Source organism: Pseudomonas sp. LS-2 (assembly GCF_003605735.1).
Classification (GTDB): domain Bacteria; phylum Pseudomonadota; class Gammaproteobacteria; order Pseudomonadales; family Pseudomonadaceae; genus Aquipseudomonas.
Genome location: NZ_QXTJ01000002.1, coordinates 57,672 through 171,566, shown reverse-complemented (window position 1 = coordinate 171,566; position 113,895 = coordinate 57,672). Strand labels below are relative to the sequence as shown.

Genomic DNA, 113,895 nt, shown 5'->3' with positions numbered 1-113,895 from the left:
ACTTGGAAGCTATTCGATTATTCGTCGAAGCTGAACAAACCGGGGGTATTTCCGCGGCAGGTCGCAAATTAGGGCTGTCACCCGCAGCCGCTAGCGCGCGCTTGCTCAAGCTGGAGTCTTCGCTCGCCACTCGGTTATTTGAACGTACCACGCGTCAGCTGCGCCTGACTGACGAGGGGCGAATCTACTTGCAGTATTGCCGCCAAGCCTTGCAAGCGCTAGACGATGCTCGGGCGGCGTTGTCGGTTGAGAAGAAAGAAATCCGAGGCAAAATACGCATCTCCGCCACTTCTGACTTCGGCCGCCATGTGTTGAACGCTTGGCTCGACGAGTTCATGGCCCTTTACCCACAGGTAGTACCGGCCTTGATTCTTTCCGACTCACTGTCCCATCTCATTGCCGATGATGTGGATCTGATGATTCGATTTGGTGTTCCTCCGGCCAGCTCCCTCGTCGCGCGACCGCTGGCGGCGAACCGTCGTGTGCTTTGCGCCGCTCCCAGCTATCTCAAGCGCAAAGGTATGCCTAGCCACCCCGATCAGTTGGCCGACTTTGATCACATTGTCGCCAGCCAAAATGGCTGGTCCAGCGAGTGGCACCTACTACGTGGCAACGAAACTTCAATATTCAAAGTGCCGATGGAGTTCGCTCGCGAGACCAACGACGGCGCTTTGGCTCGCCAATGGGCCATCGATGGTCACGGAATCGTGCTCAAATCGATCTGGGACGTAAGCGCTGACCTTTATGCAGGACGACTGAGCCTGGTCATGCCTGACTGGCAAACGGCCGAAAGTCCGCTGCACGCCTTGTACCCGCGCAACCGATATCTTCCAGCGAGAGTCAGGGCCTTGCTGGATTTTCTACGCGAACGCTTCGCTCAAGCTGCCCAAGAAGTACACATAGGAGGTGCATCCAATCCTGCATTAGTGAGCACCTTGTTTTGCGACGCGAACGAGCCAAGCTAGATAGCATCATTTCAATCCTAGCCCCTGCCCAAGATGTGGAGCGTCGGGGGATGCTCGACCAAAGGAGGAAGAGCTTTGTTTGAAGGTAATAATTCTGAAAAGGAGATGTTTTCAGTGGATACATGGCTGCTTGAGATGCTTCTGAGGCCTGACAACAGAGAAAAATTCTCCTGAGTAATCGATAGCCTTTTGTTCTCACATGTCGGAGGACAGAAATGACTAATCTCCCACCCGCGTCACGCTTCAGCGTAGACACCGTTCAGCTGGATGCTGACCCACTTGAAACCGGCGAATGGCTTGAAGCACTCGACTCCGTTGCGAGAGAAGCAGGCGCAGATCGTGCTCAGTTTTTGTTTGACAGGCTGGCCGAGTTTGCTTCGTCCCGCGGCGTGAAGTCGACACGCACGCGCGTAACGCCATACCAAAACACGATCAGCGTCGAACACCAGTCTCCTTATCCTGGCAATCTTGAATTGGAAGAGAAGCTGAGCGGTGCGCTGCGCTGGAACGCGTTGGCCATGGTAGTCCGAGCCAACCGTGCGTATGGCGAGCTAGGCGGACACATCGCCAGTTACGCTTCCGCAGCCGACCTGTTCGAAGTGGGATTCAACCATTTTTTCAAAGCCGACTCTGAGGACTCCAAAGGCGATCTGGTTTTCTTCCAGCCCCATTCATCTCCTGGCGTTTACGCACGGGCCTACCTTGAGGGGCACCTGAGCCAGAACCAGCTAGAGCATTACCGTCAGGAGATTAGAGGTCCTGGTCTGTGCTCCTATCCACACCCTTGGCTGATGCCAGATTTCTGGCAATTTCCCACCGGTTCGATGGGCATTGGTCCAATCAATTCGATCTTCCAAGCACGCTTCATGCGCTATCTGCAGGACCGCCAATTACTCGAAGCTTCCGAGCGGCACGTTTGGGGTTTTTTTGGCGATGGAGAAATGGACGAACCCGAGTCGATCGGCGCTTTGTCACTGGCTGCCCGGGAGCGGTTGGACAATCTGACCTTCGTCATCAACTGCAACCTGCAACGCCTTGATGGGCCAGTACGCGGCAACGGGCGAATCATTGACGAACTTGAAGCGCTCTTTGAGGGAGCTGGCTGGAATGTCATCAAAGTCATATGGGGTTCCGATTGGGATCCGCTGTTTGCCCGCGACAAGGGCAACGCGTTGCTCCGCGCTTTCGCGAACACGGTAGACGGGCAATTCCAAACGTTCTCCGCCAATGACGGCCAATACAATCGCGAGCGTTTCTTTGCTCAGAATCCTGAACTGGCCGCCCTTGCTGCGCATCTCAGCGATAGCGACATTGATGTCCTTCGGCGCGGTGGACATGACGTGCGCAAGCTACACGCCGCCTATGCTTCAGCCCGGCAGCATAAGGGTCAACCAACAGTGATCCTTGCCAAAACCATGAAGGGGTATGGCATGGGCGTTACCGGCCAAGGCCGTATGACGACCCACCAGCAGAAAAAACTCGAGACCGAAGACCTCAAAGGTTTCCGGGACCGGTTCCGGGTCCCACTCAGTGATCAAGAAGTCGAGCAACTGGCTTTTTACCGCCCCGCCGACGACAGTCCTGAAATGAAATATCTGCACGCACAACGCCAAGCATTGGGAGGATATTTGCCGCGACGCCGTCAAGCCTCCACGACCGCTCTAACCATCCCGGATATCGATGTCTGGGGGCAATTCGCGATGGCGGCCGAAGGTAAGGAGATGTCCACCACCATGGCGCTGGTGCGTATGTTTACCGCACTTCTGAAAGACAAAGCGCTGGGGTCTCGGATAGTTCCGATCGTTGCCGACGAGGCACGTACTTTCGGGATGGCAAACATGTTCCGCCAGATCGGTATCTACTCCCCATCGGGTCAGCTCTACGAGCCTGAGGATTTGGGATCGGTGCTCTACTACAGGGAAGCGACTGATGGGCAGATCTTAGAGGAAGGCATCTCCGAAGCTGGAGCCCTTTCTTCCTGGATCGCGGCCGCTACGTCTTATAGCGTGCATGATCTGCCTATGCTGCCGTTCTACATCTACTACTCGATGTTCGGCTTCCAACGCGTAGGGGACATCATCTGGGCTGCTGCGGATCAGCGTGCGCGAGGGTTCCTGATAGGCGCAACCTCAGGAAAGACAACGCTGGGTGGTGAAGGCTTGCAGCACCAGGACGGCACCAGCCATGTCACGGCATCCACCATTCCAAATTGCCGCGCTTATGACCCAGCTTTCGCTTACGAGGTCGCCATCATTCTCGACGAAGGGATGCGTGAGATGGGCGAACGGCAGCAAGATGTCTTTTACTACCTCACAGTCATGAATGAAAACACCTCACAGCCTTCAATTCCAGAAGACCGCAGTCATGAGGTGCGCGAGGGTGTGCTGGCCGGCATGTACCGATTTAACGGCACTCAGCAGGCCCAAGTTCAGTTGTTGGGCTCGGGGGCCATTCTGGGCGAGGTGCTGGCGGCCCAGCAGCTACTCGCACAGGATTGGAAGATCGAAGCGGCGGTCTGGAGCGTCACCAGTTATACGCAGCTACAACGCGAAGGGCTTGATCGCGAGCGGACCGAGCGCCTTGGTGGCGCGACTGAAGCCTCATACATCCAGCGGCAGTTGGCAGGCTTCAAAGGGCCCGTCATTGCTGCGACGGACTATGTCCGAGCCTTGCCTGAATTGATCCGAGGCTTTGTACCCAACCGCTACGTCACCCTTGGAACTGACGGCTTCGGACGCAGTGATACACGGCAGGCGCTGCGAGAGTTTTTTGAAGTGGATCGCCAGTCTATCGTAATCGCGGCTCTTAAAGGTCTGGCAGATGACGGTGTGATTGAACGTTCGGTTTGGCGCGAGGCGATTGACAGATACCACGGGGATCCTGCCCGACCGGCGTCCTGGCAGTGCTGAATCCACTCAAAATTCTGGTTAGGAATAGAACATGTCCGTCATTCAGGTAGTCGTGCCCGACATCGGCGACTTCAAAGATGTGCCCGTCGTAGAAATACAGATCAAAGTTGGTGATCGTATTGAAAAGGATCAGCCGCTGATTTCTCTGGAGTCAGATAAGGCGCTCATAGATATCCCCGCACCTGCTGCGGGAGTGGTGCACAAGTTGGATGTGGGGCTGGGTGACAAAGTATCCAGCGGATCATTGCTGCTCATGCTAGAAACGGCGGTGGCATCCTCGCAAGTCACACCGCAAGAGCCTGAGCCCGAGAAGCCACCAGCACCTGCCGTCAGCCTCCCACCTCAGATGCCACTGACCTTGGCGCCTGTTGTAGACGCTTCCCAGAGCGCAGACCCCGCTGCCGTGTCAGGCATTGGCCATGCTGGGCCCGCAGTACGCAAATTTGCTCGGGAAACAGGCATCGATATCCGCGAAGTCGCGGGTACTGGTCAGCGCGGTCGAGTGACCCGCGCGGACGTTTTGAGCTATGTGAAAAGTCGTATGCAGCAGCCGCGGTCATCGGGCGATGGACTGGATCTCCTTGCTTGGCCGGATATCGACTTCAGCAAATTCGGGCCCGTTACCCGAGAGCCACTGCCCAGAATCAAAAGGATTTCAGGCGCCAATTTGCATCGCAACTGGGTACGTATTCCCCATGTCACCAATCACGATGACGTTGACGTCACGAATCTGGAAGAACTGCGCCAGGCCCTCAATCAAGACTCTTCAAACAAAGGTACCAAAATCACGTTGTTGGCGTTCATAGCGAAGGCGTCTGCTGTGGCCTTAAAACGCTTTCCTTACTTCAACGCATCGCTGACCGAAGGTCAGGAACTCGTTCTGAAAAATTACTTTCACATCGGCTTTGCAGCGGACACCCCCAACGGGTTGGTAGTGCCGGTTGTGCGAGACGTCGACCAGAAAGGGGTGCAAGACATTGCAAGCGAGATGTCGGCGCTGTCCGCGCTGGCACGCGAAGGAAAGCTGAAGCCCGAACAAATGCAGGGTGGGAGCTTCACCATTTCATCGTTGGGGGGTATCGGCGGTACTTACTTTACCCCGATTATCAATGCGCCAGAGGTCGGTATTCTCGGGGTTGGGAAAGCAAGGCTCCAACCGGTGTGGGATACGAAGTCCGCAGCGGTGGTACCAAGACTCATCATGCCCTTGTCACTTTCTTGGGATCACAGAGTAGTCGACGGCGCTGAGGCAGGTCGGTTTCTTGCCTACCTTAAGAGCGTACTGGAAGATTTTCGGCGAGTTGCGATTTGAACGCTTAGGATCTCAAATTTTAAAGGGTGATCAACGGACAACGCACGTGTGACAGCGAAAAGAATGGACTTCGCGCAAGCGAAGTTCGTTCTCCATAGCTTCTTGAGACAAAAAAATGCCAGACATGAGGTCTGGCATTTTTCGGTAGGTGAGAGGTACTTCAAGCTACCGGGATAGGGTTTTCCACCAGTGACTGATTGAAGCCATGGACAATTGCGTGCTCCTGCGACCCAGGGTTGTCACGAAACGGTCGAATGGCTTCGACGATGACTTCCGGAGTATCGGTCGCCAGCCCTGCCATGGTTTCCTCGATAAACGCGTCTAGCGGCATAGCACGTGGGTCATCACCTTTGTGAATCAGGTCAGTGTTAACCCAAGGTGGCGCGATCTCTTGCACGGTCACAGTAGAGTCACGCAGCGCAAATCGCTGAGACAGTGAGTACGAATGCAGCGCTGCTTTGGTTGCCGAATAAACAGCGTTACCTGCCAACGGAACGAAAGCCAGTACCGAAGAATTATTGATGATAACGGAACGGGGTTGAGACTTGAGATGCTCGATCAGCGCAGACGTCATACGGATCGGACCATACAGATTGGTCGTGATCGTACCCAGCATTGTGGCTTCATCGATAGTTGAAGCTGGGTCGTCGAACGGCATGATTCCCGCGTTATTGATCAATACATTGAGCGTTGGATAGCGTTTGATCAGATCTTTGGCAACATGGGCAATGTTGCTGGGATCGTTGATATCAAGCTCAACCGCATCCATTCCCGGATTAGCGGCGATTACCTCATCCAGCAGTGCTTTACGGCGACCAGCAATGATGACTTTATTGCCTAACTTGTGGAAAGCTTCAGCCAATCCGCGACCGATACCCGAGCCGCCACCAGTGATGAAAATAGTATTATCCGTAACCTTCATAAGCTATAGCCTCAATATCAATAGTATAAAGTCCAACCCAAAAGATCCTGCCTTTTAGCTACAGCAATCAATCCTGCTGTGCAGCCGACCGCCTGTTAAATCTCTACTCATCAACAGTAAGGGTCAACCTATACCAACGTTTACCCTGCAAAGCCGATTTAACTAAAAGACTTAAAGGTTTTTGGTAGGTCAGACAATGTTGCATCCATCGTACTCGTCCCTAATGGACAGCTTAACCACACGTTTCGGATAAACACTTTCATTGCAAAGCTGAAAATACCTACATTGACAGCTTCACTAATTTAAAAACGGTTAAAAACGCGCCAGCGGACAGCCTTAGCGAAAACTCTTTCCTACTCCCAAAACGCAACGGAGAATCCCACAGAGCAACCACCATTATTAAAATTTATAGATGCTAATTAGAAAGTTTATTGGTCAAATTGCTATATTCATGGATCATAATAATTGAGTAGAGAAAAAGTTGCGAAAAACGAGCTAGGGTGGGCTCTGTAGCTAAGCTGATTAAACGGCTGACTTAGCCGTACCTGTACGATCAAAACAGTTTCCCTAAATGAGTCGTACCGACTCAGCGCGTCATCAACTCATTAAGGCGCGGTACAAAAAATTGACTCGCTCCAAGGCGGGTTATCATCCGAATGTCGTCAACCGAAGGCCTTCAGCGCTTCATGGATCATGACTTTGAAAAAACTTGGCGTTACCAACGTTCCAACGGCAGAACTCATCCGTAGCATGCGTGAGGTAGCGATCACCCTGAAAAACTCTTCTACGTCGCTCTTATCAATGGCGGTGCGATTGGCTGAGGCAGGATTGGATGCCGAGGCCACGTTGCTCATCGAGCTTGCTAAAGGAGTTCAGGTGGCAGAGAGCAAGGTGCTTCGACATGCGAAAGATGCCGGTGCCGGAATGATCGTGAAGCTGAGTACACATTAGCTACGCTAACGTTTCGGGGAGGTTAGGCATGGAGTTCGAGATGAAGGGCGTACCCACCTCAATATTATCTGAAGTTGTGCAGCATCAGAACGATGCTGACCTCCACAATTGACTCCATTCTGAGCGACCAGGTGGCTTCAGCGAGCATACGACACTGAGATCGATGAAGTGCATCCTAGACAGCTCAACGGCTGACGATTCTAAATCGGCACCAAAGCCGTGAAAGCCGAACGCAATACTGGCGTCGCTATGGACAGCTGCCTGCCAGATCTCAGGGATGACCGCTATCGGCCAGGAGCGGACGCTACTGCGTGCTCGTCGATCAAGGTTGCTACCGAATTTTGGTTCCGACTGCTACTATAGCTACTAGTGAACTTGGCTGGCCACAGCTTGTAGGTAATTACCGCTTTATGGCAAAGATTGCGCGCCAAGATTATTGAGGGGTTCCATTTATGGAAATCTTTATCTTCTCTTTCAGGACATTGCATTCAAGTGACGGAACGCAACATGCCAGAACTGATTCGACAGTATCGGGAATTAAAGCCGAAGGCTGAGCGTTTGATGGGCAATTTAGTTGACGCTTTGGAAGGCATGATAGCTCAAAAAAAAGTGCCTATATTTGCAATAGAATCTAGAATCAAGGACGAAAACTCCCTTCTCGAAAAATTCACAAAAAAGGGCTATGAAGCACAGATTGAAAATATCGACGATTTATGTGGCATTCGAGTTATCTGTTACTACCAAACCGATATAGATATAACTTGCAAATTGATCGACGATGAATTTGACGTAATCTCCAAACAAGACAAGCAAGATGAGTTAGACGATAATAAATTCGGCTATGGATCATTTCACTATGTCGTAAAATTAAAGAATGAGTGGTTGACACACCCTGCCGCCAGAGGCCTCGACGGATTGAAGGCCGAAATTCAGGTCCGTACTATGCTTATGCATACCTGGTCTGCAATCAGCCACAAATTGCTGTACAAAAGAGCATCTGACGTGCCGCCGCAACTCCGCCGAAAGCTGAATCGACTTAGCGCACTGATTGAATTGGCGGACGAACAGTTTGATGCTATAAAAGACATGAAAATCGAGTACAAAAACGATTTTTCTAGGCTGGATCAAGATTTCAGTGATCTAGACGAGCTTAACTCAGACAGCTTGCTAGCTCTACGTGATAGGTACTTTAACGAACGAAACTACAATGATGAGGACATACCTAGCTTGCTCGAAAATATTCGGGAGGCAGGTTTTACCCTCAAAGCACTAGTTGATAATATTGAACATGCATTTCCTATTTTAAATGACATGGAAATTGAAGAGGCGGATTGCGCTGACACCGAACTGCCAATGTGGGGATTCTCAGGTGTAATCAGAACAATTTTAGATCTCACAAGCGATAATTTCTATTACAGCCGAGAAGACACGTTGCCCGATTATGTCAGAGATTCTAGAGAAAAATATCGGCAAATTTTAAGTTCAAAACTTTAGACGAGTATTAGACTGATATTTGAACGACCCCACAAAGCCTCATCTGGACACCTCAGGTAGAAGCGGTGCTGCGTCATAAATCAGTCCGGACATTTCTCGCAGACGCGCTCCCTGATAGAGCATTGGAGACGATGGCGGCCTGCGCACAATTAGCACCGAACGCCTAGGGCTTCAATCAATGGAGCATTGTCGCCATCACTGATTCGATTCTGAAGCAAACGCTATCAGTCACCATTGCTCGGATCGTATCCCGTAGATTGAAAAGGTCCCTGGTCTGCTGCTGTGGATTGTCGACCTGTCTCGGATTGCAGATGTCCTCCGAGACCAAGGAGGCAAGTCAGTTGTACTGGAATGCAAAGGGCAGCTTTGGGTCGACAGCAGCAACTTATGCTGGCAACGGTCCGTATGCACGATAGGTATCTATCAGTGTGTCAAATAGCGAAATGTCCGATCGGCTTCTGGCAATAAGCTGAGCACCCGCCACGGCCGAAAAAATCGCACGGGCCCGCTTCTCGCTTTCTTCTGGCTTGCAGACGTTCGCGACTACCAGAAGCTTGCTCAGCCAAGCGACATTCACTTCCGCAAACGCCTGAATTTCCTGGGTCATTTCTGCCGGCAAATTGTCAGTTTCAGCGCCCACAAAGCTGCCCAGACAGAGACGGTTATCGGCCTCAAGCGAGCGACGAAAGATCTCGGGAAAACGACGCAGAGCATCAAGCGCGTCTGGCGTTTCCTGAGAGATCACGTCGAGTGCCGCAGCGCCGTCTTCCCAATACCGCCTGGCGACAGCGACACCGAGATCCGCCTTGCTCGGGAAGTGGTAATAAATACTCGCGGGCTTGATTCCGACCTCAGTGGCCAGATCGCGGAAGTTCAAGCCGTTGTAGCCTTGGGACTGGGCGATATTTCTCGCCGCTAGCAGAATGGCTTCTCGGGCGTTGATCGTCATTGCTTTGCCTTCATTGGTTAGTCGGGTTATCGGAAGAACGCCATGCTAAATCAAAACCCTACCTTTTGTTAGGTAGCCGCCATAGGTCTGTCATTGGACTTTATCGGTTCAACTCATGCACATGAGGGACCTGGTCAAACCATCCCGTCATCGCGGCGTCCCGAGTTAAAAATAGCGCCGTCGGGACCGCCGTGTATGGCGGTCCCGACGACGTTACTCCCGCCGTGGGACATCACTCAGACGGCGAATCCAGTTCCGGGATTCCGCTGCTGCGATCAGCATAGGCAGCCTGGAAGCTCGGGCGTTTCTGCCAGCGCTGCCAGTAGGCGTCGATGAACTCGAAACGCTCATCCAGAGGGGTCGCATTGACCGGAAACTTGGAGAAGGCAATCGCGGTTGCCAGCGTGATGTCAGAGAAAGTTGGGGCATCGCCGCCCAGCAGCCACTCACGACCATCGGACAGATGACGATTGACCAACGCTGCATGGGCTAACGCTTCCTTGCGGCAGTGCTCGCCCCACGCCTCGTTCTTCGTCAGTTCAAGCTTGAAGCCCAACCCGGTGTGCAACACGTGAAACGCCGTCACGATGCGGTAAAGGATATGCACCCAGACCCGGTTATCCCACATGTTATCGAGCCCTTGCTCCAATGCGGTCTCGCCCATGATCTTGCGACCTGGATAGGACTGATCAAGATAGCGAACGATAGCTGCCGTTTCGGAAATGAAACTGCCGTCGGCAAGTTTCAGCGTCGGGGTTTCACCCCATGGATTCATATTGAGATGACGCCACCCGCGCTGCTCTCCTCCTGGAGCCATGTCATAAATCGTCTCTTCGAACAGGTCCGCGATTCCCTTTTCATGCATGAAAAGACGTAGGCGTTGAGGGTTGGGGAAAGCCGATGGAGATGTGAAGAGTTGAAGTTTAGCGGTCATGGTCAGCTCCAGAAAGAAGGAAGAGAAAACTCTACCTAACGTTCGTTAGGTGTGACTGAATCTATGCCTCATTCTCCTCGAAGTCAACACCTACCTAACAATTGTTAGTCTGACCACCTTTGCCGATTCACGAGCACGCCGGATCAGGACCTCGTGGGACAAGCCACGGCGAGGTCCGAGGACTCGAGAAAATCCTCCAGTGATTCAGGAATAAACGCGCGTGGTAACCGTCTGGCTTTAACGAAAAGAGAGAGAGGGTTCGACATGATTAATTTCAAAAGCAGGCTGGGGCCTCGCAGAGCACTTTGGTGGGTGGGACTTGCGACCATCAGTTGGATGTCAGCGACGTTTGCCGACGCTGGACATATGCACGATTCATCGAGCGATGGCCAGGCGCAGGCATCGTTTGCTGCCGAAAATGCTGCTGCGATGAGCAAAATGATGGCGGGCATGGATGTCCCCGCTTCTGGCGATATTGATCGTGATTTCGTGACCAGCATGAGCGCGCATCACCAAGGCGCGATCGACATGGCGATGACGATGCTCAAGTACGGTCGCAATGAACAGCTCAGGCGAATAGCGCAGGAAATCATTGTCGATCAGCTGCAGGAAATCGCCGCAATGCGACAGGCAATGGGCGACCCGTTACCAGCGTCTGAAGCCGCGCCGACCCAAGTGTCAGCGACCCATCCATAACGCCCTCCTCTGAAGGAAATATCATGAGATTGCTAAGTTTTCCGCCCGCTCTCCTGGTGTGTGCTTTGATCACTGCCTCCGGCTCTCTTCAAGCAGGCCAAATTCCAGGCAAGGCGTCCGCTGACAATATTCCAATCACGCATCAACATCGTCTTTACGCTGCCGAGCAGTTCTCCAACACACTCTCAGTCAGCGATCCAGTGGACAACAAATTGCTGGGAGTCATCAGCTTGGGTGATCCTCAGCCAGGTAACCTGAGTCCTCTCTATCGTGGTGAGGTATTGGTGCACGGACTGGGTTTTTCGCCTGACCACAAAACCCTCGCTGTTGTGTCAATTGGCACTAACTCGGTGTCGTTTATTGACACCCAGACCAACACCGTCAAGCACAAGACGTACGTAGGGCGTGCCCCTCATGAGGCATTCTTTACACCGAACGGCAGGGAGGTATGGGTAACAGTGCGGGGGGAGGACTACGTTTCTGTGCTCGACGCCCATACCTATGAAGAGAAACAAAGAATAAAAACCCCCGCCGGTCCCGGGATGCAAATTTTCTCGCCTGACGGAAAGTACGGATACATCTGTTCTTCGTTCAATCCCGAAACCGTAGTGGTGTCAGTGGCGACCCACGAGATCGTCGGACATGTTGCACAGGCCAGTCCGTTTTGCCCGAACATTGCGGCGTCGGCAGATGGCAAGCAGGTCTGGTTCACATTGAAGGATGTCGGAAAGGCGCAGGTATTTGAGGCCACTCCCCCATTCAAACTGCTCAAGACGTTGGACGTCGGACCTATCGCCAACCACGTGAATCTCGTAAACAATGCCAATGGTTCGTTCGCTTACATCACCGTTGGCGGGTTAAATCAAGTTCAAGTATTCAGGACTGATACCTTCGAAAAGGTCGCTACAATCGCTGTCGGCAATTTGCCACATGGCATTTGGCCGTCCGGAGATGGCACCAGGATTTATGTCGGCCTGGAGAACGCAGACGCTTTTGCAGTCATTGATACGCTAACCAATAAGGTCGTCGCGAATATCCCGATTGGTCAGGCGCCACAAGCCGTTGCATATGTTCCGAGGGCGGTTGCGTCCGGATCGGGGACGGATAACCTCGTTCCCTTAGGTGTGGCCGGTCAAGCCGTTCATCTGACCTTGAGTGATCAAGGCAAAAGCGAAGACCGGGCTCCAACCAGCGTCACGCTTTTCAATCAAGGGCTCACCCAAGTCCTCCAGGCTGCCGTTACGGGGCTTGAGCCGAAGCAGCCCTATACTCTGGCGCTTGCCGAAAACATGGACGGCGGCGGCAAATTGGAGCCGTTGGCCACATTCATGACCAATCCAGCCGGGTCAGCCATCGTCAATACGATTGGGCCAATCCGGCAAATCGTGCAGAACGATGTTCCCGAACAGCGCCGCTACCTCGTTATAGTGGGGGGTAAGCCCGACCAATCAGGCGAGCTGAAGCAGGTTCAGGTCAGCCCTTGAACCTGTAGCGATCAGGGGGAGGCGCTGCGCGAGCCGCTGTCGTATAGTCGGCCGCGCATCGCGCTGAGCGCCTCTGCCTGGATAACCTCTCCCCTTTATCACCAGACACGATGACGCCTGCGCTCCAGAGGGTCTGGGAGGTCGTCTCCTCAGACGCGACTTAGAATGTTGTACCCGATGCACTGACGCTAACTGAATTGGGCTTTGCTCAAAAGGAGACGTTAATCTGCATAGTCGCCGGGCAACTCCTGCGCGCCTTGTGTCGCGTGGAAAAGTCCGGCCCACAGTCGTGAGCGTTGCTTCGCTCAACGCTTCATATCCAACTCTAAGCGTTGCGTCTCGCCCAGCAGTGCATCAAAGGCCTCCGCTTCCAGTGGACGACTCAGGAAGTAGCCTTGACCTTCTTCGCAGGCCACCGCTTTCAACAACGCCAGATGTTCGGCCGTTTCAATGCCTTCCGCTGTCACGGTCAACGAAAGCGCCTTACCCAGACCGACAATCGCCTGAACGATGGTCTGGTCGTCTTCACTCTCACCCAGGCGGGTCAGAAAGGAGCGGTCTATCTTCAGGCCATCAAATGGAAAGGTGCGAAGATAGCTCAGTGAAGAATATCCGGTACCAAAGTCATCCATGGCGATGCGAACCCCGAGGCGTTTGAGTTTGTGCATCACCTCCAAAGCACCGACGGCGTCCTCGAGCATCACACCCTCTGTGATCTCGAACTCAACGCGAGACGGTGCAATGCTGCTCTCCACGAGGGCCTGTTGAACCCGTGAAATCAGATTACCGCGCTTGAATTCAGCGGGAGAGAGATTCACCGAAACGAAAAGGTGGGACGGCCATTGCGCTGCATAGCTGCATGCTGTCCTCATGACCCAGTCGCCCAACGGTAAAATCAGCCCCGTTTCTTCGGCAATCGGTATAAACGTCTCCGGCGATACCAACCCTCTCTGAGGATGTTGCCAGCGCACCAACGCTTCGGCCCCTACCATCTTGCCGTCAGCGATCCTGAACCGGGGCTGGAAGTGCAACCTCAGTTCTCCATGCTTGATCGCGAATCGCAGATCCCGCTCCAGGCGACGCCGCTCGATGATGCGAGCATTCATGTCACCGGCATAAAAACGCCAGGTGCTGCGACCGCCGGCTTTCGCCTCATATAGGGCGATGTCTGCGTAACGCAGCAACTCGGCAGCCTCGCGCGCGTCGGTCGGCGCCATCGCGATACCAATGCTGGCGCTGACAAACACTTCCTGGTCATCGATCACCACAGGCAGTTCGATCGACTCAATGAGACGGCGGCATAACGACTCAATCTCCTGCGGATCCTTCGCATCGGTGAGAATCAGCACGAACTCATCCCCGCCTACACGCGCTACCAGATCTCCGTGGCGAACACACTCCGAGAGCCGAGCCGAAATGTCGTTGAGCACTCGGTCACCGGCAGCGTGTCCCAGCAGATCATTCACAGGTTTGAATCTGTCCAGGTCCAGACTGAGCATGACCAGCGGCTGCTCTTTGGTCGGCAGCGCCTTGAATTTCCCATCCAGAAACTCTTGCAGCCTGACACGGTTTGGAAGACCTGTGAGGGCATCGTGCTGAGATAAAAACTCAATTCGCCGACGCGCTTCGACCTCCTCAGTAATATCAGTGGCGGTTCCGCGAAAACCACCGTCGGGTAGCTGGCGAGCAGAAAGGCGAGTGACACGTTCCTCGCCTTGGGTATTGATATATCGGCAGCAGACCGTGATGTCCGGTTTGCGATTCGGAATCGACAGCCACTGCGAAACAGTCCCCATCTGACTGCTGAGCAACGAGTCTATGGAGACGCCGATCCAGTCCTGTCGACAGAACGCGGTGACGGTTTCAAACCGCTCGGAAAGATAGGTGAAGCGCCATTGCTGATCGATCTCCCAGACCCAGTCTGAACTCGCCTCGACGACATCGCGAAACCTGGCCTCGCTCGTGGCCAGGGCCGCCTGGCTGCGCTGCAGCGAAAGGTAGCTCTCATCCAGCGCACTTGCAGCAGCGGTGGTACGGCGCAAGATCACCCATGCCATCAAGCAGACCAGCAGCGCAGCGAAGCCGGTGAGGGGTAATCCGAGGGCGAGAAGGCGATGACCCGGCGTGGGCGGCGTCCAGCGTAAGGCACCGCCCTGGCCATCATCTCCAAGCGCAAAATAGGAAGCCTGATGGCGCTCGGTGGGCGTGGCGACACGAAGATCTTTGACACCGTAATCCTGGCCCAGCTTAGCCAGTTTTTCGTCGGTCAGGAGATCGACAAAAATCAGCACAGACGCGGCTCGATCATCGGGTTCGACCGTCGGGTCCGTGCCTGGAGTGATGGCCGCAGCGGCGACAATTGCGGGAACTCCCTTCACGTCCATGAAGGAGGTGACGGGCGCCTCCTCCGATGCCGCCTTACGCGCCTGGGCAACCAAAGCGCCGGGTGGCTGCCCCAGCCAATCCTCAATCGAGATATTTTTTAGCTCGCCATCGACCACTGCATAAACGGTCCTGCCATGCTCGTCGATGACGAACAGCCCCTGGAACCCGAAGTCTGCATAGAGCGTCGCCCCGATATTCTGGCGAACATAGGCCCATTCAGGGTCCACCTGTAGATGCAGGTGTTTGTAAGCGTCTCCCCAGAATGCGTAGTCCTTGAGCGTCGAACCCACGGCCTTCTCTGAGGCGTGTACGGCTTTGGCGGTGTAAAAAGCGCTTTCTTCTTCCTCGGTTTTATCGAGATCCCTGGCCAGAAAAAGCAACATACAGCTCGCCAGCAGAAAGACACCTATCAACAAGGCGACGAAATTAAAAAGAGAGCTGCGTGTCAGAGCAACACTGGAGCGGTGGTTTTCGGGCTTAAGGGACGTGGGCAGATTTTTCATGGTTTCCGTAGCGCATTTTTTTGCGAGACATGCCTACGGGTTGTATCGGCACGGTGCGAAAGATGTTGAGTTTGAATACTCGAGATGAATGGGTGCTGACCCTTGAGGGTCTATTGATTTCAAGCCATTTTGCGGACAGGTCACGGCGCTTCGCGGCGCACGGGCTGGCACACTGTTGATCGGCCGGGGCTGGTCGCCAAATCCGCATTGATCAAGAGGGGAAGAACGTGGACCTGCTCTTTCTGGGTACCAGCGCTGGCGTACCTACTCGGATTCGTAATGTCAGCGGCACGGCAGTCGTTGAATCCACCGGGAAAAACTGGTGTCTTGTGGATTGCGGCGAGGCAACGCAGCATCGTCTGTTGCGCACCTCCCTGTCACTCCATTCTTTGCGCGGCATCTTCATCACCCACGTCCATGGCGATCACTGCTTTGGCCTGCCCGGTCTGCTGACCACTGCCAGCATGTCTGGGCGCACTGAAGCGCTGGATGTGATCCTGCCGCAGGCGCTGCATGACTGGGTGCTTAAAGGGCTCAGCGTCACTGGATCGCATCTGGGCTTCGAACTTCGCTTACAGGCGGCAGAGACATTCGCCGGCTGGCAAGGGGGCAATCTTCAGGTCGGCGCGGTAGCGCTTTCGCACCGTGTGCCTTGCCATGGTTATGTGTTCGACGAAATCAACCGTGACGCGCGTCTGGACGTGCAACGCCTGGAAGACCAAGCCATTCCTCGCGGTGAAGTGTGGGGAGAACTTGCCCGGGGCCATGATGTAGAGCACGAAGGACGTTTGCTGATTGCCGAAAATTATCTGCAGGCTACCCAGCCTCCACGTCGAGTGATTGTGTGCGGTGACAACGACACGCCCGAATTGCTCGAGGATGTCGCGCGCAATGCTGACGTTCTGGTGCACGAGGCAACGTTCACCGAAGAGCTGGCAAAAGGTCGAGAAAAGTATGGCCACAGCACCGCAGCATCCGTTGCGCGCTTTGCTCAAGACGTCGGCGTTAAAAACCTTGTGCTGACACATTTTAGCGCGCGGTATCAGGACAATCCTGAACGCAGCCCCTCGATCGAAGACATCCACGCTGAGGCGCAACAGAGCTTCAGTGGCGAGCTCATTTTGGCCAGGGACCTCAGACGTTATCGCCTGGCACGTGACGGGCGGCTCACCTGGCTCCCCGACTCAGTAAGGACAGCGCCCAACGAGCTTTAGACGGCAGCGGCGGCGGTGATCGCACAATCACCGCCTCCTCGGCCTTTCAAAGATTGCCCGCCCACACCCTCGGATGACGACCCGCCCAAGGCAGTGCGCGCTCCAGTTGCCCTGCCAGCGCTAGGAGCATGCCTTCATCGCCAAACCTGGCCATGAACTGCATGCCAATCGGTAATCCGGTCTGAGGATCGTGTGACAGCGGTACTGACATTGCTGGGGCACCGATAACATTTGCCAGCGCTGTGAACGGTGATTGGCTGAACACCTGATTCATCCAGCCTCGCCCATCCAGATATTCCTGTTGCGCATTGTACTGACCGACCACCGGCGCCAAGTTTGGCAAGGTCGGCGAAAGCAATAGATCGTAGCGCTGGAAATAACTGCCAAGCCTTCTGGCGACGACATTGCGCTCAAACAACGCGCCCAATAGATCGGTCGCACTTAAGGTCTTGCCGTATTGGTATAGCGACAGAGTCGCCGGCTCCAGGTGAGTGGCATCGATACTGCGGCCTGTTGCCGCTGCAATTGCATCGATCCAGGCGGCGGTGTTGGAGGACCAGAAGCGGCCATTGAGCTCTACGAAACTCTCCCAGCTCAACCCGATATTCGGTTCAATTTCCTCGACCCTGTGCCCAAGACTTTCAATCTGCCGCACGGTCTCCAGCAATGCAGTTTGCACCGCTGGATGCAGCGCTTGACCGTCAAGCGGCCGAGTTTGCACGCCGATGCGCAATGCACCGGGCTCACGCCGGGATTGTTCGAGGAAGCTGATCACCGGCGACGGAATCTGAAAGGGGTCACCTGCGGCGTGGCCCTGGACAGCGTCCAGCAATGCAGCACTGTCACGCACCGTACGAGTCAGGACGCCATGCACGGCAAGGCCGCTCCAGACCTCGTCAACATCGGGGCCCATTGGCACCCGTCCACGGCTGGGCTTCAAGCCGAACAGACCGCAAAGCGAGGCTGGGACACGGATTGAGCCACCACCATCAGTGGCGTGAGCCACGGGTACCATGCCGGCCGCTACCGCCGCCCCGGAACCGCCGCTTGACCCCCCGGCACTGCGTTCCACATCCCAAGGATTACGGGTCGGTCCAGTGAGACGGCTTTCAGTAGTGGTGCTTGCGGCGAACTCGGGGGTGGTAGTCCTGCCTAGCGGCATCAAGCCGGCACGACGCAGGCGGCGCATCAGATGTGAGTCGGCTTCGGCCGAGCAACCAAGTGCCAAGGAACTGCCCAGTTCACTCCGACGTCCCTGCGCGGCGATGCCCAAATCTTTGATCAGAAAAGGCACGCCGTAAAAATCGCCTGATTGCGGCGCGGGTTCGTCATGCCACGTCTCGACCAGTGCATTAAGGTGCGGGTTAAGCGTCTCTATGGCTTGTAAGGCCACAGAACGAACCTCTTGCGCGCTGACCTGCCTGGTCCGTATCAGTTGGCTCAGCCCCGTGGCATCGTGAGCAGCGTACTCTCGAAGGTGCATGACATTCTCCACTTCAGTATGATAGTTACTCACAAGTATCGGTAGATACTTATTAGTATCATGCGATACCCATGGGTATCATTGTCAAGAGGAGATTCTCTATGCGTACGCCACCGACACCGCAACTGCCCCCGAGGGAACGCATCGTCGAGGCAGCTCAGACATTGTTCATGGAGCAAGGAATTACCCGCGTCAGTGTGGACGCTATCGCGGCATTGGCAGGGTCAACCAAAATGACCGCCTACAGACACTTTGAAAATAAGGATGCTCTGGTTCTGGAGTGGCTTGAGCGGCTAACCGAAAGCTACAGCGATGTCTTCGACCGATTGGCATCGGAGCATCCAGATTCGCCACGCCAGCAACTCATGGGATTTCTTGACTTCATCGTTGCGGGTCTGGAAGGTTCGGGTTACCGCGGCTGCCCGTTCACCAATACGTTGGCAGAGCTGCCAGAGGTTGATCATCCGGCCCGTCAGCTAATCGAAGCCCACAAAAAAGCGCAGTTCGCGCGAGTGACTGCACTCTGCACCGCCATGGCCTTGAGCGAGCCTGAGGATGTTGCGCAGGAGCTGACTCTCCTCATGGAGGGCGCCCAGGTCGTGGCGCAGAACAAGGGGATCGATGAAGTCGGCGAGCGCCTGGTCAAGATGGTGAACCGGCGCCTGGGGCATTAACGCCCCCCTCGCATGATGCTCTATCAACCGTGATCACTGCGCCCAGGGTCATGGCGGTTGGAATACGAGGCACCCATCAAGTAAAAACACCCGCCCGCGACGATGAAGCCAGCGAGCATATAAAACATGAAATGCGGCGGCTGAGAGGCCAATGCAAATCCGCACAGTATCGGGCCCAGTGCGCCGCCAAGGCTCGACAGGTTTTGCGCACCGTAATACATGCCGCGCAAGTGCTCGGGCGCGATGCGATCGATGAACATGTACTCGGCGGGGAAAACAATGACTTCGCCCACGGTGAATATTCCGACTGCCAGCGCCCAATGCAACACGCTGGTGGACAACGCAAATCCGACGACCCCCAGCAGAAACAGACTGAAGCCCGCGGTCAACCATCGATTCAGATGCTCGTTGGTGATGCGTTTGCCAACGAGGTACTGCAGACAGATCACCACCGTCGCATTCACGGCCACCACCGCGCTGATGACCTGATAGGTGAATTCCGGTGTGCTCGTGGTCACAAGGTATTGCGAGATATAGCCGGTGAACTGACCGAACGCCACTGCGCTCAGCGCGCCGCCAATGGTGAAGCAGACCAGACGATAATCCTTCAGCAGGATGCGACCCACAGCAGCGAAGGAGACTGGCGGACTGGCCCGGTCAGTAGGACTGAGCGTCCTGTCGCCCCAGACCATATACGTCAGAAAGGTCCCAACGCCCAAGGCCGCTGATATGAGGAACGGCAATTTCATGTCCATGTGCGCGAACCCCGCGCCAATGAACGGCCCCACCGCGTAGCCGATATTGATCAGCGAGTAGCGCACTGAAAACACTTTGCCACGTTCGGCTTCTGGCAGCAGTTTGCCGAACGCGGCCTTCACCACAATATCGATCACCGAGTAAGCAAAATTGAATGCCACCAGGAACAGGAAAAACATCCAGAGGTGCGCGGTAACGCACATTCCGATGAAGCCCAGGGTGAAGAACCCCGTGAAGCTCAGGATCAATCGATAGCTGGATATTTTGTCCGTGAGGTAGCCGCCATACACGCTCAGCAACGAGCCAACGAGCATGGCACTGCCGACTACCAGACCGATATCACTGACCCCCAACGTGAAGTTGGAGGACAGATAAATAACCATGTAGGGCAAGGTAATGGCGCGGCCCATTGTCAGGAAAAGCGACGACAGCAACAGCAAATTGACCGAAAACGGATAGTGTCTGAAGGCAGCGAGCATCTGCGTCGTTTCCTGTGGTGGCCGCATCACAGCCGGGAAACATATCGTTACACATCCAGCTTCGGCTTCCCAGTAGCGGCTGATGAAGCCTCCGGTCTACAACCGAAAAGACCGACGCATCGCTTGCGCCAGCAACTCTACAGCCTCATCTCCACGTGACGCAGTGCTGCGCACGAACACAATGTCATGGTCAGGAATGACCGGCAGCCCCTCCAGCATCTGCATGCGGTCGGTGACTTTCCCACGGTCAATCAGGCTGACCGCCAACCCCGCCTCCACACACGCCTTGACTGCCTGATTGGAGGGGCTTTCCAGGACGATCCGCGAGCGGCGGCCTGACGCCTTGAGCGATTCATTCATGGCTTCGCGATAAGGACATTGCACGGCGTGAACGGCCAGGGGCAGCGGATCCTTGAGCGCCACCGCAGCATTGGTCGGTCCGACCCAGACGGGCGTGGTGGACATCAGCACCTCGGTGTCGGGGCCTGCCTCTCCCTTGGGCTGCGCGACCACCGCGGCCTGCAATTTGCCGCGCTGCACCAGGTCTCTCAGCGCATAGCTCGGCCCGGTCTTGAGTTCCAGCACCACGTTCGGCCAAGCAGCGATAAAGGTCGGCAGGATGTCTTGAATGACATGCGTCGCGTATTCGTCGGGAACCCCCAACGTAATGCGCCCTGCGAGCTGAGTGCCATGCAGATCCGCCAAGGCCTGATCGTGTGTACGCAACAGCTCGGCGGTCGAGATCAGCAGGCGCTTTCCCAGCACAGTGAGGGAAACTGACTGGTTATCTCGATTCAGGAGTCGACCGCCTGCCACTGCCTCAAGACGCTGAATGTGGACGCTCACCGCGGCCGGGCTTTTATGCAGCTGCTCGGCGGCTGCGCTGAATTTCCCAATGCGCACCACGGCATGAAAGGTGCGCAACAGATCGATGTCGAGAATCGCCGTCATGATTCAATCCTGCTGAACAATTACTGCATGATATTTTGATTTATTAGACTACCCCACTCTCGTAGCCTGTGGGAATGAACCAGCACATCTCGACTCATCCCGACAAGCCGACTCGTCGCCACTGGCTTCGCACGTTGCCGCTACCCTTGCTTGAGGCCGGGCTACTGCTCACCTGGAGTTCCGGATTCATCGGCGCACGCTTTTCCATCGATTACGCCCCGGCGCTGCTGGTGGTGTTCTGGCGTTGTGTGGTGGTTTCCCTCGTTCTACTCCCCTTCGTCTATCGCACCCTGCGCAGTACCTCTTTTTCGATCTTGCTGAAAAATGCGGGCATAGGACTGCTGGCCATGGCGGGATACCTGACTGGCGTGACACAAGGCATCGCACTTGGCGTTCCGGCGGGTCTGGCGGCGCTGTGCGCGGACCTGCTGCCGCTGGGGATGGCGCTGCTGGCAGCACTGGCACTGGGCGAGCGGTTGGCGCGCCAGGTCTGGGTGGGGCTGATCGTCGGCCTGGTCGGGGTATTGTGGGTGACGCATGGCGCGCTGGTCATGGGCGATGCACCGCTGTGGGCCTACGGCTTGCCGGTGGCGGGAATGCTCTCTCTGGCAGTGGCAACGCTGTGGCAAAAGAACGCCAGCACGTCGCAGGCGATGGGGCTGCTGCCCAACCTCTGGCTCCAGTGCTTCGTATCGAGTTTTGCCTTCGCCGCCATCGAGGGCAGCCAGGGCAGTCTTTTACCGATCCCCACGGCGGGTTTCGCTTTGAGCGTATTGTGGACCGTGGCCCTGTCTACGCTTGGCGGTTATGGCTTGTACTGGATGTGTTTGCGCCGGACCTCTGCGACTCGCGTCGCCAGCGTGCTATACCTCAGCCCGCCGATCACAATGCTCTGGGCCTGGGCCATGTTCGATGAACCGCTGTCATGGGCGATGGCGGCAGGGATGGCGATTTCTGCCGCAGGCATCTGGATGGTGGTGCGCGCCGAGGCACGCCGGGCTAAAACCGCGTCATGTGACACCGACAGCCCAAATGCTGCCCCTCATGAAAACGCAGCAGCGAAAAAATCCGTGACTTCTCGAGCGTGACGCTGCTTCGGGTCAGGCTAGCCGCCGCGCCATGAGACGCCATATCTGCGTCCAACTCGCTCAAGATCGTCGAACCAAAGCCCACGCACTGAGCGGGTTGAGCAAGTTTTCAGTTGCCCGGTGCTTCAAAAGCAGATCTTATTCATCGACGCGTATCGATCAGTGCAAACAAGGAACACCAACGTATGGCGAAAAGACCCTCCGTGGAACAGCGCCGGGAATTCGGGAAATTCCTTTCCAGCCGACGTGCCCGTCTGGAGCCCAAGGATTTCGGCCTGCCCGAGGGCCCGCGTCGCACGCCCGGCCTGCGCCGGGAGGAAGTGGCGCTACTGGCCGGCGTCAGCGTCAGCTGGTACACCTGGCTTGAACAGGGCCGCGATATCCAGCCTTCGCCAGACGCACTGCGCCGCATCGCCAAAGTGCTCAAACTCGACCGCGTCGAGTCGGCTCACCTGTTTGCATTGTCTGCGCTTGAAGCACCCGCGGCTGAAACGGGCGGCGGGGTCAGCGCAGGGCTGGAAATGCTCGTGCGCGCGATCAATCCCATTCCGGCCTACGTGCGTAATTCACGACTCGACATTCTGGCGTGGAACGATGCCATCACCGACTTGTTCGTCGACTACGGTTCGCTGGAACCCCATGAGCGCAATACCCTGCGCCTGCTGTTCCTGTACATCCCTTATCGAACCGTGATCCTGGATTGGGAACAGATGGCGCGGGGAATGATCAGCGCTTTCCGCGCTTCCCGCGCGTTGGCGCAGGACAAGGCGCCTTTCGACAGCCTGATCGAGGAGCTGTCTGCACTGAGCGCGGAGTTTCGCGAGTGGTGGCAGGACACCGACGTCAAAGGCTTCGACGAAGGGCGCAAGCGTCTGTTGCATCCGGTGAGTGGCTATATCGATTTCACCTACGTGGCCCTGACACCTGAGGGCCGTCCGGATCTTTCGCTGGTCACCTATATTCCTCGGCACACTGCCTATGACCCGCAGTCATAGGATAACAACACGCCTTACTGGTCCTGTCGGGCTTCCCTAGAGTGACGGTCATCGCAGCGCAAAACGCGCTGCACCACCGCCAACGAGGTGATACCGATGACCAACCTGAACGCAACTTCGACCCTCTCCGCCTTCGCCACTTCGCGTAACCCGGCGACCGGTGAACTGATCGCGACTTATCCGTTTCAGACCCAGAGCGAAGTCGAGCAACTGCTGGACGTAAACGCCGCGGCCTTCCGCTTGTGGCGTGCCACCCCGATGCGCGAACGTGTCACGGCCTATCGTCGTCTGTCCGCGACCCTGCGCGAGCGTTCGGAAACCTTCGCGGCACTGATCACCGCTGAAATGGGCAAGACCCTGGTTTCGGCCCGCGCAGAGGTCGAGAAGTGTGCGGCCACCCTCGACTGGATTGCGGACAATGGCCCGGCGATCCTGGCCGATGAGCCTGTCAACGTAGACGGAGACGATCAGGTTCACGTTTCCTTCTTGCCCATTGGCACCATCCTCGCCGTGATGCCGTGGAACTTCCCTCTGTGGCAAGTGATTCGTGCGTCGGGGCCGATCATGCTGTCGGGCAACGGGTTCATGCTCAAGCACGCCCCGAATGTCATGGGCTCTGCCTACGCGCTGCAGGACGCTTATGAAGCGGCAGGCTTCCCGAAAGGCTTGTTCATCAACCTCATCGCCGACAATGAAACCGTGGCTCGCACCATCGAAGACCCGCGCATCGCCGCAGTGACCCTGACGGGCAGCATGCGTGCAGGTTCGGCAGTGGCGGCCACCGCTGGCAAGGCACTGAAAAAGAGCCTTCTGGAACTGGGCGGCTCCGACGCCTTCATCGTGCTCGCCGATGCCAATATCGACCTGGCGGTCAAGGCCGCCGTCGAAGCCCGTTTCCAGAACGCAGGCCAGGTCTGTCTCGCTGCCAAGCGCTTTATCGTCGAGCAACCGATCGCCGAAGAATTCACCCGTAAGTTCGTGGCCGCAGTCAAACAGTTGAAGGTCGGTGACCCCCTGGATAATGCCAACAACGTCGGTCCCATGGCACGCGGCGATCTGCGCGACGAACTCGATGGCCAGGTCCAGCGCACCCTCGCCGCCGGCGCGACTCTGCTGCTCGGTGGCAAAAAGATTGAAGGTCCAGGCAACTTCTACGAGCCCACTGTGCTGGCCAACGTCCAGCCTGGCATGGCCGCGTTCGATGAAGAAACCTTTGGACCTGTCGCCGCCATTACCGTCGCAGAAAACGCCGAACACGCCATCGTGCTGACCAACACCAGCGACTACGGGTTGGGCGGCAGCCTGTGGACTCAGGACCTGACGCGCGCGCAACGCATCGCTCGTCGCCTGGAAACCGGTGGGGTTTTCATCAATGGCTTCCCTGCAACCAACGCGCGCATTCCGGTGGGCGGCGTGAAGAAGAGCGGTTACGGTCGCGAGCTCTCGCATTTCGGCTTGCGGGAATTCACCAACGCACAGGCCGTATGGGCCAAAACCATCGACTGAACGCCCCTACGACGCCCCTGAAGTGCAGAGAAAAAACATCATGGGTGATCGTTTCCCGAGCCCCGTCCGGCAGCCGTGCGGGGTTGCCACCGGGAAAAGGGGCCGCCGCGAGCAGCACTGCACTGCTCGCAGATCGCACAACCGTTCGATAACCGCACGGATTCAGCTAAATCCCCTCCACTCGCTGCCCCTTCTTGCGGCAAGCTCCAGCACAGACCCGCAAACAACGCCAATCGCTACTGGCCCTCGGGTTTCACCGTCCGACGGCCAGTTCGACAATCCCCACTCCAGGAACAACCAGGAGCTCGCTTTGATCAATAAAACGTTCGAATCCATCGCCAGCGCGGTGGAAGGAATCACCGATGGTTCAACCATCATGGTCGGAGGCTTCGGCACTGCCGGCATGCCATCCGAACTCATCGATGCGTTGATCGAGACCGGTACCCGCGACCTGACCATCATCAGCAACAACGCCGGCAACGGCGAGATCGGCCTGGCGGCCCTGCTTAAGGCGGGCAGCGTACGCAAGGTGGTCTGCTCATTCCCGCGCCAGTCCGACTCCTACGTCTTCGACGAACTGTACCGGGCCGGCAAGATCGAGCTTGAAGTGGTGCCGCAAGGCAATCTGGCCGAGCGTATCCGTGCAGCGGGCTCTGGCATCGGTGCGTTCTTCTCACCGACCGGCTACGGCACCCTGCTGGCCGAAGGCAAGGAAACCCGCGAGATCGACGGCCGCCAGTACGTCTTGGAAATGCCGCTGCACGCCGACTTCGCGCTGATCAAGGCGTACAAGGGCGACCGCTGGGGCAACCTGATCTACCGCAAGGCCGCACGTAACTTCGGCCCGATCATGGCCATGGCCGCGAAAACCGCCATCGCCCAGGTCGACCAGATCGTCGAACTCGGTGAACTGGACCCGGAACACATCATCACTCCGGGTATCTTCGTCCAGCGCGTGGTTGCCGTCCGTGGCACTGCCGCTTCTTCGATCGCCAACGCTGTCTGAGGCCCGCCATGACCCTTATCAAAAAGCTCTCCCGCACCGAGATGGCCCAGCGCGTGGCCAAAGACATTCAGGAAGGGGCGTACGTAAACCTCGGCATTGGCGCACCGACGCTTGTGGCCAACTATCTGGGCGACAAGGAGATTTTCCTGCACAGCGAGAACGGTCTGCTGGGCATGGGCCCAAGTCCGGCGCCGGGCGAGGAAGACGATGACCTGATCAACGCTGGCAAGCAACACGTCACCCTGCTCACCGGGGGGGCCTTCTTCCACCACGCCGATTCCTTCTCGATGATGCGCGGCGGCCATCTGGACATCGCCGTACTGGGCGCCTTCCAGGTGTCAGTCAAGGGCGACCTTGCTAACTGGCACACCGGCGCCGAAGGTTCGATCCCGGCCGTGGGCGGCGCGATGGACCTGGCCACCGGCGCCCGTCAGGTGTTCGTGATGATGGACCACCTGACCAAGTCTGGCGAAAGCAAGATCGTGCCGGAGTGCACTTACCCGTTGACCGGCATCGGTTGCGTGAGCCGCATTTACACCGACCTGGCAGTGCTGGAAGTGACATCCGAGGGCCTGAAAGTGGTTGAGATCTGCTCTGACATCGACTTTGACGAGTTGCAGAAGCTCAGTGGCGTGCCGCTGATCAAGTGATCGGTGGGCTCCGCCCGCAGCACTGCCCCTGGCTGCCCTCGCGGTGTCGAATCCGACGCTGAAATCATGCTCACCGACGATCTTCTTGAAGGTCGTCTGGTGCGCCTTTTCCCGACTCCATTGCAGCTCGGCCAGTGCATTCTCTGCACTTGGGCGACCGCCGACTGCCCCCCGCCCCCGCCGACCATGCTACCCGCTCGCCATAGCGACCGAGAGTGCTGTAACGCGCCCTTTGCGTTGCGCCTGTTGCACGCGGTCTGACGTCGCTTTCATCGCTGGCTGATATCGCCCCGCCAAAGCTGATAACGTGTACCGCCACTACGAACGTATTGATCACCGACCCTCTCAAGGAACGACATGTTCGAATTCATCTTCTTCGCAATCCTCATTGGCATCGGCGGCACGGCATTACTGGACCTCTGGGCGCGATTGCTCAAGGCAACGCTGGGGCTGCCAACCCCGCCCTGGCACCTGGTCGGTCGCTGGTTCGCCGGGATGCGCAAGGGTCAGTTCGTGCATCGAAACGGCATCAACCATTCCCCTGAAGTACCCCATGAGCTGCGGATCGGCTGGACCCTGCATTACGTGGTCGGCATTGTGTTCGCCGCCGCTTTGCTGCTGATCTGGGGTGTGCAGTGGGCGCATTCTCCGACTTTTTTCCCGGCATTGATCGTCGGGCTGGTCACCATTGGCGCGGGCTGGTTCATCTTGCAACCGGGGATGGGCGTCGGCGTGGCGTGCAACAAGGCACCGAACCCGACCGTGGCGCGGCTGCAAAATGTCGTCGGTCACGTTGTCTTCGCCATCGGTATGTACGGCACGGCGTTGCTGGTCGGTTGAGCTGTCGGTCAGTTGAGCGGTCGCTCGGTTGTGCTGTCTCGGATCAAACGGCGGTGCTTCCGGCTGAACCTCTGCCCGTCCCTGCGGTTCTGAATCTTCAGGGCCGCCCAGGCCTCTCTTCTTCACCCTTCAAAGGAGCCCCCTCATGACTCAGACCGCTTTGGTCGTCGGCGCCAGCGGCATCGTCGGCAGTGCAACCACTCAACTGTTGCTGGAGAACGGCTGGCAGGTCGCCGCCCTCTCCCGTCATCCAGCTCAGGCTGAAGGCGTGATTCCCGTCGCGGCGGACCTGCAGGACCCGACGTCGGTGAAACAGGCGCTCGAAGCCATCAAGCCCAGCCATGTGTTCATCACCACCTGGTCGCGCCAGGCCACCGAAGCCGAGAACATCAAGGTCAATGCGGCGATGGTGCGCAACGTGCTGGACGCGCTGAGTCCGGGCAAAAGCGTCAAGCATGTCGCGCTGGTGACGGGCCTTAAACACTATCTGGGTCCGTTTGAAGCCTACGGCAAGGGTTCGCTGCCACAAACGCCGTTTCGTGAAGAACAGGGCCGTCTGGACATCGAGAACTTTTACTACGCCCAGGAAGACGAGGTGTTTGCCGCTGCCGAGCGCGACGGTTTCACCTGGAGCGTGCATCGTCCGCACACAGTCACCGGTGTCGCGGTGGGCAACGCGATGAACATGGCGACGACGCTGGCGGTGTATGCCTCGATCTGCAAAGCCACCGGCCGGCCGTTCGTGTTTCCGGGCTCTCGCGTGCAGTGGGACAGCCTCACCGACATGACCGATGCGCGGCAACTGGCCAAACAACAGTTGTGGGCCGCGACGACGCCAGCGGCGGCGAATCAGGCCTTCAACGTCACCAACGGCGATGTGTTCCGCTGGAAATGGATGTGGGGGCAAATCGCCGAGTATTTCGGTCTGCATCCAGCCGCTTATCCGCCAAGCGTGTCGCCACTGGAAACCCAGATGGCCGACGATCAGGCCGCGTGGAGCGACATCGTCCGTGAGAACGGTTTGAAGGAGGCTGACATCCATCGCCTGGTTTCCCCCTGGCACACCGACGCTGACCTCGGACGGCCGATCGAGGTGGTCACTGACATGTCGAAAAGCCGGGCATTGGGGTTCAAGGAATTTCAGGCGAGCGATCAGGCGTTTTTCGATGTGTTCGATGAATTGCGGGCGCGCAAGTTGATTCCGTAATCTTGAACAGCATCCTGCAGACGCTGTGCGGTAATCACCTGTAGCCGTCCGCCGGGCGGCGGCAGCGATTCAAAAGACGCCACCGCCGGCAAGCCGTGCTGCTACAGCGCATGATCCGACGAACCATCAGGTGCAGCCGACACCGCCTCTGTAGCAGTCCGGCTTGCCGGCGGCAGCGATTCAAAAGACGCCGGGGGCAAGCGGTTTAAACCGTCGCGACCAGGCGCCCGACCTCGGCCATCAGCGAGTTGATCTGTTCGCTGGTGGCTTTGGACTCGGAGTAATAGACCGTCACGATCAGCGGTGGCCGGTCGGTCGGCCAGACAATCGCCACGTCGTTGCTGGCGTTGTTGCTCCCCGATCCTGTCTTGTCCCCTACCCGCCAGCCTTTGGGCAAGCCAGCGCGCAGCTTCTGGTCGCCGGTTTTGTTGCTGGCCAGCCAGGCGCTCAACTGATCCCGCGATGCGCCGGATAACACCTCGCCGAGCAGCAGTGTGCGCAAGCTTTGCAGCATGGCAATCGGGGTGGTGGTGTCCTGAAGATCGCCGGGGCGGTTTTCATTGAGCTCGGGCTCATGGCGGTCAAGTCGAGTGGTCTGATCGCCAATCGAGCGCAGCCACGCCGTCAGCCCCGGGGGACCGCCGAAACTGTCGAGCAACAGGTTGGCTGCGGTGTTGTCGCTGAGGGTGACGGCGGCTTCGCAGATCGAGCCGACGCTCAACCCGCCCTCACCTGCGTGCTGCTCGGTGACAGGTGAATAGGTCACCAACTGATCCTGGCCATAGACGATCAGCCTCGAAAGGTCCTCATCCTTGAGGTCGACCCGCGCCAAAACGTAGGCGGCGGCCAGGGCTTTGAAGGTGCTGCACAGGGCGAAGCGTTCCTCACCACGGTGGCTGACCAGGCGCTGGTTGCCAGTGTCGAGAATCGCCACGCCCAGACGCCCGCCATGACGGAGCTCCAGTGCAGCGAGTTGTGCTTCGATTGAAGGTCCTGGCGCGGCGCCGGCGTCAGCGGCCAGGGCATGGAGACTCCATAGCGCCGGAACGGTCAGCAGCGAGGCTCCGATCAGGTTTCTGCGGGTGATCGACATACACGTCCTTGTGGTGATGAATGAGCGACATGATCGCCGAAGCGGCAACATTGCGCTATCGCTGCCCGGCTTCGACGATCAACTCAAACGCAAACACCCGGTCGAGTCTTCGATCACCGATGTCGACTGAACGTGGAAACCGAGCGCACCCAGGTGATCAGACGCAGGGTCGCAGGGTTGTCATGTTCCTCGTGGCTGGCGGCCAGTTCCCCGGCCAGTGAGGCCAGGGATTGCGGCAACAGCCACGACACTTCCTGCTCGGTGGCATGCATCAGATTGGGATCGTCTTCTTTCTCGAACACTGGCCATTCACTCATCGCAAATACTCCCGTCAAACATGTTCTGCACACGCATGGATGTTTACAGATCGAGCACCAACGGCCCTGAGGCCGGGACTGCGCAGCAGATCAGCACGTGGTCCGCCGCCGGCATTTCGGCGGGTGGAACCGGGTAATGCACCTGGCCGCTGACGAGCCGCGTCTTGCACGTACCGCAGGAACCGCCGCGGCAACTGTATTCGGGTTCAAGGCCACGACTCTCTGCCAGTTCCAGCAACGTCCCGCCATCGGGTTGCCAGCGGGCTTCCTTGGCGGAGCGTTCGAACAGCACCGGCACCGATTCGGTGGCGGCAGGCGGCTGTAGCAGCGCGACAGTCGGCTGATCGCTGGTGCGCTTGAGGGTCGAGGGACCGAAAGTCTCGGCATGAATCCGTTCGTCACGGACATGCATGGCCCTCAGCTCGTCATACAGCCCTTGGGTGAAGCTGGCCGGTCCGCAGACATAAAAATCGAAGTCGTTGAACGGCAACAGCGCTTTGAGCAGATTCAGGTCAATACGACCTGCAAGGTGAAAGTCTTTGCTTAAACGAGCCTCGCGCTCGGGCTGGCTCAGCAGACGGACAGCCGTCAGTTGTTCCCCGGCTTTGGCAACCAGTGTGTCCAATTCTTCGCGAAAAGCCAGATCCACCAGACGACGTGCACTCTGGATGAACCAGGTCGGGCGCATGCGACGCACGCGCAGCCCCTCGTAAACCACCTCACGCAGCATCGACAGCATGGGCGTGACACCGATTCCCGCCCCGAGCAGCACCAGCGGACGGCGCTCCTGAGCGTCGACCACGAAGCTGCCCTGCGGCGCACGGCCGTCGATCAGATCGCCGACCTTGAGGGCGTCGTGCAGGTGCGCTGACACCAGCCCGTCACGTTTGACGCTGATGCGGAAGAAGCCATCGGACGGCGCGCTCGACAAGCTGTAGGTGCGTATCACCGGTTTGCTCTGCCCTTCCAGCAGCAGGCGCAATGGCAAATGCTGACCGGCCTTGAACGCAGGCAGGCCGGCGCCGTCGGCGGGCTCGAAGTAAAAGGAGCGAATGCCTGCGCTTTCGTCGGCGATGCGCGTCACTCGCAACGGCCGCCACTGATCACGCAGCGCATCGGCCTGCAGACGGGCGGCAGTCTGGTCCCAGTCCCCGGTCATCAGGCTGTTGGGGGAAAAACCCTGGAATTCCCAGCGTGAACGCAAGGCCTGCGGACGACGCACGACGGCCTCGACTTTCACTTGCCAGAGCCGCTCGGCGCCCTGGAAGGCGGCGATTTCCGGGCCGTCGAGAATCACGGTGGTGCGGCCCACCAGCTGTAACAGATCGCCGGTGGTGAAATCGATGAACACCAGCCCTGCTCTCGGATTGACCAGAAAGTTGCCCAGGGTATTGAAATGCAGGTTGCCGGCGAAATCGGGAATGGTCAGCACGTCGCCTTCGACCCGCACGAAACCGGCCTGCCCGCCGCGATGGGACACGTCCACCGAGCGGTGCGGCTGATCGCCTTCAAGGTCTGCGTAGCTGGCGACAAAAAAAGTGTCAGCGGCGCGAATGGTTGCCACGGCGGCCTCATCCAGTGCGCTCATGCGCTCGACCGGCGCGCGCTGCGTCACTTTGGGCAACGCTATCTGTTTGAGTTCACGCAACTGGATGTACTGCGGGCAGTTGCCGAACGAATGCTCGACCAATACCGAAAAACCCCGATCAGTGACCTGCTCGACATGGCCGTTGATGCGGTTGCGCCGACGGGTGTGCAAGTCGATGCCGAGCATGCCCACGGCCGCGCCCGGTACGAAGTGCGCGGCCATCGGGTCGTCGCTGTCTGGCAGACGGGAAAACTGCAGATGTCGAGGATCGGGTGAGGCGATGAAACCTGCGTCGGCGTCCAGCAGGCTCGCCCACGGCCAGCCCTCGGCGTCCACCGCGCCGATGAACATATACGGCAGATGCTCGTAGAATTCGCGGTGCTGGTCGGGCATGTAGTCACGGATGACTTTCTTGCCCACAACGCCCATGCGCTCGGCGACGCCAACCCTGGCTTGCAGTTCGATCTCGCCAGAATGCCAGGGCGAGGGTCTTTCGGAAGTGATGTCGTTCATGACGCGGACTCCCTGAAGGTGTAGAGGTCTGTAGCAGCAGGGCTCGCTGGCGGCGCCATCTGGGGCATCGCGACCACGGGCAAGCCGCACTGCTATAGAAGATCGGCGTCCTGGGCGGTCGCCTTCAGCATGGGATCAAACCACCAGGCCGGCCTTGGTCTTGGGCATTGGCACGAAGCCTTCCAGGCCTTCGATTCGCGCAAGCCAGGCACGTACATTCGGATATTCCTGCAGCGAGACGTTGCCTTCCGGCGCATGAGCGATGTAACTGTAGCCCGCAACATCGGCGATGGTGGGATGGTCGGCAGCCAGAAATTCGCGACCGTCCAGGTGAGTCTCGATCACTTGCAGCACAGCGTGAGCACGGTCGATGGTGTCTTTAGGGTCAAAGCCGGCGCCGAACACGGTGATCAGGCGAGCACGGGCCGGGCCGTTGTTGATCTGACCCGCGGCGACTGCCAGCCAGCGTTGCACCTGTGCGGCACCGGCAGCGTCGGCCGGCAGCCATTTGCCCGTGGTGTCGTATTTCTTCGCCAGGTACACCAGAATCGCCGTGGAGTCAGCGACGAGTGTTCCGTTGTCGTCGATCACCGGCACTTGGCCGAACGCGTTGATTGCCAGGTACTCGGGGCGTTTGTTCGCACCCTTTGCCAGATCGACGAATTCAATCTGTGGATCGAGCCCCAGCAGCGACAGCATCAGCTGGGCACGATGAGAGTGGCCGGACAATGGAAAGTGATAGAGCTTGATGGCATTCATGGGTTTGGCTCCTGAGGCTGTCGTGGGTATTGGGTCAGCGCGCAAGGTGGGTTGTCGTCAACCGGTTCACCGCGCTGATGGCCCAATAATGATCCACGACGCCAAAGCGCAGAATCACCAGAAAAGGCAATCCAGCATTTCACTCAATGAAATGATCAGGGAGGGAAGCAACGCGGTCAGTGCCGCAGCACCGGGTGCTGGCGCAGGCGCTCCACGGCGAAGTCGATGAAACTGCGCACCCGCGCCGATGCGCGCCTGCCCTCGCGGTACACGAGGTGCACCGGCAGCGAATCGGGCTCAAAGCCATCGAGTACCGGGCACAAACGCCCCGCTTCAAGATGCTCATGGACTTCGTGGCTCAGGCAGGACGCGAGCCCTGCGCCATTGATCGCAGCATTGATGGCGGCCAACTGCGTGGTGCAACGCAGCGTAGGCTTCAAGGCGACGTTACGCAGCGAGCCCTCGCGTTGAAAGCGCCACTCCAGCATCCGGTTGCTGGCCGTGCAGAACACCAGCGAATGCCCGGCAAGATCGACCGGCGTGCGTGGCGCGGCTCGACGCTCCAGATACGCCGGGCTGGCGCAGATCATTTGCCGCACCGTACCGACCTTGCGCGCGACCATGTAGCCATCCGGTAGCGCCCCGATGAGCACGGCGACGTCGATGCCCTCCTCGTGCAGATTGGGAAAGCTGTCCTGGTAGGTCACGGACATTTCGATGCCAGGCCTTGCGTCCATATAGTCGAGCACCACCGGCATCAGCAAGCGGTCGCCAAACAGCAGCGGCGTGACCAGCTTCAGCAAACCGCGAGGCTCGACGTGCAGTCCGTTGGCCGATGCTTCCGCTTCCTCCACCGCGCGCAGCAAGCGCGAACAGTCAACGGCAAACACGCGGCCGACCTCGGTCAATGTCACGCCACGGGTGCTGCGCATCAGCAATCGGGTGCCCAGACGCCTTTCCAGCGCGGCCAGCGCGCGGCTGACGGTCGCCTCGGACACGCCGAGCCTGCGCGACGCCGCCGCCAACCCCTGTTCCGTGGCAACGGCATCGAACACGGTCATCTGCTGGTGGCGGTCCATCAGCGATGACTCCGTCCTGCCGCCCTGATCGCCGGATCTTGCGCCATGCGCTCGACACAGTAATCGACGAACGTGCGCACCTTGGCCGACACTTTCCGTTCCGCCTGATAACAGACGTGTATCGGCAGGGCAGGCTCTTCGAATTCTTCGAGCACCAGTTCCAGCGCGCCGCTGGCCACCTGACTCGCGACCTGATAGGACAACACGCGAGTGACGCCCCACCCCATGGTCGCGGCCGTGATTGCGGCCTGATTCGCCGATACGGTCAATCGCGATTGAAGGTCGACATGCAACGGCTTGCCGCCCTCCATGAATTCCCAGCGCCGCAGAAGCACACTGGCATGCGAGACGACCAGTCGATGTTGTTTGAGGTCTTCTGGATGCTGCGGCCGCCCATGGGCGGCGAGGTAGTCGGGTGATGCGCAAAGCACTCGGCGCACCTCGCCGACCTTTACGCCATGTTGGGTGCTGTCCATCAAATGACCGATGCGCACGGCCACATCGATGCCCTCTTCCACCATTTGCGTGACCCGGTCGAGCAACAGCGCGTTGATGCTGACGCCAGGGTATTGCTGCAGATAGCCCACCACCAGCGGCATCACGAACAGCTCGCCGAAGAGCATCGAGGCGGTGATTGTAAGCTGGCCGACCGGTGCGGCGATGCTGCCGCCAGCGGAGTCTTCGGCTTCTTCGAGTTCGCTGAGAATGCGTCGGCAATCGGTGAGATAACGTTGACCCGCCTCGCTCAGATGCACGCTGCGGGTGGTGCGCGACAGCAGCAGCGTGCCAANTTCAGACGTCGCGCGGCGGTGGCAAAACTGCGCTCTTCGCACACGGCGACGAACACCTGCATCTCCTGAAATCTATCCATCGGGCTCAGCTCGACCGCATTCATCTAGGTGGTTGCGATAGTAGCGTCTCGATGCGTGATCCGTCAGACGGAACGCAATCTTCCAATCCTCGATTTCTCGTGGGAGACAGCTTGCTGGCGCCTACTTGATTCTGGCGCAAGGCTGGGAGCTGCCGGGGGTGGCGCTCCACCTCGCCAGCGATCTGCCCGGCACCGGCAGCAAGATCAGCGATTGGATATCAGACCCACCGTATGCACAGGTTTTGCTGCCGCTGCGCGCCAGATCGCCGACAAGTCGGGCTCCCACGCCTCCGGCAGAAGCAGATTGCGGCGTGATTCGAGTTTTGATTCTGGGCGAAGGCCGTGGGAGCCAGCTTGCTCGCGAAACGTCATTCCAGACAACGCAATGTCGACTGAACCACCGCTTTTCGCCAGCAAGCCGGTTCCCACAAGGTCGGTGCTCAATGAACGGTCACTGTGAACGACGCAAGCGGTTGTCGATTATCCAGCGCGTCACAACCACTGACGCGCCATCACCCACATCCCGAACCCCACGGCCATCAAGCCCCACGCCAGCAGAGGGTGAAACATCACCCGCCAGACCAGCGCCCGCGGCTCAAAGCCTACGCCGTGCACGAAACCACCGGCCACGCCCCACATGATCAGCATCAGCAGACTGTGGGAGTAGTGGCCGTCGGCGTTGAGCATCGAGGCCGGATGAATCAGCAGCACCAGGCTCAGGGGCACCGCCATCAGCAGGGACAAAGCCCGGCCGATGGCATGCTTGAAGGGTGCGACCCACGCATCAGCTGTCACGACTGTTTTCCAGAGCATTGGCGTCCGACGACTCCAGCCACAAGGCGTTGATGATGCCGAAGCTGCAGGCGAGCAACACGCCGAGTATCCAGGCGAAATACCACATGACATATCTCCTTAGTAGAGCCCGTGAGGGTTATGGTCGATGTGCGCGGTGGTGACCTTGCCCCACATCTTGGCGTAGCACCACAGCGTGTAGCAGAGGATCAACGGCACGAAGATGGCCGCCGCGATCATCATGATGGTCAGGGTCTTGTGGCTCGACACTGCGTCCCAGACGGTCAGGCTGGACGCCGGATCAAGGCTGGACGGCATGACGAACGGAAACATCGCGAAGCCTGCGGTACACAGCGCGCCGACGATCGCCAGGCTGCTGCCCAGAAACGCCGTTCTGCCCTGCCCCGCGCTGGCGCCGAGCAGCGCCAGCAAGCCACCGAAAATCCCCAGCAACGGAGCAATCACGGTCAACGGATGCGCGTGGTAGTTAGCCATCCAGCCGGGGTTCGATGCGGCGACGGTCTTGCCCAGCGGGTTGAGCGCGGCACTGGCGTCGAACGCCGAGGTGATCTCCAGCCCTTGAATGCCACCGACCAGCAACCACACGCCAGCGCCGATGAACGACAGCAGGAACACCAGCGACAGCCACTGCGCCGCACGCCGTGAACGACGGGCGATCGCGCCCTCGGTGCGCATCATCAGCCAACTGCCGCCGTGCAGACCGAGCATGCTCAGGCTGACCACACCGGCCAGCAGGCCGAACGGGCCGAGCAGTTGCCAGAAGTTGCCTTGATAGCTGGAGCGCAGGGTCTCGTCGAACTGGAACGGCACACCCAGCAAAAGGTTGCCGAACGCCACGCCGAACACCAGCGAAGGCACCAGCCCCCCGACGAACAGCCCCCAGTCCCAGCTTTGCCGCCAGCGGGTGTTCTCCAGCTTGCTGCGGTAATCGAAGCCCACCGGCCGCACGAACAGCGCGAACAGCACCAGCAGCAGTGCCCAGTACAACCCGGAAAACGCGGCCGAATACACCAGCGGCCAGGCCGCGAACAGCGCGCCACCGGCGGTGATCAGCCACACCTGATTGCCTTCCCAGTGCGGGGCGATCGTGTTGATCACCACCCTTCTTTCGTTGTCGCTGCGGCCCACGAACGGCATCAGCATCGCTGCGCCCAGATCGAAGCCGTCGGTCAGGGCGAAGCCAATCAGCAGCACGCCGATCAGCACCCACCAGATCAGTTTGAGTGTCTCGTAATCGAACATCGTGCGTTCCTCAGGCCAGCGTCGGTTGTGGATTGGCAGACATCTCAGCGTCCCGCCGCTCGAAGTGGTAGCGACCGGTGTGCAGGCTGCTCGGGCCAAGGCGGGCGAACTTGATCATCAGGTACATTTCGATGATCAGCAGCACGGTATAGAAGCCGACCAGCGCCAGAATCGAGGCCAGCACATCGCCTGAAGACAGGGTCGAGGCGGACAGGTGCACCGGCAGCACTTCACCGATGGACCAGGGCTGACGACCGTGCTCGGCGACCCACCAACCTGTCTGAGTGGCGATCCACGGCAATGGCAGGCTGAACAGCGCCCACTTGAGCAACCAGCGCTTGGTCGATTCGTTCTTGCGCGCCGAGGCCCAGAATGCGCAGGCGAACAACAGCAGCATCAGCACGCCGCTGAGCACCATCATGCGAAAGGTCCAGAAGATCGACGCGACATGGGGAATGGAATCCAGCGCCGCCTGATGGATCTGCTGCTCATTGGCGTCCACCACCTTGTCGGTGTATTTCTTCAGCAGCAGGCCGTAGCCCAGATCCTTTTTCACACCGTTGAAGGCGTCGAGGGTCTGCTCGCTCTTGTCGCCGGCGCGCAGTTTGCCCAACAGGTCGTACGCCACCATGCCGTTGCGGATGCGGCCCTGGTGCTCGCTGACCAGATCCTTGATGCCCGTCACCTGGGTGTCCAACGAGCGGGTGGCGATGATGCCCATCACGTAGGGGATTTTCACCGCGTAATCGGTTCGCTGGGTTTCCTGGTTCGGCAGCCCGAACAGGGTGAATGCAGCCGGTGCAGGTTCGGTTTCCCATTCCGCTTCGATGGCCGCGAGCTTGGTCTTCTGCACGTCGCCGATTTCGTAGCCGGACTCGTCGCCCAGTACGATCACTGACAGGATCGAGGCCATACCGAACGCCGAAGCGATGGCGAACGAACGGCGTGCAAAACCGGTGTCGCGGCCCTTGAGCAGATACCAGCTGGAAATCGCCAGCACGAAAATCGCACCGGTGACGTAACCGCTGGCGACGGTGTGGACGAACTTGACCTGCGCCACCGGATTGAAGATCAAGTCGCTGAAGCTGGTCAGCTCCATGCGCATCGTGGCGAAGTTGAACTCGGCGCCGACCGGGTTTTGCATCCAGCCGTTGGCGATCAGAATCCATAAGGCCGACAGGTTCGAACCAATCGCCACCAGCCAGGTGACGCTCAAGTGCTGCACACGGCTCAATCGATCCCAGCCGAAGAAGAACAGGCCAATGAAGGTTGATTCGAGGAAGAACGCCATCATCCCTTCGATGGCCAGCGGCGCACCGAAGATGTCGCCGACGTAATGGCTGTAGTAGGCCCAGTTGGTGCCGAACTGAAACTCCATGGTCAGGCCGGTGGTGACACCCAGGGCGAAGTTGATGCCGAACAGCTTGCCCCAGAACTGGGTCATGTCCTTATAGACCTGCTTGCCGGTCATCACGTAGACCGACTCCATGATCGCCAGCAAAAACGTCATGCCCAGCGTCAACGGAATAAACAGAAAGTGGTAAAGCGCGGTCATTGCGAACTGCAGCCGAGATAAGTCGACGACTGATTCCGAAATCATTTTGGGTTCTTCTCAGAAGGTTCGGGAGGGGCGCCCAATACATGCAGGCCAGCTTGCACCCCGTCGTCCTTGACCTCGACCGGCGCGTCGAACCAGACGCTACGGATGCCCATCAGCAGAACCAGTTTGATCACCAGGATCAGGCCGATGTCTTTTGCCAGAGGGTGTTTGAGGAAATCGAAAGGACCGGGCATGTTCAATACTCATCGGGGTGCAGGGTATTTTTCCTACAGACCGGTCCGAGACCTTTGATCTGGATCAAGGAACGCCGAGTGCTCTGGTGTGGCAGAACGCCACAGGCCGGAAGCCACGGTGCATCCGTTTGCATGCGAAACACCCGCACCGACCTCGCCACCGACTCCAACGCCAAGGTGCCGGCGAGCCAGCGAATGGGCGGCTCGGTGACCACATGATGAACGGCAGACAATCATTTCAAGTGGCGGATTTTTCAGCCGATATCATGGCTGTATAAGGCAGTCCGCCCCGTTCCTGCGCATGCCACCGGACCGGAGAGGCGGCCGATGCTGCCGTCGATGAGGTCGCCTTCCATGACACCCCCACCGCTCAATCACAAAGTCCGCAGCGTGTTTTCCGGCGCGGTGCTGCTGTGTCTGAGTATTTGCAGCACCCAGGCCGGTCCGATTCGTGTCGTCACCGAAGAACTGCCGCCCTACAACATGACCCGCGACGGCCAGTTGACCGGCATGAGCACCGAGGTGGTGCAGGCGGTGCTCAAGGAGGTCAACGTCCAGGCCAGCATTCAGTCCATGCCGTGGGCGCGGGCCTATGACCTGGCGTTGCATGACCCTGACGTGCTGATCTATTCCATCACCCGCACGCCCGCTCGGGAGCACCTGTTCAAATGGGTCGGCACCATTGCCGCTTCCCGTTGGTACATTTATTCCGCAGCGAGCCATCCGATCACACTGCTGGACCTCAACGACGCCCGTGACTGGCAGACCGCGACCGTCAACGAGGATGTCGGGGAGCAATACCTGATCGGCAAGCAGTTCGTCATCGGTCAGCATCTGCAGTCCAGCAATCGCTATGAACTCAACTATCAGAAGTTGCAGACCGGCCATGTCGACCTGTGGATCTCCGACGAATTGAATGCCGCCTGGCTGGCGCATCAGGCCGGCGAGGAACCCGCGCGAACACTGGTGCAATCCTTGCGTATCCCGGAACTGGAGGAGTCTGGAGGTTTCAACATGGCCTTCAGTACCGGAACCGCCGATGCGACTGTCGAGCTATTCCGGGAGGGGTTGAACACGATCCGTGAAAACGGAACCTACGATGCCATTGCGCGGAAATGGAATTGAGCATGCTCGCCGAGTCCGAATCGAAACGGCCTGAGGACACCGTTGCGCCCCCGCGTACCAGCTCGCTGGCCCGTCGGCTGGCGTTTGCCACGCTCGCATTCTGCGTATTGTTCACGGTGGCAACGGTCAGTGTGCGGACGTGGTTCGCGTGGGGCAACAACCTGTCGACCATGAAGGCCGAACTGGGCCTGATCGATCAGGTGTTTCAGGGCACCTTGTCCAAGGCGGTCTGGGAAATGGACAACGAAGCCCTGCAGGCGCAGATCGACAGCGTGGCCCTTGCGCCTCCCGTTGGCCGCGTGGAACTGCGCATTCTGCGCCCCGGACGTGCGCCGGAAGTCCTTGAACGTCAGCATCCGGGACACACCGGTTCGATTCTCGCGCCGGCCCTGCGTCGGCAATTGACCGTCACGCCCTACCCCGGCGCCAACGAGGTGGTCGGCGAGTTGACCATCGAGGGTGACGAAAGCCTGCTCTGGCGGCGCTTGTGGAAGGAAGTCGGGATCATCATGCTGACCCAGATCATCCAGTCGCTGGCACTGGCCGGGCTGATCATGGGCATGTTCAACCGCTCCGTGACTCTGCATGTGCGGCGCATCGCCCGGCATCTGGAGCAACTGACCCCGCAGAACCTCAAACACCATCTGACCCTGGAGCGCCGAGGCAAGGCCACTGACGAGCTGGACCTGCTGGAAGCCGGGGTCAACGACCTGCAAGACAAGCTGGCCAACCACATCGAACGCCAGACCCGCGACGAACTGGCGCTGGCCGCCAGCCGTGATCAGTTGGCCGAGCTGGTGGAACAGCGCACCGCGCAGTTGAAAGCGGCGAACATCCGTCTGGAAGCCCTGACCCGCTTCGACCCGCTCACCGGCCTTGCCAACCGCCGACACTTCGACGAGCTCAAGGAACTTGAATTCAACCGGGCGAAGCGCCATGAGCAACCGTTTTCGGTGCTGATGTGCGACATCGACTTTTTCAAGCTGTACAACGACACCTATGGCCACGCGATGGGCGATCAATGCCTGCGGGACGTGGCGCTGACCATGAGCGCGCTGTTCTGCCGCTCCGGTGAACTGGTGGCCCGGCTGGGTGGTGAAGAATTCGCCGTGCTTTTACCGGGCCAGACCCGTGATCAGGCGCTGGAGTCCGCCGAACGCCTGCGCACGTTGCTCGGCAATCAGAAGCTGCCCCACAGCGCATCGACGGTGTCGCCTTATGTGACCTTGAGCATTGGCATCGCCGAACTCGACGTCACCACCATGCAGCGTTTCGACCAGTTGCTGCAAAGCGCCGACAAGGCCTTGTACCGGGCCAAGAGCCAGGGCCGCAACCGGTGCATGATCTGAGCAGGGAGAAGATCCGGATGAGTCGTACCCGACGTTCGATCAAACTGGGCTGTGGCGTCTTTTCCGCAACCGTCATGCTCTGGGCTTGCCTGAGCGCTCACGCCGAAACCCTTCAGGTGGTGACCGAAGACTCTTCCTACAGCGAACTCAAAGACGGCAAGGTCGTGGGAGTCGCCAGCGAAATCGTCGAAAAGACCCTCGCCGGCGCCGGTATCACCGATTACCACATGGCGCTTTATCCCTGGGCCCGCGCCTACGACATGGCGCGGCTGGAACCGGATGTGCTGATCTACCCGATCATCCGCAGCCCCGAGCGCGATCCGTTGTTCAGGTGGGTCGGCGAACTCGACCGTGTCACACCGGTGTTCTACAAACTGCGCGAGCGCCGGGACGTTGTGGTCAGGGGGCTGGCCGACGCGAAGAACTTCACCGTGGGCGTGGTGCGCGACGATTCGCGGCAGCAATACCTGGAAGCCAGGGGGTTCAGCAGAATGGTGGTGTCGGCCACTAACCTGGACAACCTGCGCAAGCTGATCAGCGGCCAGGTAGCGCTGGTGCCAATGCCGGAGCGCGAAGCGCGGGAACAATGCAACGATTTGCACATCGCCTATGAAGACCTCGAAGCGGCCTACACCCTGGACGAGTTGTCCAAAGGTTTGTATGTGGCGGTGAGCCTCAAGACCCCGGAAGAAACGGTCCAGCGCATCACCGCCGCCTTCGCCCGGTTGAAGGATGACGGCACCGTTGCGAAGGCGCTGGCGCATTAAACGATCAGGCTACGCCGCGTTCACGAAGTCTTCACAATCGATCTGAAAAACTCCGCGCGAGTTTGACTCCCCTTATCAATCCTCCTGTCCCTGACAGGTTCGTCTGACGTGCCGGTCGCAGGGATAGGACCACTGAACGCACGTGCAGGCCTCGCTTCGAGTAATGCTCTATATGGAAATGCGTTCAAGGCTCAGACCCGTCACCTCCACCCGCCTCGTCATGCTGTTCTCTCTTGCTCTGGTTGTCTTCTACAACCTGGCGACCTGGCACGCCCTTCTCGGATTGACCCAACTGCAAGGCATCAAGGCGGCGGTGTTCTACCTCTCTTTCGCTGTGTTCCTATGGGCCGCCATTACGCTGCTGTTGACGCCCTTCTCCTTCCGCCCGACCCTCAAGCCCGTGCTGAGTCTGGTTGCGCTGTGTTCTGCAGCGGCGGCGTATTTCATGAACAGCTACGGCATCAGCATCGACACGACCATGATGCAGAACGTGCTGGAGACCAACCCCGGTGAAGCCAAAGCCCTGATCAGCGGCAAGCTGTTCCTGTATCTGGGCCTGCTGGGCGCGTTGCCGATCGCGCTGATCTGGTGGGTGCCGGTGACGTATCGCCGGGTACTGCCGGGGCTGGTGAACAAGGTGCTGGTCTGCCTCGGCTGCATCCTGGTGATTGCCGCCTCGGTGGGACCGTTCTACTCGACCTACGCGCCGATCTTCCGTGACGAAGACAAACTGACTCACTTCATCAACCCGACCAACTACATTTATGCCGTCGGCAAGCTGACCAAACAGACGGTGGCGATCAAGGAAACGCTGAAGATCCAGACTGTCGGTGCCGACTCGGCGCTGAGCCCGCAAGCGCAGCAGCGCCCGAAAAAGAGCCTGATGATCTTCGTCGTCGGTGAAACCGCCCGCGCCGACCACTTCTCGCTCAACGGCTATGAGCGCGAGACCAATCCGGAATTGAAGAAACAGGACATCCTCAACTTCACCCACGTGGCCTCCTGCGGTACGTCCACGGCAGTCTCCGTGCCGTGCATGTTCTCTAAATTCCCGCGCACCGATTACAGCGACAAGAAAGGCAAGACCTATGAAAGCCTGCTGGACATGCTGCAACGCGCCGGTTTGAAGGTCCTGTGGCTGGACAACAACAGCGATTGCAAAGGCACCTGCCTGCGCGTGCCCCACAGCGATATTCCGAAGGCCCAGCCGAGCGCGTTCTGCGACGGCCAGAACTGCCTGGACGAATCGCTGCTGGTCGGTCTGCAGGCGTACATCGATTCGCTTCAGGACAATGCGATCATCGTTCTGCACTCCGATGGCAGCCACGGCCCGGAATACTACGACCGCTACCCAAAATCCATGGAGCGCTTNAAGAGCGTCTACGACAACACGATCCTCTACACCGACCATTTCCTGTCGCAGACCATCGAGCTGCTCAAGCGCAATCAGGACAAGGTCGACACCTCGATGATCTACGTCTCCGACCATGGCGAGTCCCTCGGCGAAAACGGCATCTACCTGCACGCGGCGCCGTACGCCATCGCCCCGAGCGCACAGACCCATGTGCCGATGGTCATGTGGTTCGGCAACCAGACGCTGGAAGATGCCAGCATCGACCGTAGCTGCCTGGCCGCCAAGCAGAACCAGCCGGACCTGAGCCATGACTACATGTTTCATTCGGTGCTAGGCTTGCTTGGCGTCAATACCACTGAATATCAACCGGCTCTGGACATCTTCCACAGCTGCAAACGCAATAACGGATGATCTGACATGGCCCCCCAGAACCCGGTAAATCACGCAGCGACACCGGTGTTCTGGCGGGACGCACAGCTGCCGTTCATCGAAGCCCGCTCCATCGCCGACGGGCGCAAGGTCTGTTATTCGCGCCACTCCCATGAAGTGTTTTCCATCGGTGCCATCACCGCTGGCCAGAGCACCTATCTGCACGAAAAGACGACCCAGACAATCAGCACCGGTACCGTCGTGCTGATGAACCCCGGCGATGTTCATGCCTGCAATCCCATCGACGATCAGCCCTGGTCGTACATCATGCTGTACGTCGATGCGCAGTGGCTGGGCCGGGTTCAGCAGGCCTGCGGTGTCGAGGGTTTTCGTGGGTTGCCGGCCACATTCAGTATCGATCCCGATCTGTTTGCCGGATTGCTGGGACTGCACGAGACCTTGATCGATCCAGCGCGCGAATCACTGGAGAAACACGAAGCGGCCATCGCGTTTTTCACCCTGATGCAGCAGCGTCTGGGAGGGTCTGATGCGCCGCTGAAGAAGGTCAACTTGAAGGTCGAGCGCGCGGCGCAGTACATCAACCAGCACTACTTGCGGGCGATCCGGCTGGAGGAAATCTGCCAGGCAGCCAATCTGTCCGAGGCTTACCTGATTCGCGCCTTCGAGCAGCACTATCACATGACGCCCCATGCTTACCTGATCAACCGGCGCATTCAGCACGCACAGGCACAGCTGCGTGAGGGCGAGCCGATTGCCGATATCGCCCAGCAGAGCGGCTTTGCCGATCAGGCGCATTTTCAGCGGGTGTTCAAAAAGCATCTGGCGGCGACGCCGGGGCAATACCGCCAATGACCGGGCGAACAGTGTCAGACGTACAACAGCTTCACACGTAAAACAGCGACACCGCACAGCCCGCCAACAGCGCCGCCATGCTGCGGTTGAAGATGCGGATCCGTTGCGGGCTGCGCAGGTACGGGCCCAGAAATGCCCCCGCATACACCCAGCTCGCCACGGACAGGTAACACACCACGAAGTAGATCAGCGCAAACAGGCCGATCAGCCGCGCCTCGCCATCGGCCACGAATGCGCCCATCCCTGCCACTGCCGCCAGCCATGCCTTCGGGTTGAGCCACTGCATCACCGCACCCTGCCAGAACGATGGCTGACGTGTGGGCGTGTCGACGTTCAGATGCCCGTTGTCCACGGCCAGCTTCCAGGCCAGATACACCAGAAACGCTATCCCGGCCCAGCGAATGATGTCAGTTAGCATAGGATACTGGTGCAGCACCTCATGCAGGCCGAAGCCAGTGAAGACCAGCAGCACGACAAAGCCGACGGTCGCCCCAGAGACATGCCGCAGACTGGCGCCGACACCGAATTGCGCGCCGGCACTCAGCGCAACGACATTCACCGGCCCCGGTGAAATCGACGCCGCGAGGGCAAAGGCCGCCATGGATATCATCAGGTTCATTGCCGCAACGCTCCGTTCATTGAATGTCGGAGGACGTTAACGGAGGCGGATGTTTGGGTATTGAAGAAAACTGACCAGTGTTCCTTTGCACTGACGTCCGGTGGGCGCCGGCTTGCTGGCGCCCACCAGGGTATGCGTTGGCCGACTAATCGCGTGCCTGCGACAACGGCCGCGCCACCTGCTCCAGCGACTTGCGCTCCGAGGCCACGCCCCAGGTCGCCTGCACGGCCGCCGCCAGCAGCATCAATGCCGCGCCGATCAGGTAGCCAATGAACACCGGTCCGCGCTGATGGCTGTCGATCAACTCGCCGAACAGGGTCGGGCCGACGATCCCGCCCAGCGCGGTGCCGAAGGCATAGAACACCGCAATCGCCAGCGCGCGTATCTCCAGCGGGAACGTCTCGGCCACGGTCAGATAGGCAGAGCTGGCCGCCGCGGAGGCGAAGAAAAAGATGATCATCCACGCGATGGCCTGCTGGGTCACCGTTAACAGCCCTTGCTCGAACAGGTAGCCGCTGATGCTCAACAGTACGGCTGAGACAGCGTAAGTCAGGCTGATCATGACCCGACGGCCTACCACATCGAACAGACGCCCCAGAAGCAGCGGACCGCAGAAATTACCCAATGCCAGCGGCAACACGTAATAACCGATCGACGCCGACGGCACGTCGTAGAACTCGGTCAGCACCAGCGCATAGGTAAAGAAGATCGCATTGTAGAAAAACGCCTGGGCGGTGAGCAGCGTCAACCCCACCAGCGCCCGTCGCCGATAGACGTTGAACAAGGTGTCGAAGATTTCGCGCAACGGTGTGTGGTCCCGCGCATGCAGACGCAACTTGGGTCCCTCGACCGGCAGCAGTTCGTGCCCCTGACGACGAAAACGATCCTCGATGCCTTCGACGATCACCCGCGCTTCTTCGCCCTGGCCGTGGATCAACAGCCAGCGCGGGCTCTCCGGTAGCCAAAGGCGCATCAGCAGGATGACAAGACCCAGCACCGCACCAATCCCGAAGCACAGACGCCAACCCAGATCGCCGCCGATCCAGCCGGGGTCGAGCAATATGATCGAGCCGCCCGCGCCCAGCGCCGCGCCGATCCAGAATGTGCCATTGATGGTCAGATCGACCCAGCCACGGAATCGCGCCGGGGTGAATTCCTGAATCGTAGAATTGATCGCCGTGTACTCGCCGCCAATGCCCATGCCGGTCAGAAACCGAAACAGCATGAAGCTCCACAAGCTGAAGGAGAATGCCGTTGCAGCGGTGGCACTGATGTAGAGCGCCAGCGTGATGAAGAAAAGCTTGCGCCGCCCGAGTCGGTCGGTGAGCCAGCCAAAGAACAACGCCCCCAGCACCGCTCCTGTGATGTAAGCACCGCCCGCCAGACCGATGTCGGCATTGGTCAGCCGCAACACCGGGCTCTCTTTCAAGGCTCCGGACACCGAACCGGCCAGGGTGACCTCAAGACCGTCGAGCAACCAGGTGATGCCCAGCGCGAACACCAACAGCGTATGGAACCGGCCCCACGGCAGCCGGTCCAGACGCGCCGGAAGGTCAGTTTCGAAGATCGCGCCTGCGTCTGCCATCGTTGGTCCCTCACACCAGAGATCGGGATGACCTCTGGTGTCAGAGCCAGACGGCGTTGGGGAGTTCAGACAATCGAAGATCCATCCGTAGCAGCACGGCTTGCCCGCGGTGGCAATCTCATGAACGTCACCGCCGGCAAGCCGGACTGCTACAAGTCAACGTACGGAGGAGAAAGCGTTGTTGAATCCCCTGTAGCAGGACGGCTTGCCGGCGGTCACGACTTCAAAGACGCCTCCGCCGGCAAGCCGGACTGCTACCGGATCAGCCTTAGAGATTGAACACCGTCACCAGCTTGGTATTCAGATAAGCCTCGATGGCCTCGGTGCCACCTTCAGACCCATAACCCGAATCCTTGACGCCACCGAACGGCACTTCCACCAGGCCGATCCCCTGATGGTTGATCGACAGCATTCCCGCCTCGATACGCGTGCTGAGGATATGCGCAGTCTTCATCGACGAGGTGAACGCATACGACGCCAGGCCGAACGGCACCCGGTTGGATTCCTTGACCGCGTCTTCCACGGTGTCGAACGGCACCAGCAACGCCAGCGGCCCGAACGGCTCTTCACTCATGACGCGCATTTCAGTGGTCAGGCCGCTGAGCACGGTCGGTGGGAAGAAATAGCCAGGGCCTTCGATGGCCTCACCGCCGGTGTGCAGTTTCGCGCCCTTGTCGCAGGCATCCTTGACCAGCGCCGACAACGCCGGCGCGCGACGTTCGTTGGCCAGCGGGCCCATCGTCACGCCCTGCTCCAGGCCGTTGCCGACCTTGACTTCGTGGGTCAGGCCGACGAACTTCTCGACGAACGCGTCGAAAACCCCGCGCTGCACCAGAATACGGGTCGGTGACACACAGACCTGCCCGGCGTTACGGAACTTGGCACCGGCCAGGGTCCGGGCGGCCAGGTCGATATCGGCATCGTCGAACACCAGCGCCGGGGCATGACCGCCCAGCTCCATGGTCGCGCGCTTCATGTGCTGACCGGCGAGCGCCGCCAGTTGTTTGCCCACCGGGGTGGAGCCGGTGAACGTGACTTTCTTGATGGTGGGATGCGCGATCAGGTAGCTCGAAATCTGCGCAGGATCGCCGTACACCAGACCGATGACACCGGCAGGTACTCCGGCGTCAATAAAGGCACGGATCAGTTCGGCAGGCGATGCCGGGGTTTCTTCCGGGGCCTTGACGATGATCGAGCAACCGGCGGCCAATGACGAAGACAGCTTGCGCACCACCTGGTTGATCGGGAAGTTCCACGGGGTGAACGCCGCGACCGGACCGACCGGCTCCTTGATGACTTTCTGTTCGACGGAGATGTTGCGCGACGGCACCAGGCGGCCATAGGCGCGACGCCCTTCTTCAGCCAGCCAGTCGACGATGTCGGCAGCGGCCAGGGTTTCCATGCGCGCCTCGGCCAGTGGCTTGCCCTGTTCCTGAGTCATGATGCTGGCGATGTTGTCGACGCGATCGCGCAGCAGGTTCGCGGCTTTCTGCATGATCTTGTAGCGTTCATAAGCCGGCGTACTGCGCCAGGTTTCGAAGCCACGCTCGGCGGCGGCCAGAGCCTGATCCAGATCGGCGATGTTGGCGTGGGCAACGGTGCCCAGGGTTTCCGCCGTCGCCGGGTTGATCACGTCAAGGGTGCGGCCGTCTTCACTCGCGCGCCATTGGCCATCGATATACAGCTGAACGTCTGGGTACATAAACAAGCTCCGGATGTGCCTTCAAGAGGCAGGAGAAGAAAAGGCAGGGCGGCCAATTTACGGGCATATGCCAGCAAGGGTCAAGGCAGCCCGGCAGGATATATGACGATGGCAATTCAACAGAACTGCATCAGTTGCTGCGCGTAGGCGCTGAGCACCTCGCGCCGCATCGAAAAGCTGGCGTACTTGCCTTCGCGCAACGTGGCGATCAACCCGGCACGTTCCAGCTCCTTGGTGTGATGAGAGACGGTCGCTGCGCTGACGGGATGAACCTTGAGCAGTTCGGCGCAGGGGACGGGATCCTGAGAAGCGCTGATCTGGACCAGGATCTGATACCGCCTGGGATCGGCCAGCGCGCGGGAAATCAAGGAAATCTGCAGATCAGTCAGCGGAAAGTGATGTGCATTGCTCATGAAGATCGTTTCACCCCAGTTGCAACCTCCTTGTCGAGAGTCATGGTCAGTGTCACTGACGTCCCCGAATGCCAGGCCCTGATTTCGACGCCCGCGAGTACCTCAAGGTTCACCGGCAACAGAATAAGCGCCTGGCACAGACCCGCGAAGCATTTTCTGGCATGCTGCGCGCCCTTTTTTTTCAAGGCACTGGCGCGTGTTCCTGCGCCGTTTTTGTACACAATTTACAAAGAAATTGTTTTTCAATGTGTCGACATGTTGTAGAGTCGCCAAACCTGACCAAGCAGACAACTTTTGCGTGCAGGTCAGTCCAGCGTCAACTGCAAAGCCCACGACCGTATAAAAACAAATGGCAGGCTAAACATGACCACACCGCAAAGCACACCTTCATCACGCCCCGCATCCGCCGGAACAGACCTGATTTACGGCCTCAATGACCGGCCTCACTTCACCGCCGCGATCTTCGCCGCACTGCAACATGTGCTGGCGAGTTTCGTCGGCATCATCACGCCGACCCTGATCGTCGGCAGCGTGCTGGGCCTGGACAGCGAAGTGCCCTACCTGATCAGCATGGCGCTGTTCGTCTCAGGCCTCGGCACCTTCGTTCAGGCCAAGCGATTCGGCCCCGTCGGCTCAGGACTGCTGTGTCTGCAAGGCACCAGTTTTTCCTTCCTCAGCGTGATCCTCAGTGCAGGTTTTCTGGTAAAGAGTCGCGGCGGCGGCACCGAGGAAATCCTCTCGACCATCTTTGGCGTGTGTTTCTGTGCCGCCTTCGTCGAAGTGGTGCTGAGCCAGTTCATCGGCAAGCTGCGCAAGCTGATCACTCCGGTGGTTACCGGCACGATCATCACGCTGATGGGCCTGTCACTGCTCAAGGTCGCCATGACCGACATGGCCGGCGGTTTCGGCGCCAGCGATCTGGGTTCAGCCACCAATCTGGGCCTCGCCGCGCTGGTGCTGGGCACCATTGTGGTCCTCAATCGTTTCAATATTCCGTTGCTGCGCCTGAGCGCGATCATCATCGGCCTGACGCTGGGCTTTTTCGTCGCATGGTACCTGGGCCGCGTGGATTTCACGCACATGCCGCAAGTGCCGGTCATGAGCATTCCGCTGCCGTTCAAATACGGATTCTCGTTCGACCTGCTGGCGTTCATCCCGATTGCCGTGATCTTCCTGGTATCGCCGCTGGAAGCCGCGGGCGACCTGACCGCCAACTCGATGATCTCCCAGCAGCCGGTCAGCGGGCCGGTGTACATCCGCCGCATCAAGTCCGGTTTGCTGGCGGACGGCCTGAACTCGGTCATGGCGGCCACATTCAACAGCCTGCCAATGGTGACCTTCGCTCAGAACAACGGGGTGATTCAGCTGACCGGGGTCGCCAGCCGCTACGTGGCGTTCTTCATCGCCGGCATTCTGGTGTTGCTGGGCCTGTTCCCGATCATTGGCGCGGTGCTGCAACTGATGCCCAAGCCGGTGCTGGGTGGCGCGACACTGATCATGTTCGGCACCGTGGCCGTGGCGGGAATCAAGATTCTTTCCGAAGCCGGGCTGCACCGACGCAACATGCTGATCGTGGCGATTTCGCTGGGCATGGGCCTGGGTGTGGCGGCGGTCCCGGAAGTGCTGCGCGAGTTGCCCAAGGCGCTGCACAACATCTTCGAGTCGCCGATCACCGTGGGCGCGTTCTGCGCGATCGTCCTGAACATCTTTCTGCCCGAAGAGCACGTCGAGGTCGAGGTCACCGAATTCGACCCTGAAGCCTCTACCGTCAAGGTGTTGCAGGATCCCGTTCATGAGTCCGGCAAAAGCCCCGAAACAGAACCTCTCTCCCCCCGCGCGGTCGCACAGTTGAACCGCTAGGCTGATGGGCAGGGGCGTCATTGCGTCCCTGCCCGGCCCGGCAACTGGAGCGCCACAATGCCGCTACGCCCGATTCGAACCCTGTTCGCCTGCCTGCTCATGGTGGCGTTGAGTGCCTGCGCACTGTTTCCCAACCGCGACCCACTGAACATCAACGTTGTCGGAATCGAGCCATTGCCAGGGCAGGATCTTGAAATCCGCTTCGCAGTGAAGCTGCGCCTGCAGAACCCCAACGACGTGGATATCCAGTACGACGGCGTGGCGCTGAACCTGGACGTCAACGGCAAGCTGCTGGCCTCAGGCGTCAGCGATCAGAAAGGCACGATCACGCGGTTTTCCGAAGGGGTCCTGACCGTGCCCGTGACGGTTTCAGCGTTTGCCGCGCTGCGTCAGGCGGTGGGGCTGGCCGACCAGAAGAGTCTCGACAACCTGCCCTATGAGCTACACGGCAAACTGGCAGGCGGGTTGTTCGGCACCATGCGCTTTCATGACAGCGGCACGCTGAGCCTGCCGCAGCCGGCGGGCGGGAGCTGGTAGGAAATCGGGTAACGCTCAGCCGCGGGCGGCCGCCACCAGACGATTGACCTCGGCACGCACCATGTTGGCGTACTCGGGCGGAGACATGCCGTCCAGTTCGCCGCGCACCCACTCCGACCACTTGCCCTTGCGTTTGGCGCGCTCGCCCATCAGCCGGGCGGCTTCGCCTTTGGCCTTGCCCAGGTTGCTCTGCCACAGCTCGAACAGGCGGGACTTCTCGTCCTCGATCTCGGCACGCTCGGCAAGAGATTTGTTGGCCAGGTTGAAACTCATGACGTTTACCTCTGTGTGCAAAAACAAAACGCTCCATGGCAGGCCGACAGCCGCTCAGAAGCGTCGGCATCTTACACCCGACTGCGTAGATGCCCGATCACATTCGTCGCACTTTTTACGCCGCCGCGCAAATACGCTGCAACTTTTCCAGACCCGCGCGACTCCATTGCTCACTGCCATCATCAACTGAAGGAAATTTGCCATGGCTCGTAAAACTGCTGCCCAGAACGCCGCCGAACAGATCAAGGATCAGGCTTTCAGCGAACTGGCCGCCCTCATCGAAGAGTCCGACAAACTGCTCAAGGACAGCGCTGCGCTGGTCGGCGAAGAGGCAGAAACCGTACGTGAGCAGCTGAGCCTGAAACTCAAGCAGGCCCTGGAGTCAGTTGGCAGTGTGCGTGAACGCACCAAGCCTGCCGTCGAAGCCACCGAAAACTACATCGGCGGGCACCCTTGGCAGACCGTTGCCGTTTCCGCTGGTTTCGGTCTGGTGGTGGGGTTGCTGCTGGGTCGCCGTTGATCGGGGCAGCAAAAACGCTGCTCGTCTCGGAAAGACATGAGCACTTGTAGCAGTCCGGCTTGCCGGCGGCGGCGATCTTGAGGATCTCGCCGCCGGCAAGCCGGACTGCTACAGGGAAGATGTGAGCACCGATCCTCACCCCTGCCGCTGCGGCACCACGGCTTGCAGCAATCGTCCGAAATGATCGGCGCTGAATGTCACCGGCTCCGAGTCTTTGACCCCCACGGTTTTCTTCAGCATCCAGTCGCGATGCCCAGCCTCGCGATGCAGGCTGTATTTTTCCTGCCCGTGCAAGCTCACCCCGGTCACCGAAAGACCCACCTGCCCTTTCGGCCCCATCGCATCAGGCACGAACGCCACTTGATGAGCGCCCAGCAGGAAACTCATGCGGCGGGTGCGAAACGGTGAATTTTCGTCGGGATAACCCTTGCTCTGGGCCAGGTGCGGCTCGTACTCGAAGCTCGTCTGACCCGCATCGACCAAGGGTTTGAGCCAGTCCTCGATTTGCCGATACAGTTCATCGATGCTGGCATTCCATTGCGCCAGGTCATCGTGAAAACGTTGGTGCTTCTGTTCCTCGTAGCGCTGATGGGCCATCAGCAACTCACTCAGGCGTTGAATCTCGTCCATAACGGCGATTCCCGGTTCACGTGCCCGAGTATTCGGGCGCATGAACTGAGGGTGGCACAGCCACGGTGGGCTGTCGCGTTAATCGTCGGGAGACGGTCAGGGGCGGGGCGCAATGACTTCAAGTTGCGACAGACGATGGCCTTTGACCAACGCGGCATCGATATCGGTCTTGGCTTTTTCGGCGACGTCCTGAGACTCGAACGGCCCGATCATCACCACTTCCTTGCCATCGACCTTGACCACGTATGAAGGATAGTGGTGCTCGACCAGCCAGTAGGTCATGTCGCTCAGCGCTTCTTTCAGGTGGACACGAATGGTCCATTGCGGCGAAGCCGGCGTCGGGGCTTCTGCGACTGAATCGGTTGTCTGGACCTTGGCCGGAGTTGCCGGCTTGCCGCCATCGCAGCCCGCCAGCATCAATACCGCCACCATCATTGCCATCTTGCGCACGTCTGTCGCTCCTCGTCTGAAGTGGCGAGAGTCTACCACCGAGGACAAGGGCGAGCGCTCAATTGACGGACTGACCAGCGGCGAACACCCACCGACGGCCAGTCCCCGGCCCTCAGCCCTGCGACTTTCCGACGCGGGCGGGATTCAGCGAATCGTTGCCAGTTGTTGCCGGCGTGCGAACCTTGCCTGAGCGTTCGTTCATCGCGGCAATTTCCTTCGCGGCCTTGGCCTTGTCGAAAGAGCCGTCCCATTTGGCGATGGCGATGGTGCCGATCCCGTTGCCGATCAAGTTGGTGACCGCACGCGCTTCGTTGAGGAAACGGTCGACCCCCAGCAACAACACCAGGCCGATCATGGGAATGCCGTGGAACACCGACAGCGTCGCCGCCAGCGTGACGAACCCGGCGCCAGCCACGCCCGCCGAGCCCTTGGAGGTCAGCAACAAGACGCCCAGCACGGTCAGTTGATCCCACAGGGTCAGCGGCGTGTTGGTGGCCTGGGCGACGAAGATCGCCGCCATCGTCAGGTAGATGCAGGTACCGTCGGAGTTGAAGGTGTAACCGGTGGGCAGGACCATGCCGACCACGGACTTCTCGCAACCGAGCTTCTCCAGTTTGACCATCATCCGTGGCAGCACCGCTTCGGTGGAGCAGGTCCCGAGGGTGACCAGAATCTCGTCCTTGAAATAACGCAGGAACTGCATCAGCGGCAGGCCGGACCAGCGGGCGACGGCGCCGAGGATCACCACGACGAAAATCAGCGTCGTTGCATACAGCGCCACCAGCAGTTGCCCCAGCGACAGCAGCGTACCGATGCCGTATTTGCCGATGGTGAACGCCATCCCTGCCCCTGCACCCAGCGGTGCCAGGCGCATGACCATGGCCACCACGCGAAACAGGCTCTGCAGCAGCATGTCGATGACGTTGACCAGCGGCTTGACCGGCTCACCAATTTGCACCAGCGCCACGCCCATCAGCACCGACACCAGGATCACCTGGAGCATCGCGCCTTTAGCGAAGGCGTCGAACAGCGTGGTCGGGATGATGTTCATGAAGAACTCCACCACCCCGCCCTGCGACGCCGCAGCCTGGGTGTAGCCGGAGATGGCGCTGCCGTTGATGGTGTTGACGTCGATGTTCATGCCCACGCCGGGCTTGAGGATGTTGACCACCACCAGGCCGATGATCAACGCCAGGGTCGAGAGCACCTCGAAGTAGATCAGCGCCTTGGCACCGATGCGCCCGACTTCCTTGACGCTGCCCATCTTGGCAATGCCGACCACCACCGTGCCGAAGATGATCGGCGCCAGCAGCATCTTGATCAGTTTGATGAAACCGTCGGCGAAGGGTTGCAGCTTGGCGCCGATGTCGGGAAGAAAGAAGCCGATGGTGCCGCCGATGACGATACCGATCAGCACCTGGACGTAGAGCTGGGAATACCAGCGTGTCGAAGCCTGTTCCATGGGATGCCTCACTGTTGTTTTTGTATGAGGGGAAAGGACAGCTTGTGAGCGATAGAAGACTTGTAGGAGTGAGCTTGCTCGCGATTGCGGTGTGTCAGACACATCGCCGGTGACCGACATACCGTGATCGCGGGCAAGCGCGCTCCTACAGGGGAGCCGCGTGATGGTTACGCACCCTCACCCAATTCACGCATCACGGCGTACAGTGCCGACTTGGCCTCGAAGCCCACCCCCGGGATGTCCGGCAGGCCGACGTAGCTGTTCTCGACACGAATACCGTCGGCAAACCCACCGAACGGCTGGAATACGTCCGGGTAGGATTCGTTGCCGCCCAGATGCAGGCCGGCGGCGATGTTCAGCGACATCTGATGGCCGCCATGGGGGACGACGCGGCGCGAAGACCAGCCCAGCTCTTTCATCACATCCAGCGTGCGCAGGTATTCCACCAGACCGTAGGACAGCGCGCAGTCGAACTGCAGGAAATCGCGATCAGGGCGCATGCCGCCATGGCGCAGCAGGTTGCGGGCATCCTGATGGGAGAACAGGTTTTCACCGGTGGCCATCGGCAGATCATAGTGATTGGCAAGCTCAGCCTGCAGTGCGTAGTCCAGCGGATCGCCGACTTCTTCGTACCAGAACAGGTTGTACGGCTTGATGGCTTCGGCGTAGGCAATCCCGGTTTTCAGGTCGAACCGGCCGTTGGCATCCACCGCCAGACGCTGGCCGTCACCCACCACTTCCAGCACCGCTTCGATACGACGCAGGTCTTCGGCCAGCGGCACGGCGCCGATCTTCATCTTTACCACGTCGTAGCCACGGTCAAGGTAGCTCTGCATTTCGGCCTTGAGCTTGGTCTGGTCCTTGCCGGGGTAGTAATAACCGCCTGCCGCGTAGACCCAGACCTTGTCGTCCGCCACGCCATCGCGATAACGGTCGGCCAACAGTCGATACAGCGGTTTGCCTTCGATCTTCGCCACCGCGTCCCACACCGCCATGTCGATGGTGCCCACCGCCACCGAGCGTTCACCGTGACCGCCCGGCTTCTCGTTGGTCATCAGGGCTTTCCAGATGGCGAATGGGTCCAGGTTGTCGCGCTCTTTGTCGATCAGCGATTCAGGGTCGGCTTCCAGCACCCGGGCCAGGAAACGGTCACGCATCAATGCGCCCTGGCCGTCGCGACCATTGGGGTTGACGCCGGGGCCGCGCACCGGTTTGCCGTCGCGGATGACGTCGGTCACCACGGCGACCGCCGAGCAGGTCATCTTGGAGAAGTCGATGTAGGCATTGGCAATCGGCGAGGCGATGGAAACGGTTTTCTCGCGGATATCGACGATACGCATGGGTAACTCCTGTTGTTATGGATGAGGCGTTTTCGTGAGTGCTTTCGTAAATAGCGGCAGCAGGTGATGGGTTCACTCTAGGGCTGGACCTTTGTCTGCGGCCAATGCTAAAAACGCGGCACTCAATGCGCGGACGGCATCACGATGGAATTGGTCTGGCTGGAAGATTTCAATGCACTGGCGCAAAGCGGTAATTTTTCCCGCGCCGCCGAATTGCGCCACGTCACCCAACCGGCGTTCAGCCGCCGGATTCGGGCGCTGGAGACGTGGGTCGGGGTCGATCTGTTCGACCGCACCACCCAGGGCGCCACGCTGACCGATGCCGGTCGGCACATGCTCGGCAGCGCGCAAGAGATGACCCGTCGTCTGTACCAGATGCGTCAGGAAGCCCGCGAAGTCGCCGGAAAAGAAGCCCGTACGCTGCATTTCGCGGCCACGCATTCGCTGTCGTTCACCTTCTTTCCGGGATGGGTGCGCGGCGCCGAACGCAGCAGCCCGATCGAGGCGATACGGCTGCACTCGGACAACATGCGGGTCTGCGAACAGATGTTGCTGGGCGGCGAAGTGCAGTTTCTGCTGTGCCATCAGCATCCGGACGTGCCGCCGCAATTTCCGGCTGAATCCTTCCATTCCAAAGTGGTGGGCAGTGATTGGCTGATGCCCTTGCAGGCGCCACCGGCCGAACCCGTTACAGGCGCCGAACCGCTGTCGCTGCTCGGTTACACGGCCGAATCAGGACTGGGGAGAATCGTCTCGGCGCGGCTGCGTCAGGAGGCGTCGCCGCCGAGCTTGCACACCGTGTTCAGCTCGCACCTGGCGGCCGTGTTGCTGTCCATGGCGCTGGAGGGAAAAGGCTTTGCGTGGCTGCCAGGAACCCTGGCCGAACCCGAGATCGCCAGTGGCAAACTGGTCCGCGCCCTGGATGAACACTGGGACATTCCGGTGGAAATCCGGCTGTTCCGTCCGACCATGGCCTTGAGCAATTTTGCCGAGGCATTCTGGGCTAAGTTGTAACCCCCCGTCAGCAAGCCGGACTGCTATGAAAGGGTGTACGCAGCGCGATCAAGCCACAGAATGGCTTACGCAGCGCATGAAAAAGCCCCGCGATGCTGGCGGGGCTTTTGGTCGGCGTTCAGCGGCTGGCGAAGTACATGGTGACTTCGAAGCCGATACGCAGGTCGGTGTAGGTCGGTTTGGTCCACATAGGCAGCACTCCCTGACAAGACCGGAACAGCCCGGCAGCCTTGTTATACCCCAATGTGAAAACCCTGCAAGACTGCCAGACGCGGCACATCGACACCTGTGCACGACGCATCCGCTACACCTGTAGCAATGCCGCATCGGTTGTCGCGCGACCCTTGTCCACGGGGTTGCGCGACAGTCGCGTCCCAGACGCGTTCGCTTGCGCGGCCACCACCGGGTACGGGATTTGCTGAGGCGTTTGTGCATCACGGGATTTTTTTTGTAACAGGCGCTTTATTTCGCCAACGGCTAGTCTGATGCTCAGGCCTGCCGCCCGAACCGCTCGCGCAGGCCTGCCCCCCGCTATGAAAAACAATAATTCATGCGCTGTCACCGCAAGGCCGCAGACGCATCAGGAGAATCGCCATGTCCTTGCAGACCACGGGAAACGGCCCCGCTGATCTCAATGCCTTCGTCGGAGACTATTTCCCCGACCGCAGCCTGCCTTCCGATGGCCTGATCGTGCAGTCGTGGTATCGCAGCGTCGTCGAGCACGGCCTGAAGCCCGCCAGTCGCGGCCACAAAGTCATCCTCAGTGCCGCCGAGATTCATCGCCATCAGGAATTCCACCACGACTACATGTCCATCGCCGGACAGGGTGTCAGCGGCCTGGCCAAACGCGTCGGTCTGGCCGGGTTTGCCGTGCTCCTGAGCGACGAACACGGCATCGCCCTCGACTCACGCGTGCCCACCTCCGGCAGCGCCTATGCCGACTCCGGCCTGATCGTCGGCTCGCGCTGGGACGAGTCGCTGGTGGGCACCAACGGCATCGGCACCGGCCTGGCCTCGGGCAGTGCGCTCATCATTCACCGCGACGAGCACTTCCTGCGGGAGAACGACCGACTGAGTTGCTCGGTCTCGCCGATCTTCGATTCCCTGGGCAACGTCCGTGGCTGTCTCAACGCCTCGTGCCTGAACAGCAACGGTCCGAAAGAAGCGCAATACCTGACCCTGCAACTGGTCATCATGTATGCGCGGATGATCGAAAACGCCTACTTTCGCCACAGCCATCGCAACACGCTGACCCTGATGATCAAGCCCTGTGAGGAGATCAGCGACCTGGCCAACGAGCAGTTGCTGGCGCTGGACGATCACGGCCGGGTGATCGGCGCCAATCGCGCAGCCTTCGTCGAACACCAGACCCATGGCCACGGCCTGTTGCTGGGTCGCAGGCTCAGCGACCTGTTGCCGGTGGACGTCGATGAGTTGCTGCGCCTGTGCAATGGCGGCGCCAATGCTACCCGGCTGCGTGCCGGGCAACGTCTGGTGGAAGTCGGCCTGCGCATGCCGGTCAAGGTGCGCGCACCCCTTCAGCCGCAACCGCAACCGCAACCGCAACCGGCGGCGATCATCCACCGTGCGCCGACCCTGGAGCGTCTGGCGGGGGCCGATACCCGCTTGCAAAAGAGTGTGACGCGTTTGCACAAGGTGCTCGACAAGGATCTGCCCATTCTGATCAACGGGGAAACCGGCACCGGCAAGGAGGCCTTCGCCCGGGCGATTCACCTGGCAAGCGCACGGCGCAGCGGCCCCTTCGTGGCGCTCAACTGCGCGGCCATTCCGGAAACCCTGATCGAGAGCGAGTTGTTTGGTTACCGCAGCGGCAGCTTCACCGGCGCGAACAAGAAAGGCATGAAAGGCAAGCTGGAGATCGCCAATGGCGGCACGTTGTTTCTCGACGAAATCGGCGACATGCCCACGCATTTGCAGACCCGTTTGCTGCGCGTGCTGGCCGAACGGGAAATCTCGCCGCTGGGGGCCGATACGCCGCTGCCGCTGGACATCCAGGTGATTTCCGCGACCCACCAGAACCTGTCGCATAGGGTGGCCGGCAAGACCTTTCGCGAAGACCTGTTCTATCGCCTCAACGGCATGACCCTGCAGTTGCCCGCGTTGCGTGAGCGCAGCGACCTCCGCTCGTTGATCGAGTCGGTGCTACGCGATCAGCCAGGTGGGGAACACTGCCGGATCGATGCGACGAGCATGAAACTGCTGAGCCGTTACGACTGGCCGGGCAATATTCGGCAGTTGATCAACGTGCTGCGCTATGCGGTGGCGCTGGCTGACAATGGCCATATCGATGCCGAGTGTCTGCCGGATGAAGTGCTCGATGAGCGACAACATGGGCTACAGGCCCCGGTGCAGAATCGCCCGCCGCTGGCCAGACTGACGGCCGATGACGAAGGCCAGCGCTTGCTCGAAGCCTTGCGCCGGCATCAATGGAACATCACCGGGGTGGCCGATGAGTTGGCGGTGGCAAGATCCACGTTGTATCGCAAGATGAAGAAGTACCGGATCGTGCCGCCGAATCGCGTCGATCAGGCGCACTGAAAAACCCTTGTGGCGTGAGCGTGCTCGCGATAGCAGTGTGTCAGTTGCAAAAGCAGCCACCGACACAAATCAATCGCGAGCACGCTCACTCCTACAAGTTTGGGGCCGGGTATGGGGTCAAATCTGGATATACACCACATGGGTATGGGTGAACTCATACACCCCGTGCTTGCCATCCGCGCCGCCGATCCCGGATTTGCGAATCCCGGCGTGGAAGCCCTGCATGGCTTCGAAGTTCTCGCGATTGATGTAGGTTTCGCCGAAGTCGATCTCATTGCAGGCGCGCATCGCAGCGCTGAGGTCGCGGGTGTAGATCGATGAGGTCAGGCCGTATTCGCAGTCATTGGCCAGGGCAATGGCTTCGTCCAGGTCGTCGACGATCTGGATCGGCAGCACCGGCCCGAAGATTTCCTGACGCATGATTTCCATGTCCTGACGGCAGTTGGCGAGGACCGTCGGCTGGTAGTGGAAGCCCTTGCCATTCTTGTCGGCAATCGCGCCACCGGTGATCACTTGTGCGCCATCGCCGACGGCGGTCTTGACCATTTGTGCGACCTTGTCCAGACCGGCCCTGTTGACCAGCGGCCCCATGTCCAGCCCCTCCTCGGCCAATGGATCGCCGTATCGGGTTGCGGCCATCGCCGCACTGACCTGCTCCACGAACTGATCGGCAACTTTGCGCTCGACGTACACCCGCTCGGCGCAGTTGCAGACTTGCCCGGTGTTGATCACCCGCGAGGCCGTAATCGCTTTGACCGCTAGGCCCAGGTCGGCATCGGCCAGTACGATGGCCGGTGCCTTGCCGCCCAGTTCCAGATTGAGTTTGGTGATGTTGTGTGCGGCAGCGGCCATGATGCGCTGGCCGGTCGCGACACTGCCGGTGAAGTTGACCATGTCCACTTTCGAACTGGCGCTCAGCGCGTTGCCCACCGTGGCGCCCTTGCCCGAAACGATGTTGACCACGCCTTTGGGCAGGTCGGTTTCGGCGAGCAGTTTCGCGAATTCAAAGCAGTTGATCGGGGTTTCTTCGCTCGGTTTGATCACGATGGTATTGCCGGTGATCAACGCCGGCGCGAGCTTGCGCGCGATGAGGAAGAACGGGAAGTTCCACGGCAGAATCCCGGCCACGACCCCCAGCGGTTTGCGGAACACGAAGATGTTTTCCCCTGGCCGGTCGCTGGTCAGGATTTCCCCTTCCAGACGGCGACCCCACTCGGCCATGTAATCCAGATAGTCGGCTGTGAAATTGACTTCGACCAGCGCCAGCCCCAGCACCTTGCCCTGTTCGGCGGTGATGATCCGCGCCAGACGGTCGGCGTTGTCGCGCACCTTGCTGGCGATGCGACGCAGATAGCCTGCGCGTTCGTTGGCCGGTTTTTTCGCCCAGCCCTTTTGGGCCGTACGCGCAGCCGCGAGGGCGCGTTCGACTTCACTGAGGCTGGTTTCGGGAACAGATCCCAGCAGCTCGCCGTTGGCCGGGTTGAAGACTTCGATCAGGTTGTCGCCGGCGCTGAACGCCCCGTCGATGTAGCTTTGGTAGATCGGTAATGAAGTGCTCATGTGTTCTGCCTCTGTCTTGAATTAGGGAAAACTTCCCCCGTAGCGGTCCGGCGTTCCGTTTGCCGGCGCTGGCATCCTCACCATCGCTGCCGCCGGCAAACCAGACTGCTACAGAGGTCATAACCACCGACTACTGCGCCGCAGCGGTCTTCGCCGATGCCATTTCTTTCTTCAGATCGTTGGCGCGCTTGATGATGTATTGATGCACCAACTCCACCTCGTCCGGCTTGAGCTCGTCGGCGAACGACGGCATGCCGTCATTGACCCGCCCGCCGTAGACGATGCCGAGGAACATCTGATGGTTTTCCTTGCTCAGCATCCGCAGATCGGGCAGCACGCCGCCACTGATGGCGTTGATGCCGTGACAGGTGTCGCAGTGGCCGTTGAACAGCGCGCGGCCCTTGTCCACCTGCTCGGTGGTGCCGGTAAACGCCGGTGGATCGACCTTGCGATCCGCGTATTTGTATTTCAGGTCAGGCAGCTTCGCCGTGCCGCCGAGTTTGTAGGTCAGCACCTGCGCGTTGGGCTTGGCCCCGGCGCGCAACGACAAGGCCCCGGCGAAAGTCGAAAACGCCCCGCCCCAGCCGGCCATGAACGTCACGTATTGCTCGCCGTCCACCTCGTAGGTCACAGGCCCTGCCATCACCCCGGTATTGGCCGGCTGTTCCCACAGCACCTTGCCCTTGTCCGCCGAATAGGCGACCACGCGCCCATCCGCCGTGCCCTCGAACAGCAGGTTGCCCGCCGTGCTCAGGGTCCCGCCGTTGAAGATCGTCGAGTACGGCACTTCCCAACGCGCTTCCTGTTTGAGCGGGTCCCAGGCGATGAGCTTGCCGGTCCAGGTGTCGGCCAGTTTGCGCAGGCCTTCCGGGTCTTCCGGCATCATTCCGGTGTTGACCTGCAACTGGTACATGCTCTTGAACTTCTTGCGCGGCGGCTGGCCGTCAACGTCCTGATACAGCGCCGACATGATGTGCGCCGGGATGTAGACCAGGCCGGTCTGAGGGTTATAAGACATCGGTTGCCAGTCATGGGCACCCCAGAACGCGGGCTGGACCAGCAGCGCTTTCTTCTCCGGATCGCGCCAGTAGACCGCGGCTTTCTCATCGACGATGGGCCGACCGGTCTTCATGTCGACCCCGGTGGCCCAGTTGATCGGCACGATGTTCTTGGCCGACAGCAACTCGCCGGTCTTGCGGTCGATGACGTAGAAAAAGCCGTTTTTGGGCGACTGCATCAGCACCTGGCGTTCTTTGCCGTCGATCTTCAAGTCAGCCAGCATGATGTGCGCGGTGGCGGTGAAGTCCCAGGCGTCACCCGGCGTGGTCTGGTAATACCAGACGTACTCGCCGTTGTCCGGATTGATCGCGACGATGGACGACAGGAACAGATTGTCGCCCTTGCCTTCGGAGCGCAGACGCGGGTTCCACGAAGACGCGTTGCCGACGCCGATGTACAGCAGATTGAGTTTCGGGTCGTAGGACATCGAGTCCCAGACCGTACCGCCACCGCCCTGCTCGACGAACTTGTCGCCGAACCAGGTCTTGCTGGCGATTTCCATGGCCTTGTTTTCCGGTGGCAGTTTCGGATCGCCCGGCACGGTGAAGAAACGCCAGTCCTGTTTGCCCGTGTCGGCGTCATAGGCGGTGATGTAACCGCGCACGCCGTACTCGGCGCCGCCGTTGCCGATGATCACCTTGCCTTTCACCACACGCGGGGCGCCCGTGATGGTGATCGAGCGATCAGGGCTGGTGCGGGTGTCCACCGACCAGACCTTCTGCCCGGTCTTGGCATCGATCGCCTCCAGACGGCCGTCGAGCACACCGACGAAGACTTTTCCACCCCACACTGCAACGCCCCGGTTCACTGCATCGCAGCACGCTTCGCCGGCGCGGCTACGGTCGGACTGCGGGTCGTACTTCCAGAGCAATTTGCCATTGCGCGCATCCAGTGCATAAACCACCGAGAACGGCCCGGTGGTGTACATCACCCCGTCGACCACGATGGGTGTGGCTTCCACACCCCGGTCGATGTCCAGCTTGTAGGTCCAGGCCAGGCCCAGTTTGTCGACGTTGCCGTCATTGATTTTTTTCAGAGGGCTGAAGCGCTGTTCGTCGTAAGTGCGCCCGTGGCTCATCCAGTTACCGGGTTCCTGATCGGCAGCGCCGATCCGCACGCCGTCCACTGCGGCAGGGGTTTGATCGGCGTAACTGGGCAGCGTGCAGGCAATGCTCAGGGCGACGGCGCTGAGCAGCAAACGGGTCGGGGCGCCGGCAAGGTGAAAGTGTTGGCCAAATCGGTTCATGAGGCTCTCCGTTCTTATTAGAACCGGGGGCGTATGTGCCCCGGCTGAAAACCCAGAGAGCAAGCGCTGTGCCACGCGAGATAAACCGCTGTGTTTCAATTACTTATGCACACGAAAGGCAGCGCGAGCCGGCGCTGTCGCGCTACACTTGTCGCGTTTTCGGCAACACACGTCGCAACAACTTGTGCACGGAGACGACCGAAAACGTGGTTTTATTCACGGGTTTTCTACATATCCCCTGACCGGCACCGAACCCGATGCTGGCAAAGTGGTCAATCTTTCATTCGAACTTACCTGCGTGCGGTTCATGACATCAGCCACACTCCACCAGCATTCGTCCTGCGTCGGGAAAGCCACTGGCGTGATCCCGTCGTCGAGCATTCAATCCTGCAAAGCCGGCCTATCGTGAACACCTCACCCTCTTCGACCACCGCACCCACGCCCCAGGACGATCCCGCTCAGTGGATCATCTGCGAGCACTGCGATTCGCTGTACGAGGCTCAGCCCCTGAACAAGGGCGAGTCGTCTTATTGCCTGCGCTGCGCAGCCATGCTCGACCGCGGTCACCGCATGAGCATCGAACAGATGCTGGCGCTGAGCATCGCGGCGGGGATCATGTTCATCTTCGCCAACGTCTTTCCGGTCATCAGCATCAGCATGAAAGGCCTGTACAACGAGGTGACCCTCTGGGGCTCGGTCCATGCGCTGGCGCAGGGGCAGATCACGTTGATCGCACTGGTCGCCGGGCTTGCGATCATTCTCGCCCCGGCGTTGCAGATCGCCCTGCTGTTCTGGGTGCTGGTGCATGCCCATCGCAACGAGATCGCCCCAGGCTTCAAGAGCTGCATGCGCGCCCTCGAACATTTGCGGCCATGGAGCATGCTCGAGGTCTGTCTGCTGGGCATTCTGGTGTCGATCGTCAAGCTGTCGGGCATGCTCGACGTCCATCCCGGCGTGGGGTTGTGGGCAATGGGGATGTTGATGGTGCTGATTCTGCTGATTGCCGGAAAGGACATCCGCAGGCTATGGACCGAGCTGGGAGTGGAACCGGAATGAACGGCATCCCCTTCGCTCGCGAACGCAAGGTCACCCTCTGCCATGTGTGCAGCTACGTCTGCCCGCAGGACGCCCACGAGTGCCCGCGTTGCGAGTCGGCGGTTCATCAGCGCAAACCCAATAGCCTGGCGCGCACCTGGGCGTTCCTGATCGCCGGGCTGATTTTCTATATCCCCGCCAATACCATGCCGGTCATGTTCACCACGCTGCTGGGCAGCGCCAGTGAAAACACCATCATGAGCGGTGTGATCGAGTTCGCCGAAGGCGGCTCCTGGGACATCGCAATTCTGATCTTCATCGCCAGTGTGCTGGTGCCGTGCATCAAGTTTCTGGTGCTGGGCATGTTGCTGGTGACCTGTCAGCGGCGCAGCCAGTGGGCGATGCGCGAACGTTCACGGCTTTATCGCTTCATCGAGCTGATCGGCTACTGGTCGATGCTCGACGTACTGGTGGTCGCGCTGGTGGCAGCGCTGGTCCAGTTTCGCGGGCTCAGTACCATCGAGCCGCGCCTGGGCATTCTGTTCTTTGGTTTGGTGGTGGTGATGACGATGTTCGCCGCCATGAGTTTCGATCCCCGGTTGATCTGGGACGCAGAGGTTGAAGATGTCTGATAACACCCTACCCCCATCAGCGCCGACACCGGCACGACCCCAGGTCAAGGCTAGCAAGGCGCGTATCTCCCTGGTCTGGCTGGTGCCAATCGTTGCCGGCATCATCGGCCTGTCGATGGTCATCCACGACTTCCTCAACGTCGGCCCCAAGGTCGTGGTGAGTTTTCTCACCGCAGAAGGCCTGGAAGCCAAGAAGACTCAGGTCAAATACAAGAACGTGGTGATCGGTACGGTAACCGACATCGATCTGAGCGAAGATCGCACGCATGTGCTGGCGACCATCGAACTCAACCAGTCGGCCGCGCCATTTACCCGCGCCGATTCGCAATACTGGGTGGTGCGCCCACGCATCGGCGCCCATGGCGTGTCCGGCGTCGACACCCTGCTGTCCGGCGCGTTCATCAGTGCCGACGCCGGCAGCTCGGAGAAGACCGAGAAGAATTTCACTGGCCTTGAGACCCCGCCGCCCGTGACCTTCGGCGAGAAAGGCAAGCGCTTCATCCTGCATACCGACGACCTTGGTTCGCTGGACATCGGCTCGCCGGTCTACTTCCGGCGGATTCAGGTCGGCCAGGTCGTGGCCTATGAGCTGGCCAAGGACGGCAAGGGTGTGGACATCGAAATTTTCGTCAGTTCGCCCAACGATCAATTCGTGCTCACCGATTCACGTTTCTGGAACGCCAGCGGTATCGATGTCAGCGTGGGCGCAGCAGGTCTGAAGGTCTCGACGCAATCGCTGACGTCGATCATCTCCGGCGGCATTGCGTTTCGCGAACCCAAGTACAGCCCCGATGCCAAGCCCGCCGAGAGCAACGCCGAATACAAGCTGTTCGAAGATCAGGCCACCGCGCTGGCGCCACCCGATGGCGAGCCGAAATACATCCGCATGCGCTTCAATCAATCCTTGCGTGGCCTGGTGGTCAACGCACCGGTGGATTTCCTGGGGGTGAACATTGGCCGTGTTGTCTCGGTGGACCTGGACTACGACGCCGCCACCGGAACCTTCCCCGGTGTCGTCGGTGCGGTGATCTATCCTCAGCGCCTGGGCGGCGCCAACGACAAGCTCAAAGAGCAGGCCGGTGGCGGCGATGAAGAAGAACTGACCTCACGTATACTTGGACGCTTCGTCGAGCGCGGTCTGCGCGCCCAGATCCGCAATGGCAACCTGCTGACGGGACAGTTGTATGTGGCGATGGACTTCGATCCCAAAGCACCGAAGATCGCTTACAACGCTAAAGCCCGGCCGCTTGAAATTCCGACTACCGGTGGCAGTTTCGACAAGTTGCAGGAGCAACTTCAGGCGTTCGTCGACAAGTTAGGGAAAATTCCTATCGATGAACTGGCCAAGAACCTCAATGGCAGTCTGGTCGAACTTCAGAAGACCATGAAACAGGTCAACAGTGATGTTCTGCCACAAGTACGCGGTACTTTGCAGCAGGCACAGAAAACAATCGGCAACGCCAATGCCACGTTCTCGGATGACTCTCCGGCACGTCAGCAACTGGGTCAGGCCATGGAAGAAGTTCAGCGCACTGCCCGCTCGGTGCGCGTACTCACCGACTTCCTCAGTCGCCATCCTGAATCGCTGATCCGTGGCCGCACCGGCGACGCCGCGCCCGGCTCGTACAAAGGTTCTTCCTCTTCCCGTGAAATCGCTCCGGAGCCTGTGCAATGACTGTGCGTTCTCATCTACTGATTCTGGCCTGCGCGCTGGGCCTGGGTGCCTGTGCCTCGACGCCGACGCATTACTACACGCTGATCGCGCCGGCGACTCAGGCACCGGCCACCCCCGTTCGGGCGCCGTTTCAGTTCGAAATGCAGCCCGTGCTGATGGCCGTGCAGGTCGATCAGCCGCCGCTGGTGGTGCGTCAGGGGGACGGCAGTCTGGCCATTCTGGAGAACGAGCGCTGGGGCGCGCCGCTGGGCGATGAGTTCCATGATGCGCTGACCGGGCAGCTGGAACGCCGCTTTGGCTCCCGCGACCTGGCCGGACTGCCCAAGCAGAGCGACGAGCCGGTGCTGACCCTGCGAACCGATGTACGGCGATTCGAATCCGTACCTGGCCAGTACGCGCTGATCGACGTGGTGTGGAATCTGAGTCTGCGCGGCGACGGCGGCGGTAAACGACAGACACTGACCTGCAGCAGCGTCATTCGCCAGCCTGCCGGCATCGGCATGGAAAGCCTGGTACTGGCCCACCAGAAGGCTGTCTCCAGCCTTGCCGATACCATCGCTAAAACCGCCACTGACTGGGTTCGGCAGCCGGGTAACCGCTGCCCTTCCTGACCCTTCACCTGCACCGAAACCGGGCACTCCCCCTCCGTGCCCGGGGGCGATTTCAAAGGTGCAGCGCAATGCTTCCTACCCTCGAAACGAGCGCAGAACGTAGTCGAATTACGATATTCCGGATAACTACATTCATACGTTTGTTTACCGAAAGCCTGTCCAAATCCTTAGATTGGATCCACAATGCGTTCCAATTGATCGTATTGTCGGACCAAAACGCGCCGTACTTTGGCACGTTAAAAACTAGATATAACACTCTAATCCAATTAATCCTGCGCACATCGTCGAGGTGTATTTGTGCGCAGACCGGTCCGATGCCAACCATTACCAATCGGCCTGCCAGCGACACTGCAAAGGAGAAGCACATGCCAGGGATAGGTCAACGACTTCGCGAGGAACGCAATCGGTTGAAACTGTCGCAAAGTGCACTGGGCACAATAGGCGGCGTAGAAACCAACGCCCAAGGGAATTACGAGAGCGGGGCCCGCTCCCCCAAGGCCGATTATCTGTTACGCATCACCAAGGCAGGCGTCGATATCCACTATGTCCTCACCGGCGTGCACGCGATCAAGCCCGACGAGGCCGAATCCGAACCCTCGCTGCCCCAAGACCCGCTGGTGGAGCAGGATCTGGACAAAGTCACTCATCAGCTGCATCGCAATCTGCACGGACTCATCGACGCGCTGTACGAGATGACCCTGCTGATAGAATCGCGAGTCAATGAAACCCATGACGAATCCCTCAGGACCGAGCTTCACACCATACGGACCGAGGCGCAGGAACTGGCTCAGGCCTCGGTGCGCCTGATCTTCGTCACCACGAAGCTGAGCTGGATGCCGACGGTGTACAACGTAACAGGGCCTGCGGCATGATCCGGGCTCTCGTCCCCAGCTTCAGGACCGCCTCATGCCCCTCTCTGACCCCGATTTTTCCCGCCTGACCGCCAGTGACGCCGCCCGTCTTCTGCAGCGTCGCGCGTTGACCGCGCAAGCCTTGCTGGGCGCCTGCATCGAGGTGATTCAGGACCGTGAGCCTCAGGTCTTGGCTTGGCGGGAATACGACGCACCGCGCGCCATGGAACAGGCTCGCCAGCTTGACCAAGGCCCGATTCGAGGTCCGTTGCACGGTCTGCCGCTCGGGGTCAAGGATCTGTTCGACACCCGGGACTTCCCCTCGGGCTATGGCTCGCCGGTCTACCGACAGCATCGACCGAGCAATGACGCCGCTGCGGTTGCGCTGTGCCGAGAGGCCGGTGCGATCGTACTGGGCAAGACCGTCACCACCGAGTTCGCCACCTTCACCCCTGGCCCCACTCGCAATCCCCATCACCCTGCGCACACCCCCGGCGGATCCTCGAGCGGTTCAGCGGCAGCCGTGGCCGCGCACATGGTGCCGCTGGCCCTGGGGACGCAGACGGCAGCGTCGGTGATTCGGCCCGCGGCGTATTGTGGCATCGTCGGTTTCAAGCCCAGCTTCGGGCTGATCCCCCGCGCTGGGGTGAAGAGCCTGAGCGAGTCGCTGGATACGGTGGGAGGCTTCGGTCGTTGCGTGGATGACGTGGCGTTGCTGACATCGGTGATGGCCTGCGCCCCGCAATGGCGTCAGTTACCCGAGGACCGCAAGCCGCGGATCGGTGTCTGTCGCACACCTCAATGGGACAAAGCGAGCCCTGCTGCTCGGCAGGCCTTCGAATCGACGGTGCAACGACTGATCGCGGTTGGGGTGCAGGTCGTCGATGTCACCCTCGCCGACAGCGTGTCGGCGTTGACAGATGTGCACGACGAAGTGATGTGCGCCGAAGCGTTCAAGGCATTGGCCGACGAGCGCGTGAATCACCCGGACCTGTTGAGTGAGCGCCTAAGGGCGATGCTGGAGCGCGGCTCGCGGATCACGTTCGAACAGAGCCTGCAACACCGCGCGCAACTGGCCTCGGCCCGGCATCGAATGGGGCGTGATTTTGCCGGTTACGATCTGCTGATGACGCCCAGTGCCTGCGGCGAGGCGGATTCAGGGCTGGAAGGCACGGGAGATCCGCTGTTTTCGCGGATCTGGAGCCTGCTGGGCTTGCCGAGTCTGAACCTGCCCGTGGGTGTCGGACCCCAAGGGTTGCCGCTGGGGGTTCAGTTGATCGGGCCGGTGATGAGCGATACCGCGACCCTGGCGTTTACCAGGTGGGTCGAGCAGGCCCTCGCAAGGGGCTGAACACCGAGCTGGGGGAAGATCAGATGATCACCACCGCCGGCAAGCCGGACTGCTACGGCCTTCGGCCAGAATCAACAGCCTGAATGCGACATCACCCTTGTAGCAGCACGGCTTGCCGGCGGTGGCGTTCTCATGATCACCAACGCCGGCAAGCCGGACTGCCACAGGATTCAGGCGACTGACGGGTTCATCAGCGACGCTTCAACCGGTCAATGATCACCGCCAGCAACAGGATCGTGCCGCGGATCACGTACTGGTAGAACGTGTCGATGTTCTTCAGGTTCATGGCGTTCTCGATGATCGCCAGAATCAGCACCCCGGCGATCACATGACGAATCATGCCGATCCCGCCGCTGAGCGATACCCCGCCCAGCACACAGGCAGAAATCACCGTCAGTTCGAAACCCTGACCGATCATCGGCTGACCCGACGTCATGCGCGAAGCCAGCACCACACCGGCCAGAGCGCCGATCAGCCCGTGTACGGCAAAGATGATGATCTTGGTGCGATCGACATGCACACCCGCCAGTAATGCCGCTTCCTGGTTGCCGCCGATGGCCAGCGAGTTGCGCCCGTAAGTGGTGTAGTTGAGCAGCCAGCCGAAGAACACGAAGCAGACGATGGTGATCAGGATCGGCACCGGAACGCCAAACAACTGGCCGTTACCGAAGACGAAGAATGCCTCATCACCGACGCCCACCGCCTTGCCGTTGGAGAAGATGTACGCCAGACCGCGCACGATCTGCATGGTCGCAAGCGTGGTGATCAACGCGTTGATCCGCAGTTTGGCAATGACGATGCCGTTGATCAGCCCCACCAGCAAGCCCATGGCCAATGCCGCCGACACACCCAGGAACACGCTGTCGGTGTCACGGATCACGATCCCCGCGATGACTCCGGAGCAGGCCAGCACCGAACCGACCGACAGGTCGAAATGCCCGGATGCCAGACAGAACAGCATGGTGCAGGCGGCGATGCCGACCGTGGAAATCGCCAGGCCCAGGCCACGCATGTTCAGCGGGGACATGAAGTTGTCGATGAGCAAGGCACAGAGCACAAAGATGCCCAATGCGGCCAGGAGCATGGCCCAGTCGTCGACGAATCGACGCATGTTCATGCCCTGGCGGGGAGCCGTCAGGCTGGTTTCGGTAGACATACGCACCTCGTTTTTATTTTTCACTGTCATGACCAGATATCAACCGCGCGTGCGCGGCAGTGCCAGTTGCAACAACCGTTGTTCATTGGCCTCATCGCGAGACAGCTCGCCGGTGATGGCGCCTTCGCTCATGACCAGAATGCGGTCGGAAATCCCCATGACCTCCATCAGATCGCTGGACACCACNAGATCTCGGATTTGGCACCGATGTCGATGCCACGGGTCGGCTCGTCGAGCAGCAGGACCTTCATCGGCATCGACAGCCAGCGGCCAAGAATCGCCTTCTGCTGATTGCCGCCTGACAGAAACAGCATCTGCTGCTCTGGCGATGGCGTCTTGACGTTCATCGAGCGAATCTGATGTTTCGCGTTGTCCCGTTCCCAGCGGCCCTGGATCAAACAACCCAGGTGCACATGCCGGGGACGCGCGCCGATGTTGATGTTCTCGGCGACGCTGGACAGCGGCACGATCCCTTCTTTCTTGCGGTCTTCCGGGCACAACAGAATGCCGGCGGCAATTGCATCCCGTGGCGACTTCAGCGTCAGCGGTTTGCCATCGAGTTGCAGCGTCCCGGCCTGGCTACGGGTCAGCCCGGACAGAATCCGGAACAGTTCGGTACGACCCGCACCCACCAGCCCGAAGAAACCCAGCACCTCGCCCTTCTCCACCGCGAAACTCACCGGTTCCTGAAGGCCAGGCCCCATCAGACCGGTGACACGCAGGCTCGGCCCCTGATGCTGGCGAGCGCGGTAGTTGTAGATGTCCTGAATGTCACGCCCGACCATACAGGTCACGAGACGATCATGGTCAAGGTCCGCCATGTCATCGAAGGTGCGTACGAAGCGCCCGTCCTTGAACACGGTCACGGCATCGCACACGCGGAAGATTTCTTCCATGCGGTGCGACACGTAGAGAATGACCCGGCCCTCATCGCGCAACTTGACGATGATCGCCATCAGACGATCGATCTCACGGGCGGACAGGCTGCTGGTGGGTTCGTCGAAGGCGATGACGTGAGCATTGCGCGACATGGCCTTGGCGATTTCCACCAACTGCCGCTGACCCAACGAAAGATCGCCCAGTCGGGTGCCAGGATCGATTTCATCCGCCAGGCCCTTGAGCAACTCGCGGGCGCGACGCATCATCGCCCGCCGGTTGACCAGACCCCAGCGGTTGGGCATGTGCCCCAGCAGCAGGTTTTCCGCCACCGACATTTCCGGCACCAGGTGCAATTCCTGGTGAATCACCGCGACCCCGGCCGCGATGCTGTCTGCGGTGGATTTGAACGCCAGGTGCTGATCGCCGATCTGCAGGTCGCCGCTGTTGGGCTGATACGAACCACCCAGAATCTTGAGCAGCGTCGACTTGCCCGCGCCGTTCTCGCCCATCAGCGCATGCACGCTGCCTGGCCGAGCTTCGAAATTGATGTCCGACAGCGCTTTCACGCCGGGAAAGGTCTTGCCAATCCCGTTGAAGCGCAGACTGCCGCCGGACGGCTGTTGTTGTGCTGATGCCTGTTGCATGAACCACCTCCTCCTCGCTCCAACCATCGGGTGTGGAGCGAGGCCTTGCAGATGTCGGCCTGAAGCATCAGGCCTGCCGATGTGCGCCGCGGATTACTTGTAAAGGCCGATCTTGCTCAGCACTTCCTTGAAGTTTTCACGGGTGATCAGGGTCACGTCATCCATGGCGGTGTATTTGGCGGGTTCCTTGCCGGTGGTGACCCACTCGTACATCTGCAGGGCGGTGTTGTAGCCCTCTTTGTCAGGGCTTGGCAGCATCGAACCGAAGAAGCCGCTCTTGGCCTTTTTCAGCTCGTCAATGGCGTCGGTGCCATTGATGCCGATGCCGATCACGTTATCTGCGGAAAAACCTGCGCCAGCGGTCGCCCGCACGCCACCGAGCACGGTGTTGTCGTTCATGCCGCCCACGATCAAATTCTTCGCGCCGCTTGGCAGTTTAGGCAGGGCCGCGTTGGTTGCGTCCATGCTGCCGGGCACGTCGAGGGTTTTCTGCGGGGTGAACAGGATGTGGTCTTCAGGCAGACCGGCTTTTTTCAACGCATCGACCGAACCGTCGGTGCGTTTCTTGCCAGTGTCCAGCTCGTTGTAGGTGTTGATGATCGCGTAGGTCTCTTTCCAGTCCCACTTGCGATTCTGCGCTTCGGTGGCCATGGCCGCGCCTTGTTTCTGACCGACTTCGAACGCGGCCATCCCCACGTAAGGCACGTCCTCCATGAACTTGCCTTTGGCGTCGACGAAACGGTCGTCCACCGCCATGACCTTCAGGTCGTTGGCCTTGGCCTTGGCGACGATGGCAGGGCCCAGCGAGACGTCAGGCGGGCAGATGACGAAACCCTTGGCGCCATTGGCGGCGAGGTTGTCGATGGCGGTGAGGGTTTTTTCGCCGTCGGGTACGGCAATCTTGATCACTTCGAAGCCGTGGTCCTTACCGGCCTTTTCAGCGAACTGCCATTCGGTCTGGAACCATGGCTCCTCGGCCTGTTTGACGAGGAAGCCGATCTTGACCGGATCGGCAGCGGATACACCGCCGCTCATGCCAACGATGGCGGTGGCAACAGCGGCACAGCACAGGGAACGGATCCCGTGGCGACTCAACATAGCTAACTCCTTATTTTTATTGACTAGCTACAGCGTCCAGCAGTGAGTGTCGTGACGGCCCGTGATGAAATCACTGAAGAGCCGAGCGACTGAAAACAGTCATATCATATTATCAATGCAGCCTATGTAACCGAGTGTCACACCCCTCGTCCCTGGCCCTTCCTCAACCGGCAAAACGGTCGGAGGGCATACCCTTGATGCCGGTCTCCACCTGCAAAACACAGCCATCCAGATCCAGCGCATCGCTGGCAGGTCTCGCGCTGGTGACGAACAGCGTGGTCATGTCCGGACCGCCGAACACGCAACTGGTAGGGTGACTGACGGGCAATTCGACGACGCGGTCGACGCTGCCGTCCGGGGCGAAACGAATCAGACAGTGACCGCCCCATCGCGCGTTCCACACATAGCCTTCGGCGTCCATGGCCGAACCGTCAGGGTCTCCGCGCTCGTGCTGCTGCGCCCAGATACGACGCTCGCCCAGCGAGCCATCGGCCTGTATCGGGTAGCGGTAAATCACGCCATCGAGGCTGTCTGCGGTGAGCAGCGCGCCATGATCGTCCTGCCATAGCAGCGTGTTGACGATGCCCTGCCCGCCGAGCAATGGCGTAACCGACGCGTCGGCGTGAACCCGAAACAGTCCACCGGAACGACGCTCCAGCGGCACGTCGCCGCCCTGAGCATCGAGGTTGTTCTGCATGCTCCCCAGCCACAGCCGGCCATGACCATCGCAACGGGCTTCGTTGGCCCGATTGCCCTGGACCGGATCGGCCACGCACAGCAGCGACAACCGGGGGTGATCGGCCGGGGAGCTCAAGTCAAGACGGTAGACGCCGCTGGCCAAGGTTACCAGCGCATCGCCTTGCGTCGTGGGAATGAACGCTGAAACCGGCTCGTTGAACTGCCAGTGACGCACCTGCTCTCGATGCAGGCGCAACGCACGGAATCCGGCGATATCAACCCAGTACAACGCATGCTGGATGTCATCCCAGAACGGCCCTTCGGCCAATTTGAATCGCTGGTCACAGACCGGCTGCCACTTCATACGTAGGTCCTGTTCTTATTGTTGTCGAGGGCTGCTCGCCCCGTTTTGCTGCGTGATGCTTCTGGCTCGAGCGCTGACTACTTCAGCGCTTGCTGCTTCAACCCCTGCTGCGCCAACGAGCGGGAAATCACCTCACAGGCGTTCTCGATCAGGCTCATACAGGCCCAGACGCCACGGGCCGCGTCTCGGCTGGCGATGGCGTCGGCCAGTTCCTTGTGCAACGGCAGCGTTCTGCCCAACTCGCCTGGTACCGCCGACGACACCTCGAAAGAGATCGCCAGCAAAGCGCCCAACGCCGGCAACATCTGTTCGATGAACTGGTTGTGACTGGCCGCCAGCACTGCCTCGTGAAAACACTGGTCGGCGTGGTTGTAGTCCCCCATGTCCGCGACACTGGTTTCCAGCACCCGATACGCCGCCTGGATCTCGGCAATCTGTTGCGCGGTGGCCCGCTCGCAGGCCCAGCGCACCGCCATCGGTTCGATGGCGCGACGCAGATCCAGCAAATCCATCACAAAACCTTGCGTCAGGCCCTTGGCCGCCAACCAGCCGACCACCTGCGGGTCGAACAGATTCCAGCTGCGCAACGGCAAGACCCGTGTCCCGACTTTCGGCCCCACCTCCAGCATGCCCTTGGCCACCAATGTCTTGATGGCTTCGCGGATGACCGTACGGCTGACCCCGAATTCCTCACCCAGCGCCGCCTCGACCTTCAGCGACTGCCCAGGCCCCACGTTGCCGTGAGCAATCCAGGCTCCCAGACGGTCTACCGTCGACGCGTGAAAACTGTTGCTCATACATCCGCCCCTTATCGCGGTGCTTTCCGCGATTTGAGGCTAATCATCATACGATTGGGTGTCAAACGCCTGTACAACCCGAAAAAGCGGGTCTAAACCTGTTCCGCGAACCAGGGCAGAATCAACGCTTTCCAAATAGTATTACAATTTATTTTTAAATCGAGTGTTTTTGATCTATAAATCGAAGAATCCGTTTTTCCACTCCTGAATAGTATTACCAAATACAGGTTGTAGGAGTCGAACTGTCGGGTCCTACAAAAACAGCTGCATCCCATAACAACAAAAGGAAGGACGCAATGAGGAAGACGCTTATCCCTGCTATCGGACTGTCACTGCTGGCCGCCGCGCTTTCGGCCAACGCTGCCGCCGGGCTCACCAGCGAACACGCCGCGTTCGGCAAGATGCCGGATGGCACCTCCGTCGAGAAATACACCCTGCGCAACAGTCTGGGCATGCAGGCCACGGTCATCACCTACGGCGGCACGCTGCAATCACTGCTGGTGCCGGACAAGAACGGCAAGACCGAGGACGTGGTCCTGGGCTTCGACGATCTGGACGGTTACCTCAAGGGCACCTCGTTCTTTGGTGCGACCATCGGCCGTTTCGGCAACCGCTTGGCAGACGGTAAATTCAGCCTCGACGGCAAGTCCTATCAGGTGCCGCAGAACGACAAGACCAACGCGCTCCACGGAGGCACCAAGGGCTTCGACAAACAGGTGTGGAAGGCTGAGTCCGTCAAGGACAAGGGCTGGGTCGGGGTCAAACTGACCTACGTCTCGGCGGACGGCGAAATGGGCTTTCCGGGAACCCTGAAGACCGAAGTCACCTACAGCCTCAACGAGAAGAACGAACTGCGCATTCAGTACCACGCCACCACCGACAAACCGACGGTGCTGAACCTGACCAACCACAGCTATTTCAACCTGGCCGGCGCTGGCAATGGCGACATTCTCGATCAGGTGGCGATGGTCAAGGCCTCCCACTACACGCCGGTCAACGTGAAACTGATCCCGACCGGCGAACTGCCGCCCGTGGCAGGCACCCCGCTAGACTTCCTCAAGCCCACGGCGTTCGGCAAGCGGATTCGCGAAGACAACGAACAACTGAAATTCGCCGAGCCGACTCAGGGCGGCTATGACCACAACTGGGTGCTGGACACCAAAGGCAAGGTGTCGGAACTGGCCGCTGAAGTGGTTGACCCGAAATCCGGGCGCCACTTGCAACTGTTCACCAGCGAACCTGGCGTGCAGCTGTACACCGGCAATTTCCTGGACGGTACGGTCAAGGGCAAAGCGGGCAAGATCTACCCGCACTGGGGCGCGTTCACCCTTGAAACCCAGCACTACCCCGACTCCCCGAACCAGAAGGGCTTCCCGTCCACGCGTCTCGATCCGGGCAAGGCCTATACCCAGACCACCGTGTTCAAGTTCGTGAGCAAGTAACCTACACCCCTCCCCTCTGGCAGCACGGTCCTACCGGTGGTGGCGTCTTTCGCGACGCTGCCACCGGCAAGCCGTGCCGCTATCCGGCCTACCGCTATGGAACTTGCGTTCAGGGTTACAACGGCGGACGCTGCTGACCGACCCACTCCTGCACCGTCGCCCGCTGCCATTGACGCTGAGCGTATTGCACCAGCGGTGCAGGCACTTCATCGCCATTGAGAATCAGGCGGTTGAGCATCAGCGCCAGGTCGACATCGGCAATCGACCATTCACCGAACAGATGCTCCTGACCATCAGCCAGCAAGGCCTGGGCAGCGCTGATGAGTTTGTTCGCAGCCGCCTGCCCATCCGAGGACAGCGGCGGGTATTGGCGGCCGTAGAACACCACCAGCGTCGAACGCTCTTCGCGGATCGCCACCAGGTCGCTGCGCAACCACGCCTGGACCTGACGAGCACGAGCGCGTTGTTGCACGTCCCGGGGGTAGATCGGCGTCTGGGCAAAGCGGTCCTCGAGATACTCGGTAATCGCCGATGACTCGGAGAGGGAAAAGTCGCCATCGACCAGCATCGGCACCCGCTGTGTCAGGGACAGGTCCGCATAGCCCTTCGCCCGATGTCTGGCGGCGTGAAGATCAACCTTCATCAACTCGAAATCGATGTCCTTCTCTCGCAGGGCGACGAACACCGACATGGCATAAGGGCTGGTGAATCGGGCATCGATGTACAGGCGCACAGGGGCAGCATTCACGGGGCGATCTCCATATTTGTATCAGGGAAACGCCACGCTACGAGAATGTGCGGAACAAAGGAAATTCAGGTTTTTCATGGGGGCATTCCCGGCGGGAATAGAGATCTTGTGGGCAATAAAACGCCTCCACGAGGGAGGCGTCGTTATTCGGCGCGGCGCGAACCTCAGGCCAGATCGAAGCGGTCCAGGTTCATCACTTTCGTCCAGACCGCCACGAAGTCCTTCACGAATTTCTCGTGGGCATCCGCGCTGCCATACACCTCGCTCAACGCCCGCAACTGGGCGTGGGAACCGAACACCAGATCGACCCGAGTGCCCGTCCACTTGACCTCACCGGTCTTGCGGTCCCTGGCCTCGAACGTCTCGTTGGCGCCCGAGGTGGGTTTCCACTCCACGCTCATGTCCAGCAGGTTCTTGAAGAAGTCGTTGGTCAGCACGCCGGGACGTGTGGTGAAGACTCCATGCCTGCTCTCCCCGACATTGTTCCCCAGCACTCGCAGGCCACCGAGCAAGACCGTCATTTCCGGCGCGGACAGGGTCAGCAGTTGCGCTTTGTCCACCAGCAACTTCTCGGCAGACACCTTGTACTGGCCTTTGAGGTAATTGCGGAAACCATCGGCGATCGGTTCGAGGAATCCGAAGGACTCGACGTCGGTCTGCTCCTGAGAAGCGTCCGCACGGCCCGGCGAGAAAGGTACGGTCACACTCTGGCCCGCCTCCCTCGCCGCCTTTTCGACACCCGCGTTCCCGGCAAGGACGATGAGGTCAGCCAGCGAGATTTTCTTGCCGCTCGCCCCGCCGTTGTACTCGCCCTGAATGCGCTCCAGGACCTGCAACACTTTCCTCAGCCGTTCCGGCTGGTTGGCCGCCCAATCCTTCTGCGGCGCCAGACGCAGCCGCCCGCCATTGGCGCCGCCGCGCTTGTCGGAACCCCGGAAGGTCGAAGCCGCTGCCCAGGCGGTTGAAATCAGCTCCGAGACGGTCAGGCCTGATTCGAGGACTTTGCTCTTGAGCGCGGTGGCGTCGTCGTTATCGATCAGCGCACCGGTGACCTCCGGAATCGGGTCTTGCCACAGCAGTTCCTCGGTCGGGGTTTCCGGTCCGAGGTAACGCGCCAGCGGCCCCATGTCGCGGTGGGTGAGCTTGAACCAGGCGCGAGCGAACGCGTCGTCCAGTTGTTCGGGATTGTCCTTGAAGCGCCGTGAAATCTTCTCGTACTCAGGATCGAAACGCAGCGCCAGGTCCGAGGTCAGCATGCGCGGTTCCTGACGTTTGCTCGGGTCATGAGCGTGTGGAATCTGGCCCGCACCCGCTCCGCCTTTGGGTTTCCATTGATTGGCGCCGGCCGGACTCTTGTCCAGTTCCCATTCGAAGCCGAACAGGTTTTCCAGGTACTCGTTGCTCCATCGGGTCGGCGTAGAGGTCCAGGTCACCTCCAGCCCGCTGGTGATGGTGTCGCCACCCTTGCCGGTGCCAAATCTGTTGCGCCAGCCAAAGCCCTGCTCTTCCAGACCTGCCGCTTCGGGTTCCGCGCCTACGTTGTCGGCCGGGCCTGCGCCGTGGGTCTTGCCGAACGCGTGGCCACCGGCGATCAACGCCACGGTTTCCTCGTCGTTCATCGCCATGCGGCCAAAGGTTTCGCGGATGTCGTGGGCGGACTTGACCGGGTCCGGATGGCCGTCAGGGCCTTCCGGATTGACGTAAATCAGGCCCATCTGCACCGCAGCGAGCGGGTTTTCCAGAGTGCGATCACCGTCCGTGCGGCTGCTTTCTTCGCCGTGTTTGGCCGGTTCGGCCACCAGATCGCCCTGGCCCGGCTGTTCCATTTCCTTGTGCGCCCCATAGCGCTCTTCACCGCCGAGCCACGTGGTCTCCGAACCCCAATAGACATCTTCATCGGGCTCCCAGACATCCGGCCGGCCGCCGGAAAAGCCGAAGGTCTTGAAGCCCATGGACTCCAGCGCGACGTTGCCGGTGAGCACGATCAGGTCGGCCCAGGAGATCTTGCGGCCGTACTTTTGTTTGACCGGCCAGATCAGTCGACGGGCCTTGTCGAGGCTGACGTTATCCGGCCAGCTGTTGAGCGGCGCGAAACGCTGCTGCCCGGCCCCCGCCCCGCCTCGCCCATCAGCGGTGCGGTACGTCCCGGCACTGTGCCAGGCCATGCGGATGAACAGCGGCCCGTAATGACCGAAGTCCGCCGGCCACCAGTCCTGGGACTGGGTCATGACGGCCAGCAGGTCTTGCTTGACCGCGGCAAAGTCCAGTGACTTGAATTCTTTCGCATAGTCGAACGTCTCGCCCATCGGGTCGGACAGGGACGAATGCTGGTGGAGGATTTTCAGATTCAGTTGGTTCGGCCACCAGTCGCGGTTGGTGGTACCACCGCCGGCTGCGTGGTTGAAGGGGCATTTCGATTCGGTTGCCATGTTTTGATCTACCTTTGATCGTAGGCATCGGCAGCGCCCTTCCGAGCACCAGACAGATGCGTCAACTCAGTAGCACAAGGTGCTTATTCTTATCGCCTGATCAGGTTTCAACTGGACGGCCTTGGCCGACGCTAGATCAAGGGTAGACCCGTTCTGCCAGAGTTCTAATAGTCAAAGCATTGCGACACGATAGAGAGAGACTGTCAGCACGCTCGTTTTCCGACATGCCGTTGTCACAATGACCTCGAAGCGCTCTGGTAACCTGCCCGATCCGACATTCGACAGGTTTTTCCATGATCAACATTCGTGTCATGACGATGGATGACTACGACGCCGTCATCGCCCTCATGAGCAGCACCCCCGGCATCTCGCTGCGGGATGCCGACTCCCGCGAAGCCACCGAACGCTACCTGCAACGCAACCCCGGCATGAGCTTCGTTGCCCAAAGCGATGCCGGGCTCTGTGGCTGTGTGATGTGTGGTCACGACGGGCGACGCGGCTACCTGCAGCATCTGCTGGTGCTGCCCGCGTTCCGGCGTCAGGGCATCGCCCATGCGCTGGTGCAGCGCTGCCTGGCGAGTCTGGAAGCGCTGGGCATTGGCAAGACGCATCTCGACGTGCTCAAAGGCAATGACGCAGCCGCCCGCTACTGGCGCAATCAGGGCTGGACCTTGCGGCAGGACATCGACCGCTATTCGTTCACCCGCCCCGGCAACGAGAACGCTTGAGTCACCTCAGGCATCGCCGCTGAGCGCGCTCGCCGTTTCCGCCAGTATCTGCCGCAGCCATTGATGCGCCGGGTCGTTGCGATAGCGGACATGCCAGGCGATGTCCACCGGAAAGGTCCCCAGATCGACCGGGGCCGGGATCACCTTGAGCCGCGAGTCCTTGGCGATCTGGTTACAGATCAGGCGCGGCAGCGTGGCGCAGTAGTCGGTCATCGCAATGATTTCCGGCACCGCGAGGAAGTGCGTCACCGAGATCGCCAGTTCCCGTCGCAGGCCTTGCCGGTCGAGCGCCTGAAACAACCCGACGCGGATTCGCCCCGGTGGCAGGACGTTGACATGGCGCAGCGCCTCGTATTGCGTGCGTGACAGGCTGTCGCCGATTTCGGGATGGTCAGCGCGCACGACGCAGGCCAGACCATCGTCCATCAGGTGCTGAACGATCAGGTTATCGGGCGGATCGACGATACGCCCCAGCGCCATGTCGGTCGTCCCGGAGCTGACCCCTGTTTCCGCCAGGTCGCTGCCGAACGGTGCCAGCGCCACCTTGATCCCGGGCGCCAGTTCCCGCAACCGGGCAATCACCCTCGGCAAGAGCACGATTTCGACGTAGCTGTTCGGCGCGATGTTGAACTGACGCGTTGAGCTTGCAGGATCGAAATGCTGGCGCCCCAAAATGACTTCATCCAGGCGGGTCAGGGTCTCGACAATCGTCGGCGCAATTTCTTCGGCGAACTGCGTGGGTTTGATCCCATAGCGCTCACGGATGAACAGCGGATCGCGCAGGGTGTCGCGAAGGCGGTTCAGGGCATTGGACAAGGCCGGCTGCGTGATGCCCAGCCGTGCAGCGGCGCGGGTGACACTGCGCTCTTCCATGAGGGCCATGAAAACCGGCAATAGATTAAGGTCGTAGCGCATGACTTATAACGTCCTGTGAATATCTGGAATCATATAAGTAAATTTCTCGAATATCTGAGAATGGCGCAAAGTTAGCTCATCCAAAGGGATTCACCCAATCACTTTCAGCAGCCGCCCGACCACGAGGAATTCGCCATGAGCATCAAACACGTTCTGTTCGTCCTGACCAACACCGCCGAAATCGGCCCGAACCATCGCAGCACTGGCTACTTCTTCCCTGAGGTCGCGCATCCTTACGAGGTGTTCGCCAACGCTGGTGTGGCCGTCGAATATGCCTCGCTGCTCGGCGGCACTCCGCCGGAAGACGGCTACGACGAGAGCGATCCGGCGCAACTGGCCTTCCGCAACAGCGCCGCGATCCGCCGCATGTCCCGAAGCCGCAAATTGTCGGAAGTCGACGTTCTGGATTACGACGCGGTCTTCTTCCCGGGCGGCCTGGGGCCGATGGTGGACATCGCCAATAATCCGGAAATCCAGCGTGTCGTCGAACGCGCCTGGAACGGTGGCAAGATCGTCGCCGCCGTGTGCCACGGCCCCGCTGCGCTGCTGGGCGCGAAACTGGACGACGGCACGCCGCTGGTTCAGGGTCGCAAGCTGACCGGGTTCTCGAATGACGAGGAATCCGGCTATGCCCAGGACGACGTGCCCTTCCTGCTGGAAACCGCGTTGCGTACCGAAGGTGCCCAGTACCAGTCGGCCGATGTATGGCAGGAATACGTGGTGGTCGACGGGCGTCTGATGACCGGTCAGAATCCGGCGTCCGGTGGCGCCCTGGCCAAAGTGATCGTCGAGGCGCTGCGCTGAGATTCACCGCGAGACTGCTACAGGCGTCTGTAGCAGTCCTGCCCCCCACTGAACACCAAGCCACTATTTTCCAGAGTTAGCCTCAGGAGCACCCGATGTCCGCATACGTTATTTTCATCCGTGAAAAAACCACCGACGCCGCCGAGATGCAGCGCTACGCCGAAACGGCCCCCGCCGCTCGCACCGGTCACGACATTACCCGCCTGGCGTTCTATGGCGAACTGGATGTGCTGGAAGGGCCATCGGCAGAAGGTGTCGCAATCCTGCGCTTCCCCGACATGGCCGCCGCCCGCGCCTGGTATGAAAGTCCGGCCTACACCGAAGCGCGCCAGCACCGATTCAAGGGCGCGGAATACCGGATGCTGCTGGTTGAAGGGGTCGACGCCGTTCAGGCATGACCCCGGTTCGATACCTGATCAGTCCGGCTTGCTCACGCCCACAGCAATGGCACAGTCGGACGCGATACCTCCAGGAGCAATCGCAGGTTACGACGGTCGCGAGGCCGACCACTGTCTCGCGGCCTCCCGCCTGTTTCAGACCGCCTGATTGACGACCGAACCGCCGTGCTCCATCGGCTGCGGATCCTTCGCCACTGCGGGTGCCGTCTCACGCATTTTCAGCGCGCACAACGTCGACACCACCCCTAGCAGACTGAACAGAATGGCCGGCCCCATCCATCCGACTTTGGCGAACAGTGCGGTGGCAATGAAGGGCAACGCGCCTGCGATCAACGAAGCACAGTTGTAGCCCAGAGAAATCCCCGAGGACCGCACATTGGCCGGGAACTGTTCGGTGAACCAACTGGCCTCCACCGCAAAGATCGGATCGTGGCTGAGCACCAGTGCCAACGCCACGGCGACCACCACGATGATCACTACACCGCTGTTGATCATCATGAACATCGGGATGCCGAAAGCGATGGTGAATAAAGACCCCAGCAGGAATACCGGCTTGCGCCCGATCCTGTCGCTCAACGCCCCGAAGAACAGATGACTGCCAAGCCCGAGTGCGGAACCGATCATCGTCCCCCAGAGCACGTTTTCCTTGCTCGCCACTCCGGCCAACAACACGTATGAGAGCATGAAGCTGGTGGCGATGTAATAACCACCGGTTTCCGCCAGACGCAGGCCGGCGATCTGCAAAACCTTGCGCCAGTCGTTGCGGATCACTTGCAGTGCGGGCTGACGGATCAGCGTGTTTTCCGCCTTGGCTTTTTCGAACTCCGGCGACTCGCTCACACCCAGACGAATCCACATGCCGACCGCGACCATGATCACCGAGGCCAGGAACGGCGCACGCCAGACCCAGTCACCTTCGAACAACGCTGCCGACAACAGAAAGGCTCCGTTGGCCATCAACAGCCCCAGGGGAATGCCGATTTGCGGCACTGCGCCAAAGAACCCACGGCGGTTGGCTGGAGCGTGCTCGCAGGCCATCAAAACGGCACCGCCCCATTCGGCACCGAAACCGATGCCCTGAATCATGCGCAGCAGAATCAGCAATAACGGCGCCAGTACGCCTGCCTGCTCATAGGTGGGCAAGGCGCCGATCAGTACCGTTGCGCCACCCATGGCCAGAAGCGACCAGAGCAGCACGGTTTTGCGTCCTAACCGGTCACCGAAATGCCCTGCCAGATAGCCGCCCAGCGGGCGCATGAAGAACCCCACGGCCATGGTTGCGAACGCCGCAAGAATGCCGACGATGGGCTCGGTGGTGTGGAAGAAAACGCGGCCGAACCAGCCAGCAGCGGCCGTACCGTAAATGAAGAAGTCATAACTTTCGACGGCCGAACCGATCATTGAGGCAAAAGAGACTTTGCCCGCCTTGTTGTGTGGCCGGGTTGGCGCTGTAGGGGATCTGCTCATGGCATTCTCCGGATTTTATTGTTGTTGTAGTGGGCAGGCGCGACCCTGCCCTTTTGCTATGCAAAGAACCGTAAAACCGTGAAGCTTCCTATCGCCAGGTCTCGATCACCCGGCTGTCGTCGCGCCTTCCCAGGCCTGATTGCGATGCAGTGCTGAAGCGCTCGTGGGCAATGTCGAGCAAAGGCACCGGCGCATCGCACGCCCGTGCCTCGGACGCCACCAGGCCGCTGTCCTTGACGAAGATGTCGACCATGCTGGTGACCCGGGTGTCGGTGCCTTCGAGCATTCGGGGCCCGCGATCCGAGAGCATCCACGAGCCACCGGCACCGCCTTGAACCAGATCCAGTACATGAGCAGGATCGAGCCCGAGCGAGCGCGCCAGACTGAGCGCTTCGGCTGCGGCCACCAGGTGCACCGAACACAGGTGCTGGTTCACCACCTTGATGGCCTGGCCATCGCCGACACTGGCACCGGCCGCACGTACATTACCCATGGCCCGCAGCACCGGCTCGACATGATCGATGGCCGTTTGCGCACCGGAAGCAAAGATCAGCAGGCTGCCCGTCTCGGCGCGAGCGACTCCACCGGTTACCGGTGCGTCCACGACCTGCACACCTTTGGCCTCAAGCCTGATGGATTGTTCGCGAACAGACGCCGGCCCCACAGTGCTCATGATGACCCAGTGCTGGCCGGGTTTGAGTTCCGAGCACTGGCTCACCAGAGCGTCCAGTTGGGCAGGCGTGGCCACCATCACCACCACGACATCGGCGTCAATGGCCGCACGCCAGTCGCCACTGGCTTCGATACCCGCGGCGTGTGCCGCGGCGCGTCCGGCTTCGCTCAGTTCGACACCAATCACCGCGTGCCCCGCCTGGTGAATCTGCCGTGCCATTGGCAGGCCGATGGCACCCAGACCTATGAATGCAACGTTCATAGAGTGCGCTCCTCAAACCAGCCACTGGCGAATGTTGGCCGCCATGACTTCGGTGGAAATGCCATACCGGTCGTGCAATGTGGGCAGCGCGCCCGCATCGAGATACGCATCGGGCAAGGCAATCTGGCGGAATTCGGGATTGACCCGCGCCTTCATCAACGTCAACGCTACGGCTTCGCCAAGACCGCCGACCGTGCTGTGGTTCTCGGCGACCACTACCAGACGGCCGCTACGACGGCATTGCTCGATGAGGGTGGCCTCGTCCAGCGGCTTGATGGTCGGAACATGCAACACCGCGACATCGGCGCTGCCATCCCCCAGCAATTGGGCAACTTCCAGGGCACGCATGGTCATGATGCCGCTGGAGATGATCAGCACATCCTTGCCATCGCGCAGCAATTTGGCCTTGCCCAGTTCGAACTTATAGTCGTACTCATCCAGAACCAGCGGCACCTTGCCGCGCAGCAGACGCATGTAAACCGGGCCTTCATGTTCAGCCATCGCCTGCACCGCCTGAGCGGTGTCCAGCGCGTCGCACGGGTCGATGACGGTCAACCCTGGCACAGCGCGCATCAGCGCCAGATCGTCAGTCGCCTGGTGGCTCGGACCATACCCGGTGGTCAGCCCTGGAAGCGCGGCGCAAATCTTGACGTTGAGGTTCTCCTCGGCGATCACCTGATGGATGAAGTCGTAGGCACGCCGGGTCGCGAACACTGCGTACGTCGTGGCGAACGGGATCATCCCCTCCTTGGCCATCCCTCCCGCGGCGGCCATCAACAGTTGCTCGGCCATGCCCATCTGCACATGACGCTCGGGGAACTCGCGGCCGAAGATGTGCAGGTCGGTGTACTTGGAAAGGTCCGCGGTCATCCCGACGATGCGCGAATCACGTTGTGCTGCCGCGACCAACGCATGCCCGAACGGAGCGGTTTCGGTACGCTGCCCTTCACTGGCGATAGACGCGATCATTGCGGACGTGGTCAAACGCGGTTTTTGCAAGGTTTCAGCGCCCATTTCAGTGTCTCCCCTGGTCGTAATTGGCATCCAGAACGTTGATCGCCGCTTGCCATTCTTCAGGCTCGACCCGGATGAAATGGTTTTTTTCGCGGGTCTCCAGGAAGTCCACACCCTTGCCCATCAAGGTATCGAACAGGATCACGCGGGGTTTCGCTTCCGGCAGCGCCATGGCCTGATCGAAGGCGTTCAATACGGCGCCCGGATCGTTGCCATCGACGCGCTGCACATGCCAGCCGAAGGCCTGCCATTTGTCTGCCAACGGCTCGAAATCGAGAATCTCGTGGGAGTTGCCATCGGCCTGTTGCTTGTTCAGATCGACCAGCGCGATCAGGTTGCCGAGCTTGTGGTGCGCCGCCGACATCGCCGCTTCCCAGGTCGAGCCTTCGTCCAGCTCGCCATCGGACATCGAGTTGAATACCCAGGCAGGGTTGCCCTTCATGCGTAGCGCCAGTGCCATACCCACCCCGATCGGCAAACCCTGGCCCAAGGAGCCACCGGAGATTTCCATGCCCGGCGTGTAGCTCGCCATACCCGACATCGGCAGACGGCTGTCGTCCGAGCCATAGGTGTCCAGTTCGCTTTCAGGGATGACTTGCGCTTCGATGAGTGCGGCGTAGAGCGCAATCGCGTAGTGGCCGTGGGAAAGGAGAAACCGGTCTCGGCCTTCCCAATCGGGATCGCCGGGACGAACCTTCATCGCGTGGCAGTAAGCGGTGGCGAGCACATCGGCCCAACCCAGCGCCTGACCGACGTAACCCTGCCCTTGAACTTCACCCATGCGCAGGGCGAAACGGCGGATGCGCCAGGCGTGATAGGCGACGCGTTGAAGCGGATCTGCAGCCGCCTCGGCGCGTTGAGGAATTGTTGTCATTATTGATTCCTGCTTGTTTTTGTGGTGAGAGCTTGCAAGCGACTGCTGTTCTGAATTCATCAAAGCCGTCTACATAGCACCTGGAATCAAGCTAACATCCAGAAATCAACCCTTACAAAAGACATTTTTACAATAATGAGTGAGCAAAATTCATCAATCCAGGCGCTTCGCCGTGTGCCGCTCTCATCGCTGCGGGTGTTCGAGTCTGCCGGTCGCAGCGGCTCATTCAACCAGGCCGCCAACGAATTGGGGATTTCCTCCAGCGCGGTCAGTCATTCGATCCGCAAACTTGAAGAAGCCATCGGTCTGCAGTTGTTCGAGCGCACGACCCGCGAGGTCAATCTGACGCCTAAAGGGCGCCTGCTGCTGGAACACGTGCAGCGCGGACTCGATGAAATGCAGCGCGGCTTTGCCTTGGCCAACGCTGAGGAACCGCCACCGCTGCGGCTGCACACAGCTCCCAGCTTTGGCATGTTGTGGCTGATGCCGCGCTTGCCACGCTTCGTTCGGGCTCACCCGAGTATCGACCTTCGGTTTTCGGCCAACACGGATTACGCCCAGTTCGAAAATGACGATTTCGACCTGGATGTGGTTTACGGCGAACCACGCTCAGCGCTCAACGAAAAGGTGCCGCTGGCGGTCGAGCATCTGACACCGCTGTGCAGCCCTGCACTGGCCGAACGCATTCACAGCCCTCAGGACCTGTACGACCACACGCTGATCCAGTGCGATGTGCAGATGCTGCAATGGAAAGGCTGGTTCGAGGCCAACCATCTGATGCCGCCACACCACTACGCCTTGCGTTTCGACCGCAGCCACATGGCAATCGCCGCCGCAGTCAACGGCATGGGCGTGGTGCTGGAATCCACCCTGCTGGCCGAGCGCGACTTGGCCGCCGGCAACCTGGTCGCCCCGCTGCGCAGCATGACCCACGACATTCAGTACATCGGTCATTACCTCGTGTATCCGAAGCGGCGGACGCGACATGAGGGGGCTGAGGTGTTCAGGAAATGGCTGCTGGATGAACTGGGCGTGCGCGCGCCGCTTTGATCCCAGCGACCTGCCGCGACCTATGACAAACGCGGCAATCCGTTTGTCGCAGTGAGCTTGCTCGCGATAGCGGTGGATCAGCCATGCAGGTATCGACTAAACCACCGCTTCGCGACCGTCGTAACCTCCGATTGCTCCTACAGGGATCGCGGTGGACCTGGATCTGCGGTGACTGGATTCGCAACGGTTGCCGCCACCGGCCATTTCTGCTGGGATGCGGCAATGTAAAGCCAACAGAGCACTCAGCATGATCACCTACCAGGAACTTTTCACTTTCGGCGAGAGTTTTGACTCGTTCGTCAGCCGTGGCATGTCGGCGGAAATCGCCGCCGTTCGGCGCATTCAGGAAAAGCTCGCTGCACCTGACGCGATCAGCCCGGCCAGTCTGCAGCGTCTGAACGCTGTGACCCGCCGCTTCCACCTGCTGGTCGCAGGCGAAATGTGGTGCCCGGATTGCCAGATCAACGTCAGCGTCATGGATTTTCTGCAGCGTGTTCAACCGAATATCGATCTGGCGATCATCACCAAGGGTCGGGCCGAGGACGAGTTGAAGCAGCGTCTGGAGCTGGACCGCATATCGATCCCGTTCGTGCTGGTGCTTGATGATGGTTTTCAGCCGGTGGGTCGCTTCATCGAGCGCCCGCTAGAGGTGATTGACGGGGGCGACGCATTGAAACCGGACTACCGCGCCGGAAAGTATCTGGACAGCACCGTGCAGGATTTCCTGAATATTTTCGAAGCCGCATGCTGACCGTCAACGCCTTCTGACACAGAAGCGTCAGACACCCCTCGATCCTGTAGCAGTCCGGCTCGCCGGCGGTGGCGGCCTTGTGATCGCTACCGCCGACAAGCCGTATTGCTACAGCCTTCTCGCCACTGCGAAATTTCGTAACTCGCCTTGTGTTTTCCGGCCGGTGAGCCTTACTCAATGGCGTGCTGAGCCGAAAAGCGACTCGCGTCTTGATCACTTGCGCAACGCCCAGGAGATTTTGACATGGCTATTGCAAGTTCACTGGCACCGCTGTTCCGTCAATCAGTAGGTTTTGACCGTTTCAATGATTTTTTTGAGTCGGCCCTGCATGGCGAAAAAGCCAGTTGCTACCCACCGCATAACGTTGAACGCTATGGCGACGATCATTACCGCATCGTCGTCGCCGCCGCAGGGCTGTCGGCGGACGACTTGAACCTTCAGATCGAGAAGAGTGTGCTGACCGTCAGCGGCGGCGAACGGGAGACCGACGCCGGCGCGACCTATCTGCATCAGGGCATTGCCCACGGGGCGTTTCGTCTGGTGTTTCACTTGGCCGATCACATCGAAGTCCAGGGCGCGACCTTCGAAAGCGGCCTGTTGATCGTCTTTCTGCTACGCGTCGTGCCGGATGAATCAAAAGCCCGACGGATCAGCATCAACGGCCCCGGTGAGGGGCCTGATCGCTGGCGACTCAAGCGTCATTGAGCACGCGCAGGATCCGGCAGATTGAAGAGGCTACTCTACGACTGCTGCGCAGCCGATCGCCGACAAGTCGGGCTCCCACGCCCTTCGGGCAGAATCAAAAGCGCTGCCGCTGACACCGCGTTACTTCTGCCGGAGGCGTGGCGGGCTTTACGCCCTTGGGCAGAATCATAAAGCGCTGCCGCTGACACCGATCTGCTTCTACCGAAGGCGTGCCAGGCTTTACGCCCTTTGGGCAGAATCAAAAGCGCTGCCGCTGACACCGCATTGCTTCTGCCGAAGGCGTGGCAGGCTTTACGCCCTTGGGCAGAATCAAAAGCGCTGCCGCTGACACCGCGTTACTTCTGCCGGAGGCGTGGCAGGCTTTACGCCCTTGGGCAGAATCAAAAGCGCTGCCGCTGACACCGCGTTGCTTCTGCCGAAGGCGTGGCAGGCTTTACGCCGTTTGGGCAGAATCAAAAGCTCTGCCGCTGACACCGCATTGCTTCTGCCAAAGGCGTGGGGGGCCCCCACGCTCTTTGGGCAGAGTCGAAATCATTCAATCGACACCGATCTGCTTCTGCCGAAGGCGTGGGAGGCCGGCTTGCCGACGATCTGGCGCGAAGCGGCAGTGAACACTGAGCCGCTTCGGCAGAATCTGAAGCGACATCAGGCGCCTGCAACCAGATCCTCAGGCCGCATCGTCAGGATGATCTTTCCGACGTTTTCCGAGGACTCCATTCGGCGATGGGCGTCGGCGGCGCGTGACAGCGGGAACGTGCTGTCCACCACCGGCTCCAGGCTTCCGGCGCCTTCGAAACGTTCGAGCCAGTGTTCGCGGAAGCGTTTGATCATGTCGTGTTTCTCCGGTTGGGTGCGGGACTTCATGACCGTGCCGATGATCTGCAAATGGCGGTAAAGAATCTGCTCCAGCGTTACCTTCACCTCGCCCCCGCCGCCGAGGATGCCGACCTGAATCAGGCGGCCGCCCTTGGCGAGGGACGCGATGTTGCGCTCGAAGTAGGCATCGCCGACGAAATCGATGACGACGTCGACACCCCGGCCCAGGGTCTTGCTGGCGATGACAGCGGCGAAATCCTGGGTCTTGTAATCGATGGCAACGTCAGCGCCCAGATGCTCGACACGGGACAGCTTGCTGCCATCGGTGGTCGCATACACCGTGGCACCCGTGGCGTAAGCGAGTTGCACGGCTGCGGAACCCACGCCGCCGGCGGCGGCATGGATCAGCACCGAATCCCCTGACTTGAGTCGCGCCAGGTGCATCATCGCTTCATGGGCGGTGACGAACACTTCCGGGATGGCCGCCGCATGAACGTAATCCAGCTGCGAAGGAATCGGCATGGCCATGCGGTAATCGATGCGCGCCAGCTCCGCATACGCCCCGCCACCCACGACGCCCATGACCCGGTCGCCCACTTCGTAACCGACCACCGCACTGCCCTTCTCGATGACTTCGCCGGCGATTTCCAGGCCGATGATCGGCGAGTCGCCAAAGTTGGGGCGCCCGTAGCCGCCAGTGCGATGGGTCAGATCAGCCCGGTTGACCCCGGCGGCATGCACACGCACCAGCAGATCGGCAGGACGCACTTCAGGGTTGGGAGCGTCGTTGAGTTTCAGGACGTCGGCATCGCCGAAGGTGTCGATGATGATGGCTTTCATGCTTGCTTCTCCGATTCGTCAAGGGTGGCGTTGGCAATGGCGGACGCGGTGATGGCCGCTGGAAAACCTGCGTAAAACGCCAGGTGTGTGATCGCTGCGGACAGTTCCTCGGGCGTGACACCGTTACTCACCGCCCGACGCAAGTGCGCAGGCAGCTCTTCGGCATGACCACCGGCGATCAGCGCAGCAACCGTGATCAGGCTGCGGTCCCGAGGCGACAGCTCCGGATCGCTCCAGACCTGCGGGTAGAGGGTGGAATCGACGAACGCCGACAGTTTGGGGGTGAACGCTCTCGCCGCTTCGCGGGGGCTGCTGAAATTGAGAGTCGACATGATGGGAGTCCTCAGATCTGGCTGATGAATTTGTGGGTCAGGTAGTGTTCGATGCCTTCGATGCCACCTTCGGAACCATGGCCGCTTTCCTTCATGCCACCGAAGGGCAGTTCAGTGGCGACAATGCGGTATTGGTTGATGCCGATCATCCCGGCCTCCAGGCCGTCGGCGACGTCGATGGCAGTACGGGCACTGGACGTAAATGCATAGGCGGACAGGCCGTAGGGCAAGCGATTGGCTTCCTTGAGCCCGTCTTCAAGCGCGTCGAACGGCATCAATATCGCGATGGGACCAAAGGGTTCCTCGTGCATGACCCGGGCGTTCATCGGCACATCGGCCAGCACGGTGGGTTCGAAGAAGAAGCCCTGGCCCGGCAGCCGTTTACCGCCGGCCAGCACCCGCGCGCCTTTGTCGACCGCATCGGCAATCAGCTCCTGCATTTTGGCCAGTTGCCGAGGGTTGGCGAGTGGCCCGACCTGGGTGTTTGAGTCCAGGCCGTTGCCGATTCTCAAGGCGTTGGTGGCCCTGACGAAGTGCTCGACGAACGCCTGATAGGCCCCGCGTTGAACCAGGAATCGCGTCGAAGAGATGCAGACCTGCCCGGTACCACGGAAGCGGTTGGCGACCCCTTCCACCGCCGCCTTCTCGACATCGGCATCTTCGAAGACCAGCACCGGACCATGACCGCCCAGTTCGAGGGTGATGGGTTTGACGCCTTCAGCCGCTCGGGCGGACAGCAAACGCCCGATCGGCACGGAGCCGGTGAACGTCACCTTGCGGATGATCGGTGAGGCGATCAGATGGCTGGAGACTTGATCCGGCACGCCGAACACCACCTGGAGAACGCCCTTGGGCAATCCCGCATCATCCAGGGCCCGGGCCAGCGCCAGCGCTGTAGAAGGGCTTTCTTCGCCGGGTTTGAGAATGACACTGCAACCTGCGGCCAGTGCCGCTGACAGCTTGCGTGCCGGGGTGATGGCCGGGAAGTTCCAAGGGGTGAACGCCGCGACCGGGCCGATGGCCTGACGCTTGACCAGTTGCAGCACACCCGGACGGTTGGCCGGCACGACACGGCCATCGATGCGCCGGGCGCTTTCGGCGAACCATTCGAAATACTCAGCGGCGCGGGTGACTTCGTCCATGCTTTCGCTCAGGGGCTTGCCCTCTTCCAGCGTCATTTGCGAAGCAATATGCGACGCCCGTTCAAGAATCAGATCCGCTGCGCGCTTTAGAATCTTCGCCCGCTGATCGGGCACTGTCCGACGCCAGACCTCGAAACTGGCCTGCGCAACGTCCAGCGCATGGTCCAGATCATCTGCGGTGGCGAGGGGCACGCGACCGATTTCGGTTTCGGTGGCAGGATTGACGACGGACGCGGTGTCGCGGCCATCGGCGCTGATCCATTCACCACCGATAAACAGATAGAGCGAGTCGTAGGACGTATTCATGGGCATGGCCTCATAGGGTTGTCAGGAATTCGGTTAAGGCGCGTCGATTGAATCAACGCCCTCAATGGCCGTTCGGCGATGCCGATGCAGGCGGCCTGTGCAACCCAGTCTATGGACAGAGCCCCGGTTGATTGAGTGGGCCCGGAGGGAATCAATGTTGTGTCGAGAGGTAATATCGCCGGCGACCGTTGAGTTCCCCCCGCGCCCCCGGCCGGTGATCATCGGACGGCGCGCCTACCCAAGCCTCGTCATCCCACAGCAGGCAAATAGATAAGGGAGAGTCGGATGGACAAACTTTCAAACATGTCGGTATTCGTGAAGGTCGTGGAGATGGGCAGTTTCACGGCGGTGGCGAACCATCTGGACTCGACGGTCGGCAACGTGTCCCGTGCCGTTTCCGCGCTTGAGAACCTGCTCGATGCCCGGCTGCTGCAACGTTCGACGCGGCGTCTGTCCGTCACCGACGCGGGCCGTCGATTCTATGAGCGCTGTACGAAGATCCTTGCCGATCTGGAGAACGCCGAAGCCGAAGCCAGCAGTGCATTGCTCGAACCCAAAGGCACCCTGCGCGTGCATTGCGTGCCCGGTCTGGCGCGCCATCTGGTGACCTGCGCGATTGTTGAATACCGCAAGGCGTTTCCTGAGGTCACCGTCGATCTGCTGCTCTCTCAACGGATGCCGAACCTGCTGGAGGACCAGCTCGATGTCTCGATTCTGATTGCCAGAACGCTGCCCGATTCCGCTTACATCAGCCAGAAGATCGGCGTCAGTCATTGCGTGCTGGTGGCTGCGCCCGAATACCTGGCGGAACACGCAGCCCCCGTCGTGCCGGAAGACCTCGTCGATCACCCGTGCCTGCTGCTCAGTACCGTCGATTACGCGCGGGACGAATGGCAATTGAAGAGCAAAACCGGCACCGCGACGTTCGTGCCCACGGGGCCTGGCTTCAGCATGAACGACATGGACGCCATGGCAGTCGCCGTTCGTGCCGGCGCCGGTATTGGCCTGCTGGCGGGGTTCTCGGCCATCGAAGACCTACGCTCGGGAAAACTGGTGCGCGTCCTGCCCGACTACCACACGTATGAGCGCAACGTGTACGCCGTGTACACGTCGCGGCAGTTCGTCGATGCGAAGATCACCCGCTTCATCGAGACCCTCAAAGCGAGAGTGGGCGAAGAACTCGCGGACACGGCACGCGCACTCATCGGCGATTGATGCTCGTCGGCAGCCCTGCCCCCGCGTGCGTCAATCCATTAAGCTTGCGCCATTCGAAACGTGACACGCCGGGTAACAGACATGAATCGCCGCAAGAAGATTAAACAGCTGATGCAAGCGAACGCCAAAAAGGCCAGCGCCAAGCTGGCCCCGGCCAATAAAAACAAGTACATCAGCAAAGCCGACCGGTTGAAGCTCGCGGCTGAGGCCAGCGAAGTCGCCCCTCCCTCCTCCGAAAGCCAAGGGATCACTGGCGCAGTTGCGTCGGACTCACCCCAAGCCGCTGTTTGAAAACCGTGGCCATGTGGGCCTGGGAGCTGAAGCCGCAGGCCTGCGCAATCTCCGCCAGCGTGGCGCATGAATCGCGCATCAGCGCCCGTGCCCTGGCCAGACGACGGTCGATCAGGTAACCGTGGGGGCTTTGCCCGGTTGCGGCCTTGAAAGCCCGCATGAAATAGCCCTCGGATAATCCCAGCAACTGTGCCATCGCCTGGACGCCCAGCGCATCACCGAGGCCTGCGTCGATGAACTCATCGAGCAAACGCATCCGGCTGGCGGTCAAGGCATTGAGCGGCGGTGCCGGCAATGCTTCGTGATGCCGAGCCCGCGCGGCCAGTTCAACGGCCCAGGTTTCCCAGTCGTCCGACACCGAAGCCCGCAACAGCGCGCTGCGCATTCGCCGGGCGAGCTGGGTGGCGTGGGGGTCGATGCGATTATTGAAGGCCCGCTCCCCATCCAGCGTCACGCCGTCGGTGCGTACCACGCGCAGGTACTCACCGCCCTCGGGAGATTCGGACAACACGTCGCAACCGACCGGCACGAACGCCAGCCCGTTGGGCACGGCAACGAAAGGTCGCACGCGGTCAGTGCCAATGGCGTGCAGCCCGCACTGGCTGTCGAAGGCAAAACCAATCGCCGATTGCGCTGCGACATAACGGGCGGCGTAAGCACTCCCCGGCAGTAACTCGATTGCCCACGGCCCTGCTGCCACTCGGCGCAGCGGTTCGGAGGGTGACGCGGGCGAAGGATCGTTTCCAGGCTTCATGCACCGCATAGTAGTGAAGCGAGGGCTGAAAAGTCAGGTCAGTTTTTTGAAAGCCGGCAAACGGTGTCCCTGCCTAGACTGGGCAAACCCTCTGGAAAGCCGCTCATGCACAGACTGACTCGCGACGCTATCGAACACGCCGCCCGCCTCGTTTATCAGGTCATGCCGGCCACAGCCCAATATCCGTGGCCGCTGCTGGCCGAGCGTTTGGGCTGCACGGTGTGGGTCAAGCATGAAAACCACACCCCCACCGGCGCGTTCAAGGTGCGCGGCGGCATTACCTTCATGCACTGGCTCAGACGCGAGCATCCGGCGGTGACCGGCATTGTCACCGCCACTCGCGGCAACCACGGGCAGAGCCTGGCGCTGGCGGCCAAGGCTCAGGGGTTGCGGGCACTGATTGTGGTGCCGGAAGGCAACTCCACGGAAAAGAACGCCGCCATGCGCGGCTTTGGCAGTGAAGTGGTCGAACACGGCCGGGATTTCGATGAGGCGCGTGAAGAGGCCGCACGGCTGGCGCACGATCAGGGGCTCTATCTGGTGCCGCCATTCCATACCGAACTGGTAAAGGGCGTGGCGACCTACGCGCTGGAGCTGTTCACGGCAGCGCCCGATCTGGATACCGTTTACGTGCCGATTGGTTGTGGGTCGGGGATTTGCGGGGTGATCGCGGCCCGGGATGCGCTGGGGCTGAGCACCGAAGTCGTCGGGGTGGTTTCAACAGAGGCCGCCGCTGCGAAGCTGTCGTTCGAAGCCGGCACGCTGCAGGAAACCGCTTCGGCGAATACCTTCGCCGATGGTCTGGCGGTGCGCAAACCGATTCCGCAAGCCTTCGCCGTTTATGCTACAGGCGCGCAACGGATGGTGTCGGTCAGCGAAGCGCTGATCGCCGAGGCCATGCGCATTTATTACACCGACACCCACAACCTCGCCGAAGGCGCCGGCGCGGCGTCGCTGGCGGCGCTCGTTCAGGAGCGTGAGCGAATGCAGGGGAAGAAAGTGGGGGTCATTCTGTCAGGGGGCAATATCGACCGATCGGTGTATGCCGCGGTGATTGCTGAGTGAACGATCAAGCGCTGATTCATCTGTAGCAGCACGGCTTGCCAGCGCCGTATTGATTCATCTGTAGCAGCACGGCTTGCCAGCGCCGTATTGATTCATCTGTAGCAGCACGGCTTGCCGGCGGCAGCGATCATGAAGACGCCTTCGCCAGCAAGCCAACTCCGACAGATCGAATACGCGCCGCGCCTGCGGGGTCACTATCAGTCGCTGAGCCCCGCCGCTCGGGCCCGGGCGCTGTGCAGCTTTTTATAGCTTTCCACCAGGCGCAAATGCCGGTCGAGGCCTTCGAGCTTCATGCTGGTCGGCGTCAGGCCGTAGAAGCGCACGCTGCCATTAACCGAGCCGATGGCGGCGTCCATGCGCTCGTTGCCGAACATGCGGCGGAAATTGACTTCGTAGTCGGCCAGTTCCAGATCGTCGTCGAGCTCGGTTTCCAGCACCACGTTAACCGCCTGATAGAACAGACCGCGTTCGACGGTGTTGTCGTTGTATTGCAGGAACGCCTCCACCAGATCCTTCGCCTGCTCGTACTTCTGCAAGGCGAGGTAAATCAGCAATCGCAGCTCCAGAATCGTCAACTGGCCCCAGGCGGTGTTGTCGTCGAATTCGATGCCGATCAGCGTGGTGATGTCGGTGTAATCGTCCAGTTCGCTGTCTTCGAGCCCCTTGGCAAGGTTTCTCAGGCCGACTTTGCTGAGGCTGTGCAGGTTGAGGATGTCGGCGCGGAAGGCCAGCGCCTTGTTGGTGTTGTCCCAGATCAGGTCGTCGACCGGGTAGATCTCCGAATAGTCCGGCACCAGGATACGGCAGGCGGTGGCGCCGAGGTCGTCGTACACCGCCATGTACACTTCCTTGCCCATGTCTTCCAGGATGCCGAACAGGGTCGCGGCCTCCTCGGCGTTCGAGTCCTCACCCTGCCCGGAGAAGTCCCACTCGACGAAATCGTAATCAGCCTTTGCACTGAAGAAGCGCCACGAGACCACGCCGCTGGAGTCGATGAAGTGCTCGACGAAATTGTTCGGTTCGATCACCGCCTGGCCTTCGAACGTCGGCTGGGGCAGATCGTTGAGGCCTTCGAAACTGCGCCCCTGAAGCAGCTCGGTCAGGCTGCGCTCCAGCGCCACTTCCAGACTCGGGTGGGCGCCGAACGAGGCGAACACGCCACCGGTGCGCGGGTTCATCAGCGTCACGCACATCACCGGGAATTCACCGCCCAGCGATGCGTCCTTGACCAGCACCGGGAAGCCCTGTGCTTCCAGGCCTTTAATCCCAGCCAGAATGCCGGGGTATTTGGCGATCACGTCCTGCGGCACATCCGGCAACGCGATCTCGCCTTCGAGAATTTCGCGTTTGACCGCGCGCTCGAAAATCTCCGACAAGCACTGCACCTGGGCTTCGGCCAGGGTATTACCGGCACTCATGCCGTTGCTCAGGTACAGGTTTTCGATCAGGTTGGACGGGAAGTACACCGTCTCGCCGTCCGACTGACGCACGAACGGCAGCGAACAGATACCGCGCCGGGTATTGCCCGAGTTGGTGTCGTAGAGATGCGAACCCAACAGTTCGCCCTCGCGGTTGTAGATCTTGAGGCAATACGCGTCGAGGAGCTCGGTGGGCAGCGCGTCTTTGGGACCCGGCAGGAACCAGCGCTCGTTGGGGTAATGCACGAACGCTGCGTTGGCGATGTCCTCGCCCCAGAACTGATCGTTGTAGAAGAAATTGCAGTTAAGGCGCTCGATGAACTCCCCCAGCGCCGAGGCCAGCGCGCTTTCCTTGGTCGCGCCCTTGCCGTTGGTGAAGCACATCGGCGAGTGCGCATCGCGGATATGCAGCGACCACACGTTCGGCACGATATTGCGCCACGAGGCGATCTCGATCTTCATCCCCAGACGCGCCAGAATCCCCGACATGTTGGCGATGGTCTGCTCCAGCGGCAGGTCCTTGCCCGGAATGTACGTGGCGGCATCCGACGCGGCATCGAGCATCAACAACGCCTGGGCATCGGCGTCGAGGTTCTCGACCTGTTCGATCACGAACTCCGGGCCTGCCTGAACCACTTTCTTCACCGTGCAGCGGTCGATGGAGCGCAGGATGCCCTGACGGTCCTTGTCCGAGATGTCGGCCGGCAGCTCGACCTGGATCTTGAAGATCTGGTTGTAGCGGTTCTCAGGGTCAACGATGTTGTTCTGCGACAGACGAATGTTGTCGGTGGGGATGTTGCGCGTTTCGCAGTAAAGCTTCACGAAATACGCCGCGCACAGCGCCGAAGACGCCAAAAAGTAATCGAACGGCCCCGGTGCCGAACCGTCGCCCTTGTAGCGAATGGGCTGATCGGCAATCACCGTGAAGTCGTCGAACCTGGCTTCGAGTCGCAGATTGTCGAGAAAGTTGACCTTGATTTCCATGGGGGTACCACAAGCGAGAAAACGATTTGGGCGCCATTATCCGGCTTTTGCGACGGAAGTCTTGGTTTTCGTCGGCTCATGGACTCGCTGGCGGTGTTCCTCGTCGGCAAGCGGTCATCGGTTGCTCGGAATGAACTTCAGCGTCCCGATCAACCCGTCGGCGGGGCGGTCGGTGTGATCCATGGGATGGCGTACACCGTCGTTGACCGGCACTTCCTCGAAATCGAACGGGCTGATCCCCTCCAGGCACGCAGCGTTGATGCCGTATTGCTCGGGGCTTGAGCGGCGCTGGTGATGGGTATAAATGCCGCAGTTCGAGCAGAAATAGTGCTTCGCGGCCTTGGTGTTGAATTGATAGAGCGTCAGCGCCTGCTCGCCTGAGGTGATCTTGAGATCCGCCAATTGCGCACTGACCACCACCGCGCCGCGCATTCGGCAATAAGAGCAGTTGCAGCGTCGCGCCGTGTGCAGCCCGTCAGTCAGACGAACTTCGAACTGCACCGTGCCGCAATGGCACTGGCCTTTTATGTGCTCAATATTTTTGTTCATGACGGTAGTTTTCCTCAGGGGGATGGATGCCGAGCAATGACTTGGCCCGAGGAAACATAGCAACAGTCGTGACCGCTTGCGAACAGATTCATGGAACTCACAGGGCCAAACCCGGCCATATAGCTGTACGCCTCTGGAACGGTGCTCAGGCACCGGGGGCAGGCACGGACAGCAGATAGCTTGTCTCTTGGAACCCACTCGCTTACAGGTGACATCGTGAATACTTTTGTGCCATTGGAAAAACTGGAAACGATCGACCTTCAGGATTATCACGAGGTCTGGCTGACGACTTCCGAGCGCTGGCCGCAGGACCCCGAGACTTCGGAACGCATGTGCTTGTGGCGTGGTAAGCGCGAGCTGACGCAGGACGTGGAAATCGACGACCTGTATTTTCAGAATCTTCCAAGGTTGTGGGTGGTTGTTGACCGTCTCGATGATGAGACTGCGGTCACTCACGTCGAGCAGGCCGTGATTGCACGTTCGAACGAACTGGCGTTGTCGGGTGAATTTCACCCGGAAGAGAAACCTAACCTGCCCTGCGGCAGCGAAAACAACACTGATCTGAGAAGCTGATGGCGGCACACGGCTGGCGGCAGCTGAATCAGATACCGCCCTCGGCTCACTCGCCGAGCGCCTCGAGAAAGTCCGAGGACGGTACGAAAAACAGCGCGCCGCTCACCGCCCTGCTGAAATCCAGCAGCCTGTCGTAATTGCCCACGGGCCGTCCGACGAACATGTTTTCCAGCATCTGCTCCAAGGGTTCGGGGGACCGTGCATAGCCGATGAAGTAGGTGCCGAATTCATCGGATCCCGGTCGGCCAAATGGCATGTTGTCCCGCAGAATCTTGACCTCTTTGCCGTCCTTCTCGATGACCGTCAAAGCGCTATGGGAGTTGCTGGGCTTGACCGAATCGTCGAGCTCGATGTCCGACAGTTTCTTGCGTCCGATGACCAATTCCTGCTGTTCCACCGTCAGCTTGTTCCAGGCGGTCATGTCGTGCAGGTACTTCTGGACGATGACGTAACTTCCGCCCGCGAAGGTCGGGTCCTCATCACCGACGATGGTGGCATCGACGGCTCTATCGCCCACCGGGTTCTCGGTGCCATCGACGAAACCGACCATGCTGCGCATATCGAAATTGCGGAAGCCGTGGACTTCTTCGACCACGGTAACGGCGTCGCCCAGCGGCAACAGCAACTGGGTTGCCAGTTCGAAGCACAGGTCCATCCGGTCAGCGCGAATGTGCATCAGGATGTCGCCGGGGGTGGCGATGGCCTTGCGCCCTTCTACCCCGAACTCGCGGAAGTTGTGCAAAGAAGCCGGTCGGGTGCTCCCGAACAACGCATCCCAGGCATTGAAACTGAAACCGCATACGCAGGACAGATTGCCGTCCGGCACGCGTTTGCCGACCGCCCGGACCAACCCGGCGATGTCGGCGCACCACGCTTTGACCTTCTCGGCGGACTCGGCGCCCGGCGCGATAGTTGCGACCATGAAAATGGCGCTACTGGTGATCGGCACATCGACGCCCTGCGGATAGGGGGTTGTTTTCATCATGGGCGCACAGGCTCCTGAAAGGGGTCGAGCATTGGGCATGCGATTCATTTGTGGGAGTCTAAACATACAATCCGGCTTGCTGGCGAAGGCGCAGGGTCAGTGAGCGATGCCAACTGACCCACCGCCTTCGCCCGCAAGCAGGGGCGCTACAGGGCAACCACTGCCATGAGCATCAGCTGATGTCCGACGCCGAATGCCGCTCAGGGACCTGTTTGTCTTCATCGCCCCAAGTACGATTTACCCGCAACCCGCGAACCACCGCGGGGCGCTTGGCGATTTCCTTCGCCCAGCGCTGCACGTGGGTGTACTCCTCGGCAGCGAGGAACTCGGCAGCCGAGTACACGTTGTTGAGCACCAACTGGCCGTACCAGGACCACACGGCGATATCGGCGATGGTATAAGCATCGCCGGCCAGATACGCGCTCTCGCCCAGACGACGATCCAGCACGTCCAACTGACGCTTGGCTTCCATCGTGAAGCGATTGATCGCGTACTCGTTTTTTTCCGGCGCATAGGCGTAGAAATGGCCGAAACCGCCGCCCAGGTATGGCGCCGCGCCCATCTGCCAGAACAGCCAGTTCAGGGTTTCGGTACGGCCAGCGGGATCCGACGGCAGCAGCTCTTTGAATTTTTCTGCGAGGTACAGCAGGATCGATCCAGATTCGAAGACACGAACCGGCGGCTCGACGCTGCGGTCCAGCAAGGCAGGAATCTTGGAGTTGGGGTTGATCTCGACGAAACCGCTGGAGAACTGATCACCCTCACCGATGCGGATCAGCCAGGCATCGTATTCGGCATCCTTATGCCCCAGCGCCAGCAGTTCCTCGAACATGATCGTGACTTTCACGCCATTGGGCGTTGCCAGCGAGTAAAGCTGGAACGGCTGTGTGCCGACCGGCAGTGTCTTCTCGTGGGTGGGGCCGGCGACCGGCCGATTGATGCTCGCGAACTGGCCACCGGACGCGGCCTCGTTTTTCCAGACCTTGGGCGGAACATAAGCTGCTTTGGACATCGAACGAACCTCTTGGTGAGTCACTGCGGTCTTTGACGAACACATCTCGACAACGCGGGGGTGCAGCCTGAGACCGGACGTGAGTGATAGCGGTTCAGGGTATGTGTTTAGCTCGCCACTGCTCAAGGAAATTTCACGGTCATGCGCCCCCACCCGTACATTGCGGACCGTGGACCATCAAGGGTCAGAACGCTGAACGGCCCGGTATCGACCCCGCTAACAGAGGCCCCAACTGATCGGCAGGCACCGCTTTGCTGAAATGAAAGCCCTGCACTTCATCGCACGGATGGCGTTGCAGGCACTCCAGTTGTTCCAGGGTTTCCACGCCCTCGGCGGTGACCGTGATGCCCAGTGAACGGCCAAGATCGATCATCGCCTGAACGATTGCCTGGTCGTTGCCGCGCTCGGTCATGTGGGAGATGAAACTGCGGTCGATCTTGATGCCGTCCAGCGGGTATTTGCGCAGGTACGCCAGCGACGAAAACCCGGTGCCAAAATCATCGAGACTGAGCCGCACGCCCAACCCGCGCAATGCGGTCAGGGTGTTCAGTGCGCGATGGGCATGATCGAGCAGCACGCGTTCGGTGATTTCCAGCTCCAGACGCCGGGGCGGCAGTCCACTGCGGCTCAAGGCATTGGTAACGACCGCCACCACGTCGTCATTCTCGGCCAACTGGCCGGGCGACAGATTGACCGACAGTCCAACCGCTTCCGGCCAGTTCATGGCTTCGCGGCAGGCATGCTCCAGCACCCAGCGACCGAGCGGCTGAATCAAGCCGGTTTCCTCTGCCAGCGGGATGAACGTATCGGGTGGCAGCAATCCCCGCTGCGGATGCTCCCAGCGCACAAGGGCTTCGAAACTGCGCAGCGCGCCGTCAACCGTGGCGTAGCGCGGCTGGTAATGGATGCGCAATTGGTCGTCGAGCAACGCGTGGCGCAGTTCCTGCTCCAGTTGTCGACGGACCAGCTGCTCGGCATTCATGCCATCGGCGTAGAAACACCAGGTGTTGCGGCCAGCCGCCTTGGCCCGGTACAGCGCGATGTCGCCCATGCGCAGCAACTCGTCCGGGGTGTGCGCATGTTCGGGCGCCAGGGCGATGCCGATGCTGGTGCCGATGGAGACCGTCTGCGTCTCCACTTCGAACGGTTGGCACAGGTCTGCAACCAGGCTTGCACACAGCGCAGCGATCCCTTGATGATCGACCTTCCCCTCTCGCACGACGATGAATTCGTCGCCACCCAGCCGCGCAACCATGCCATTGCCTTGCGCATGCTGCTGCAAGCGACGGGCGACTTCTTGCAGGACTCGGTCGCCAAACGCATGGCCCAGTGCATCGTTGATCGGTTTGAAACGGTCCAGATCCAGGCTCAACAGCGCCAGCGGCAGCGGTCGGTCCCGCTCCAGCCGATCGTTGAGAAACTGTTGAAGCTGAAAGCGATTGGGCAATCCGGTCAGCGAGTCGTGCAACGACAGCAGCGTCAGCTCCTTCTGAGTCACATGCAAGGCTTCGAACTGGGCATCGATCTGGCGCGCCGACGTCAGGGCGTAGCGCACCAACAGCGTCAGCACGGCGATCAATGCCAGCACACCGGCGATAAACAGTGGCAGCGTCTGGCGCAGCAAATCCATGCCTGGCGTCGGTGGCATCCAGCTCAACTGGATGTTCGAGCCCAGCAACGGCATGGCGTCGTACCCGGGCTGGGCGGTCTGTGAGACCTGGATGGTGGGCAGGCCATAGGTTTCGCTCAGATGGGCGAGCTTCTCGGCGTCGAGCACGGTGACGAACATCATCACCGACGCAGGGCCTGCGACGGGTTCGATGGCCGGGTCCCAGCCGGGACTGATGGTCGCCGCTGCAACCAGTGCGGGCTTGCCAGCCACTTGCAGGGCACGCACTACGCCGTCGTTTTCCTGCGTGCTTTGCCGGGCTTCATTGATCAGCGCACCGAGGTCGCCCTCCAGCCAATCGCTGGCCTGCATCATCGACGGTTTGCCATCGATGACCGCATACACGGTGCGGTCCTGAGCGTTGATCACCAGTACCCCGTTGTACCCGTACAACTCGTAGGGAATGGCGCCGACATTGCGCTGATCGTCCGCCCACGCCTTGTCCACTGTCAGGTGCAGGTGCTTGTAGGCCTCGCCCCACTTGGCGTAGTTGATGATGTTGCGTCCCACCTCGTTGCGCACCTGGTCCATGGTTCGCGAGATGAACGTGCGCGAGCGTTGCTGCACGTCGAGGTCCTGACTCAGGGCATTCTTGATCAGCAAGTAGCTGCCCAGGCCGATCAACAACAACAGCGCGCACATGGCCGGCAACAGCCGCAGAATCAGTTGTCGGCTACGACGGGTAGCGGCCCAGCCGGCAAGTGTGGGTTTGGACATGCGGACACCTGAATACATCGGGAGACAGGATGAACAGCGCACAGGTCAGGACAGAAAAAGCCTGTCGCGGCGACCGATGATTGCGAAAGGCTATCGTAACCGTCTGTTTATGCAGGGGCTAGCCGTCATTGGGCCTGGAGTGAAGAAGTTCAGCGGCGACTGCGGCCTTGTCGATGACCGAATGCACATTGCACACCCGCCCTTCCCTGAATTGGTAGAACACGTTTTCGCTGAAACGCACGCGGGTTCCATTGACCGGTAAGCCGAACAACTCGCCCACCGGCGTGCAGTCGAAGCACAGCCGCGCGGCAATATGGGGAGGATCGGCAACCAACAGATCGATCACGAATCGTAGATCGGGGATGGTCCGAAAATCGTTTTCAAGCATGGCTTGGTAACCCGACAGGCCGATCCGCTGACCGTTGTACTGCACGTTCTGATCGACGAACTGCCCCAGCGCGGACCAGTCCTGACGGTTGAGACAGTCGATGTACCCCCGATAGCGGTCAATGAGTTCCTGTTTGTCCATGGGGACGCCCTCCTCTGCTGGCTCTGACCCTTCGGGAATTTAGGGCGCGGGGGCATCGTGATAGTTCAACGTGAGCAGCCCCTCTTGAGCAGGACGGCTACGGGGAAGTGTCGAGGCGCAGGTCGTTGCACACGTGAGATCCCAGCTATTATTACCGTTCACACAACAGTGTTTCTCCCCTGCATGTGGGGGCAATTTGCCGCAGGCCGGTAGTTTTTTGGTAATCTTTGAAAATTAACTAACCGGTTAATTACAGCATCGACAGTCACGGGCCAACGCATCCGTTGACTGGCGCTTCGATGAACCGTTTCTCCCCACCACCGTTGAGCGTTCGCGCAACGTTCAGCGTCAGCAGGATCACGCAACATGACTACGTCTCGACCTTCGACATCCGTCAGTCGGTGGCCCATCTGGGTCGTCGCACTCGGCGTGCTGGTATTTGGATTGCTTTTCGCAGCGGGTGGCGGCTACCTCGTCACTCTAGGCGGCAGCTGGTACTTCCTGCTTGCCGGTCTAGGTTTGATCGCCTCGGCATTTCTGCTGTTCAAGCAACGCGTGGCGGGCGCCTGGCTGTTTACTGCAGTGATGGTGCTGACGCTGATCTGGGCGCTGGTGGATGCCGGGCTGGTGTTCTGGCCGCTGGTTTCACGCCTCTTTGCCCTTGGCGTGTTGAGCCTGTTGGTCGCGCTGGTCTACCCGACGCTGCGCAAGGCCAATGGCCTGGCCGGTGGCCGCGGTGGCTATGTGCTCGGCGGTGTCCTGGCAATCGCCATGGCCGCGGGCTTCTGGGGCATGTTCCAGCCTCATGCGTCGGTTTCGCCAACCGGTGATGGCCCGGCGCTGACCAAAGTCGATCCAGCCCATGCGCAGAAAGACTGGGCGCATTACGGCAACGACGAAGGCGGCAGCCGTTTCGCCGCGCTCGATCAGATCAACCGCAGCAACGTCTCCAGGCTGGTACCGGCCTGGACCTATCACACAGGCGATGTCGCCCTGAGTGACGGCAACGGTGCCGAAGACCAGATGACCCCGCTGCAAGTCGGCGACAAGGTGTTCATCTGCACCCCGCACAACAATGTCATCGCGCTGGATGCCGACACCGGCAAGCAGCTGTGGAAGAACGAAATCAACGCCAAGTCTGCCGTGTGGCAGCGTTGCCGTGGTCTGGCCTACTTCGACGCCACCGCCGCTGTTGCATCGCCAACCGACGGCAGCACCCCTGCCGCCCCGGTAGCCGTGCCTGCTGGCGCCAACTGCCAGCGTCGTCTGCTGACCAACACCATCGACGCGCGCCTGATCGCCGTCGACGCCGACACCGGCGAGTTCTGCCAGGGTTTTGGTGACAATGGCCAGGTCGATCTGAAAGCCGGTCTGGGCAACGTCCCTGATTCCTACTATCAACTGTCCTCGGCACCGCTGATGGCAGGCACCACCGTGGTGGTTGGCGGTCGCGTTGCCGACAACGTGCAGACCGACATGCCAGGCGGCGTGATCCGTGGCTTCGACGTGGTCACCGGCGAAATGCGCTGGGCCTTCGATCCGGGCAATCCTGAAGACAAGAAAGCCCCGGCGGCCGACGGCACCTATGTGCGCAGCACGCCGAACAGCTGGGCGCCGATGTCCTACGATCCGGCGATGAACACCGTGTTCCTGCCGATGGGCAGTTCGTCCACCGATATCTACGGCGTTGAGCGCACCAAGCTCGATCACACCTATGGCGCCTCGGTGCTGGCTCTGAACGCCACAACCGGCGAGCAGAAGTGGGTTTACCAGACCGTTCACAACGACCTGTGGGACTTCGACCTGCCCATGCAGCCGAGTCTGATCGACTTCACCAAGAAAGACGGCAGCAAGGTTCCCGCCGTTGTGATTGGTACCAAGGCGGGGCAGATCTACGTGCTGGACCGCCACACCGGCCAACCGCTGACCGAGGTTAAAGAAGTACCGGTCAAGCCATCGAACATCCCGAATGAGCCTTATTCGCCGACTCAGCCAAAATCGGTGGGCATGCCGGAAATCGGCGCGCAGACCCTGACTGAATCGGACATGTGGGGCGCTACCCCGTTCGACCAGTTGCTGTGCCGTATCTCGTTCAAGAAGATGCGTTACGACGGCCTGTACACCGCGCCGGGCACCGACATCTCGCTGAGCTTCCCGGGATCGCTGGGCGGCATGAACTGGGGCAGCCTGTCGACCGACCCTGTCCACGGCTTCATCTTCGTCAACGACATGCGTCTGGGCCTGTGGAGCCAGATGGTGCCGCAGCAAAAAGACGCCAAGGCTTCCAGTGGTGGCGAAGCGCTGAACACCGGCATGGGCGCGGTTCCGCTCAAAGGCACGCCGTACGCCGTGAACAAGAACCGCTTCCTGTCGGTCGCCGGCATTCCGTGCCAGGCGCCACCGTTCGGCACCCTGACCGCCATCGACATGAAGACCCAGAAGATCGCCTGGCAAGTGCCGGTTGGTACCGTGCAGGACACCGGCCCGATGGGCATCAAGATGCACATGCAACTGCCGATCGGCATGCCGACGCTGGGTGGCACCCTCTCCACTCAGGGCGGCCTGATCTTCATCGCCGGCACGCAGGACTACTACCTGCGCGCCTTCAACAGCGCCAACGGCGAAGAAGCCTGGAAAGCCCGCCTGCCCGTGGGCAGCCAGGGCGGCCCGATGACCTTCGTCTCGCCGAAAACCGGCAAGCAGTACATCGTCATCACCGCCGGCGGTGCACGCCAGTCCGCCGACCGTGGCGATTATGTGATCGCCTACGCGCTGCCTGACAGCAAGTAAACGGCCACAAAAAAAACCGCTGTCACCGTTTGGGTGGCAGCGGGTTTTTTTATGCCAGGGACAAAGACCTGATCGAAGCCTGACGGCAACCGCTTTGCGGCGTGCCGAGACGAAGCTCACTGCGCCTTCTTGCGATAGGCCATCGAATCGTCGATCCGTTTGAGGATGTAATCCCCCGCCGCCACCGGTGGGTACAGGCTGCTCGCCGCCTCGATTCCCAGATCGCAAGGGTCTACCACCGCACCATAAGTCGGATCGTAAAACGTGGCGATGGAATAACGCTCATGCCCGGACTTATTGATCACCCGGTGCAAGGTGGAACGGAACCGGTCGTTGGACCAGCGCGCCAGGAGGTCGCCGACATTGACCACCAGACTGCCTTCGATGGGCGTGGCGTCGATCCAGCTGTTGCTCCCCAGCTCGCGCACCTGCAACCCGCCGCTGTTGTCCTGATAGAGCAAAGTGATGCAGCCGTAATCGGTGTGCGGGGCGACACCGAACTGATCGGTCTCGGCCATCGGTGGGTGCGGCGGGTAGTACACCATCTGCGTGCGTTGCAAACGCTTGCCGTATTTCGGTTCGAAAAATCCGGGCTCGATCCCCAGCCCTACCGCCACCGCCTTGAGCAAGTCAGCCCCGGCCATGCCGATTTCTTCGTAGTACGCGTCCAGGGCCACGCGCAACTCAGGCATGAAGTCCGGCCACTGGTTCGGCCCGCGCAGGGCCTCCCCCGCCACCACGCAAGGGTCGTCTTCGGGCAGCTCCAGACCGATGCTGAAGAATTCCTTGTAATCCGGTTTGGTCGCTTCGTACATCAGCGCCCCGCCCAGTGCGTGCCAGCCACGATGGCGCTTGTTCACCGCGACCTGACGCTTGACCTCTGCAGGGTGGGCGAAGAAGGTTTTCGCCGCCGCCATCGCCGTGTCGATCACGTTCTGCGGCACACCGTGATTGATGATGTAGAAGAACCCGGTTTCGCTGCAGGCCTTGCGAATGGCTTCACCGGCACGAAGAATCGCGGCCTGGTCCCCCTTGCGAACACCAGCCATGTCGATCAAGGGGAGATTGGTTTGAGCGGTCATGCGAGCTCCTGTCGTTATAAGGGATGGGGCCAGCTGTATAGACAGGTGAAGCATTTAGTGTGCCGTGCGGCCAACATCGATTTTTATAGGAGCGCGCTTGCCCGCGATTGCGGTGTGTCAGATACATCGCCGGTGACTGACACACGGTAATCGCGGGCAAGCGCGCTGCTACTCGTCCCATGTGGTTTCCACACGCCCCAGCAGTGGGCACGCCGGCCTCAATCGGTGCAACTTTCGGTGACATCGTTCAGGCGCTTCTCCTACAACTTACACGCCGCACCCAGCAGTGGCCTGCGGAACCGATCTGGCCTGCATTTTGCCTCAGCTGTCTATACAGCCTGCCCAAGGATTTTCATGCGTCGCTATCACACAGGTTCCGACTTTCTTCGTGCGCACAGCATCGCCGAACTGGCCCACATGGCCCGCCGGCGACTGCCGCATTTCGCCTGGGAGTACCTGGACGGCGGCGCCGAAGAAGAACTGACCCTGGCACGCAATCGTAAGGCCTTCGCCGACGTCAGCCTGCTGCCCCGTACGCTGATCCCCTGGCAGCCCCCGGACACCCGCCGCACCCTGTTCGGTCGCGAGCAGGCCTTGCCCATGGCCATCGCGCCCACCGGCTACAACGGCATGCTGCACCGCGACGCCGACATTCACCTTGCACGCGCCGCCACCGAGCGCGGCCTGCCCTTTTCCCTCAGCACGGTTTCGACCAGTTCGATGGAGCAGATCGTCGCGGCCGTGCCCGACGTCAATCTGTGGTTTCAGCTGTACAGCATGAGCGACGCCAAGGTGCAGGAAGACTTGCTGCAGCGCGCCGAAACGGTAGGTTGCAAGACCCTGCTGCTGACCACCGATGCCGTACTGCTGGGCAATCGTGAATGGGACAAACGCAATTTCGCCCGCCCGCGCCAGTTGAGCCTGCGCAACAAACTCGACGTGCTGCGTCACCCGCGGTGGATCAAACAAGCGCTGTGGCCCCATGGCATGCCGAGCATGGCCAATCTGGACCGCTACCTGCCCGCCGATCAACGCAACGCCGCCGGTGCCGCGCATTTCATCGGCGAGAAAATGGAAAACCAACTGAGCTGGGCGTTTCTTGCCCGTCTGCGCGAACGCTGGTCCCATCGACTGTTGCTCAAGGGCGTGATGCACCCGCAGGACGCCGAGCACGCGGTAAAGCTCGGTCTGGACGGCATCATCGTCACCAATCACGGCGGTCGGCAACTGGACGGCGTGCCCGCCACGCTTGATTGCCTGCCCGCCATAGCCGAGGTCGCCAAAGGCAAACTGAGCATCCTCCTCGACAGCGGCATTCGCCGTGGCACCGACATTCTCAAGGCCTGCGCTCTGGGCGCCGACGCCGTGCTGCTTGGCCGCGCCACGTTGTATGGGGTGGCGGTCGGCGGTCAGGCCGGCGCCGGACATGCGCTGGATCTGCTGAGCAACGAGTTGCGCCTGGCCCTGACCTTGCTGGGCCAACCGGACCTGAATCAATTGCGCGCCAGCCGACAGCCTGACGCCACCTTTTCCGTGAGCTGACCCATGAACGACCTGCAACAGACCCTCGATCAATTACGCCAGGCCTTGGGCGACGCGCAGGTGCTGACCGGTGACGCCATCAGTCAGCGGCACTACAGCGACTGGACCCGTCACGCCCCGACGTGCCCTGCTGCGCTGATCCTGCCGAAGGACACCGAACAGGTCTCCATCGCCTTGCGCATCTGCCATGCCGCCGGGCAAACGGTGGTTCCCCAAGGTGGCATGACGGGCCTGGCGGGCGGCGCCGTGCCCCGCTCGAGCGACATCGCCCTGTCGCTGGATCGCCTGAAGGGCATCGAGGAAATCGACCCGGCGGCCGCGACCGTCACCGTGAAGGCCGGCACCACCCTGCAGGACATTCAGCAAGCCGTATCCGACGTCGGCTTCCTGTTCCCGCTGGATCTGGGGGCGCGGGGCTCGTGCCAGATCGGCGGCAACATCGCCACCAACGCCGGGGGCAACGCAGTGATTCGCTACGGCATGACCCGCGATCTGGTGCTTGGGCTCGAGGTGGTGCTGGCCGACGGTCGCGTGCTGAACCTGATGAACAAGATGATCAAGAACAACTGCGGCTATGACCTGAAACAGTGCTTCATCGGCAGCGAAGGCACTCTTGGGGTGATTACCCGCGCGGTGTTGAAGATGGCGCCGCAACCGGGACAGTCGACCACCCTGCTCTGCGCCCTGCCCGATTACACCAGCGCGGTGGCCTTGTTGCGGCGTATTCAGCGCAGCGCCGGTACGCCACAGGCCTATGAGTTGATGTGGCAGGACTTCTTTCGCATGGGTGTGTCGTGGCTGGAAAACCCGATCGCGCCGATGCCCGATCACCACCCGCTGTATGTCTTGCTGGAATCGTCTGCGGCCAGCGAGGTGCTGGAGCAGACGCTGGAAGCGGCCATCGAGGCCGGTGAAGTGGTCGATGCGATCCTCGCCACCTCGCAGACTCAGGCCCGCAGCCTGTGGAAGATCCGCGAAGCGACTGGCGAATTCCCGGTGCGTCTGGCACCGCTGAATTTCGACATCAGCCTGCCCATCGGCCAGATCGGCGATTTTGCCGAGCTGTGCCGCGAACGCCTGGACCAGCGCTGGCCGGGCAACCGCAGCGTGTATTTCGGCCACATTGGCGACAGCAACCTGCACCTGACCGTGGACTGCAACTCGCTGCCGCAACCGGCGCCTGTCTATGAAATAGAAGAACTGGTGTACAGCGCCGTTGGCGAACTGGGCGGCGCGGTTTCAGCCGAACATGGCATCGGCCTGCTCAAGCGCGAGTTTCTGCATCATTCGGTGAGCGCCGAAGCCTTGCAGGCCATGACTGAGCTCAAGCGCAGTTTCGACCCCAGCGGCATTCTCAATCCGGGGAAGATCTTCGGTTGAGCCGCAAGAGAGTTGTATATACCGGTATGGCACGCTAACTGCAGCACCTGCGGTACCTCTGCCCCACATAACGACGACAACACTGCATCTGAAGGAGTTACCCCATGCAACTCGATTCTCTGTTCAGCAGGACGTTCAAAAGCCTGAGCATCACTGCGGCTTTAGCGCTGTTGCCTTTGGCGGCCCATGCCGACCAACTGGCCGACGTGAAGAAAGCCGGTGAACTGGTTGTCGGTACCGAAATGCAATTCGCCCCGTTCGACTTCCTCGATGCGGGCAAACAGAAAGGCCTGAACGCCGAACTGTTCGAGGAGCTGGGCAAGGAACTGGGGGTCAAGATCAAGTTCCTCGACCTGCCATGGCCGAGCGTGCTGCCAGGCCTTGAAGCGAAGAAATTCGACGTGGTCGCCGGCCCGATCATCGTCACCAAGGCGCGTAAAGAGCGTTATCACTTTGTCTCGCCGATTGCCGAAGCCACTGTGGCGCTGATGGTCGGCGCCAAGGACGACAGCATCAAGAAACCTGAGGACATCGCCGGTAAAACCGTCGGTGCCGGTAAAGGTTCGGCGCAACTGGAAGAGCTGAAAACCTTCGCCGCGACGCTGCCGGAGAAGGTCACCATCCGCGAATACGTCGACAACAACCAGGCTTACGCGGATCTGGCGGCCAAACGCATCGTCGCGGTGGCCAACTCGCTGCCGAACATTTCTTACGTCGCCGCGCAAAAAGCCAGTCTGTACAAGGTGGTGCAGCCGCCGTTCGGCAAGAAATCCTACTTCGCCTACCTGGGCCGCAAGGACGCCGATGCCGACAGCCTGATCGCAGCGCTGGATACCGCGGTGAACAAGATGCATGACGACGGCCGTCTGGCAGCGCTGCAGAAGAAATGGCTGGGTGCCGAAATGGACGTGCCGAAGGGTGATTTCGAACCGACCTGGTAATTCACCGCTGAGTCAACTGCATCGTCCCGCATCGATGCACGACTTGTAGGAGTGAGCTTGCTCGCGATTGCGTTGTGTCAGACGCCCCAGCTGTAGCAGGCACAGCGCATTCGCGAGCAAGCTCACTCCTACAGGGTCGGCGCATGACGATTCAAACGCTGGAGTCACACTGTGTTCGATTGGCCCTTGCTGCAGCAAAACGCGCCTTTATTACTGGGCGCCCTGTGGGTGACGTTGCAGGTTTCCATCGCCGCGCTGGCGATCGGCTTCGTCATCGGCATCATCGTCGGCAGCCTGCGCCTGTCACCGATCCCCCTGCTCCGCCGTCTGGGCGGCGCCTATATCTTCGTGTTCCGCGGCATTCCGCTGCTGGTTCAATTGCTGTTCATCTATTACTTCCTGCCGCGCATCGGCCTGCCCAATGTCTCACCCACGGTGGCGGCAATTATCGGGCTGTCGCTGGCGGCCGGCGCCTACATCGCCGAGATCATGCGCGGCGGGTTTCTCGCGATCCCCGGCGGTCAGCTGGAAGCGGCAGGCCTGCTGGGCATGAGCGCCAGCCAGATGCTGATCCGCATTCGTGTACCCCAGGCGGTACGCCTCACGCTGCCTGCGCTGGTCAACGAAATGATCCTGTTGATCAAGGCCTCTTCACTGGTGTCCGTCGTGGGTCTGGCGGACCTGACGCGCACCGCACAGAACCTCGCGGCCAGCGACTATATGTTCGTGCAGGACTACCTGATGCTGGCCGGCTTCTACTGCCTGATCAACGTCCCGCTGGCATATTGCGGCAGCCTGCTCGAGCGTCGCTTGAAGGAGCAGACGGCATGAACTTCGACCCGACCATCATCACCGAACACCTGGGCGACATCGGCTCGGGCTTTCTGGTCACCCTCGGGACCTGGAGCAGCGGCGTCGTGCTCGGCATCGCGCTGGGCATGTTGATCGCCGTGGCACAGGTCTTCGGCAATAACTTCGTGCGGGCGCCCTTGCGAGTATTCATCGAGCTGATCCGCAGCACGCCGTTTCTGGTGCAGCTGTTCCTGGTCTATTACGGCGGCCCCGCGTTCGGGCTGAGCCTGGATCCGATCCCCGCTGGCATCCTCGGTCTGGGCGTTTACGGCAGCGTGTATTTCGCCGAGATCTTCCGCTCCGGGTTCGATTCGGTGGCACGCGGTCAGCTGGAAGCGGCTGATTGCCTGGGCATCACGCGCCTGCAATGCATCTGGCGGATTCAGGTGCCGCAGATGCTGGTGATCATTCTTCCGGCTTTGGTCAACATGATCACCGTGCTGTGCAAGGAAACCGCCGTGCTGTCGATCATTACCATTCCGGAGCTGACCATGGTCCTGACGGGCATCGGTTCAGAGACCTTCGCCTTCGTCGAGACCCTGCTGATGCTGTGCATCGGTTATCTGATTCTGGTGGAGCTGTGCTCGCGGCTGGGCATGCTCCTGGAAACCCGTGTCGGCCGCTTCATGAACAAGCAACCACGATAAGGAAGCCACCCCATGAACAGCTTCCTGATTCCCAGCGGCAGCGTGTCCGCCGACACACGCGAGAAACAAGGTGAAAGCATGAAGACGTCCGCAACAGCGCCCGGCGAGCAGCCGACCATCGTGTCGCTGAGCAAGGTCGGCAAAAGCTTCGGCAACCTGCGCGTGCTCAAGGGCATCGACCTGCAGGTGCAGCGCTCGGAGGTGGTGTGCCTGATCGGGCCTTCGGGTTCCGGGAAAAGCACCCTGCTGCGCAGCATGGCCTTTCTCGAAGAATACGACGAGGGCGAGATTCGCATCGAAGGCCAGTTGCTCGGCTGGCAGGACACCGACAAGGGTCGCCGCCGCG

General features: G+C 60.2%; 103 protein-coding genes and 3 pseudogenes (2 of these 106 running past the window's edge). 53 read left to right on the top strand and 53 right to left on the bottom strand.

The features are described 5' to 3' along the window. The 3 genes from D3M70_RS01635 to D3M70_RS01625 all read left to right on the top strand — a co-directional run. A protein-coding gene (locus tag D3M70_RS01635) for a LysR family transcriptional regulator (protein WP_120123804.1) crosses the window boundary here: on the top strand, positions 1–965 show its 3' portion. It extends 7 nt beyond the left edge of the window; the window shows 965 of its 972 coding nt (coding positions 8–972); the start codon falls outside the window, past its left edge; its stop codon occupies positions 963–965. 215 nt (positions 966–1,180) lie between these two features. Next, complete coding sequence (gene mdeB, locus D3M70_RS01630) at positions 1,181–3,874, top strand: alpha-ketoglutarate dehydrogenase (protein WP_120123803.1); 2,694 nt, start codon at positions 1,181–1,183, stop codon at positions 3,872–3,874. A gap of 31 nt (positions 3,875–3,905) precedes the next feature. After that, on the top strand, positions 3,906–5,186 hold the full coding sequence (locus D3M70_RS01625) for a dihydrolipoyllysine-residue acetyltransferase (RefSeq protein ID WP_120123801.1): 1,281 nt from the start codon (positions 3,906–3,908) through the stop codon (positions 5,184–5,186). 160 nt (positions 5,187–5,346) lie between these two features. Here D3M70_RS01625 and D3M70_RS01620 read toward each other — a convergent pair whose 3' ends face one another. Then, positions 5,347–6,108, bottom strand: a complete 762-nt coding sequence (locus D3M70_RS01620; RefSeq protein WP_120123799.1) for an SDR family oxidoreductase — start codon at positions 6,106–6,108, stop codon at positions 5,347–5,349. 699 nt (positions 6,109–6,807) lie between these two features. Between D3M70_RS01620 and D3M70_RS01615 the strand changes: the two genes are divergently transcribed. Next, positions 6,808–7,059 (top strand): hypothetical protein, encoded by a 252-nt coding sequence (locus tag D3M70_RS01615; RefSeq protein WP_256659663.1) that lies wholly within the window; start codon positions 6,808–6,810, stop codon positions 7,057–7,059. A 507-nt stretch (positions 7,060–7,566) separates the two neighbouring features. Beyond that, entirely contained in the window at positions 7,567–8,553 is a 987-nt protein-coding gene (locus tag D3M70_RS01610) for a GTP pyrophosphokinase family protein (RefSeq protein ID WP_120123795.1), read from the top strand. Positions 8,554–8,938: 385 nt separating this feature from the next. On the opposite strand, the gene D3M70_RS01605 is transcribed toward D3M70_RS01610, so the two are convergent. Further along, positions 8,939–9,502, bottom strand: coding sequence for a TetR/AcrR family transcriptional regulator (locus D3M70_RS01605; RefSeq protein WP_120123794.1), 564 nt, complete (start codon positions 9,500–9,502; stop codon positions 8,939–8,941). Positions 9,503–9,734: 232 nt separating this feature from the next. Continuing rightward, a complete protein-coding gene (locus D3M70_RS01600; RefSeq protein ID WP_120123792.1) occupies positions 9,735–10,436 on the bottom strand; it encodes a glutathione S-transferase family protein in 702 nt (233 codons plus the stop codon). Between the two features lie 264 nt (positions 10,437–10,700). On the opposite strand from D3M70_RS01600, the gene D3M70_RS01595 reads away from it, so the two are divergent. Further along, a complete protein-coding gene (locus D3M70_RS01595) occupies positions 10,701–11,132 on the top strand; it encodes a DUF305 domain-containing protein (protein ID WP_256659662.1) in 432 nt (143 codons plus the stop codon). 23 nt (positions 11,133–11,155) lie between these two features. After that, the gene (locus D3M70_RS01590) at positions 11,156–12,616 is read left to right on the top strand and encodes a YncE family protein (protein WP_120123790.1); all 1,461 of its coding nucleotides are present in this window, start codon (positions 11,156–11,158) and stop codon (positions 12,614–12,616) included. 305 nt (positions 12,617–12,921) lie between these two features. Here D3M70_RS01590 and D3M70_RS01585 read toward each other — a convergent pair whose 3' ends face one another. After that, positions 12,922–15,504, bottom strand: coding sequence for an EAL domain-containing protein (locus tag D3M70_RS01585; RefSeq protein ID WP_120123788.1), 2,583 nt, complete (start codon positions 15,502–15,504; stop codon positions 12,922–12,924). A 227-nt stretch (positions 15,505–15,731) separates the two neighbouring features. On the opposite strand from D3M70_RS01585, the gene D3M70_RS01580 reads away from it, so the two are divergent. Further along, positions 15,732–16,718: a ribonuclease Z gene (locus tag D3M70_RS01580; RefSeq protein WP_120123787.1), complete on the top strand. Its 987-nt coding sequence runs from the start codon at positions 15,732–15,734 to the stop codon at positions 16,716–16,718. Positions 16,719–16,764: 46 nt separating this feature from the next. Here the strand turns inward: D3M70_RS01580 and D3M70_RS01575 are convergent, their stop codons facing one another. Then, the gene (locus D3M70_RS01575; RefSeq protein ID WP_120123785.1) at positions 16,765–18,201 is read right to left on the bottom strand and encodes an amidase; all 1,437 of its coding nucleotides are present in this window, start codon (positions 18,199–18,201) and stop codon (positions 16,765–16,767) included. Positions 18,202–18,302: 101 nt separating this feature from the next. On the opposite strand from D3M70_RS01575, the gene D3M70_RS01570 reads away from it, so the two are divergent. Then, a complete protein-coding gene (locus tag D3M70_RS01570; protein ID WP_120123783.1) occupies positions 18,303–18,875 on the top strand; it encodes a TetR/AcrR family transcriptional regulator in 573 nt (190 codons plus the stop codon). Between the two features lie 23 nt (positions 18,876–18,898). Here the strand turns inward: D3M70_RS01570 and D3M70_RS01565 are convergent, their stop codons facing one another. Further along, entirely contained in the window at positions 18,899–20,110 is a 1,212-nt protein-coding gene (locus D3M70_RS01565) for an MFS transporter (protein WP_120123781.1), read from the bottom strand. 96 nt (positions 20,111–20,206) lie between these two features. After that, a complete protein-coding gene (locus tag D3M70_RS01560; protein WP_120123780.1) occupies positions 20,207–21,061 on the bottom strand; it encodes a LysR family transcriptional regulator in 855 nt (284 codons plus the stop codon). 74 nt (positions 21,062–21,135) lie between these two features. On the opposite strand from D3M70_RS01560, the gene D3M70_RS01555 reads away from it, so the two are divergent. From D3M70_RS01555 to D3M70_RS01525, 7 genes are all read left to right on the top strand, one after another. Further along, on the top strand, positions 21,136–22,149 hold the full coding sequence (locus D3M70_RS01555) for a DMT family transporter (RefSeq protein WP_120123778.1): 1,014 nt from the start codon (positions 21,136–21,138) through the stop codon (positions 22,147–22,149). 185 nt (positions 22,150–22,334) lie between these two features. Continuing rightward, positions 22,335–23,144 carry a helix-turn-helix transcriptional regulator gene (locus D3M70_RS01550; RefSeq protein WP_120123776.1) on the top strand — a complete coding sequence of 270 codons (810 nt, stop codon included), beginning with the start codon at positions 22,335–22,337 and terminating at the stop codon, positions 23,142–23,144. A 96-nt stretch (positions 23,145–23,240) separates the two neighbouring features. Beyond that, positions 23,241–24,650 (top strand): NAD-dependent succinate-semialdehyde dehydrogenase, encoded by a 1,410-nt coding sequence (locus D3M70_RS01545; RefSeq protein WP_120123774.1) that lies wholly within the window; start codon positions 23,241–23,243, stop codon positions 24,648–24,650. A gap of 310 nt (positions 24,651–24,960) precedes the next feature. Further along, the gene (locus D3M70_RS01540) at positions 24,961–25,656 is read left to right on the top strand and encodes a 3-oxoacid CoA-transferase subunit A (protein WP_120123772.1); all 696 of its coding nucleotides are present in this window, start codon (positions 24,961–24,963) and stop codon (positions 25,654–25,656) included. Between the two features lie 8 nt (positions 25,657–25,664). After that, complete coding sequence (locus D3M70_RS01535; RefSeq protein ID WP_120123771.1) at positions 25,665–26,306, top strand: 3-oxoacid CoA-transferase subunit B; 642 nt, start codon at positions 25,665–25,667, stop codon at positions 26,304–26,306. Between the two features lie 357 nt (positions 26,307–26,663). Continuing rightward, a complete protein-coding gene (locus D3M70_RS01530) occupies positions 26,664–27,146 on the top strand; it encodes a DUF2938 domain-containing protein (RefSeq protein WP_120123769.1) in 483 nt (160 codons plus the stop codon). Positions 27,147–27,291: 145 nt separating this feature from the next. Beyond that, on the top strand, positions 27,292–28,353 hold the full coding sequence (locus D3M70_RS01525; protein ID WP_120123767.1) for an SDR family oxidoreductase: 1,062 nt from the start codon (positions 27,292–27,294) through the stop codon (positions 28,351–28,353). Between the two features lie 205 nt (positions 28,354–28,558). Here D3M70_RS01525 and bla read toward each other — a convergent pair whose 3' ends face one another. Next, entirely contained in the window at positions 28,559–29,446 is an 888-nt protein-coding gene (gene bla, locus D3M70_RS01520; protein ID WP_120123765.1) for a class A beta-lactamase, read from the bottom strand. Between bla and D3M70_RS31865 the strand changes: the two genes are divergently transcribed. Continuing rightward, a complete protein-coding gene (locus D3M70_RS31865) occupies positions 29,436–29,576 on the top strand; it encodes a hypothetical protein (RefSeq protein WP_165869712.1) in 141 nt (46 codons plus the stop codon). The genes bla and D3M70_RS31865 overlap by 11 nt on opposite strands. On the opposite strand, the gene D3M70_RS01515 is transcribed toward D3M70_RS31865, so the two are convergent. The 10 genes and pseudogenes from D3M70_RS01515 to cydP all read right to left on the bottom strand — a co-directional run bounded on the left by D3M70_RS01515 (position 29,560) and on the right by cydP (position 38,422). Beyond that, entirely contained in the window at positions 29,560–29,763 is a 204-nt protein-coding gene (locus D3M70_RS01515; RefSeq protein WP_120123763.1) for a hypothetical protein, read from the bottom strand. The genes D3M70_RS31865 and D3M70_RS01515 overlap by 17 nt on opposite strands. A gap of 43 nt (positions 29,764–29,806) precedes the next feature. Then, positions 29,807–31,864 carry a pyridoxamine 5'-phosphate oxidase family protein gene (locus tag D3M70_RS01510; protein ID WP_120123762.1) on the bottom strand — a complete coding sequence of 686 codons (2,058 nt, stop codon included), beginning with the start codon at positions 31,862–31,864 and terminating at the stop codon, positions 29,807–29,809. Positions 31,865–31,999: 135 nt separating this feature from the next. After that, positions 32,000–32,623: a glutathione S-transferase family protein gene (locus D3M70_RS01505; protein ID WP_120123760.1), complete on the bottom strand. Its 624-nt coding sequence runs from the start codon at positions 32,621–32,623 to the stop codon at positions 32,000–32,002. Positions 32,624–32,799: 176 nt separating this feature from the next. Beyond that, entirely contained in the window at positions 32,800–33,702 is a 903-nt protein-coding gene (locus D3M70_RS01500; RefSeq protein ID WP_120123758.1) for a LysR family transcriptional regulator, read from the bottom strand. Next, positions 33,702–34,492: pseudogene (locus D3M70_RS01495) on the bottom strand (LysR substrate-binding domain-containing protein); the annotation flags it as partial. The pseudogene D3M70_RS01495 and the gene D3M70_RS01500, both read right to left, overlap by 1 nt. A 573-nt stretch (positions 34,493–35,065) precedes the next feature. Then, positions 35,066–35,368, bottom strand: a complete 303-nt coding sequence (locus D3M70_RS01485) for a cyd operon YbgE family protein (protein WP_256659660.1) — start codon at positions 35,366–35,368, stop codon at positions 35,066–35,068. Next, a complete protein-coding gene (cydX, locus tag D3M70_RS01480) occupies positions 35,358–35,474 on the bottom strand; it encodes a cytochrome bd-I oxidase subunit CydX (protein WP_120123903.1) in 117 nt (38 codons plus the stop codon). The genes D3M70_RS01485 and cydX overlap by 11 nt, the downstream gene beginning before the upstream one ends. Before the next feature lie 11 nt (positions 35,475–35,485). Beyond that, a complete protein-coding gene (gene cydB, locus D3M70_RS01475; protein WP_120123752.1) occupies positions 35,486–36,628 on the bottom strand; it encodes a cytochrome d ubiquinol oxidase subunit II in 1,143 nt (380 codons plus the stop codon). Between the two features lie 10 nt (positions 36,629–36,638). Further along, positions 36,639–38,228: a cytochrome ubiquinol oxidase subunit I gene (locus D3M70_RS01470; RefSeq protein ID WP_120123750.1), complete on the bottom strand. Its 1,590-nt coding sequence runs from the start codon at positions 38,226–38,228 to the stop codon at positions 36,639–36,641. Next, positions 38,225–38,422 (bottom strand): cytochrome oxidase putative small subunit CydP, encoded by a 198-nt coding sequence (gene cydP, locus D3M70_RS01465; RefSeq protein ID WP_120123748.1) that lies wholly within the window; start codon positions 38,420–38,422, stop codon positions 38,225–38,227. The genes D3M70_RS01470 and cydP overlap by 4 nt, the downstream gene beginning before the upstream one ends. A 354-nt stretch (positions 38,423–38,776) precedes the next feature. Here cydP and D3M70_RS01460 point away from each other — a divergent pair, with 354 nt between their 5' ends. The 6 genes and pseudogenes from D3M70_RS01460 to D3M70_RS01440 all read left to right on the top strand — a co-directional run bounded on the left by D3M70_RS01460 (position 38,777) and on the right by D3M70_RS01440 (position 44,259). After that, entirely contained in the window at positions 38,777–39,547 is a 771-nt protein-coding gene (locus tag D3M70_RS01460) for an ABC transporter substrate-binding protein (protein WP_120123901.1), read from the top strand. Positions 39,548–39,549: 2 nt separating this feature from the next. Continuing rightward, a complete protein-coding gene (locus D3M70_RS01455; RefSeq protein WP_120123746.1) occupies positions 39,550–40,896 on the top strand; it encodes a diguanylate cyclase in 1,347 nt (448 codons plus the stop codon). 17 nt (positions 40,897–40,913) lie between these two features. Further along, positions 40,914–41,663, top strand: coding sequence for an ABC transporter substrate-binding protein (locus tag D3M70_RS01450; RefSeq protein WP_256659659.1), 750 nt, complete (start codon positions 40,914–40,916; stop codon positions 41,661–41,663). Positions 41,664–41,835: 172 nt separating this feature from the next. Further along, positions 41,836–43,034: pseudogene (locus D3M70_RS01445) on the top strand (phosphoethanolamine transferase); the annotation flags it as partial. Between the two features lies 1 nt (position 43,035). Further along, a partial coding sequence (locus D3M70_RS32510; protein ID WP_256659658.1) for a sulfatase-like hydrolase/transferase occupies positions 43,036–43,428 on the top strand: 393 nt, incomplete at its 5' end. A 6-nt stretch (positions 43,429–43,434) separates the two neighbouring features. Then, positions 43,435–44,259, top strand: coding sequence for an AraC family transcriptional regulator (locus D3M70_RS01440; protein WP_120123744.1), 825 nt, complete (start codon positions 43,435–43,437; stop codon positions 44,257–44,259). 31 nt (positions 44,260–44,290) lie between these two features. Here D3M70_RS01440 and D3M70_RS01435 read toward each other — a convergent pair whose 3' ends face one another. Further along, on the bottom strand, positions 44,291–44,878 hold the full coding sequence (locus D3M70_RS01435) for a LysE family translocator (RefSeq protein ID WP_120123743.1): 588 nt from the start codon (positions 44,876–44,878) through the stop codon (positions 44,291–44,293). A 145-nt stretch (positions 44,879–45,023) separates the two neighbouring features. After that, a complete protein-coding gene (locus D3M70_RS01430) occupies positions 45,024–46,463 on the bottom strand; it encodes an MFS transporter (RefSeq protein ID WP_120123741.1) in 1,440 nt (479 codons plus the stop codon). Positions 46,464–46,583: 120 nt separating this feature from the next. Here D3M70_RS01430 and D3M70_RS31860 point away from each other — a divergent pair, with 120 nt between their 5' ends. Beyond that, entirely contained in the window at positions 46,584–46,742 is a 159-nt protein-coding gene (locus tag D3M70_RS31860) for a hypothetical protein (RefSeq protein ID WP_165869711.1), read from the top strand. On the opposite strand, the gene D3M70_RS01425 is transcribed toward D3M70_RS31860, so the two are convergent. After that, a complete protein-coding gene (locus D3M70_RS01425; RefSeq protein ID WP_120123739.1) occupies positions 46,732–48,165 on the bottom strand; it encodes an NAD-dependent succinate-semialdehyde dehydrogenase in 1,434 nt (477 codons plus the stop codon). The genes D3M70_RS31860 and D3M70_RS01425 overlap by 11 nt on opposite strands. Positions 48,166–48,281: 116 nt before the next feature. Then, positions 48,282–48,578 carry a helix-turn-helix transcriptional regulator gene (locus D3M70_RS01420; protein WP_120123737.1) on the bottom strand — a complete coding sequence of 99 codons (297 nt, stop codon included), beginning with the start codon at positions 48,576–48,578 and terminating at the stop codon, positions 48,282–48,284. A 363-nt stretch (positions 48,579–48,941) separates the two neighbouring features. Between D3M70_RS01420 and D3M70_RS01410 the strand changes: the two genes are divergently transcribed. Next, a complete protein-coding gene (locus D3M70_RS01410) occupies positions 48,942–50,438 on the top strand; it encodes a nucleobase:cation symporter-2 family protein (RefSeq protein ID WP_120123734.1) in 1,497 nt (498 codons plus the stop codon). A gap of 57 nt (positions 50,439–50,495) precedes the next feature. Continuing rightward, complete coding sequence (locus D3M70_RS01405) at positions 50,496–50,975, top strand: LEA type 2 family protein (RefSeq protein ID WP_120123732.1); 480 nt, start codon at positions 50,496–50,498, stop codon at positions 50,973–50,975. Between the two features lie 15 nt (positions 50,976–50,990). On the opposite strand, the gene D3M70_RS01400 is transcribed toward D3M70_RS01405, so the two are convergent. Further along, complete coding sequence (locus D3M70_RS01400; protein WP_120123731.1) at positions 50,991–51,248, bottom strand: hypothetical protein; 258 nt, start codon at positions 51,246–51,248, stop codon at positions 50,991–50,993. A 202-nt stretch (positions 51,249–51,450) separates the two neighbouring features. Between D3M70_RS01400 and D3M70_RS01395 the strand changes: the two genes are divergently transcribed. After that, complete coding sequence (locus tag D3M70_RS01395; RefSeq protein WP_120123729.1) at positions 51,451–51,768, top strand: YqjD family protein; 318 nt, start codon at positions 51,451–51,453, stop codon at positions 51,766–51,768. Positions 51,769–51,903: 135 nt separating this feature from the next. Here the strand turns inward: D3M70_RS01395 and D3M70_RS01390 are convergent, their stop codons facing one another. The 4 genes from D3M70_RS01390 to D3M70_RS01375 all read right to left on the bottom strand — a co-directional run bounded on the left by D3M70_RS01390 (position 51,904) and on the right by D3M70_RS01375 (position 55,650). Then, on the bottom strand, positions 51,904–52,398 hold the full coding sequence (locus tag D3M70_RS01390; RefSeq protein ID WP_120123727.1) for a hypothetical protein: 495 nt from the start codon (positions 52,396–52,398) through the stop codon (positions 51,904–51,906). A gap of 96 nt (positions 52,399–52,494) precedes the next feature. Continuing rightward, positions 52,495–52,848 carry an SPOR domain-containing protein gene (locus D3M70_RS01385; RefSeq protein WP_120123725.1) on the bottom strand — a complete coding sequence of 118 codons (354 nt, stop codon included), beginning with the start codon at positions 52,846–52,848 and terminating at the stop codon, positions 52,495–52,497. A 112-nt stretch (positions 52,849–52,960) separates the two neighbouring features. Continuing rightward, positions 52,961–54,310, bottom strand: coding sequence for a C4-dicarboxylate transporter DctA (dctA, locus tag D3M70_RS01380; RefSeq protein WP_256659657.1), 1,350 nt, complete (start codon positions 54,308–54,310; stop codon positions 52,961–52,963). 167 nt (positions 54,311–54,477) lie between these two features. Next, on the bottom strand, positions 54,478–55,650 hold the full coding sequence (locus tag D3M70_RS01375; protein ID WP_120123724.1) for a mandelate racemase/muconate lactonizing enzyme family protein: 1,173 nt from the start codon (positions 55,648–55,650) through the stop codon (positions 54,478–54,480). Between the two features lie 144 nt (positions 55,651–55,794). Here D3M70_RS01375 and D3M70_RS01370 point away from each other — a divergent pair, with 144 nt between their 5' ends. Next, positions 55,795–56,664: a LysR family transcriptional regulator gene (locus D3M70_RS01370; RefSeq protein WP_120123722.1), complete on the top strand. Its 870-nt coding sequence runs from the start codon at positions 55,795–55,797 to the stop codon at positions 56,662–56,664. Positions 56,665–56,782: 118 nt separating this feature from the next. Here the strand turns inward: D3M70_RS01370 and pqqA are convergent, their stop codons facing one another. Next, positions 56,783–56,854, bottom strand: a complete 72-nt coding sequence (pqqA, locus tag D3M70_RS01365; protein ID WP_074750225.1) for a pyrroloquinoline quinone precursor peptide PqqA — start codon at positions 56,852–56,854, stop codon at positions 56,783–56,785. A gap of 404 nt (positions 56,855–57,258) precedes the next feature. On the opposite strand from pqqA, the gene D3M70_RS01360 reads away from it, so the two are divergent. Continuing rightward, positions 57,259–59,223 (top strand): sigma-54-dependent Fis family transcriptional regulator, encoded by a 1,965-nt coding sequence (locus D3M70_RS01360; RefSeq protein WP_120123720.1) that lies wholly within the window; start codon positions 57,259–57,261, stop codon positions 59,221–59,223. Between the two features lie 117 nt (positions 59,224–59,340). Here D3M70_RS01360 and aldA read toward each other — a convergent pair whose 3' ends face one another. Further along, on the bottom strand, positions 59,341–60,783 hold the full coding sequence (gene aldA, locus D3M70_RS01355; protein WP_120123719.1) for an aldehyde dehydrogenase: 1,443 nt from the start codon (positions 60,781–60,783) through the stop codon (positions 59,341–59,343). A 130-nt stretch (positions 60,784–60,913) separates the two neighbouring features. Then, the gene (locus tag D3M70_RS01350; RefSeq protein WP_120123717.1) at positions 60,914–63,088 is read right to left on the bottom strand and encodes a PQQ-dependent dehydrogenase, methanol/ethanol family; all 2,175 of its coding nucleotides are present in this window, start codon (positions 63,086–63,088) and stop codon (positions 60,914–60,916) included. A gap of 405 nt (positions 63,089–63,493) precedes the next feature. On the opposite strand from D3M70_RS01350, the gene D3M70_RS01345 reads away from it, so the two are divergent. The 6 genes from D3M70_RS01345 to D3M70_RS01320 all read left to right on the top strand — a co-directional run bounded on the left by D3M70_RS01345 (position 63,494) and on the right by D3M70_RS01320 (position 69,243). Then, a complete protein-coding gene (locus tag D3M70_RS01345) occupies positions 63,494–64,144 on the top strand; it encodes a paraquat-inducible protein A (protein WP_256659656.1) in 651 nt (216 codons plus the stop codon). Beyond that, positions 64,141–64,755 carry a paraquat-inducible protein A gene (locus D3M70_RS01340; protein ID WP_120123715.1) on the top strand — a complete coding sequence of 205 codons (615 nt, stop codon included), beginning with the start codon at positions 64,141–64,143 and terminating at the stop codon, positions 64,753–64,755. Before D3M70_RS01345 ends, D3M70_RS01340 begins: the two co-directional genes overlap by 4 nt. Continuing rightward, entirely contained in the window at positions 64,748–66,430 is a 1,683-nt protein-coding gene (locus tag D3M70_RS01335) for an intermembrane transport protein PqiB (RefSeq protein ID WP_120123714.1), read from the top strand. Before D3M70_RS01340 ends, D3M70_RS01335 begins: the two co-directional genes overlap by 8 nt. After that, on the top strand, positions 66,427–67,041 hold the full coding sequence (locus tag D3M70_RS01330; protein ID WP_120123712.1) for a membrane integrity-associated transporter subunit PqiC: 615 nt from the start codon (positions 66,427–66,429) through the stop codon (positions 67,039–67,041). The genes D3M70_RS01335 and D3M70_RS01330 overlap by 4 nt, the downstream gene beginning before the upstream one ends. Positions 67,042–67,406: 365 nt before the next feature. Continuing rightward, complete coding sequence (locus D3M70_RS01325; protein ID WP_120123710.1) at positions 67,407–67,913, top strand: helix-turn-helix domain-containing protein; 507 nt, start codon at positions 67,407–67,409, stop codon at positions 67,911–67,913. 34 nt (positions 67,914–67,947) lie between these two features. Further along, positions 67,948–69,243: an amidase gene (locus D3M70_RS01320; protein ID WP_120123708.1), complete on the top strand. Its 1,296-nt coding sequence runs from the start codon at positions 67,948–67,950 to the stop codon at positions 69,241–69,243. Positions 69,244–69,433: 190 nt separating this feature from the next. On the opposite strand, the gene araH is transcribed toward D3M70_RS01320, so the two are convergent. The 5 genes and pseudogenes from araH to D3M70_RS01295 form a co-directional block, all read right to left on the bottom strand. Further along, positions 69,434–70,399 carry an L-arabinose ABC transporter permease AraH gene (araH, locus tag D3M70_RS01315; protein ID WP_165869710.1) on the bottom strand — a complete coding sequence of 322 codons (966 nt, stop codon included), beginning with the start codon at positions 70,397–70,399 and terminating at the stop codon, positions 69,434–69,436. Between the two features lie 187 nt (positions 70,400–70,586). Further along, positions 70,587–71,835: pseudogene (locus D3M70_RS01310) on the bottom strand (ATP-binding cassette domain-containing protein); the annotation flags it as partial. 180 nt (positions 71,836–72,015) lie between these two features. Continuing rightward, positions 72,016–73,020, bottom strand: coding sequence for a substrate-binding domain-containing protein (locus tag D3M70_RS01305; protein WP_120123706.1), 1,005 nt, complete (start codon positions 73,018–73,020; stop codon positions 72,016–72,018). 163 nt (positions 73,021–73,183) lie between these two features. Further along, positions 73,184–74,062 carry an SMP-30/gluconolactonase/LRE family protein gene (locus tag D3M70_RS01300; protein ID WP_120123705.1) on the bottom strand — a complete coding sequence of 293 codons (879 nt, stop codon included), beginning with the start codon at positions 74,060–74,062 and terminating at the stop codon, positions 73,184–73,186. Positions 74,063–74,139: 77 nt separating this feature from the next. After that, positions 74,140–74,859: a FadR/GntR family transcriptional regulator gene (locus tag D3M70_RS01295; RefSeq protein ID WP_120123703.1), complete on the bottom strand. Its 720-nt coding sequence runs from the start codon at positions 74,857–74,859 to the stop codon at positions 74,140–74,142. A 296-nt stretch (positions 74,860–75,155) separates the two neighbouring features. On the opposite strand from D3M70_RS01295, the gene D3M70_RS01290 reads away from it, so the two are divergent. Beyond that, positions 75,156–76,301, top strand: a complete 1,146-nt coding sequence (locus D3M70_RS01290; protein WP_120123701.1) for an aldose epimerase family protein — start codon at positions 75,156–75,158, stop codon at positions 76,299–76,301. A gap of 115 nt (positions 76,302–76,416) precedes the next feature. Here the strand turns inward: D3M70_RS01290 and yfcF are convergent, their stop codons facing one another. After that, positions 76,417–77,049, bottom strand: a complete 633-nt coding sequence (gene yfcF / locus D3M70_RS01285; protein WP_120123699.1) for a glutathione transferase — start codon at positions 77,047–77,049, stop codon at positions 76,417–76,419. A gap of 164 nt (positions 77,050–77,213) precedes the next feature. Next, entirely contained in the window at positions 77,214–79,478 is a 2,265-nt protein-coding gene (katG, locus tag D3M70_RS01280) for a catalase/peroxidase HPI (RefSeq protein ID WP_120123698.1), read from the bottom strand. Positions 79,479–79,771: 293 nt separating this feature from the next. Between katG and D3M70_RS01275 the strand changes: the two genes are divergently transcribed. Further along, positions 79,772–80,206 carry a GNAT family N-acetyltransferase gene (locus D3M70_RS01275; protein ID WP_120123696.1) on the top strand — a complete coding sequence of 145 codons (435 nt, stop codon included), beginning with the start codon at positions 79,772–79,774 and terminating at the stop codon, positions 80,204–80,206. A gap of 6 nt (positions 80,207–80,212) precedes the next feature. Here D3M70_RS01275 and D3M70_RS01270 read toward each other — a convergent pair whose 3' ends face one another. Continuing rightward, positions 80,213–81,121, bottom strand: coding sequence for a LysR substrate-binding domain-containing protein (locus D3M70_RS01270; RefSeq protein ID WP_120123694.1), 909 nt, complete (start codon positions 81,119–81,121; stop codon positions 80,213–80,215). Positions 81,122–81,256: 135 nt separating this feature from the next. Here D3M70_RS01270 and D3M70_RS01265 point away from each other — a divergent pair, with 135 nt between their 5' ends. Then, positions 81,257–81,925 (top strand): type 1 glutamine amidotransferase domain-containing protein, encoded by a 669-nt coding sequence (locus tag D3M70_RS01265; protein ID WP_120123692.1) that lies wholly within the window; start codon positions 81,257–81,259, stop codon positions 81,923–81,925. A 95-nt stretch (positions 81,926–82,020) separates the two neighbouring features. Then, entirely contained in the window at positions 82,021–82,323 is a 303-nt protein-coding gene (locus D3M70_RS01260) for a DUF1330 domain-containing protein (RefSeq protein ID WP_120123690.1), read from the top strand. Between the two features lie 135 nt (positions 82,324–82,458). On the opposite strand, the gene D3M70_RS01255 is transcribed toward D3M70_RS01260, so the two are convergent. The 4 genes from D3M70_RS01255 to D3M70_RS01240 all read right to left on the bottom strand — a co-directional run bounded on the left by D3M70_RS01255 (position 82,459) and on the right by D3M70_RS01240 (position 86,612). Then, the gene (locus tag D3M70_RS01255; RefSeq protein WP_120123689.1) at positions 82,459–83,790 is read right to left on the bottom strand and encodes an MFS transporter; all 1,332 of its coding nucleotides are present in this window, start codon (positions 83,788–83,790) and stop codon (positions 82,459–82,461) included. A gap of 88 nt (positions 83,791–83,878) precedes the next feature. Then, on the bottom strand, positions 83,879–84,724 hold the full coding sequence (locus D3M70_RS01250) for an NAD(P)-dependent oxidoreductase (RefSeq protein WP_120123687.1): 846 nt from the start codon (positions 84,722–84,724) through the stop codon (positions 83,879–83,881). 12 nt (positions 84,725–84,736) lie between these two features. Further along, on the bottom strand, positions 84,737–85,738 hold the full coding sequence (locus D3M70_RS01245; protein ID WP_120123685.1) for a transketolase family protein: 1,002 nt from the start codon (positions 85,736–85,738) through the stop codon (positions 84,737–84,739). Position 85,739: 1 nt separating this feature from the next. After that, positions 85,740–86,612 carry a transketolase gene (locus D3M70_RS01240; protein ID WP_120123683.1) on the bottom strand — a complete coding sequence of 291 codons (873 nt, stop codon included), beginning with the start codon at positions 86,610–86,612 and terminating at the stop codon, positions 85,740–85,742. 174 nt (positions 86,613–86,786) lie between these two features. On the opposite strand from D3M70_RS01240, the gene D3M70_RS01235 reads away from it, so the two are divergent. The 3 genes from D3M70_RS01235 (at position 86,787) to D3M70_RS01225 (ending at position 89,118) form a co-directional block, all read left to right on the top strand. After that, the gene (locus D3M70_RS01235) at positions 86,787–87,662 is read left to right on the top strand and encodes a LysR substrate-binding domain-containing protein (protein ID WP_256659655.1); all 876 of its coding nucleotides are present in this window, start codon (positions 86,787–86,789) and stop codon (positions 87,660–87,662) included. A gap of 247 nt (positions 87,663–87,909) precedes the next feature. Continuing rightward, positions 87,910–88,413: a thioredoxin family protein gene (locus D3M70_RS01230; protein WP_120123681.1), complete on the top strand. Its 504-nt coding sequence runs from the start codon at positions 87,910–87,912 to the stop codon at positions 88,411–88,413. Positions 88,414–88,656: 243 nt separating this feature from the next. Beyond that, complete coding sequence (locus D3M70_RS01225) at positions 88,657–89,118, top strand: Hsp20 family protein (RefSeq protein ID WP_120123680.1); 462 nt, start codon at positions 88,657–88,659, stop codon at positions 89,116–89,118. Positions 89,119–89,763: 645 nt separating this feature from the next. Here the strand turns inward: D3M70_RS01225 and D3M70_RS01220 are convergent. The 3 genes from D3M70_RS01220 to D3M70_RS01210 are packed head-to-tail and all read right to left on the bottom strand — an operon-like array spanning position 89,764 to position 92,554. Beyond that, complete coding sequence (locus D3M70_RS01220; protein ID WP_120123678.1) at positions 89,764–90,774, bottom strand: NAD(P)H-quinone oxidoreductase; 1,011 nt, start codon at positions 90,772–90,774, stop codon at positions 89,764–89,766. After that, positions 90,771–91,106 (bottom strand): carboxymuconolactone decarboxylase family protein, encoded by a 336-nt coding sequence (locus D3M70_RS01215; protein ID WP_120123676.1) that lies wholly within the window; start codon positions 91,104–91,106, stop codon positions 90,771–90,773. Before D3M70_RS01215 ends, D3M70_RS01220 begins: the two co-directional genes overlap by 4 nt. 11 nt (positions 91,107–91,117) lie before the next feature. After that, positions 91,118–92,554 (bottom strand): NAD-dependent succinate-semialdehyde dehydrogenase, encoded by a 1,437-nt coding sequence (locus D3M70_RS01210; RefSeq protein WP_120123674.1) that lies wholly within the window; start codon positions 92,552–92,554, stop codon positions 91,118–91,120. A 285-nt stretch (positions 92,555–92,839) separates the two neighbouring features. Here D3M70_RS01210 and D3M70_RS01205 point away from each other — a divergent pair, with 285 nt between their 5' ends. Then, entirely contained in the window at positions 92,840–93,769 is a 930-nt protein-coding gene (locus D3M70_RS01205; RefSeq protein ID WP_120123672.1) for a LysR family transcriptional regulator, read from the top strand. 81 nt (positions 93,770–93,850) lie between these two features. Continuing rightward, a complete protein-coding gene (locus D3M70_RS01200) occupies positions 93,851–94,060 on the top strand; it encodes a DUF2986 domain-containing protein (protein ID WP_120123670.1) in 210 nt (69 codons plus the stop codon). Here the strand turns inward: D3M70_RS01200 and D3M70_RS01195 are convergent. Further along, positions 94,017–94,823 (bottom strand): helix-turn-helix transcriptional regulator, encoded by an 807-nt coding sequence (locus tag D3M70_RS01195; protein ID WP_375232907.1) that lies wholly within the window; start codon positions 94,821–94,823, stop codon positions 94,017–94,019. The two genes, D3M70_RS01200 and D3M70_RS01195, sit on opposite strands and share 44 nt — an antisense overlap. A 96-nt stretch (positions 94,824–94,919) precedes the next feature. On the opposite strand from D3M70_RS01195, the gene D3M70_RS01190 reads away from it, so the two are divergent. After that, positions 94,920–95,879 (top strand): threonine dehydratase, encoded by a 960-nt coding sequence (locus D3M70_RS01190; RefSeq protein ID WP_120123667.1) that lies wholly within the window; start codon positions 94,920–94,922, stop codon positions 95,877–95,879. Between the two features lie 197 nt (positions 95,880–96,076). Here D3M70_RS01190 and D3M70_RS01185 read toward each other — a convergent pair whose 3' ends face one another. Continuing rightward, positions 96,077–98,281 carry an OsmC domain/YcaO domain-containing protein gene (locus D3M70_RS01185; protein WP_120123665.1) on the bottom strand — a complete coding sequence of 735 codons (2,205 nt, stop codon included), beginning with the start codon at positions 98,279–98,281 and terminating at the stop codon, positions 96,077–96,079. A gap of 114 nt (positions 98,282–98,395) precedes the next feature. Further along, positions 98,396–98,830: a GFA family protein gene (locus D3M70_RS01180; protein WP_120123663.1), complete on the bottom strand. Its 435-nt coding sequence runs from the start codon at positions 98,828–98,830 to the stop codon at positions 98,396–98,398. 216 nt (positions 98,831–99,046) lie between these two features. On the opposite strand from D3M70_RS01180, the gene D3M70_RS01175 reads away from it, so the two are divergent. Then, on the top strand, positions 99,047–99,403 hold the full coding sequence (locus D3M70_RS01175) for a hypothetical protein (protein ID WP_133306428.1): 357 nt from the start codon (positions 99,047–99,049) through the stop codon (positions 99,401–99,403). A 46-nt stretch (positions 99,404–99,449) separates the two neighbouring features. Here the strand turns inward: D3M70_RS01175 and D3M70_RS01170 are convergent, their stop codons facing one another. From D3M70_RS01170 to D3M70_RS01155, 4 genes are all read right to left on the bottom strand, one after another. Next, positions 99,450–100,388, bottom strand: coding sequence for a Dyp-type peroxidase (locus D3M70_RS01170; RefSeq protein ID WP_120123660.1), 939 nt, complete (start codon positions 100,386–100,388; stop codon positions 99,450–99,452). Between the two features lie 172 nt (positions 100,389–100,560). Then, positions 100,561–101,400 carry a glutathione-dependent disulfide-bond oxidoreductase gene (gene yghU, locus D3M70_RS01165; RefSeq protein WP_120123658.1) on the bottom strand — a complete coding sequence of 280 codons (840 nt, stop codon included), beginning with the start codon at positions 101,398–101,400 and terminating at the stop codon, positions 100,561–100,563. A gap of 184 nt (positions 101,401–101,584) precedes the next feature. Beyond that, positions 101,585–103,786: an EAL domain-containing protein gene (locus tag D3M70_RS01160; protein ID WP_120123656.1), complete on the bottom strand. Its 2,202-nt coding sequence runs from the start codon at positions 103,784–103,786 to the stop codon at positions 101,585–101,587. A gap of 118 nt (positions 103,787–103,904) precedes the next feature. Continuing rightward, complete coding sequence (locus D3M70_RS01155; protein ID WP_120123655.1) at positions 103,905–104,315, bottom strand: ester cyclase; 411 nt, start codon at positions 104,313–104,315, stop codon at positions 103,905–103,907. A 366-nt stretch (positions 104,316–104,681) separates the two neighbouring features. Here D3M70_RS01155 and D3M70_RS01150 point away from each other — a divergent pair, with 366 nt between their 5' ends. After that, the gene (locus tag D3M70_RS01150) at positions 104,682–107,105 is read left to right on the top strand and encodes a glucose/quinate/shikimate family membrane-bound PQQ-dependent dehydrogenase (RefSeq protein ID WP_120123653.1); all 2,424 of its coding nucleotides are present in this window, start codon (positions 104,682–104,684) and stop codon (positions 107,103–107,105) included. A 116-nt stretch (positions 107,106–107,221) separates the two neighbouring features. On the opposite strand, the gene D3M70_RS01145 is transcribed toward D3M70_RS01150, so the two are convergent. Further along, the gene (locus D3M70_RS01145) at positions 107,222–108,187 is read right to left on the bottom strand and encodes an isopenicillin N synthase family oxygenase (protein ID WP_120123651.1); all 966 of its coding nucleotides are present in this window, start codon (positions 108,185–108,187) and stop codon (positions 107,222–107,224) included. 354 nt (positions 108,188–108,541) lie between these two features. Between D3M70_RS01145 and D3M70_RS01140 the strand changes: the two genes are divergently transcribed. The 6 genes from D3M70_RS01140 to D3M70_RS01115 all read left to right on the top strand — a co-directional run. Continuing rightward, positions 108,542–109,729 carry an alpha-hydroxy acid oxidase gene (locus tag D3M70_RS01140; RefSeq protein ID WP_120123650.1) on the top strand — a complete coding sequence of 396 codons (1,188 nt, stop codon included), beginning with the start codon at positions 108,542–108,544 and terminating at the stop codon, positions 109,727–109,729. 3 nt (positions 109,730–109,732) lie between these two features. Then, positions 109,733–111,109: an FAD-binding oxidoreductase gene (locus tag D3M70_RS01135; protein WP_120123648.1), complete on the top strand. Its 1,377-nt coding sequence runs from the start codon at positions 109,733–109,735 to the stop codon at positions 111,107–111,109. Between the two features lie 104 nt (positions 111,110–111,213). Beyond that, entirely contained in the window at positions 111,214–112,050 is an 837-nt protein-coding gene (locus D3M70_RS01130; protein WP_120123646.1) for a transporter substrate-binding domain-containing protein, read from the top strand. Positions 112,051–112,221: 171 nt separating this feature from the next. Beyond that, positions 112,222–112,881, top strand: a complete 660-nt coding sequence (locus D3M70_RS01125) for an amino acid ABC transporter permease (RefSeq protein ID WP_120123644.1) — start codon at positions 112,222–112,224, stop codon at positions 112,879–112,881. Next, positions 112,878–113,549, top strand: coding sequence for an amino acid ABC transporter permease (locus tag D3M70_RS01120; RefSeq protein ID WP_120123643.1), 672 nt, complete (start codon positions 112,878–112,880; stop codon positions 113,547–113,549). The genes D3M70_RS01125 and D3M70_RS01120 overlap by 4 nt, the downstream gene beginning before the upstream one ends. Positions 113,550–113,627: 78 nt before the next feature. After that, positions 113,628–113,895, top strand: the 5' portion of a protein-coding gene (locus D3M70_RS01115) for an amino acid ABC transporter ATP-binding protein (RefSeq protein WP_165869718.1). The gene runs 572 nt beyond the window's last position; only the first 268 of its 840 coding nucleotides appear in the window; its start codon is at positions 113,628–113,630; its stop codon lies off the right edge, out of view.

Excerpts from the sequence above, each read along its gene's own strand:
- D3M70_RS01360 (WP_120123720.1), top strand. The coding sequence starts at position 57,259 with ATGTCCTTGCAGACCACGGGAAACGGCCCCGCTGATCTCAATGCCTTC.
- D3M70_RS01535 (WP_120123771.1), top strand. The coding sequence starts at position 25,665 with ATGACCCTTATCAAAAAGCTCTCCCGCACCGAGATGGCCCAGCGCGTG.
- D3M70_RS01425 (WP_120123739.1), bottom strand. The coding sequence starts at position 48,165 with ATGTACCCAGACGTTCAGCTGTATATCGATGGCCAATGGCGCGCGAGT.
- D3M70_RS01145 (WP_120123651.1), bottom strand. The coding sequence starts at position 108,187 with ATGACCGCTCAAACCAATCTCCCCTTGATCGACATGGCTGGTGTTCGC.
- mdeB (WP_120123803.1), top strand. The coding sequence starts at position 1,181 with ATGACTAATCTCCCACCCGCGTCACGCTTCAGCGTAGACACCGTTCAG.
- dctA (WP_256659657.1), bottom strand. The coding sequence starts at position 54,310 with ATGGAACAGGCTTCGACACGCTGGTATTCCCAGCTCTACGTCCAGGTG.
- D3M70_RS01300 (WP_120123705.1), bottom strand. The coding sequence starts at position 74,062 with ATGAAGTGGCAGCCGGTCTGTGACCAGCGATTCAAATTGGCCGAAGGG.
- araH (WP_165869710.1), bottom strand. The coding sequence starts at position 70,399 with ATGTCTACCGAAACCAGCCTGACGGCTCCCCGCCAGGGCATGAACATG.
- bla (WP_120123765.1), bottom strand. The coding sequence starts at position 29,446 with ATGTCGATCACCCGCAGAAACCTGATCGGAGCCTCGCTGCTGACCGTT.
- D3M70_RS01510 (WP_120123762.1), bottom strand. The coding sequence starts at position 31,864 with ATGAACGACATCACTTCCGAAAGACCCTCGCCCTGGCATTCTGGCGAG.
- D3M70_RS01370 (WP_120123722.1), top strand. The coding sequence starts at position 55,795 with ATGGAATTGGTCTGGCTGGAAGATTTCAATGCACTGGCGCAAAGCGGT.
- D3M70_RS01585 (WP_120123788.1), bottom strand. The coding sequence starts at position 15,504 with ATGAAAAATCTGCCCACGTCCCTTAAGCCCGAAAACCACCGCTCCAGT.
- D3M70_RS01200 (WP_120123670.1), top strand. The coding sequence starts at position 93,851 with ATGAATCGCCGCAAGAAGATTAAACAGCTGATGCAAGCGAACGCCAAA.
- cydP (WP_120123748.1), bottom strand. The coding sequence starts at position 38,422 with ATGCCCGGTCCTTTCGATTTCCTCAAACACCCTCTGGCAAAAGACATC.
- D3M70_RS01220 (WP_120123678.1), bottom strand. The coding sequence starts at position 90,774 with ATGAAAGCCATCATCATCGACACCTTCGGCGATGCCGACGTCCTGAAA.
- D3M70_RS01470 (WP_120123750.1), bottom strand. The coding sequence starts at position 38,228 with ATGATTTCGGAATCAGTCGTCGACTTATCTCGGCTGCAGTTCGCAATG.
- D3M70_RS01330 (WP_120123712.1), top strand. The coding sequence starts at position 66,427 with ATGACTGTGCGTTCTCATCTACTGATTCTGGCCTGCGCGCTGGGCCTG.
- D3M70_RS01430 (WP_120123741.1), bottom strand. The coding sequence starts at position 46,463 with ATGGCAGACGCAGGCGCGATCTTCGAAACTGACCTTCCGGCGCGTCTG.
- D3M70_RS01505 (WP_120123760.1), bottom strand. The coding sequence starts at position 32,623 with ATGAATGCCATCAAGCTCTATCACTTTCCATTGTCCGGCCACTCTCAT.
- D3M70_RS01400 (WP_120123731.1), bottom strand. The coding sequence starts at position 51,248 with ATGAGTTTCAACCTGGCCAACAAATCTCTTGCCGAGCGTGCCGAGATC.
- D3M70_RS01560 (WP_120123780.1), bottom strand. The coding sequence starts at position 21,061 with ATGACGGCGATTCTCGACATCGATCTGTTGCGCACCTTTCATGCCGTG.
- D3M70_RS01455 (WP_120123746.1), top strand. The coding sequence starts at position 39,550 with ATGCTCGCCGAGTCCGAATCGAAACGGCCTGAGGACACCGTTGCGCCC.
- D3M70_RS01305 (WP_120123706.1), bottom strand. The coding sequence starts at position 73,020 with ATGTTGAGTCGCCACGGGATCCGTTCCCTGTGCTGTGCCGCTGTTGCC.
- D3M70_RS01325 (WP_120123710.1), top strand. The coding sequence starts at position 67,407 with ATGCCAGGGATAGGTCAACGACTTCGCGAGGAACGCAATCGGTTGAAA.
- D3M70_RS01215 (WP_120123676.1), bottom strand. The coding sequence starts at position 91,106 with ATGTCGACTCTCAATTTCAGCAGCCCCCGCGAAGCGGCGAGAGCGTTC.
- D3M70_RS01605 (WP_120123794.1), bottom strand. The coding sequence starts at position 9,502 with ATGACGATCAACGCCCGAGAAGCCATTCTGCTAGCGGCGAGAAATATC.
- D3M70_RS01410 (WP_120123734.1), top strand. The coding sequence starts at position 48,942 with ATGACCACACCGCAAAGCACACCTTCATCACGCCCCGCATCCGCCGGA.
- D3M70_RS01270 (WP_120123694.1), bottom strand. The coding sequence starts at position 81,121 with ATGCGCTACGACCTTAATCTATTGCCGGTTTTCATGGCCCTCATGGAA.
- D3M70_RS01190 (WP_120123667.1), top strand. The coding sequence starts at position 94,920 with ATGCACAGACTGACTCGCGACGCTATCGAACACGCCGCCCGCCTCGTT.
- D3M70_RS01240 (WP_120123683.1), bottom strand. The coding sequence starts at position 86,612 with ATGACAACAATTCCTCAACGCGCCGAGGCGGCTGCAGATCCGCTTCAA.
- yghU (WP_120123658.1), bottom strand. The coding sequence starts at position 101,400 with ATGTCCAAAGCAGCTTATGTTCCGCCCAAGGTCTGGAAAAACGAGGCC.
- D3M70_RS01625 (WP_120123801.1), top strand. The coding sequence starts at position 3,906 with ATGTCCGTCATTCAGGTAGTCGTGCCCGACATCGGCGACTTCAAAGAT.
- D3M70_RS01135 (WP_120123648.1), top strand. The coding sequence starts at position 109,733 with ATGAACGACCTGCAACAGACCCTCGATCAATTACGCCAGGCCTTGGGC.
- D3M70_RS01275 (WP_120123696.1), top strand. The coding sequence starts at position 79,772 with ATGATCAACATTCGTGTCATGACGATGGATGACTACGACGCCGTCATC.
- D3M70_RS01405 (WP_120123732.1), top strand. The coding sequence starts at position 50,496 with ATGCCGCTACGCCCGATTCGAACCCTGTTCGCCTGCCTGCTCATGGTG.
- D3M70_RS01575 (WP_120123785.1), bottom strand. The coding sequence starts at position 18,201 with ATGCACCTTCGAGAGTACGCTGCTCACGATGCCACGGGGCTGAGCCAA.
- D3M70_RS01290 (WP_120123701.1), top strand. The coding sequence starts at position 75,156 with ATGAGGAAGACGCTTATCCCTGCTATCGGACTGTCACTGCTGGCCGCC.
- D3M70_RS01570 (WP_120123783.1), top strand. The coding sequence starts at position 18,303 with ATGCGTACGCCACCGACACCGCAACTGCCCCCGAGGGAACGCATCGTC.
- D3M70_RS01205 (WP_120123672.1), top strand. The coding sequence starts at position 92,840 with ATGGACAAACTTTCAAACATGTCGGTATTCGTGAAGGTCGTGGAGATG.
- D3M70_RS01525 (WP_120123767.1), top strand. The coding sequence starts at position 27,292 with ATGACTCAGACCGCTTTGGTCGTCGGCGCCAGCGGCATCGTCGGCAGT.
- D3M70_RS31860 (WP_165869711.1), top strand. The coding sequence starts at position 46,584 with ATGAACGTCACCGCCGGCAAGCCGGACTGCTACAAGTCAACGTACGGA.
- D3M70_RS01545 (WP_120123774.1), top strand. The coding sequence starts at position 23,241 with ATGACCAACCTGAACGCAACTTCGACCCTCTCCGCCTTCGCCACTTCG.
- D3M70_RS01530 (WP_120123769.1), top strand. The coding sequence starts at position 26,664 with ATGTTCGAATTCATCTTCTTCGCAATCCTCATTGGCATCGGCGGCACG.
- D3M70_RS01550 (WP_120123776.1), top strand. The coding sequence starts at position 22,335 with ATGGCGAAAAGACCCTCCGTGGAACAGCGCCGGGAATTCGGGAAATTC.
- cydX (WP_120123903.1), bottom strand. The coding sequence starts at position 35,474 with ATGTGGTATTTCGCCTGGATACTCGGCGTGTTGCTCGCCTGCAGCTTC.
- D3M70_RS01320 (WP_120123708.1), top strand. The coding sequence starts at position 67,948 with ATGCCCCTCTCTGACCCCGATTTTTCCCGCCTGACCGCCAGTGACGCC.
- D3M70_RS01515 (WP_120123763.1), bottom strand. The coding sequence starts at position 29,763 with ATGAGTGAATGGCCAGTGTTCGAGAAAGAAGACGATCCCAATCTGATG.
- D3M70_RS01350 (WP_120123717.1), bottom strand. The coding sequence starts at position 63,088 with ATGAACCGATTTGGCCAACACTTTCACCTTGCCGGCGCCCCGACCCGT.
- D3M70_RS01295 (WP_120123703.1), bottom strand. The coding sequence starts at position 74,859 with ATGAGCAACAGTTTTCACGCGTCGACGGTAGACCGTCTGGGAGCCTGG.
- katG (WP_120123698.1), bottom strand. The coding sequence starts at position 79,478 with ATGGCAACCGAATCGAAATGCCCCTTCAACCACGCAGCCGGCGGTGGT.
- D3M70_RS01555 (WP_120123778.1), top strand. The coding sequence starts at position 21,136 with ATGAACCAGCACATCTCGACTCATCCCGACAAGCCGACTCGTCGCCAC.
- D3M70_RS01120 (WP_120123643.1), top strand. The coding sequence starts at position 112,878 with ATGAACTTCGACCCGACCATCATCACCGAACACCTGGGCGACATCGGC.
- D3M70_RS01250 (WP_120123687.1), bottom strand. The coding sequence starts at position 84,724 with ATGAACGTTGCATTCATAGGTCTGGGTGCCATCGGCCTGCCAATGGCA.
- D3M70_RS01390 (WP_120123727.1), bottom strand. The coding sequence starts at position 52,398 with ATGGACGAGATTCAACGCCTGAGTGAGTTGCTGATGGCCCATCAGCGC.
- D3M70_RS01600 (WP_120123792.1), bottom strand. The coding sequence starts at position 10,436 with ATGACCGCTAAACTTCAACTCTTCACATCTCCATCGGCTTTCCCCAAC.
- D3M70_RS01210 (WP_120123674.1), bottom strand. The coding sequence starts at position 92,554 with ATGAATACGTCCTACGACTCGCTCTATCTGTTTATCGGTGGTGAATGG.
- D3M70_RS01150 (WP_120123653.1), top strand. The coding sequence starts at position 104,682 with ATGACTACGTCTCGACCTTCGACATCCGTCAGTCGGTGGCCCATCTGG.
- D3M70_RS01590 (WP_120123790.1), top strand. The coding sequence starts at position 11,156 with ATGAGATTGCTAAGTTTTCCGCCCGCTCTCCTGGTGTGTGCTTTGATC.
- D3M70_RS01245 (WP_120123685.1), bottom strand. The coding sequence starts at position 85,738 with ATGGGCGCTGAAACCTTGCAAAAACCGCGTTTGACCACGTCCGCAATG.
- D3M70_RS01340 (WP_120123715.1), top strand. The coding sequence starts at position 64,141 with ATGAACGGCATCCCCTTCGCTCGCGAACGCAAGGTCACCCTCTGCCAT.
- D3M70_RS01440 (WP_120123744.1), top strand. The coding sequence starts at position 43,435 with ATGGCCCCCCAGAACCCGGTAAATCACGCAGCGACACCGGTGTTCTGG.
- D3M70_RS01195 (WP_375232907.1), bottom strand. The coding sequence starts at position 94,823 with ATGCGGTGCATGAAGCCTGGAAACGATCCTTCGCCCGCGTCACCCTCC.
- D3M70_RS01450 (WP_256659659.1), top strand. The coding sequence starts at position 40,914 with ATGAGTCGTACCCGACGTTCGATCAAACTGGGCTGTGGCGTCTTTTCC.
- D3M70_RS01160 (WP_120123656.1), bottom strand. The coding sequence starts at position 103,786 with ATGTCCAAACCCACACTTGCCGGCTGGGCCGCTACCCGTCGTAGCCGA.
- D3M70_RS01260 (WP_120123690.1), top strand. The coding sequence starts at position 82,021 with ATGTCCGCATACGTTATTTTCATCCGTGAAAAAACCACCGACGCCGCC.
- D3M70_RS01255 (WP_120123689.1), bottom strand. The coding sequence starts at position 83,790 with ATGAGCAGATCCCCTACAGCGCCAACCCGGCCACACAACAAGGCGGGC.
- D3M70_RS01140 (WP_120123650.1), top strand. The coding sequence starts at position 108,542 with ATGCGTCGCTATCACACAGGTTCCGACTTTCTTCGTGCGCACAGCATC.
- D3M70_RS01230 (WP_120123681.1), top strand. The coding sequence starts at position 87,910 with ATGATCACCTACCAGGAACTTTTCACTTTCGGCGAGAGTTTTGACTCG.
- D3M70_RS01500 (WP_120123758.1), bottom strand. The coding sequence starts at position 33,702 with ATGGACCGCCACCAGCAGATGACCGTGTTCGATGCCGTTGCCACGGAA.
- D3M70_RS01335 (WP_120123714.1), top strand. The coding sequence starts at position 64,748 with ATGTCTGATAACACCCTACCCCCATCAGCGCCGACACCGGCACGACCC.
- D3M70_RS01610 (WP_120123795.1), top strand. The coding sequence starts at position 7,567 with ATGCCAGAACTGATTCGACAGTATCGGGAATTAAAGCCGAAGGCTGAG.
- D3M70_RS01420 (WP_120123737.1), bottom strand. The coding sequence starts at position 48,578 with ATGAGCAATGCACATCACTTTCCGCTGACTGATCTGCAGATTTCCTTG.
- D3M70_RS01460 (WP_120123901.1), top strand. The coding sequence starts at position 38,777 with ATGACACCCCCACCGCTCAATCACAAAGTCCGCAGCGTGTTTTCCGGC.
- D3M70_RS01565 (WP_120123781.1), bottom strand. The coding sequence starts at position 20,110 with ATGCTCGCTGCCTTCAGACACTATCCGTTTTCGGTCAATTTGCTGTTG.
- D3M70_RS01170 (WP_120123660.1), bottom strand. The coding sequence starts at position 100,388 with ATGATGAAAACAACCCCCTATCCGCAGGGCGTCGATGTGCCGATCACC.
- D3M70_RS01130 (WP_120123646.1), top strand. The coding sequence starts at position 111,214 with ATGCAACTCGATTCTCTGTTCAGCAGGACGTTCAAAAGCCTGAGCATC.
- D3M70_RS01435 (WP_120123743.1), bottom strand. The coding sequence starts at position 44,878 with ATGAACCTGATGATATCCATGGCGGCCTTTGCCCTCGCGGCGTCGATT.
- D3M70_RS01225 (WP_120123680.1), top strand. The coding sequence starts at position 88,657 with ATGGCTATTGCAAGTTCACTGGCACCGCTGTTCCGTCAATCAGTAGGT.
- D3M70_RS01155 (WP_120123655.1), bottom strand. The coding sequence starts at position 104,315 with ATGGACAAACAGGAACTCATTGACCGCTATCGGGGGTACATCGACTGT.
- D3M70_RS01620 (WP_120123799.1), bottom strand. The coding sequence starts at position 6,108 with ATGAAGGTTACGGATAATACTATTTTCATCACTGGTGGCGGCTCGGGT.
- cydB (WP_120123752.1), bottom strand. The coding sequence starts at position 36,628 with ATGTTCGATTACGAGACACTCAAACTGATCTGGTGGGTGCTGATCGGC.
- D3M70_RS01180 (WP_120123663.1), bottom strand. The coding sequence starts at position 98,830 with ATGAACAAAAATATTGAGCACATAAAAGGCCAGTGCCATTGCGGCACG.
- D3M70_RS01265 (WP_120123692.1), top strand. The coding sequence starts at position 81,257 with ATGAGCATCAAACACGTTCTGTTCGTCCTGACCAACACCGCCGAAATC.
- aldA (WP_120123719.1), bottom strand. The coding sequence starts at position 60,783 with ATGAGCACTTCATTACCGATCTACCAAAGCTACATCGACGGGGCGTTC.
- D3M70_RS01375 (WP_120123724.1), bottom strand. The coding sequence starts at position 55,650 with ATGCGTATCGTCGATATCCGCGAGAAAACCGTTTCCATCGCCTCGCCG.
- D3M70_RS01185 (WP_120123665.1), bottom strand. The coding sequence starts at position 98,281 with ATGGAAATCAAGGTCAACTTTCTCGACAATCTGCGACTCGAAGCCAGG.
- D3M70_RS01595 (WP_256659662.1), top strand. The coding sequence starts at position 10,701 with ATGATTAATTTCAAAAGCAGGCTGGGGCCTCGCAGAGCACTTTGGTGG.
- D3M70_RS01395 (WP_120123729.1), top strand. The coding sequence starts at position 51,451 with ATGGCTCGTAAAACTGCTGCCCAGAACGCCGCCGAACAGATCAAGGAT.